Origin of the sequence: Limnohabitans sp. MMS-10A-178 (genome assembly GCF_003063375.1) — a bacterium.
Taxonomy (GTDB): domain Bacteria; phylum Pseudomonadota; class Gammaproteobacteria; order Burkholderiales; family Burkholderiaceae_C; genus Limnohabitans_A.
Genome location: NZ_NERY01000001.1, coordinates 1 through 115,343 on the forward strand (window position 1 = coordinate 1; position 115,343 = coordinate 115,343).

Annotated in this window: 93 protein-coding genes, 2 tRNA genes and 3 rRNA genes (1 of these 98 running past the window's edge); 37 read left to right on the plus strand and 61 right to left on the minus strand. The window is 52.1% G+C overall.

The genetic code is table 11. The features are described 5' to 3' along the window. A partial coding sequence (locus B9Z32_RS00005) for a methionine adenosyltransferase domain-containing protein (RefSeq protein WP_158268155.1) occupies positions 1-224 on the plus strand: 224 nt, incomplete at its 5' end. Between the two features lie 920 nt (positions 225-1,144). On the opposite strand, the gene B9Z32_RS14270 is transcribed toward B9Z32_RS00005, so the two are convergent. After that, positions 1,145-1,276, minus strand: a complete 132-nt coding sequence (locus B9Z32_RS14270; protein ID WP_108419395.1) for a transposase — start codon at positions 1,274-1,276, stop codon at positions 1,145-1,147. 195 nt (positions 1,277-1,471) lie between these two features. Between B9Z32_RS14270 and B9Z32_RS00020 the strand changes: the two genes are divergently transcribed. Genes B9Z32_RS00020 through B9Z32_RS00050 form a run of 7 tightly spaced genes read left to right on the plus strand, consistent with a single transcriptional unit; the run spans position 1,472 to position 14,828 of the window. Further along, on the plus strand, positions 1,472-2,905 hold the full coding sequence (locus B9Z32_RS00020) for a mannose-1-phosphate guanylyltransferase/mannose-6-phosphate isomerase (protein WP_108419396.1): 1,434 nt from the start codon (positions 1,472-1,474) through the stop codon (positions 2,903-2,905). Beyond that, a complete protein-coding gene (locus B9Z32_RS00025; RefSeq protein WP_108419397.1) occupies positions 2,902-4,068 on the plus strand; it encodes a polysaccharide biosynthesis/export family protein in 1,167 nt (388 codons plus the stop codon). Before B9Z32_RS00020 ends, B9Z32_RS00025 begins: the two co-directional genes overlap by 4 nt. 13 nt (positions 4,069-4,081) lie before the next feature. Beyond that, positions 4,082-5,956 carry a hypothetical protein gene (locus B9Z32_RS00030; RefSeq protein WP_108419398.1) on the plus strand — a complete coding sequence of 625 codons (1,875 nt, stop codon included), beginning with the start codon at positions 4,082-4,084 and terminating at the stop codon, positions 5,954-5,956. A gap of 7 nt (positions 5,957-5,963) precedes the next feature. Beyond that, a complete protein-coding gene (locus B9Z32_RS00035; RefSeq protein WP_108419399.1) occupies positions 5,964-11,624 on the plus strand; it encodes a glycosyltransferase in 5,661 nt (1,886 codons plus the stop codon). A 20-nt stretch (positions 11,625-11,644) separates the two neighbouring features. Beyond that, entirely contained in the window at positions 11,645-12,883 is a 1,239-nt protein-coding gene (locus tag B9Z32_RS00040) for a class I SAM-dependent methyltransferase (protein WP_108419400.1), read from the plus strand. A gap of 9 nt (positions 12,884-12,892) precedes the next feature. Then, positions 12,893-13,927 (plus strand): GDP-mannose 4,6-dehydratase, encoded by a 1,035-nt coding sequence (gene gmd / locus B9Z32_RS00045; RefSeq protein ID WP_108419401.1) that lies wholly within the window; start codon positions 12,893-12,895, stop codon positions 13,925-13,927. A gap of 4 nt (positions 13,928-13,931) precedes the next feature. Beyond that, on the plus strand, positions 13,932-14,828 hold the full coding sequence (locus B9Z32_RS00050) for a GDP-mannose 4,6-dehydratase (RefSeq protein ID WP_108419402.1): 897 nt from the start codon (positions 13,932-13,934) through the stop codon (positions 14,826-14,828). Between the two features lie 76 nt (positions 14,829-14,904). Here B9Z32_RS00050 and B9Z32_RS00055 read toward each other — a convergent pair whose 3' ends face one another. From B9Z32_RS00055 to uvrA, 8 genes are all read right to left on the minus strand, one after another. Beyond that, positions 14,905-16,386 carry a glycosyltransferase family 1 protein gene (locus B9Z32_RS00055; protein WP_158268156.1) on the minus strand — a complete coding sequence of 494 codons (1,482 nt, stop codon included), beginning with the start codon at positions 16,384-16,386 and terminating at the stop codon, positions 14,905-14,907. Continuing rightward, on the minus strand, positions 16,383-17,036 hold the full coding sequence (locus tag B9Z32_RS00060; protein ID WP_108419404.1) for an ABC transporter ATP-binding protein: 654 nt from the start codon (positions 17,034-17,036) through the stop codon (positions 16,383-16,385). The genes B9Z32_RS00055 and B9Z32_RS00060 overlap by 4 nt, the downstream gene beginning before the upstream one ends. Continuing rightward, the gene (locus B9Z32_RS00065; RefSeq protein ID WP_108419405.1) at positions 17,033-17,824 is read right to left on the minus strand and encodes an ABC transporter permease; all 792 of its coding nucleotides are present in this window, start codon (positions 17,822-17,824) and stop codon (positions 17,033-17,035) included. Before B9Z32_RS00065 ends, B9Z32_RS00060 begins: the two co-directional genes overlap by 4 nt. Before the next feature lie 11 nt (positions 17,825-17,835). Next, positions 17,836-18,978, minus strand: a complete 1,143-nt coding sequence (locus B9Z32_RS00070) for a hypothetical protein (protein ID WP_108420870.1) — start codon at positions 18,976-18,978, stop codon at positions 17,836-17,838. 11 nt (positions 18,979-18,989) lie between these two features. Beyond that, a complete protein-coding gene (locus B9Z32_RS00075) occupies positions 18,990-20,138 on the minus strand; it encodes a glycosyltransferase (protein WP_108419406.1) in 1,149 nt (382 codons plus the stop codon). Between the two features lie 4 nt (positions 20,139-20,142). Then, positions 20,143-21,234, minus strand: coding sequence for a glycosyltransferase family 1 protein (locus B9Z32_RS00080; protein WP_146179434.1), 1,092 nt, complete (start codon positions 21,232-21,234; stop codon positions 20,143-20,145). Between the two features lie 170 nt (positions 21,235-21,404). Beyond that, a complete protein-coding gene (locus B9Z32_RS00085) occupies positions 21,405-22,421 on the minus strand; it encodes a glycosyltransferase (protein ID WP_158268157.1) in 1,017 nt (338 codons plus the stop codon). A gap of 278 nt (positions 22,422-22,699) precedes the next feature. After that, a complete protein-coding gene (uvrA, locus tag B9Z32_RS00090) occupies positions 22,700-28,600 on the minus strand; it encodes an excinuclease ABC subunit UvrA (protein ID WP_108419409.1) in 5,901 nt (1,966 codons plus the stop codon). Positions 28,601-28,836: 236 nt separating this feature from the next. On the opposite strand from uvrA, the gene B9Z32_RS14275 reads away from it, so the two are divergent. Further along, positions 28,837-29,136, plus strand: coding sequence for a BrnT family toxin (locus B9Z32_RS14275; protein ID WP_108419410.1), 300 nt, complete (start codon positions 28,837-28,839; stop codon positions 29,134-29,136). Then, positions 29,042-29,410, plus strand: a complete 369-nt coding sequence (locus B9Z32_RS00100) for a BrnA antitoxin family protein (RefSeq protein ID WP_108419411.1) — start codon at positions 29,042-29,044, stop codon at positions 29,408-29,410. The genes B9Z32_RS14275 and B9Z32_RS00100 overlap by 95 nt, the downstream gene beginning before the upstream one ends. A gap of 322 nt (positions 29,411-29,732) precedes the next feature. On the opposite strand, the gene B9Z32_RS00110 is transcribed toward B9Z32_RS00100, so the two are convergent. Together B9Z32_RS00110 and B9Z32_RS00115 are read right to left on the minus strand one after the other, a co-directional pair. Further along, the gene (locus tag B9Z32_RS00110) at positions 29,733-30,131 is read right to left on the minus strand and encodes a PIN domain-containing protein (RefSeq protein ID WP_233248000.1); all 399 of its coding nucleotides are present in this window, start codon (positions 30,129-30,131) and stop codon (positions 29,733-29,735) included. Continuing rightward, on the minus strand, positions 30,118-30,315 hold the full coding sequence (locus tag B9Z32_RS00115) for a type II toxin-antitoxin system VapB family antitoxin (protein WP_108419413.1): 198 nt from the start codon (positions 30,313-30,315) through the stop codon (positions 30,118-30,120). Before B9Z32_RS00115 ends, B9Z32_RS00110 begins: the two co-directional genes overlap by 14 nt. Before the next feature lie 441 nt (positions 30,316-30,756). On the opposite strand from B9Z32_RS00115, the gene B9Z32_RS00125 reads away from it, so the two are divergent. Further along, positions 30,757-32,547 carry a DUF1800 family protein gene (locus tag B9Z32_RS00125; protein ID WP_108419415.1) on the plus strand — a complete coding sequence of 597 codons (1,791 nt, stop codon included), beginning with the start codon at positions 30,757-30,759 and terminating at the stop codon, positions 32,545-32,547. 23 nt (positions 32,548-32,570) lie between these two features. Then, positions 32,571-34,007: a DUF1501 domain-containing protein gene (locus tag B9Z32_RS00130; RefSeq protein ID WP_108420871.1), complete on the plus strand. Its 1,437-nt coding sequence runs from the start codon at positions 32,571-32,573 to the stop codon at positions 34,005-34,007. Positions 34,008-34,011: 4 nt separating this feature from the next. On the opposite strand, the gene B9Z32_RS00135 is transcribed toward B9Z32_RS00130, so the two are convergent. The 4 genes from B9Z32_RS00135 to B9Z32_RS00150 all read right to left on the minus strand — a co-directional run bounded on the left by B9Z32_RS00135 (position 34,012) and on the right by B9Z32_RS00150 (position 37,303). Next, positions 34,012-34,377, minus strand: a complete 366-nt coding sequence (locus tag B9Z32_RS00135) for a diacylglycerol kinase family protein (protein ID WP_108419416.1) — start codon at positions 34,375-34,377, stop codon at positions 34,012-34,014. A 37-nt stretch (positions 34,378-34,414) separates the two neighbouring features. Then, the gene (locus B9Z32_RS00140) at positions 34,415-34,981 is read right to left on the minus strand and encodes a phosphatase PAP2 family protein (protein ID WP_146179435.1); all 567 of its coding nucleotides are present in this window, start codon (positions 34,979-34,981) and stop codon (positions 34,415-34,417) included. A 48-nt stretch (positions 34,982-35,029) separates the two neighbouring features. Then, entirely contained in the window at positions 35,030-35,269 is a 240-nt protein-coding gene (locus B9Z32_RS00145; RefSeq protein ID WP_108419418.1) for a hypothetical protein, read from the minus strand. A gap of 297 nt (positions 35,270-35,566) precedes the next feature. Continuing rightward, the gene (locus B9Z32_RS00150) at positions 35,567-37,303 is read right to left on the minus strand and encodes an MFS transporter (protein WP_369909812.1); all 1,737 of its coding nucleotides are present in this window, start codon (positions 37,301-37,303) and stop codon (positions 35,567-35,569) included. 238 nt (positions 37,304-37,541) lie between these two features. Between B9Z32_RS00150 and B9Z32_RS00155 the strand changes: the two genes are divergently transcribed. Then, positions 37,542-37,820 carry a DUF4212 domain-containing protein gene (locus B9Z32_RS00155; protein ID WP_108420872.1) on the plus strand — a complete coding sequence of 93 codons (279 nt, stop codon included), beginning with the start codon at positions 37,542-37,544 and terminating at the stop codon, positions 37,818-37,820. On the opposite strand, the gene B9Z32_RS00160 is transcribed toward B9Z32_RS00155, so the two are convergent. Genes B9Z32_RS00160 through B9Z32_RS00200 form a run of 9 tightly spaced genes read right to left on the minus strand, consistent with a single transcriptional unit; the run spans position 37,821 to position 47,095 of the window. Next, positions 37,821-38,495: a 2-hydroxychromene-2-carboxylate isomerase gene (locus B9Z32_RS00160; RefSeq protein ID WP_108419420.1), complete on the minus strand. Its 675-nt coding sequence runs from the start codon at positions 38,493-38,495 to the stop codon at positions 37,821-37,823. Next, positions 38,492-38,728, minus strand: a complete 237-nt coding sequence (locus B9Z32_RS00165; protein WP_108419421.1) for a DUF1289 domain-containing protein — start codon at positions 38,726-38,728, stop codon at positions 38,492-38,494. The genes B9Z32_RS00160 and B9Z32_RS00165 overlap by 4 nt, the downstream gene beginning before the upstream one ends. Positions 38,729-38,735: 7 nt before the next feature. Continuing rightward, positions 38,736-39,635, minus strand: a complete 900-nt coding sequence (locus tag B9Z32_RS00170) for a hydroxymethylglutaryl-CoA lyase (protein WP_108419422.1) — start codon at positions 39,633-39,635, stop codon at positions 38,736-38,738. Positions 39,636-39,693: 58 nt separating this feature from the next. After that, positions 39,694-40,629 (minus strand): glyoxylate/hydroxypyruvate reductase A, encoded by a 936-nt coding sequence (locus B9Z32_RS00175; RefSeq protein ID WP_108419423.1) that lies wholly within the window; start codon positions 40,627-40,629, stop codon positions 39,694-39,696. 25 nt (positions 40,630-40,654) lie between these two features. Next, positions 40,655-42,739 carry an acetyl/propionyl/methylcrotonyl-CoA carboxylase subunit alpha gene (locus B9Z32_RS00180; RefSeq protein ID WP_108419424.1) on the minus strand — a complete coding sequence of 695 codons (2,085 nt, stop codon included), beginning with the start codon at positions 42,737-42,739 and terminating at the stop codon, positions 40,655-40,657. A 14-nt stretch (positions 42,740-42,753) separates the two neighbouring features. Beyond that, positions 42,754-43,551, minus strand: a complete 798-nt coding sequence (locus tag B9Z32_RS00185) for an enoyl-CoA hydratase/isomerase family protein (protein ID WP_108419425.1) — start codon at positions 43,549-43,551, stop codon at positions 42,754-42,756. A gap of 18 nt (positions 43,552-43,569) precedes the next feature. Further along, positions 43,570-44,715 carry an acyl-CoA dehydrogenase family protein gene (locus B9Z32_RS00190; protein WP_108419426.1) on the minus strand — a complete coding sequence of 382 codons (1,146 nt, stop codon included), beginning with the start codon at positions 44,713-44,715 and terminating at the stop codon, positions 43,570-43,572. Positions 44,716-44,749: 34 nt separating this feature from the next. Continuing rightward, positions 44,750-46,372 (minus strand): carboxyl transferase domain-containing protein, encoded by a 1,623-nt coding sequence (locus B9Z32_RS00195; RefSeq protein WP_108419427.1) that lies wholly within the window; start codon positions 46,370-46,372, stop codon positions 44,750-44,752. Positions 46,373-46,414: 42 nt separating this feature from the next. Further along, positions 46,415-47,095 (minus strand): HAD family phosphatase, encoded by a 681-nt coding sequence (locus B9Z32_RS00200; protein WP_199219912.1) that lies wholly within the window; start codon positions 47,093-47,095, stop codon positions 46,415-46,417. Here B9Z32_RS00200 and B9Z32_RS14160 point away from each other — a divergent pair. Continuing rightward, entirely contained in the window at positions 47,084-47,260 is a 177-nt protein-coding gene (locus B9Z32_RS14160) for a hypothetical protein (protein ID WP_199219913.1), read from the plus strand. The genes B9Z32_RS00200 and B9Z32_RS14160 overlap by 12 nt on opposite strands. On the opposite strand, the gene B9Z32_RS00205 is transcribed toward B9Z32_RS14160, so the two are convergent. The 7 genes from B9Z32_RS00205 to B9Z32_RS00235 all read right to left on the minus strand — a co-directional run bounded on the left by B9Z32_RS00205 (position 47,238) and on the right by B9Z32_RS00235 (position 53,169). Continuing rightward, positions 47,238-48,368, minus strand: a complete 1,131-nt coding sequence (locus B9Z32_RS00205; RefSeq protein ID WP_108419428.1) for an acyl-CoA dehydrogenase family protein — start codon at positions 48,366-48,368, stop codon at positions 47,238-47,240. The two genes, B9Z32_RS14160 and B9Z32_RS00205, sit on opposite strands and share 23 nt — an antisense overlap. Positions 48,369-48,395: 27 nt before the next feature. Next, positions 48,396-49,076 carry an SDR family oxidoreductase gene (locus B9Z32_RS00210; protein ID WP_108420874.1) on the minus strand — a complete coding sequence of 227 codons (681 nt, stop codon included), beginning with the start codon at positions 49,074-49,076 and terminating at the stop codon, positions 48,396-48,398. A 56-nt stretch (positions 49,077-49,132) separates the two neighbouring features. Then, a complete protein-coding gene (locus B9Z32_RS00215) occupies positions 49,133-50,335 on the minus strand; it encodes an acetyl-CoA C-acyltransferase (protein WP_108419429.1) in 1,203 nt (400 codons plus the stop codon). A gap of 62 nt (positions 50,336-50,397) precedes the next feature. After that, positions 50,398-51,054: a carbonate dehydratase gene (can, locus tag B9Z32_RS00220; protein ID WP_108419430.1), complete on the minus strand. Its 657-nt coding sequence runs from the start codon at positions 51,052-51,054 to the stop codon at positions 50,398-50,400. 61 nt (positions 51,055-51,115) lie between these two features. Continuing rightward, positions 51,116-52,294, minus strand: a complete 1,179-nt coding sequence (locus tag B9Z32_RS00225; protein ID WP_108419431.1) for an isovaleryl-CoA dehydrogenase — start codon at positions 52,292-52,294, stop codon at positions 51,116-51,118. A 21-nt stretch (positions 52,295-52,315) separates the two neighbouring features. Continuing rightward, complete coding sequence (locus B9Z32_RS00230) at positions 52,316-52,759, minus strand: PaaI family thioesterase (protein ID WP_108419432.1); 444 nt, start codon at positions 52,757-52,759, stop codon at positions 52,316-52,318. Continuing rightward, a complete protein-coding gene (locus tag B9Z32_RS00235) occupies positions 52,756-53,169 on the minus strand; it encodes a MerR family DNA-binding transcriptional regulator (RefSeq protein ID WP_108419433.1) in 414 nt (137 codons plus the stop codon). The genes B9Z32_RS00230 and B9Z32_RS00235 overlap by 4 nt, the downstream gene beginning before the upstream one ends. Before the next feature lie 156 nt (positions 53,170-53,325). On the opposite strand from B9Z32_RS00235, the gene B9Z32_RS00240 reads away from it, so the two are divergent. After that, on the plus strand, positions 53,326-54,444 hold the full coding sequence (locus B9Z32_RS00240) for an MBL fold metallo-hydrolase (RefSeq protein ID WP_108419434.1): 1,119 nt from the start codon (positions 53,326-53,328) through the stop codon (positions 54,442-54,444). Between the two features lie 27 nt (positions 54,445-54,471). Here B9Z32_RS00240 and B9Z32_RS00245 read toward each other — a convergent pair whose 3' ends face one another. From B9Z32_RS00245 to B9Z32_RS00280, 8 genes are read right to left on the minus strand one after another with little or no spacing between them, the layout of a single operon-like run. Continuing rightward, the gene (locus B9Z32_RS00245; protein ID WP_108419435.1) at positions 54,472-55,326 is read right to left on the minus strand and encodes a M48 family metallopeptidase; all 855 of its coding nucleotides are present in this window, start codon (positions 55,324-55,326) and stop codon (positions 54,472-54,474) included. 24 nt (positions 55,327-55,350) lie between these two features. Continuing rightward, positions 55,351-56,115 (minus strand): 1-acyl-sn-glycerol-3-phosphate acyltransferase, encoded by a 765-nt coding sequence (locus B9Z32_RS00250; protein WP_108419436.1) that lies wholly within the window; start codon positions 56,113-56,115, stop codon positions 55,351-55,353. Next, entirely contained in the window at positions 56,112-56,675 is a 564-nt protein-coding gene (gene gmhB, locus B9Z32_RS00255) for a D-glycero-beta-D-manno-heptose 1,7-bisphosphate 7-phosphatase (protein ID WP_108419437.1), read from the minus strand. The genes B9Z32_RS00250 and gmhB overlap by 4 nt, the downstream gene beginning before the upstream one ends. Further along, positions 56,672-58,804: a glycine--tRNA ligase subunit beta gene (glyS, locus tag B9Z32_RS00260; protein WP_108419438.1), complete on the minus strand. Its 2,133-nt coding sequence runs from the start codon at positions 58,802-58,804 to the stop codon at positions 56,672-56,674. The genes gmhB and glyS overlap by 4 nt, the downstream gene beginning before the upstream one ends. Positions 58,805-58,818: 14 nt before the next feature. Then, entirely contained in the window at positions 58,819-59,733 is a 915-nt protein-coding gene (gene glyQ, locus B9Z32_RS00265) for a glycine--tRNA ligase subunit alpha (RefSeq protein ID WP_108419439.1), read from the minus strand. Positions 59,734-59,780: 47 nt separating this feature from the next. Further along, positions 59,781-61,487: an apolipoprotein N-acyltransferase gene (lnt, locus tag B9Z32_RS00270; RefSeq protein WP_108419440.1), complete on the minus strand. Its 1,707-nt coding sequence runs from the start codon at positions 61,485-61,487 to the stop codon at positions 59,781-59,783. Further along, complete coding sequence (locus B9Z32_RS00275) at positions 61,487-62,365, minus strand: HlyC/CorC family transporter (protein ID WP_108419441.1); 879 nt, start codon at positions 62,363-62,365, stop codon at positions 61,487-61,489. The genes lnt and B9Z32_RS00275 overlap by 1 nt, the downstream gene beginning before the upstream one ends. Positions 62,366-62,413: 48 nt before the next feature. Further along, a complete protein-coding gene (locus tag B9Z32_RS00280) occupies positions 62,414-63,085 on the minus strand; it encodes a GNAT family N-acetyltransferase (RefSeq protein ID WP_108419442.1) in 672 nt (223 codons plus the stop codon). Positions 63,086-63,267: 182 nt separating this feature from the next. On the opposite strand from B9Z32_RS00280, the gene B9Z32_RS00285 reads away from it, so the two are divergent. Next, a complete protein-coding gene (locus B9Z32_RS00285; RefSeq protein ID WP_108419443.1) occupies positions 63,268-64,956 on the plus strand; it encodes an AMP-binding protein in 1,689 nt (562 codons plus the stop codon). 18 nt (positions 64,957-64,974) lie between these two features. After that, the gene (locus tag B9Z32_RS00290; protein ID WP_233248001.1) at positions 64,975-65,916 is read left to right on the plus strand and encodes an MBL fold metallo-hydrolase; all 942 of its coding nucleotides are present in this window, start codon (positions 64,975-64,977) and stop codon (positions 65,914-65,916) included. A gap of 63 nt (positions 65,917-65,979) precedes the next feature. Here B9Z32_RS00290 and rrf read toward each other — a convergent pair. From rrf to B9Z32_RS00315, 5 genes are all read right to left on the minus strand, one after another. Next, positions 65,980-66,092 (minus strand): 5S ribosomal RNA (rrf, locus tag B9Z32_RS00295). Positions 66,093-66,248: 156 nt separating this feature from the next. Next, positions 66,249-69,125 (minus strand): 23S ribosomal RNA (locus tag B9Z32_RS00300). A 406-nt stretch (positions 69,126-69,531) separates the two neighbouring features. Then, a tRNA-Ala gene (locus B9Z32_RS00305) sits at positions 69,532-69,607 on the minus strand. 31 nt (positions 69,608-69,638) lie between these two features. Further along, positions 69,639-69,715 (minus strand) — tRNA-Ile (locus tag B9Z32_RS00310). Positions 69,716-69,817: 102 nt separating this feature from the next. Beyond that, positions 69,818-71,348, minus strand: a 16S ribosomal RNA gene (locus B9Z32_RS00315). The 16S, 23S and 5S rRNA genes sit together here with 2 tRNA genes alongside, the layout of an rRNA operon. 634 nt (positions 71,349-71,982) lie before the next feature. Here B9Z32_RS00315 and B9Z32_RS00325 point away from each other — a divergent pair. Genes B9Z32_RS00325 through B9Z32_RS00340 form a run of 4 tightly spaced genes read left to right on the plus strand, consistent with a single transcriptional unit; the run spans position 71,983 to position 76,702 of the window. Beyond that, complete coding sequence (locus B9Z32_RS00325; RefSeq protein ID WP_108419446.1) at positions 71,983-73,917, plus strand: ATP-binding cassette domain-containing protein; 1,935 nt, start codon at positions 71,983-71,985, stop codon at positions 73,915-73,917. After that, positions 73,914-74,855, plus strand: a complete 942-nt coding sequence (locus B9Z32_RS00330) for a PhzF family phenazine biosynthesis protein (RefSeq protein WP_199219914.1) — start codon at positions 73,914-73,916, stop codon at positions 74,853-74,855. The genes B9Z32_RS00325 and B9Z32_RS00330 overlap by 4 nt, the downstream gene beginning before the upstream one ends. Positions 74,856-74,860: 5 nt before the next feature. Beyond that, positions 74,861-75,553, plus strand: coding sequence for a histidine phosphatase family protein (locus B9Z32_RS00335; protein WP_108419448.1), 693 nt, complete (start codon positions 74,861-74,863; stop codon positions 75,551-75,553). Positions 75,554-75,604: 51 nt separating this feature from the next. Beyond that, on the plus strand, positions 75,605-76,702 hold the full coding sequence (locus B9Z32_RS00340; protein ID WP_233248002.1) for a hypothetical protein: 1,098 nt from the start codon (positions 75,605-75,607) through the stop codon (positions 76,700-76,702). Positions 76,703-76,753: 51 nt separating this feature from the next. Here B9Z32_RS00340 and B9Z32_RS00345 read toward each other — a convergent pair whose 3' ends face one another. Beyond that, a complete protein-coding gene (locus tag B9Z32_RS00345) occupies positions 76,754-77,608 on the minus strand; it encodes a creatininase family protein (protein ID WP_108419449.1) in 855 nt (284 codons plus the stop codon). A 139-nt stretch (positions 77,609-77,747) separates the two neighbouring features. On the opposite strand from B9Z32_RS00345, the gene B9Z32_RS00350 reads away from it, so the two are divergent. The 3 genes from B9Z32_RS00350 to priA all read left to right on the plus strand — a co-directional run bounded on the left by B9Z32_RS00350 (position 77,748) and on the right by priA (position 83,793). Continuing rightward, a complete protein-coding gene (locus B9Z32_RS00350; RefSeq protein WP_233248003.1) occupies positions 77,748-80,090 on the plus strand; it encodes a protein-disulfide reductase DsbD in 2,343 nt (780 codons plus the stop codon). 47 nt (positions 80,091-80,137) lie between these two features. Next, the gene (hemE, locus tag B9Z32_RS00355) at positions 80,138-81,253 is read left to right on the plus strand and encodes a uroporphyrinogen decarboxylase (protein ID WP_108419450.1); all 1,116 of its coding nucleotides are present in this window, start codon (positions 80,138-80,140) and stop codon (positions 81,251-81,253) included. 440 nt (positions 81,254-81,693) lie between these two features. Next, positions 81,694-83,793 (plus strand): primosomal protein N', encoded by a 2,100-nt coding sequence (priA, locus tag B9Z32_RS00360; protein ID WP_108419451.1) that lies wholly within the window; start codon positions 81,694-81,696, stop codon positions 83,791-83,793. Positions 83,794-83,798: 5 nt separating this feature from the next. Here the strand turns inward: priA and B9Z32_RS00365 are convergent, their stop codons facing one another. Then, positions 83,799-84,764 (minus strand): AEC family transporter, encoded by a 966-nt coding sequence (locus B9Z32_RS00365; protein WP_108419452.1) that lies wholly within the window; start codon positions 84,762-84,764, stop codon positions 83,799-83,801. 104 nt (positions 84,765-84,868) lie between these two features. Between B9Z32_RS00365 and B9Z32_RS00370 the strand changes: the two genes are divergently transcribed. Beyond that, positions 84,869-86,989, plus strand: coding sequence for an ATP-dependent helicase (locus B9Z32_RS00370; RefSeq protein ID WP_108420877.1), 2,121 nt, complete (start codon positions 84,869-84,871; stop codon positions 86,987-86,989). On the opposite strand, the gene B9Z32_RS00375 is transcribed toward B9Z32_RS00370, so the two are convergent. Further along, a complete protein-coding gene (locus tag B9Z32_RS00375; RefSeq protein WP_146179436.1) occupies positions 86,986-88,149 on the minus strand; it encodes a hypothetical protein in 1,164 nt (387 codons plus the stop codon). The two genes, B9Z32_RS00370 and B9Z32_RS00375, sit on opposite strands and share 4 nt — an antisense overlap. A 352-nt stretch (positions 88,150-88,501) precedes the next feature. Here B9Z32_RS00375 and B9Z32_RS00380 point away from each other — a divergent pair, with 352 nt between their 5' ends. From B9Z32_RS00380 to B9Z32_RS00400, 5 genes are all read left to right on the plus strand, one after another. Next, positions 88,502-89,176, plus strand: coding sequence for an energy transducer TonB (locus B9Z32_RS00380; protein WP_199219915.1), 675 nt, complete (start codon positions 88,502-88,504; stop codon positions 89,174-89,176). A gap of 104 nt (positions 89,177-89,280) precedes the next feature. Further along, complete coding sequence (locus B9Z32_RS00385; RefSeq protein WP_199219916.1) at positions 89,281-90,132, plus strand: MotA/TolQ/ExbB proton channel family protein; 852 nt, start codon at positions 89,281-89,283, stop codon at positions 90,130-90,132. Positions 90,133-90,202: 70 nt separating this feature from the next. After that, positions 90,203-90,616, plus strand: a complete 414-nt coding sequence (locus B9Z32_RS00390) for a biopolymer transporter ExbD (RefSeq protein ID WP_108419454.1) — start codon at positions 90,203-90,205, stop codon at positions 90,614-90,616. Between the two features lie 11 nt (positions 90,617-90,627). Then, on the plus strand, positions 90,628-91,059 hold the full coding sequence (locus B9Z32_RS00395; protein ID WP_108419455.1) for a biopolymer transporter ExbD: 432 nt from the start codon (positions 90,628-90,630) through the stop codon (positions 91,057-91,059). Positions 91,060-91,076: 17 nt separating this feature from the next. Continuing rightward, entirely contained in the window at positions 91,077-92,051 is a 975-nt protein-coding gene (locus tag B9Z32_RS00400; protein ID WP_108419456.1) for a glucokinase, read from the plus strand. A 70-nt stretch (positions 92,052-92,121) separates the two neighbouring features. On the opposite strand, the gene B9Z32_RS00405 is transcribed toward B9Z32_RS00400, so the two are convergent. From B9Z32_RS00405 to B9Z32_RS00440, 8 genes are all read right to left on the minus strand, one after another. After that, on the minus strand, positions 92,122-93,105 hold the full coding sequence (locus B9Z32_RS00405; protein WP_108419457.1) for a tripartite tricarboxylate transporter substrate-binding protein: 984 nt from the start codon (positions 93,103-93,105) through the stop codon (positions 92,122-92,124). A gap of 158 nt (positions 93,106-93,263) precedes the next feature. Continuing rightward, entirely contained in the window at positions 93,264-94,523 is a 1,260-nt protein-coding gene (locus tag B9Z32_RS00410) for a phenylacetate--CoA ligase family protein (RefSeq protein ID WP_108419458.1), read from the minus strand. 29 nt (positions 94,524-94,552) lie between these two features. Beyond that, on the minus strand, positions 94,553-95,362 hold the full coding sequence (locus B9Z32_RS00415; protein WP_108419459.1) for an ABC transporter ATP-binding protein: 810 nt from the start codon (positions 95,360-95,362) through the stop codon (positions 94,553-94,555). A gap of 106 nt (positions 95,363-95,468) precedes the next feature. Then, positions 95,469-96,806 (minus strand): ABC transporter substrate-binding protein, encoded by a 1,338-nt coding sequence (locus tag B9Z32_RS00420; protein ID WP_108419460.1) that lies wholly within the window; start codon positions 96,804-96,806, stop codon positions 95,469-95,471. Positions 96,807-96,852: 46 nt separating this feature from the next. Continuing rightward, entirely contained in the window at positions 96,853-97,929 is a 1,077-nt protein-coding gene (locus B9Z32_RS00425) for a branched-chain amino acid ABC transporter permease (protein WP_108419461.1), read from the minus strand. Positions 97,930-97,940: 11 nt separating this feature from the next. Beyond that, on the minus strand, positions 97,941-98,870 hold the full coding sequence (locus B9Z32_RS00430; RefSeq protein WP_108419462.1) for a branched-chain amino acid ABC transporter permease: 930 nt from the start codon (positions 98,868-98,870) through the stop codon (positions 97,941-97,943). Positions 98,871-98,880: 10 nt separating this feature from the next. After that, complete coding sequence (locus tag B9Z32_RS00435) at positions 98,881-99,663, minus strand: ABC transporter ATP-binding protein (protein WP_108419463.1); 783 nt, start codon at positions 99,661-99,663, stop codon at positions 98,881-98,883. A 31-nt stretch (positions 99,664-99,694) separates the two neighbouring features. After that, entirely contained in the window at positions 99,695-101,641 is a 1,947-nt protein-coding gene (locus B9Z32_RS00440) for an AMP-binding protein (protein WP_108419464.1), read from the minus strand. A 165-nt stretch (positions 101,642-101,806) separates the two neighbouring features. Here B9Z32_RS00440 and B9Z32_RS00445 point away from each other — a divergent pair, with 165 nt between their 5' ends. The 4 genes from B9Z32_RS00445 (at position 101,807) to B9Z32_RS00460 (ending at position 106,298) form a co-directional block, all read left to right on the plus strand. Beyond that, entirely contained in the window at positions 101,807-102,550 is a 744-nt protein-coding gene (locus B9Z32_RS00445; protein ID WP_108419465.1) for a Crp/Fnr family transcriptional regulator, read from the plus strand. Continuing rightward, positions 102,547-103,401 carry a pseudouridine synthase gene (locus B9Z32_RS00450; protein WP_108419466.1) on the plus strand — a complete coding sequence of 285 codons (855 nt, stop codon included), beginning with the start codon at positions 102,547-102,549 and terminating at the stop codon, positions 103,399-103,401. Before B9Z32_RS00445 ends, B9Z32_RS00450 begins: the two co-directional genes overlap by 4 nt. A 109-nt stretch (positions 103,402-103,510) precedes the next feature. Then, positions 103,511-105,478, plus strand: a complete 1,968-nt coding sequence (htpG, locus tag B9Z32_RS00455; protein ID WP_108419467.1) for a molecular chaperone HtpG — start codon at positions 103,511-103,513, stop codon at positions 105,476-105,478. Positions 105,479-105,635: 157 nt separating this feature from the next. Continuing rightward, positions 105,636-106,298 (plus strand): NYN domain-containing protein, encoded by a 663-nt coding sequence (locus B9Z32_RS00460; protein ID WP_108419468.1) that lies wholly within the window; start codon positions 105,636-105,638, stop codon positions 106,296-106,298. 12 nt (positions 106,299-106,310) lie between these two features. Here the strand turns inward: B9Z32_RS00460 and B9Z32_RS00465 are convergent, their stop codons facing one another. The 5 genes from B9Z32_RS00465 to B9Z32_RS00485 all read right to left on the minus strand — a co-directional run bounded on the left by B9Z32_RS00465 (position 106,311) and on the right by B9Z32_RS00485 (position 110,949). Further along, positions 106,311-107,429, minus strand: coding sequence for a serine/threonine protein kinase (locus B9Z32_RS00465; RefSeq protein ID WP_233248004.1), 1,119 nt, complete (start codon positions 107,427-107,429; stop codon positions 106,311-106,313). 4 nt (positions 107,430-107,433) lie between these two features. Next, positions 107,434-108,237: a crotonase/enoyl-CoA hydratase family protein gene (locus B9Z32_RS00470; RefSeq protein ID WP_108419470.1), complete on the minus strand. Its 804-nt coding sequence runs from the start codon at positions 108,235-108,237 to the stop codon at positions 107,434-107,436. A gap of 54 nt (positions 108,238-108,291) precedes the next feature. Beyond that, positions 108,292-109,140, minus strand: a complete 849-nt coding sequence (locus B9Z32_RS00475; RefSeq protein WP_108419471.1) for a 3-hydroxybutyryl-CoA dehydrogenase — start codon at positions 109,138-109,140, stop codon at positions 108,292-108,294. A gap of 67 nt (positions 109,141-109,207) precedes the next feature. Then, positions 109,208-110,020: an ABC transporter permease gene (locus B9Z32_RS00480; protein WP_108420880.1), complete on the minus strand. Its 813-nt coding sequence runs from the start codon at positions 110,018-110,020 to the stop codon at positions 109,208-109,210. After that, positions 110,020-110,949, minus strand: a complete 930-nt coding sequence (locus B9Z32_RS00485; protein WP_108420881.1) for an ATP-binding cassette domain-containing protein — start codon at positions 110,947-110,949, stop codon at positions 110,020-110,022. Before B9Z32_RS00485 ends, B9Z32_RS00480 begins: the two co-directional genes overlap by 1 nt. A 152-nt stretch (positions 110,950-111,101) precedes the next feature. Between B9Z32_RS00485 and B9Z32_RS00490 the strand changes: the two genes are divergently transcribed. From B9Z32_RS00490 to asd, 3 genes are all read left to right on the plus strand, one after another. Further along, positions 111,102-112,157, plus strand: a complete 1,056-nt coding sequence (locus B9Z32_RS00490; protein WP_233248005.1) for a cupin domain-containing protein — start codon at positions 111,102-111,104, stop codon at positions 112,155-112,157. Positions 112,158-112,159: 2 nt separating this feature from the next. Beyond that, the gene (locus B9Z32_RS00495) at positions 112,160-113,353 is read left to right on the plus strand and encodes a 3-hydroxybenzoate 6-monooxygenase (RefSeq protein WP_108419472.1); all 1,194 of its coding nucleotides are present in this window, start codon (positions 112,160-112,162) and stop codon (positions 113,351-113,353) included. 73 nt (positions 113,354-113,426) lie between these two features. Continuing rightward, positions 113,427-114,269 carry an archaetidylserine decarboxylase gene (gene asd, locus B9Z32_RS00500; protein WP_108419473.1) on the plus strand — a complete coding sequence of 281 codons (843 nt, stop codon included), beginning with the start codon at positions 113,427-113,429 and terminating at the stop codon, positions 114,267-114,269. Between the two features lie 13 nt (positions 114,270-114,282). Here asd and B9Z32_RS00505 read toward each other — a convergent pair whose 3' ends face one another. Then, positions 114,283-115,343: the 3' portion of a potassium transporter Kup gene (locus tag B9Z32_RS00505; protein WP_108419474.1), read on the minus strand. The gene runs 808 nt beyond the window's last position; only the last 1,061 of its 1,869 coding nucleotides appear in the window; its start codon lies beyond the right edge, outside the window — the gene reads right to left on this strand; it ends in the stop codon at positions 114,283-114,285.

Here is a 115,343-nt window from a genome sequence, read left to right on the forward strand (position 1 = left end):
TCAACACCGAAGGCACTGGTGTGATCTCTGACGACCAAATTGCAGCCTTGGTGCATGAGCACTTTGACCTGCGTCCAAAGGGCATCATTCAAATGCTCGACCTGTTGCGCCCTATCTACAGCAAGACTGCAGCGTACGGTCACTTTGGCCGTGATGAACCTAACTTCACATGGGAACGCACCAACTTGGCCGCCACACTGCGTGCGGCGGCTGGCTTGAAGTAAAATTTAAACCTTTAGCGCATCCTGAGTGATGCTCCACAAAAAAAGGCAACCACCGTAAAGTGCTTGCCTTTTTTTCAACAACTTGATATTGAAAAAACGTTGGAAGTGTGCATAGCTCCCAGTCTCAACTGCTGTGTAGCAGCTTACATTATATGTCACTCACTCAATCGTATTGAGTGACTTGCCGTTTGAACCAAATCGCCTTTACACTGCCTTCATCATTAAACCTAAACCAGTCCTGCATCGATGTCATAAGTAGTTTCTACCAAGCTCAATTCTGTAAGTACAATTCAGCGCAAATTCTACACGGACTCGCTACCAGATATCGTTAGACAGCTCCAATCCATTTGAGCACAAGCGTATATCGCTTTCCTTGATCGCCACAGTGACTTCATGCTTTCTGTTGTCCAAGTGTCTATGACTTTGTCTGAAAAGCAGCCAGCCATCGTCGCGCATAACCCTGTAAACCCGCTTTTTTTTATTAATCTGGAGGCTATCTATCTTCAGCCTAGCCAAGACCCTTCTACATCCATAAGTAGCTCGGTTTTTGACCATACGGGGTAAGGCATCCTTTAAATCCGCATCATCGGCTTTGTGTGTTGACTTGGTCAAATCAGCCCAATCAGATGAACGAGTTTTCTTGATCAACACGTTACTGCGCGATACGCCAAGAGCCATGCACACCGCTCTTACTGATCGTCCACGAGGATTACAAGAGCGCGCGCAACCTACATTTTAGGTTTGACAAATGCCACAGCCTCCTTGAGAATCTCGCTTTCTAGATTTTTGCGGCTCAGCGCACCTTCAAGTTGTTCAATACATCTCTTGTATTCTTGATGTTCAGAAGCTGGGACGACATTTTCATCGGCATTGACGACGACCAAAGAACCCTCCCAATAAGCTTTGCGCCACTGAGAGAATTAAGAAGCAGTCAAACCACGCCAGCGTGCAACCAAAGACACAGAACTTCCTCGTTCATTAGTCTGTTTGAAGATTTCAATCTTTTGCTCAGGAGTCCAGCGCCTACGGTGCTGAAAACTGGTGAATACCATTACCCGGTTATGTCTTTTTGATGACTTAGTAGTATCCCTGGACTTACCCCTAGTTCTTAGTTTAAGTAATACCGTTGGGGCTGTAATACAGGGTCAAGACCAGGCTGAAATTAAGGAGGCTAGCTCAGAAATAGATATAATAAGTGCTTCCAAAGCTTAGCTTTGAGCTTAATGTTTTCGTATTTAAGGATCTAAATGCGGTTAATTCAATCAATTGTTATGGCAGGTGGATCCGGCACCCGCCTTTGGCCACTATCTCGCGCCGCTTTTCCAAAGCAATTTTTAACCGTATCAGGTGAGCATTCACTGTTACAACTGGCAACCCAACGAATGAGGGCCGTTTGTCACGCTGGCGACAAAGAGATGCCAACAATTGTTGTGGCAAACGAAGGGCACCGCTTTATGGTGCAGGAACAGCTGCAAGAGATCGGAATTAATGATGCAACAATATTACTTGAGCCCGAAGGGCGTAATACTGCGCCAGCGTTAACACTGGCAGCATTAGAGGCTTGTAAGGATGGGGATGATCCGATCTTGGTGGTAACCCCCGCCGATCAGGGCATCAAAGATGAGCAGGCCTTTTCGCGTGCGATGGCTTTGGCTATAGACAGTGCCGCAAACGGTCATATAGTGGTGCTAGGCGTACAACCACTGCGACCTGAAACTGGTTTTGGTTATATATTAGCCCCGGGTAATGAAGACGTTCGTATAGTTCAAGCCTTTGTAGAAAAGCCCAGTGTTGCCACTGCAGAACTCTATCTGGAAGATGGAAATTATTATTGGAATGGTGGAATATTTGTTCTAAAGGCCTCGGTATGGCTGTCGTCACTTAGGCTATTTCGTGAAGACATACACCATGCATGTCAACTCGCCTGGGCAAGTCGCCAAGTGGACGAATACTTCCTGCGTCTTGGCAAATCAGAATTTTTGAATTTACCGTCTGAGTCTATCGATTACGCTGTGATTGAGAAGTGTCCAAATAGCGGTATCCCCATTTCCATGGTGCCATTGGACGCAGGTTGGTCCGACTTGGGTGCCTGGGATGCAATATGGCAATACTCAGAGAACGACGATTACGGCAATAATGCGCAGGGTGATGTTTTGTTCGTTCACTCACACAATTCTTTGGTGCGAAGCGATAACCGTTTAGTTGCGGTATTGGGGTTGAACAATGTAGTTGTTGTCGAGACTGATGATGCCGTTTTGGTGGCTAATCGAGAACAATCTCAAGATGTAAAGTTAATTGTTTCTTTATTACAGAAGCGTGGACGCAAGGAATCAACTCTGCATCGTAAGGTGTCTAGGCCTTGGGGTTGGTATGACAGCATCGGATCAGGTGAACGCTTTCAAGTCAAGCGAATTATGGTCAAGCCTGGCGCCAGCCTGAGCCTTCAGATGCACCACCATCGCTCAGAGCATTGGATAGTCGTTTCTGGCACGGCCGAGGTTACAGTAGGTGATAAGACAGTTTTGCTTACCGAGAACCAAAGTACCTTCATCCCTTTGGGCCAAACGCACAGGTTGCACAACCCGGGCAAGTTACCGCTAGAACTTATTGAGGTGCAGTCAGGTAGTTACCTTGGGGAGGACGACATCGTCCGATTTGAAGACAAATACGGCCGCGCATGAGTTTTTTTTCTTTTCAGCCTTCTACTGCCCTCATCTCCATTGTTCTGCTGACTGGGTGCACAACTCTCCCAAGTTCGGGCCCTCCAGCCAGTGATATAAACAGCAGCAGTTCCAGCGTTGATGGAGCTTCAATTCAGGTTGTAGAAGTTGACGCGGAAGTCACACGTAGACTGCAAAAGCTGCGCAAACAGTTGCTGTTCTCTGAAGTCTATGGCACAGGCCCACATCCGGAGTCGACTGACACAATGGGAGTAGGAGATGCACTAGAAGTGCACATATGGGAAGCGCCTCCAGCCACGTTGTTTGGTGGAAATACCCTCGAGGCCCAAGTCTCAACAACAGGCTCCCGCGCTACCACGTTGCCAGAGCAGGTGGTTGACCGAGAAGGATTCATTGTCGTGCCTTTTGCTGGAAGAGTGCCGGCAGCAGGTCGCAAGATCGCCTCAATAGAAGCAGAAATAATCAAGCGGCTTGCAAAAAAGTCGCATCAACCTGAAGTGCTGATTCGGCGTACACGCAACAGATCTGCAACAGTTGCCGTTGTGGGAGACGTTACAACAAGCGTTAGCCTTCCTCTCACCCCTGGCGGTGAACGTTTGCTTGACGCTTTAGCGGCTGCTGGCGGGGTGCGCCAGGCAGTCAGCAGGACCACACTGCAGATCACTCGCGGAAATCAATACCTTACGCTTCCTTTGGATACAGTCATCCGTGATCCTCGGCAGAATATTACCTTGAAGCCGGGCGATGTAATCACTGCAATGTTCCAGCCGCTGAGCTTCACTGCGCTCGGAGCGACGGGGAAAAACGAAGAAATCAATTTCGAGGCTCAAGGTATTACTCTGGCGCAGGCACTTGCGCGAGCTGGAGGTCTGCTAGATTCGCGCTCAGACGCGCAAGGCGTATTTATTTTTCGCTTCGAGCCTGAAGTTGCTCTGCCCTGGCCTAAGCAGCCTGTGGTGACGTCACCCGATGGAATGGTTCCGGTGGTATATCGGCTTGATCTCAAAAAACCCAGCAGTTTTTTTGTGATGCAGAGCTTTGCGATCAACAACAAAGACATTGTCTATGTATCCAATTCACCGGCTGCTGAAATCCAGAAATTCTTGAATTTGGTTTTACCTTTCGCGTACCAGGCTTTGATGACAGTCCAGGTCACCAAGTAGCAATTTAATTTAAATGCGCAGTCCTAGTGTCATTAAACGTAAAGCAAGGTCCGCTAAAAGGGCAAAGTTTCAAATCGCATTTGCATGTGATGTTCTACGCCTCGAAGTTACTGATTCCGAGTGCACGAATTTCCAACACCGTAATTTAGAGTGGTTACGGGAATTGCTGACTCCGGGTTTATTGGCAGCAAATCCTGGGGTAAACCTTGTAGATTTTCTTGGGCCAGAGACAACCGAAGAGTTACAAGAAAGGATGGGAGACTCTGCACTAGCAGCTTACAGAGAAGATCCTGCGACTGCATGGGCGCAGAACTATGACGCGAAAGACTTCGGTTGCGTCGACTGGTACGTACAACAGTTCTGTAACTCTGAGTTGGTCATCGGATTTGAACTGCCTCCTGTTATCAAGCGTTGCATCCATGCTCGTGGGCAACGCTACCTGGACCTCCGCATTCATCCTCTTCGGTTTTTGCGCGATTTATGTTTCAGTGCCACAACAAACGACCCATTGATTTTTGCCGCACTTTCGAAAATTGAGGTCGATTCGCACGAAATTACTCATCAGGTACATAGGTATCGAGCGATGTTTAGACGCAGATTAATGCCTGTTTTTGCGATTCCTCCAGGACTTCCGGTACTGGTCGGGCAAACAGCAGTTGACTCAGCGATCATTCAAGATGGTCAATTTATGAATTGGTCAGACTATGCTGATCGCTTACAGAGTGAACTCAATGATTTTGATTCGCTCGTTTTCATGGAGCATCCAAGTCAGCCAAGCAGTACGCAAATCACTGAGTTTTTGCGTGGTAGCCTTGAAAAGACAATCATTTCGACCAATGTAAACAGCTACGGCGTGCTTCTTTCGAATAAATCTATTCCCAAAGTCATAACACTTTCATCGTCTTTGGGTGTCGAAGCTCAGGCAATGGGTTTTGAAACAAAATTCTTGTTGGCCGATCCGCGCAATAAATTCTTAGTTCTAGATTGTGATTTGGCCGCCGAAATTCCGATTGGTCATGGGTTGTTTGAGCCCTCATTTTGGGCTGAAGTCTTGCATGTGACTGGCGAACGTCATTACTCCCAAGACCCTAGTTCGAACAGTTTTTCTTTTGGAGAGAACTATGCTCGTAATAGCCTTGACCAGTGGGCTTATGCTGCACTGCAGCACGATCTAGGTCAGGCAGCAGGCCGAAAAACACTAATACCAGCATTGGGTCTCAATTCATTTTGCCGCGATTCACTCCTTGGGGGCATGCTCAGTTACAAAGCAACGCCTTTAGCGCCTGCACAAGCAATGCAACTAGCACATAAAACTGGCCTGCAAATAGAGCTTCTTGATCCGCCAATGGAAATCGGAGAGCATCGAACTGTGGATATGGGTGGTGGATCCTCTAAGACATATTTTGTGGATGGATTTCACCCCCCTGAAGCATGGGGTTATTGGTCAAGCGAAATACGATCATGCATTTATATTCCTGTTTCTAAACGTGCGGTCGCTTTGGGAGCCCTCTTGAAGTTGCGCCTACACATCTTTATTTACAGTGGATTAATCGCGTCGGCACCTGTTCTTCGCATTCGCCATTCAGGTGATACAAGCGGCTACGTTTTTTTTCGCCCTGGAATGCCTGACACCCATGTGGTGGAAGTTAGTGTTCTTGCAAATTCAGAACTTGTGCAGTTGACTTTTGAACTCACTGGACTTGAAAGTCCCTATTCTCTTAAAGAGTCGGGTGATATACGTTGGCTGGGATTTGGTGTAAGAGAATTTGAAATATTTTGTGAAGCATCGTCAGATACTAGGATTGAGATTCAAAACGAACGCGGCCTGTCTGTTTGGGGTTTCTCCCCAGAACCGCTAAATTATAAAATCCACGGAAGAGGCTCCTGACCCAATCATGAATGGCATTCAAAATCTCAAAGATTGGGCGCAAGATTTGCAGGCGATTAATCTCGCATTTGTCGAACGTGAAGCTCAACTGGTGGCCGAAACCAACCGTTTGGGTGCTCAATTAGATGCGGCTCTAGATCGCCAGCGTGAACTGGAAGCCAGTGAAGTCCACTTGCGCGAGCAAATCACGGAACACATGCACCAACTTGAGAAGACTCAGGACGTTATTGTAATTAATGGGCAACTGATAGAGCGAGAAAATCAACTTCTGGCTGAACTTAGTCGAATTGAACAGGATCGGAATGCCGTCACCGAGAAGCTGAAACAATTAGACAACACTTCAAATCAATACATACAAGACTTAACAGATTTACAAACGACTTTCGCTGATTTGCGGAATGAACGTGATTTACTCCAGGGCCAAGTACATCGGCTTGTTCAGGAACAAATTTCAGCAGCCGAAAAATTGAGTCAGTTTGACGATACTTCGCGGCAACATTGGCAAGACATCACAGACCTTCAATCGACTTTGGCCAATGTACGGAATGAACGTGATTTACTCCAGGGCCAAGTACATCGGCTTGTTCAGGAACAAATTTCAGCAGCCGAAAAATTGAGTCAGTTTGACGATACTTCGCGGCAACATTGGCAAGACATCACAGACCTTCAATCGACTTTGGCCAATGTACGGAATGAACGTGATTTACTCCAGGGCCAAGTACATCGGCTTGTTCAGGAACAAATTTCAGCAGCCGAAAAATTGAGTCAGTTTGACGATACTTCGCGGCAACATTGGCAAGACATCACAGACCTTCAATCGACTTTGGCCAATGTACGAAATGAACGTGATTTGCTCCAGGAGCAAATGCGAAGCTCAGTTACGCATAACTCTCAACTCACCTCCGAAATTACTGACTTGATCCTCGAGCGCAAAGAACGCAATCTGCAGCTGGACACACTAAAGACTCAACTGGCGACTGCTGAAGCGATGATTTTTGATGCTCAAGAGAGCCACAAATTTGAATTGAATGCTTTGCACGAGGGTAATGCTATTGAGAAAAATGCACTGGCTACGGAGGTTGAGCGAAAATCTGATCAGATCAATGCGTTGGCAGACCGAATCGGTCGATTGGAGGCAGATCTCGAGGAGAGAGCACTAATCACCTCCGAGTCTCGTGCCCGCGAGGTAAAGTTGCAGCAGCAAGTGAGTACTACGTTTGATAAGCTGACAGTGCAGGATCAAAAAGTCACGGAACTTTTGACAATCATTTCCTCGATGCAGGCAGACTCTGCAAAAACGGGTGAACGTCATGCTAATCAAGTTGAAGCAATAGCGCATGGTTTTCAGCTATCTATCGAAGAGTTAAAACAGACCTATCAGTCCATAGAAATGCATTTGCACAACGAACTTGTCGAAATGCAAGCGCTTATGGATGAAGCGTATTCAGCGAAGAAAACAGCTTTGGATGCTTTGCATCAAATCAAATCAAGTCGGATGTGGCGAGCTTTAGCTCCTGTGCGTTGGTTAATTGGAGCTAATTATTCGGACATTTCGAGTTACAATAATTATTACGATAAAGCTCCCATAGCCCCTAATTCTCTACAAGTCAATTTATCCACTACTCCTAAAAGTTTGTCGACTCCTGAAGAGTATCCAGTTTCAGAAACAATAAAAACGAAATTAAATTTCCCTACTGAAGACTTATCTATGAGCAAACCTATTCATCCTCAAACACCTTTAACAACAGTCGATGCGCTTTTAGATTTGCACGACGAGGATTTTGTACGGTGCACTTACCTGACGATTCTGGGAAGATCTCCTGATCCATCTGGTTTTACGCATTATCTTGGTCTGATTAGGCGTGGTGAAGCAAAAGGTGCCATCATAGCAAGCATCGGGAGATCCCAAGAAGCTCGTAACCGCCAAGTCGAATTACCAGGTTTGAATCAACTCATTGAACGCTACCCTCGGAGGCTCCCCCCGTTTTTAGGCCGACTTATAAGGCGCGCCTTTCGCGCCACTACAGATCAACTCGAAACTCAGGTTCGCTCTACAGAAAATCTGATCTATCGACTTCATCAAGATGACAAGAGGCGCTTTGATCAGATTGATGCTGCTATTGCCGATATTCAACGGCAAATGAGTGATAACCTTAGGTTGATTCTTGAAAATTCAATTCGTATTGATCCCAGCAATTCGCAGCAGACGCCGGTAGTCAACAGTACTCATACGAAAAAAGCTCGCCGCTTTTACTATTACGTGGATCACACTGTTGTTTGCCCAACCAATACGGGAATGCAGCGTGTGGTTCGACGTTTGGCAGATGCGCTCGTTCGCGCTGGACAGAATCCTACATTTGTGAAGTGGAGTCCAGTCAAAAACAAACTAGTTCTCATCAGCCGAAATGAGTTGAAGCACTTGTCGCGCTGGAATGGTCCTTCCATTTCGACCGAGATCACAAACCAATATCCTGAAGCCGGTGAAGTCGAGATTGAGGTGGGTGCCAACAAATATGCTGTTGAAGATCTACTTCTGATCCCTGAAGTTACACACATCAACTTCCATGGAAAAAATCTCACCTTGGATGTTATTGCCGCTGCTGCTGCTGCCAAGTTGAGCACTGCATTTATCTTCTATGACGCTACACCTTTGCGCAGGCCAGAGTTGGCCCCGATGAGTGCTGTTCATGCAGAATACATGCAGCAATTGATGCTTGCCGATTTGGTGTTTCCAATTTCAGAATGGGTTGCAACTGATCTACGCGCATTCCTGTCTCAGGACCAGATGTGCGTGCAAGGCATTAAGCCAATTATTCAAACTCTTTTTCTCCCGGGAGAATCTCAACTGCTTGCCCGAGTTCGTACGGCACCAAGTCGAGCGGCCAAACGAATACTCAGTGTCGGTTCTATCGTTCCTCATAAGAATCAGATGTTACTGGTCCACGCTTTTGAGCAACTTTGCGCTGAGCGCCCTGAACTTGATTGGGAACTTGCTTTGGCTGGGAACCTACATCCCGATCTCGCTGGCGAACTTCACCTCGCAACCGTCAACAACCCGAGAATTAAGTATTTGGGTGAGGTGGAAGACGAACACCTTGCGGAGTTGTATCACACTGCAGCATTCACAGTTTTTCCATCGGTTATGGAAGGATTCGGACTACCAATTCTCGAAAGTCTCTGGTTTTCCCGGCCATGTATTTGCGCGAATTTCGGTGCTATGAGTGAAGTTGCCGCAGGTGGAGGATGCTTGACCGTAGACACGCGCGAATTAAGTCAACTCAAAAGTGCCATAACTCGATTAATCGACGATCCTGCGCTATTTGTTACACTTCAGACTGAAGCTATGACACGTCCCATTCAGACTTGGAGTGACTATGCATCGAAGTTGGTGTCTGAGGTACAGCGTTTTGCAAGTCCTTTAAGAAACTTAGGGACGATATATTACTGGGTGGATCAAACTAGTCACTATCACTCGAACACTGGAATACAAAGGGTAGTAAGAGGATTGGCAAGAGTTTTGATTGAGTCTGGTGCCGAATTGATTCCCGTTCGCTGGTCACAAGCCGAGTCTACGCTTGTTCGAGCGACTGACAGTGAATTAGAACATTTGGCTCGCTGGAATGGTCCTAGGGCCGATTCTTGGTCTGCTTGGAAACCTCTATCATTGGTTACCCAGGCCGATTGGCTACTTGTTCCGGAAGTTACTCATTTGCAAACAAAGGCCATTCGAGATTTCGCACATGCAAATAATTTGCGTTGTGCTTGGGTGTTTCACGATTCAATTCCGGCAAAATTAAAAAATATCTATCCACCTGAAGCGGTGAGAGCTCATACTGAGTACATGCATGAACTAGCCTTGGTTGATCGAGTACTTCCAAATTCTCTTTACAGTACTAGTGAGTTGCTTCAGTTCCTTACGCAAACTAACACAAGGCACGGTGAACTAGAGCATCGAATAATCACATGTCCTTTACCTGGCGAGTTTCTCGAGTCACCTCGTAATTTAGCAATTAAATTAAAACCCGCTGGCCAAACTATTAAGGTTCTTTGTGTTGGGACCGTTGAGCCTAGAAAAAATCACTTGACTCTGCTAGAAGCTTTTCGTCAACTTAAAAGTACTTGCACTGTTGATGTGGAACTTGTAATCGTAGGCGGGGACCCTTTCGTTGATTTATCGGTTGAAGTGCAGAAGCAAGTCGATGAACTTCCTGGTACCAAGTGGATTCGAAAGAGCAGTGATACTGAACTTCAGAAACTTTATGATGATTGTGATTTCACCGTCTATCCTTCTATCGAAGAAGGTTTTGGACTGCCAATATTGGAAAGTATTTGGAATGCACGCCCTTGCATATGTGCTAGCCATGGGGCCATGCGTGAAGTCGCTGAGGGCGGCGGATGCCTAATTGTCGATGTACGAGACGCAACCTTGTTGAAAGATGGTATCCAGAAATTGACCGAGGACAAGGAATTAGTTCGCAAACTGACATCAGAGGCTATTGCACGGCCATTTCTGACATGGATGGATTATGCTTCTTCGGTGTTGGAAGCGCTTGCTAGCGAGCGACAATTGGTTCATAACTTCATCTCGGCAAATGAATGCCAACTTTCCGGAACGTTGTATGACGTTATGCCTAATCTAAAACCCAGGCCTTTGTTGTCGATATGTATTTCCACCTACAACAGAGCTGCTTGGCTTGGTGTAAATCTTCGCAATTTAGCTAGATTATGGCCAACACCGCATCCCGATGTCGAACTATTGATATGTGATAACACTTCTACTGACAATACGCCTGATATTGTTAAAGGTTATTTGTCGCGTCCTGACTTTAAATATGTTCGTAATCCCGAAAACGTAGGAATGCTAGGAAATCTTCGAGTAACGGCTAATGCGGCAACTGGGCAGTATGTTTGGATACTTGGAGATGACGATCTTTTACTCCCAGGTACTATCGAACGAGTTTTATCAACTATAAGAAATAATCCTTTGACTGCATTGGTTTACATGAACTATGCGTACACAAGAAATGACAATGCAGAAACTGTTCAGGATATCGATGTCTTTTTGAATGATTCGACACCTATTGGCCCTGTTACAGATGATGCCGTTGGTACTGTTCGGGACATGTGTGCGAAATCGGAGAATTTCTTTACAGCAATATATTGCCTTGTATTGCGGCGTGACCATGCTATTCGAGCCTATTCCCAGGATACCAATGGCAGACCATTCTCGTCTATGTTATCTTGTATTCCAACAACTTACCATGTCTTGAACTACATGATGGATGAGCCTGCATGTTGGATTGGGGCGCCCCAGTTGGTTGTGAACATGAATGTCTCTTGGATGAGGTACGCCTCTTTGTGGATTCTTGAGCGTCTACCTGAAGCTTTTGATGTCGCGCAGCGCTATGGGGGAGACCCTTTGGCAATTGATCAATGGCGACTGAACTTGATACCAAGTATTAACCATTTTATGTCGGAGATTTGCTCAGATGATCCAGAGGGTAACGCTGAGTTTATTTCTATTAGACGGTTAGTCAATCGGCTAAAGCATCTCGAGGAGTTCAAGGGTATTGCACCTCAATTAAAAGAATCTTATCTACGAGCTCAGGAAAAAGGTATGTCCATAGCGAATTTGCCTGCTGAAGATGTTTTTGGAAGTGTTTGTTGAAATTTACAGATGGAGTTAACATGAGTTCATACAAAGCAATAGATAAGTGCCGAATTGCACAGAGTCAGACCCTAATCAGCGTTCTAAATCTCGGCCATCAAGCCCTCACCGGGGTATTCCCTCGCAGTGCAGATGAAAAGATAACCCAAGGCCCCCTCGAACTAGTCTGGTGTCCTGACGGGGGGTTGCTGCAATTGCGACACTCCTATGAGCCATCCGAAATGTACGGTGACAACTATGGGTACCGCTCTGGACTGAACCAGTCCATGGTGAGCCACCTTACTGACAAAATAGCTTATCTCGAGCGGTTGGTACAACCAAAGTCAGGCGATGTGGTAGTGGACATTGGCAGCAATGACTGCACTACTTTGAAGGCCTATCAGACGCCAGGTCTGCGCCGTATTGGCATTGATCCTACTGGACGCAAATTTAAGGAGTACTACCCGGGCGACGTAACCCTAGTGCCTGACTTTTTCTCGGCGGATGCTTACCGGTCGGTAGAAAGCAAGCCTGTTCGTATGATTACCTCGATAGCAATGTTTTATGACCTAGAGGCGCCGATCGAATTTGCTAAGCAGATTGAATCAATCTTGGCAGATGATGGAGTATGGCACTTCGAGCAAAGCTACATGCCTTCCATGCTGCGCCTCAATTCCTACGACACCATATGCCATGAGCATTTGGAGTATTATTCATTGGGTTCGGTCAAGAAGATCCTTGATGCTGCTGGACTTCGGATTGTAGATGTGGTCATGAATGCAGTGAATGGTGGCAGCTTTGCCGTGACGGCTGCCAAAGTAGGCAACCTAAGCATCAAAAGCAATCGGGCTGTAATCGACTGGCTGTTGGAACAGGAAGAACGTATGGGCCTTGGAACGCCTAGACCCTTCCGTGAGTTCGAAGAGCGAGTATTCCGACACCGTGACGATTTGAAGCGTCTTATCAGCGCGCTCAATGCAGATGGTAAGAAAGTTCTTGGCTATGGTGCCTCAACAAAAGGTAATGTCGTGTTGCAGTTTTGCGGACTCACGGCTCAGGACATCCCCGCCATTGCAGAAGTGAACCCAGAGAAATTTGGACGAGTCACCCCTGGCACGCACATCCCAATCATTTCAGAAACTGAAGCTCGTGCGATGAAACCCGACTATTTCCTAGTGTTACCCTGGCATTTTAAAGAAGGTATTCTTCGCCGAGAAAAGGAATATCTTGCCAGCGGTGGTCGCTTCATCTTCCCTTTCCCTGAAATTGAAATCATTTGAAGCACAATTATGAAAACTGCGGTCATTACGGGTATCACGGGTCAGGATGGTGCTTACCTCACAGAATTTCTTCTGAATCAGGGTTATGAGGTCTATGGCACCTTTCGTCGCACAAGTTCAGTAAACTTCTGGAGATTGGAGGAACTTGGTGTCGCAAAGCACCCCCGACTGCATCTAGTCGAGTTTGACCTGACCGACTTGGGCACCTGCATCCGCCTTATTGAAAAAGCGCGTCCTCAGGAAGTCTATAACCTTGCCGCTCAAAGTTTCGTAGGCGTGTCCTTCGAACAGCCGGCTACAACAGCGGAAATTACAGGTGTTGGATGTCTGAATTTACTTGAAGCGATCCGCATTGTCGACCGTAAAATCCGCTTTTACCAAGCTAGCACGTCTGAGATGTTTGGCAAGGTTCAAGCGATCCCACAGTCCGAGACTACAGTATTCTATCCACGAAGTCCCTATGGCGTAGCCAAGCTATACGCACATTGGATGACCATAAATTATCGCGAGAGCTACGATATATTTGCTTGCAGCGGAATTTTGTTTAATCATGAGTCACCGTTACGTGGACTGGAATTTGTCACGCGCAAGATCACGGATTCCATTGCCAAGATTCACCTTGGCCAACTCGAGATGTTCGAGTTGGGTAACATTGATGCCAAACGAGATTGGGGTTTTGCCAAGGAATACGTCCAAGGAATGTGGCGCATGCTCCAGGTAGAACAACCCGATACGTTTGTTCTAGCTACAAATAGAACAGAGACAGTTCGTGATTTTGTTCGACTTGCTGGACAGGCTGTAGATTTTGAGATCGAATTCCAAGGGGAGGGTGTCAACGAGATTGGCGTTGATGCAAAAACCGGTAAGACCATTATGCGTATCAACCCTAAGTTCTACCGACCTGCGGAGGTCGAACTTCTGATCGGAGATCCTTCGAAGGCAGAGCGTGTCTTAGATTGGAAACCAAAGACTTCTTTAGAGGAACTTTGCAAAATGATGGTAGAGGCGGACTTACGTCGCAACGAAGCGGGCTTCTCGTTCTAATCCGATGCCTCTTCGCGCGCTCGTCACAGGAATAAACGGTTTCACAGGTCGTTACATAGCTCCAGCGCTTTTACAGCGTGGATACGAAGTTCATGGCCTTAGTACTGTAGCTGCTATCCAGTCTAGCGCATATGTGTCGCATGTAGGCGATTTACTTGATACAACTTCCCTGATACGAGTGATCGAGGAGGTTCGGCCGAACGTTGTCATAAATCTTGCTGGTGTGTCGTTCGTTCCACATAGCAGTGTGGACACGATCTATCAGACAAATCTTATCGGGTCGCGGAATCTGCTGGAAGCTTTGACACAATCTGGTGTGTTCCCCTCTGCAGTTCTGCTTGCAAGTAGTGCAAATGTCTATGGCAATTCAACTGAGGGCGTGATGGATGAGACAACCCCTCCTGCACCGGCCAACGACTATGCTGTCAGCAAGCTGGCGATGGAGCACGTCGCCAAGCTCTACAAAGATCGACTCCCAATCATCATCGTGCGGCCGTTCAACTACACAGGAGTTGGCCAGTCTCCAACGTTTCTTCTCCCCAAGATCGTTGATCACATCCGGCGTCGGGCTGAGCACATCGAACTGGGCAATCTAGATGTAGCTCGGGACTTTTCGGATGTTCGCATGGTTGTAGATGCATACTGCCGACTACTCGAGGAGCCGTCAGCAATCGGCGGTACTTACAATGTCTGCTCTGGGATAGCATATACACTTGGGCAGGTACTGGAACTTGCCCAGCAAATTTCCGGACATCACATGGTTGTAAGTATCAACCCTAGTTTTGTACGTGCAAACGAAGTGAAGATGCTTCTTGGCAGTCGGAGTCGACTGGAATCTCGCATCGGTTCAGTTCAGCCCCACAAACTTCTCGAAACTCTTAGATGGATGATCAATAACTAGTAGATAGCAAATATGCATGAAGGTTCGACATTTGCTCAGCATTTAGCTAAGTCAGGTTATGATTTCACGATGTTAATTATTGATCATCTTCTTTAACACGACGTATAAGTTCTTGCCATAGAGGTAGAAGCACTTTTGGCTCATATCGTTCTGCGACCCGGCGACCTGCTTCTACCAAAACTGTGCGATGATGCTCAGCACTTGATAGGAGCAATGCTGATAATTTTTTGGCTGCAGCATTTTCGTCATAAGGATCGAAGTACTCAGCAGCATCGGCAAATACTTCGCGATGCACTGCAATGTCAGATGCGGCAACCACTCCTCCACAGCTCATTGCTTCGACTCCCGAGTAGTCAAAACCTTCTGCCACACTGGGGCATATCGTGAGTCGGGCGTAGCGGTATAGGACTCGCAATTCTCTTGCCGGCACATTGCCAAGAAGGAATGCATCGCCACTCCTGAGCCAGGGCGATAGCTCCCTAATGATGCCCTCATAGTCCCACCCGAGGGAGCCCACAATCACGATTTTCAAGTTTGGCCATGCACCTCGGCGTAAACGTTCCCAGGCTCGGATAAGCATCTCGTGGTTTTTTCGGGGTTCTAGTGTCGAAACCATCAGCAAGTATTCAGGAGCCAGTGGTATATCATCCGCTGGCGATAAGCTTACTCCAGAAATTGTTTGCCGATGCTTGCTCAGAACCTCACCCACCCGTTCGGGCTCTTCTACGTCCAGTAAATTTTGGTGCGCAAGCATGCAATGTATAACCACTGCACGTGGTTCGGCTTGTGGAAAAATAGCTAGAAGGTCTTTGCGAGATGCCTCTGATGCGCAGGCAAACCACGCGCCTTCATTTACATTGCGACGCAGGGCCGCATAGTGCGATGCTTGGTGGAATGAACGCCTCGATATGGTGTGCGGCTGGAACATCGGCACTGCATCCATATAACGGACGATTAATCGCGTCGGTGTGCGCAGGGAGCCTGGGTATGGTGTCTGAGCAATCATCACGTCAACCCCCGCAGTATCAAGAATAGGATAGCAAGAGCGACCAATTCGAGCAGTGACAAGCCCTGCCGCATGCATGGCGCCATAGGGCATCCTTAGTACTCGCAGCATGCGAGCTGTCACTAATGCCATGTCTGAGGGGGGTAGGGTTTTGGCAAAGAGGCTTCGCCAGACGAAATCTTTGAAGTGCTGCGGATCGAAGCCATCGATTGCGAGCATATGGCCGAAAAGCCCCTTGTAAACCGCTACCAGAGGCGAGAGTATTGAAAGCAACGTGCCCCATTTGCGTGCTAGTCGCTCGTTGGTCGATGGAGGTTGAAGGGATATAACCACTCGAGAGAGGCGGTCAATTGCATCATCCGTAGGGAGCGAGGAGAGCATTTCGCCGCGCTCGACTGTCAGGCCTGGAGCAAGTACCCTGCTACCACTTTGCAAGAGGCCCTGCACATCGTAATCGTCAATTGTGCAGAGCGCCCTGAACAAAAGTCGGTTTTCCTGCGGGATTCCCGCATGCCCTTCTAGGGCCGGTCGCATTTCAAGTAGCAATCTCACAGAGTGGCCGTTTCGTAAAAATGGTAGGCCTCGTCGATACTCTCGAACTGGTGCATGCGTCCTTGGTGCAATACGCATGCAGTGTCACAGTGCGCCCGAATAACGTTTGGATCATGCGACACGAGTATGAAGGCACGATCACGTCGCTTTACGAACAGTTCGTCATGACAACGCTCATGAAATCGGGCATCACCCACCACCATAGTCTCGTCTATTAGAAAGCAGTCAAACTCTACAGCCATAGAAAGTGCAAATGCGAGACGGGTGGCCATACCCATAGAATAGTGTGATACGGGTTCGCGAAAGTACATGCCTAACTCAGTAAACTGCTCTACGAACTCGACCTTTTCCCGGTAGTCCACTCCATAAATTCTGCAGACGAACTTGAGGTTGTCAAGTCCAGTCAGGTGGGGCTGGAAAGCTCCTCCGAAAGCAAGTGGCCACGATATTGACATGGCTCGAACAATTCTGCCAGAAGTGGGCATCTCGGCACCGCTTAACAACCGGATTAGCGTAGATTTACCTGCACCGTTTCGGCCAAGAATACCAACATGATTGCCTCGCTCGAGCTGAAAATTTATTTGCTCAAGAATCAGTCTACTGCCTTGTCGTGTCCGATAAAACTTACTCACATTCTCGATGGCGATCATGGAGCCTCTACTCTTCGGCTTGCATCTCGCACTAGAATCATTCCCACAAGGTTCATGAGCAGACACACAAATGACATGTACATAATGCTGTAGTGTGTTTTAACTAGGTGCCCAAAGTAACCCTCTCGAATGAGTTCAACACCATGTATCATAGGTAGTAGCATAACAAGATCCTGAGCTAATTTAGGCAACCAGTCCACCATAAAAGCAGCGCCAGAAAGCGGAAACAACAGGTATGAGGTGGGGTGCCAAATACGATCCACGAGCTCCGAATATGAACTGGCAGCACCCAATATCAATCCAAGAGACGCTCCAAACCATGCCATCATCAGCCAACCGCACAAGACAACAAATAGGTCAACAGGAGGTTCAATAACTTCAAAGGCGATGAATGCTAGGCAAAGGATAAGGAACGAAGCTGTAGCTCCAGCGACCTCAAGAATAATCCGGGTAATTAGAACATCAATGATATGCACATTTCGGTGATAAAGTAAGTTAAAGTTCTGGATGATTGCTTGATTGCATTTCGTTGCGGTGTTTCGCCAAATAAGTACCGATGAGTAGCCAGTAATGGCAAAAGAAACGATGGGCAGGTTGGAACCGTGCTGCAAACCAGCGGCAGTCCACAAGCCAGTTACTCCGAGCGTAAACAATGCAGGTTCAAGTATCAGCCATAAAACTCCAAGATTTTCACGACCGAAGCGGGTTATTACTTCTCTCATTAAAAGCGCGTAAATAACACGCAATTGAACACGCAAGGCCTCTCGAAAAGTTGTAGACGTTTTCATTTTACGAAGGACTAGTTGGTGTGTTCTTTAACACTCGCTACGATAAGGCTGAGCACCCCCCAAAGGATCATTCCGAGTATAAAAATCATCCCGATCGAACGGATACGCCTGGGTTCCATGGCCTTGTCAGGAGTATGGGGCTGAACCAGTCTTTCGAGGTAGAGTTGCTTCCGCTGTGCTTCGTTACGCGCACTGTCTAAGGATGCCATCGCTGTTGCTAATTGTCTGTCAGCAAAGGATTTTTCCAACTGCAACTGGTCATAGGCCTTAGCTTTTGCGCTGAACGACTTGAGTTGTCCATATACCTTTCCAGATTCTTCGGTTATTTCATTACGCAACGATTCGGCACGGTATATCAGAGCAGATATCTGCGGATTTTCAGGTGAAATTTTTCGTAACTGTGCTATTTGCGTCTCTGTTCTGAGCAGATCCTCGCGCATCTTGGACACACCCTGAAGTTGAAGCATAGACTGACGATCAGGATCAAATACCTCCTGACCATCTCTATATGCAGATAGAGCCGCAGCAGCATCTTTGGCACGATCTTCCGCTTTGAGTACCTCTCGTTCTGCCACCTGGATAAGGTCCAATCTTGCTCGGGTGTTTAAGTTGTTGACTAGCCGCTCGCTCATCTGCAGCAGCAAGTCGTTGAAATCATGAGCTTCACTTGCACTGTATGCCCGTACATATAGGGTTGTGATCGACGAAACAGTATCGTAATCTACTTGCACATACTTACGGTAATGCTTGTAAAACGCTTCAAAACTGTCGTCCCAACTCAAGCCGGGGAAACGGTTGAAGACATCAATACTGCTAGAGGATAAGGTCTTACGGATCTGTAGTTGCTGATCAAGTTCGCGCAACGCATCGCGAGATAACAAGTAATCATGTACAGAGTAAGTGTCGTCTTGCGAGCGGGTAAAGCCTGTGCTTTGTAGCAGCGCACCCAGAGTACTTTGAGTCTGGCGTTGTGGGTTGCGGACCACAAATCGTGACTCTGATATATAAATATCCGACGCGATAAATCCAAAGTACACGCTTGCACTTAATGTTGGAATGGCTACAATGGCTATGAAAATTCTATTGAACCTGCCAATCTGGCCCTTTAAGCGGTTAACCCAGTTTGTGCCGGAAGTGGCGACGGTATCAGCCATTGCAGGGAAGTTCATTGAGCAAAGTTCTTTCTTTGATAGGTTGACATCATACTTCCGTATAAATTGAGAACTCTCTGTATCATGAGGTCAACATTAAATTCTTGTAGGTAACGCTTACGTGCGGCGTTACCGAAGCGATCGCGCAATTCGTCATCAGTCAGAATACTAGTTAATCCCGCAGCGAGAGCCGCTGGATTGCTAACAGGTACGTTAAGTCCAGTCAATCCGTGTACGTTGACCCAAGGAACTCCTGAACCGGAAATATCACTTGCAACGATTGGCTTACTCATTAACATGGCTTCCAACATAGCAACTCCGTAGGCTTCTGCACGAACATTTGAAGGCATACAAAATACACTGCATGCCTCAAGTAGGCTCAAAAGATTGTCTTGATGGACATGGCCTAAAAGCGCTATTCTACTATTTAAGCCACGTCGTATAACTAGCTCTTGGTATTCGTTTAGGAGTTCTCCGCTGCCGCCAATGAAGACAACGCAGTCCTGGGGCAAGTACGCCGCAGCATCGATCAATACGTCGAAGCCCTTGTAATAAGTCATTCGCCCAATAGCAAGGACAATGCGTCTGCCGCCAGCTAGTTGCCGGTATGCTGCCACTTTGGCTGAGTCTGCCCCTTCAACACGGTCTGTGATGCCAATGGGTACCACCCTAACCTTGTGACGCCAAGGCTGGAGCGGATAGGAATCCTCGAAATATGAGTGACTGGTAGCAATGACCATATCTGCCCTGCGAAGGATCCATTCTTGCAATGGCTCATACAGTTTTAAAGCCCAGCGCTGGCGAATCACGTCACTATGCCAATGGACCACCAGGCGACCTTGGGGTCGCGCCAGCAACACGGCCATGGCGGCCATTGGGTCTGGCATATGCAAGTGAATAATTTCGCAATCAGTGGCGAGGCGACGAAGGTGAAAAACCATTGACGGAGCAATCGAAGTGGAAAGCACGGTGCCTAGAGAGCCCGAACGACAGATACGATATCCGCTGGCAGCTTTGTCTTGCGTTTTCCACAGCTTCTGATTTGAACATAATACGTCTGTGGGGACGCCCGCTCGGTTTAGCCCTTCAGTCAGCTCCCACGCTACAGATTCGATACCTCCCATCACAGGTGGATAGAACTTACTAATCTGAAGGACTCGCATATCACTACATCCTCAGACCGGACTGTGAAAGTGCTGTTGCCAGACGCTCTGCAGTGTTTGACCAACGAAATAGGGTTGCGCGATTTCTTCCAGCTGATGATAGCTGAGCAAATAGCAAGTCGTCAACGCTGACACGTCTGATAGCTTCAGCAATTCCGTCGACATCTTTGGGTTTTACATAAAGGGCCGCATCTCCGCAGGTTTCTGGAAGAGCGCCCGCGTCAGAAGCGATAACTGGGCAACCCATCACCATTGCCTCTAGTGGGGGTAACCCAAAGCCTTCGTACAAAGAAGGAAAAACTAGTGCACGAGCGCCTTGATACAACATGCAAAGAGTCTTGTCGTTTATTGAGCCCACGTCGATAACGTCTGATGTTATTTTAGGGCCTATGGGGGCGAATACAGTCGGATTGCTCCCACCCACAACTACCAGTGGAAGACGGTCGGTCGGTAAACTGGCGTGAGCCTGCATCAGTCCATTGAGATTCTTATTTGGATTTTTGCTGCCAACTGCCAAAATGTATTTCCCAGGTGACAGAGCATATTTATTTAAATATTCTTCGAGTTCTTTTGCCGTTATGCTTCGATTATCAAAGTGATCTGCCGCGTTAGGCATTACTAACAACTTCTCAGGTTTCAAATTAAGAACACTCATAAGTCTTATCCGTGAGAACTCCGATACGGTTAGAACAAAATCAGAATGGCGCGAAATACGTCGATAAAGCCAGCGATACCAAAAAACAAACGCTAATTTATATGCAGAAGGCGTATCAAATACTGCTGCATCGTGCATGAGACAGATTTGTCGATTGAAAAAGGCAGGCGCACTACCTGATAGATTGAGCAACAAGTGGCCTTTGGCTGCTTGAGGAAGAATTAGCTGCTCCCAAATATGTAATGGCAAACCCTTGGGCCCTACCTCTTTTTCATGAATCCGACTAAGACCTAGGTGCCGAGATCCTGGAGGCAAGAAAATAGTAATTTCAGCAGCCTCTGCAATAATATCTAATTCACGGACTAACTGCTCGGCGACGCGCTGAACACCCGTAAATCTTTGCGCAGCAAACTTACCATTAATTGCCAATTGTTTAGTCAAAGTTATCAATATTCATAAATTGTTTCATTATGCACCTAACGAACTGATCAATAAGATTTGACCCTATAACCATAGTTATTAAATTGGGATGTTTGGCTTCTGTTTGTCTACACCTTCATGCATTTTGTACAAGAACTTCATATTTGCAGGCAAGCTTTACGGAAGGAAAATCAGTCCCCAGACGCTTTACCCAAGGGCGCTGGCTTGATCAACACAAATTTGAAAGGCGAACAAAATGTGAAACGCACCATCCTGGCATAAATGGTCGTATAGCCTATGAACAAGCAAAAAACGGCAGAAAAGGAAAGCAAAATATTGTTGTGCACCAGAGCAGCAATAATGACAGCCGGCAGAGTCATCAACCCGATCAGAAGGCCCGTAATGGAGTTGTGGGCATTATCCGAGTGTCCAGAAAACCAGCGACGAACGTAACGTTGCTTGAGCAAACTGTGAAAATGTAGCCTATCTGGGTGACCAGGATTAAGATGCTTGATCCAACGGCGATAAATACTGAAGAGCACTTCGGTAATAGGATGCAAACAAATCAATAGCGCTGAAAATGCTGATACTCCGGGATTGCGCTCGACCAGCATTACAGCCACCCAAGCCACTGAAAAGCCTAAAAAGTAGGCGCCTCCATCACCCAAGAAAATTTTGCCTAGAGGCCAGTTAACCCAAAAGAAACCAAAAACACAGGAGGCCAGGACAAATGCGGTGCTGGCAAGGAGGGTGTCGCCCACTTGCCAAGAGATCAGGGCAAAGCCGAATAATGCTATTGCGATCATGGTGCTTGCTAGACCGTTGAAGCCATCAATGATGTTGATGCTGTTGGCCGCGCCGCCAACAGCAAAAGCGGTGAACGCGACAGATACCAGTGTAAAGCTGAGCAAATAATCCAAGCCCCAGACGTCAACCCGAGAGATAGAGTACCCAGTGATATAGCAGGCTAGCAGACCCGAAACTATGGTCGCCATCAGGCGATGCATAATGCTGACGCGTTTGGTAATGTCTTCCAGCACGCCAAAGATAAAGGCTGGCATTCCTGCAATCAGGATTGGCGCAATAAGAGCCTGGACATCTAAAGTTGCCTTGTTACAAGCAAATAACAGCCCCAGCACAATTGGCACACCGCCGATGCGGGGCGCTGGAGCAATATGGGACTTCTGTACACCATCCATATGGTCCATGGTTAGGGAACCATGCAACCACTTTGTCAGCACCAGTATCACGCACAATACAAAGCTGGTAGCCATACCCCAAGTAGCAACGTACAAGTTAGAGTATGAAAAAATACCAACTATAGCTTCAATTAATGTCATTGGAAAATGAGCACAAGAACTAAACCACAATATCGGTTCCGAGCTCAAGTTACTTTCTTGGGCCTAGCTTAGCACAATGAGAATGCAAAGTATATGTAGCGCGAATCAAGGGCTTAGATTTCTAATTCATTTTGCACTATTCTACTTTAAACTTTAATACTCTTTTTCAGCGCCACACCTGTGAGCGTACCCAGCTTCACCACCTGCTCGGGCGTAGCGCTGGCCACCACTTGGCCGCCGGCTTTGCCGCCTTCGGGGCCTAGGTCTAGTATCCAGTCGGCTTCCGCTATGACGTCTAGGTCGTGCTCTATAACCAACACGCTGTGGCCAGCGTTGACCAAGCGGTGCAGCACATGGATGAGTTTGTCTACGTCGGCCATGTGAAGGCCCACGGTGGGTTCGTCTAGTACGTAGAGGGTGTGCGGGGCTTTGTTGCCGCGCTTGCCTACTTCGTCTCGCACCTTGGTGAGCTCGGTCACCAGCTTGATGCGCTGCGCTTCGCCACCGCTTAAGGTGGGTGAGGGTTGGCCCAAGGTGAGGTAGCCCAGGCCTACGTCTTTGAGCAGTTGCAGAGGGTGGGCTATGGAGGGCATGGTTTCAAAGAAGCCCACTGCTTCGTCTACTTCCATTTTGAGCACATCGCCTATGCTTTTGCCGCGCCAAGTTACGGCCAAAGTTTCGGGGTTGAAGCGCGCGCCGTGGCAGGCTTCGCAGGGTACTTTTACATCTGGCAGGAAGCTCATTTCTATGGTTCTTAAGCCTTGACCTTCGCAGGTGTGGCATCGGCCTTCGCCTGTGTTGAAGCTGAACCTACCTGCCGCATAACCCCTTGCCTTTGCCTCTAATGTTTCGGCGAATAATTTTCTAATGGTGTCCCAAAAACCGATGTAGGTGGCGGGGCAGCTGCGAGGGGTTTTGCCAATGGGGGTTTGGTCTACTTCTAGAACGCGGTCTATGGCTTCGAAGCCTTTGAGTTGTGTGCAGCCGGTGAGTTGGGGAAACTTGCCTGCAGCTTGTTCGTCTCTGCCAGCTTTGGTGGCGCGTTGGCTTACGTGGGTTTGCACGTTGGCTAACAACACGTCTCGTGCCAGCGTAGATTTGCCAGAGCCGCTTACGCCTGTTACGGCTACTAGGCGTTGGAGAGGAATTTGAACGTTGACGTTTTGTAGGTTGTGGAGGTTGGCGCCTTTTAGTTCAAGCCAGTTGAGTGGGTTCTGCATTGACCTTCTGGCTTGCAGCGGGTGCTTCATGGCGTGCAGCAAGTATTTGCCTGTTTGCGAATCTGCTGCGCCGGTAATGTCTTTCACGCTGCCTTGCGCTACCAGCCTTCCTCCGCGCTTGCCGGCGCTGGGGCCAATGTCGATGATGTGGTCTGCGCGCCGAATGGTATCTTCGTCGTGCTCTACCACCACCAGTGTGTTGCCTTTGTCGCCTAGCTTGTGAAGTGCGTTGAGCAATATTTGGTTGTCGCGTGCGTGCAGTCCAATTGTGGGTTCGTCTAGCACGTAGCACACGCCTTGCAAGTTGCTGCCCAGTTGGGCGGCCAGCCTAATGCGCTGCGCTTCGCCGCCGCTCAGGGTGGGTGCGCCGCGGTCTAGGGTGAGGTAGCCCAAGCCTACTTCTTCTAAGAACTCTAGGCGGCTTTCAATTTCTGGCAGCAGGTCGCGTGCTATGTCTTGTTCGCGTTGCGTTAGTTCGTTGGCTTTGCTTGCATTTCCTTTCGCCAGGCTTTGCACCCACTTGCGCACATCCGTTACGCTCATGCTGGCAATGTCGGTAATGGGCAAATGTTGTGTGGTGAACTTCACATGGCGCGCTGTGGCGTTAAGGCGCGTGCCTTCGCAGTGCGGGCACACGTGTTCTATGAGGTCTTCAATTTCTGGCTCGGCAAAACTTTGCTCACGGCCTTTGTTGTCGTCGTCTCTTATAGAGTCGTCAAACACTTTGCGCTGGTCTTTGGTGAGTTGCACACCCGTGCCCACACACTCGGGGCACCAGCCGTGTTTGCTGTTGTAACTAAACAGGCGCGGGTCTAGTTCGTTGTATGACGTGCTGCACACGGGGCAGGCGCGGAGTGTGGAGAACACTTGCAGTTTGCCAATGTGGGATGTTTGGGGAAATGCTTCTGGCTTTTCTAGCTTGGTGCCTTGGGTCCTTAGGTTTTCGGCCTCTTGCATGGCTTCTTGCAGGCCATCTAGTTGGCTAAGCACATGCACTACGCCTTTGCCTAGCTCCAAAGTTTTGGTGAGTGCTTCACGCAGTTGTTTTTCTTGATCGGCGCTTACTTTGAGGCTGGCCACTGGCAGCTCTATGGTGTGTTCTTTGAAACGGTCAATGCGCGGGAAGTTTGTGGTGGGCAAGAAATTGCCATCTACCCTTAAGTGTGTGTAGCCGCGTGGCCGCGCCCAATCGGCTAGCTCGGTGTACACACCTTTGCGGTTCATGACCAAAGGCGCCAGCAAACCAATGTGCTGGCCCTTGAAGTTTTTAAGCAACTGCGCTGCAATGCTGTCGGGCGTTTGAGGTTGCACTGCGGCGTTGTCGTGAATGCAATGTTGCGTGCCTAGCTTCACGTATAAAAGTCTGAGGAAGTGCCACACTTCTGTGGTGGTGCCTACGGTGCTTTTGCGGCCGCCGCGTGAGAGGCGTTGCTCAATGGCCACTGTGGGGGGAATGCCGTATACCGCGTCTACTTCTGGCCTTCCGGCTGGTTGCACGATGCTGCGTGCGTAGGCGTTGAGACTTTCTAAGTATCTGCGTTGGCCTTCGTTGAACAGAATGTCGAAAGCCAATGTTGATTTACCCGAACCGCTGACGCCGGTGATGACGTTGAATTGGCCCCTTGGAATATTCACACTCAAGTTCTTGAGGTTGTGCTCTTTGGCATTAACAATCCGAATACTATTTTGCTCAGCCAATTCAGCGGGTGATCGGGTTGCGCCGGGTAACGATTTCGTGTCAGCGTATGAGGCACCCGGCGTAACCCGGTCGCCCGATGAATTGGCGACCTCAGAAGTCTTCAGCAACCCACCCAACTCCCCCATGGCTTCAGCGTACTCGCGTAAAGCCAAAGCAGTATGCGAAGTAGCGTGATTTCTCACATCCTCAGGCATCCCTTCAGCCACCACATACCCACCAGCATCACCACCTTCAGGACCCAAATCAATCAACCAATCACTTGCTCTAATAACGTCAAGGTTGTGCTCAATCACAATGAGCGAATGACCACCTTCAAGCAGCTTGCGCAACGCCCGCATCAGCTTGGCAATGTCATCAAAATGCAGCCCCGTTGTAGGCTCATCGAATAAAAACAGAGTGCCCTTCTTAGCCAAAGACTGCTTGCTAGAAGTAGCCGTCTTGGCCGCCCCCGCCAAGAACCCCGCCAACTTCAAACGCTGCGCCTCACCGCCCGACAAAGTGGGCACTGGTTGGCCTAGCTTTACGTATTCGAGGCCAACATCTATGATGGGCTGCAGCGCGCGAATCACATCCCGGTCTTGCGCAAACAAAGCGGCCGCTTCGCTCACTGTGAGGTCTAACACATCCGCCACATTGAGGTGCCTAGACTTGATGCTGCCCATGGCCTGCCGCTCAATTTTGATCTCCAAAATTTCGGGCCTATAACGCTTGCCATCGCAATCGGGGCAACGCAAATACACGTCGCTCAAAAACTGCATCTCTACGTGCTCAAAACCAGAACCACCACAGGTGGGACAACGACCATCGCCACTGTTAAAGCTGAACTTAGAAGCCGTGTAGCCGCGCTGCCTAGACAAAGGCGCCACTGCAAAAATTTCTCTAATGGCATCCCACGCTCCCACATAACTCACAGGGTTGGAGCGCGCCGTTTTGCCAATGGGCGATTGGTCTACAAACACCACGTCGCTTAAATGATCGGCGCCCAGCAGCCTGTCGTGTGCGCCCGATGTTTCGGTGCTCTTGCCAAAGTGCCTGAGCAGTGCGGGGGCCAGCACGTCTTGAATCAAACTCGATTTGCCCGAGCCACTCACGCCGGTAACGCACACCAAGCGCTGCAAGGGGAATTCGATGGAGACGTTTTTGAGGTTGTGCTCCTTCGCGCCTTCTAAGATGAGGCGTGGCGTGTTGTCTGTGACCAAGCGCTTAAAGCCCATGCCCACTTGCTTGCGGCCGCCCAAATAATCGCCGGTGAGGGTGTGTGTGTTTTTGAGGTCTTGCGTGCTGCCGTCAAACACAATGTGCCCGCCCTTCTCGCCGGGGCCGGGGCCCATGTCAATCATGCGATCTGCCGCCAGCATTACCGCTGGGTCGTGCTCTACTACGACTAAGGTGTTGCCAGCGTCTCTGAGTCGATGCATGGCTTGCGTGATGCGGCTCATGTCGCGGGGGTGCAGGCCTATGCTGGGCTCGTCTAAGACGAACAATGTGTTGACTAGGGATGTGCCCAAGGCTGTGGTGAGGTTGATGCGCTGCACTTCGCCGCCGCTTAAGGTGCGACTTTGGCGGTCTAGGGTGAGGTAGCCAATGCCTACGTCGCAGAGGTATTTGAGGCGGTTGGTAATTTCTTCAAGGAGGAGTTTGAGGGCTTGGGCTTCGCCGTTGAGTTTGTGGGCGAGTTCTTGGTTGGCGATGGAAGCTGCTGCGCTTTTGTCATTTTCTAAAGTGGCGCTGGCAGTCATTCGATCGAAGAAACTTCGCAGCTTGTCGATGGGCATGATCATGAGGTCGTGCAGGCTCAGGCCGGGCAAGGCTTCTAGTTGTTGCCTTGTCCACTTCACGCCTTTGGGCATGAAGCGTTTTTCTTTGGGAAGTGATGCGTCAGCGTCCTGCTTGCTGCCAATGCGCCAAATGAGACTGTCGGTTTTAAGCCGCGCACCGCCGCAATCGCCGCACTCGGTGTAGCTGCGGTATTTGGACAAGAGCACGCGAATGTGCATCTTGTAGGCTTTGCTTTCGAGGTAGCCAAAGAAGCGGTGTACGCCGTACCACTGCTGGTTCCACTTGCCGTTCCAGTTGGGCGAGCCTTCTATGACCCACTGTTGTTGTTCTTTGGTGAGCTTGAACCAAGGCGTGTCGCGCGGAATGCCGGCGGCTTCGGCGTGGCGCATGAGGTCGTCTTGCGCTTCTTTCCAGGCGGGGGTTTGGATGGTTTTGATGGCTCCGGCTCTGAGCGTGAGCTTGTCGTTGGGAATGACCAGGCCTAGGTCTACGCCGATGACACGTCCGAATCCGCGGCATGTTTCGCAAGCGCCTACGGCGGAGTTGAAAGAGAACATGGAGGGCAGAGGTTCGGGGTAGCGCAGGTCGCTTTCGGGGCAGTGGAGGCCGGCGGAGAAGCGCCATAAGTCCGTCTGATCGCCTTCGGCGATGGCATAAACGTTTAAACGCCCTCCTCTTTTGAGGGCTACTTCAATGGCTTCAACTACCCTTGCCTTCTCAGCACTCCCTAACCTCAACCTATCAGCCACCACATCCAACACTTTGCGCGGACCAGTAGGTGTAGCCACTTCCCTCTCCGCTTGCACCTTGGTAAAGCCACTGGCTGACAGCCACTGCTCTACTTGTTCTGCAGTTGTATTGCCAGGCAACTCAACAGGAAATGTCAACACCAACCGCGGATCACCCGCAGCCTCCGCCCGCTTGTGCAGCTCTGCGTAAATAGATTCAGGCGTGTCGTGCTTTACCGGCTGCGCTGTGTGCTTGTCGTGCAAGTGGCCCAGCCTGGCGAATAAAAGTTTGAGGTGGTCATTCAGCTCAGTCATGGTGCCCACCGTAGACCGCGAGCTCCTCACCGGATTGGTCTGGTCAATGGCAATGGCCGGCGGCACGCCCTCCACCTTGTCTACCGCGGGCTTGTCCATGCGGTCTAAAAACTGCCTGGCATACGCGCTGAATGTCTCAACATAACGCCGCTGCCCTTCGGCATACAACGTGTCAAACACCAAACTAGACTTCCCCGACCCACTGGGCCCCGTGACCACAGTGAGCTCGCCCGTGCGGATGTCCAAATCAATGTTCTTGAGATTGTGCTGACGAGCACCGCGAATCTTGATCAAACCGTTAGACATACATGCAAGCTTTAAGGGTAGAGGCCCAACATTCTAGGCTTGGAGCAGCCGATTGGGTCATTTAATTGGGATCAGATCAACATTAATTTGTTCAAATTAATGTTGATCTGACCCCAATTAAATTGTTCGCCCTTGCAACTGAATGCATGAGCCACAAACGAATGTAAGGCGCAAACTTGTGTTTGGTTAGACAAAAGGGAATAGATGGCCATTTCCATTTAATGCATCTACAATAAATGGAACTTCAAATAACATGGGATCAAGACAAAAGACAAAGCAATTATTCAAAGCACGGGCTAGATTTTGTTCACGCTACTGAGGTTCTTCAATCAATTTATTGCCTCAATTTGCTTGTCCATCTGAAGGGAGAAGATCGCGTTGTCTCGTATGCCTACGCAATGAATTACCTCTGTGTTGTAACGCTCATCCATACAAACCGCCATGAACAAATCAGAATCATCAGTTTTCGAAAAGCGAGTCAAAAAGAAGCTGACTTCTACTTCAAGTGGCTCGCAAACGAATGGCTTGAGCCGTGAAGAAATTTTGCGGGCATTAAAAACGCAAAAGCCGAATGAGTTTTATGTTTGGGATGGCAAAAGCGAAGACGACAAGCCGCTTACGCCAAAAGAAATGGCCGATGGCATGCTGGCTTATAAAAAAAGAGGCCGTCCTTTCAGTGCTACGACCAAAAAACAAATTGCAATCCGACTTGATCCTGAAGTGCTTGAAGCTTTTCAAAAAAATGGCCCGGGTTGGCAGACACGAATCAACAATGCGCTGAAGGACTGGTTGCAGCAGCATGAACACTGATCGAAACACCAATGTCTTTAATTGTTTGTTGACAGTAACACCCGCTTTTGGCATAAGAGTTCGACCCCAAGACTCGACACCTACTTCTCCTTGGAACACATGAGAATTTCTACAGAGATTTCAAGCGATAAAAAATAAATGACCCACTTAAAAGAACTTCTTCAAAAGTACCGCAATGAAGTAATTGTGGGCGTCATAGTTTTCTTGGCCTTGGTGTTTCGGGACTTGATTGCGTCTTTGATCGGCGCTTGAACAATTGGGGTCAGATCAACATTAATTTGTTCAATCAAAGGAGATAAATGTTGATCTGACCCCAATTGCTTCAATGCAAGCTAACTCGATGCATCACACCAAACCTCTTGCAAAGCATCTCAAGTCTTTTGTCTAAGGTCCATAAATCCACATAAGGACTGATGACTGTCGAGGCAAGCAACATCAGATCAACGATGCCGCATCCAAGACCATGGAGTCTTTCAAATTCTATAAAGTTTCTGACTTCACTCAACGTAGCCTGGTTAGCCTTTTGCAAAAACTCAACCTTGCTCAACGTTTGAATTCTTGGAAGTGTCAGTGAACCACAAGATAACTCTGCAAGCACCATAGGATGCGTGAGAGCTCTGTCGTTTTCAATCAAGTCAACAAGTGCTTCATTTCGCACTCGAAAATGAGAAACCCAAACTGAGGTGTCAATCAAAACGCCTCTCACTTTACGTTTGTCCACGCTGTCTAGGGATGTCCTGCATGTTGGGATTGGATCCGCCCAATGCAGACAGGCGCTTGCCCATTTCCACACGAACAAATGTATTCAATGCCTCTTGAATTAGCTTGGTACTGTCAACGGTTGGACCCGCAAGTTCGAGCGCTTTTGCATACAACTCATCATCAATCGTGACTGTCGTTTCCATGGTCGCACCTTGAAGCAATATTGACTTCATGGTACCGCTAATGCCAATGTGTAAGAAGTGTATTTTTGTAAATTCACATATCGCCTTTTTTGAATCAGATGTCATCTTGAAGCCAAGAAGAAGCCAACACAACTTTTTGCAATCAGTCGTAAGAAAAAATAATTGGGGTCAGATCAACATTAATTTGTTCAACCGGAGGGGGATAAGGGCTGAGGGGGCTGACGATTTCTGGTACTCCAGTATGAGGAAGCCCCCTCAGCCCTTATCCCCCTTCGGTTGCAAATTAATGTTGATCTGACCCCAATTATTCGAAGAAACCTCCCTCATTCTTCAACCCTCTTAACTAGAAATTATTATTGATCTGACCCCAATTGAATTAAAAATGAACTAAGCTCGCAGCAATTAATTGTGATCTGACCCCAATTGTTTTCGGGAGACTGCATGACTGAAGTGGTATCGGACATCGAGGACAAGCCGGCTCAGGGTTTGCCTTTCAAAGCAACTACAACGGCAGTTGCAGTTGCAAGCTTCTTAGCAGCTTGCGGTGGTGGAAGCTCTTCGCCTGCACCCCCTGCCATCAGCGACAAAATCACCTTTGCTACCGACTACGCCGCAGCACGCTTCCTTCAACATGCACAATTTTCCAGCTCTGAAACAGAAATAGCAGCCGTCAAAAGCATGGGCGCAAGCGCTTGGCTCGACGCACAAATGGGCCTGCCCTCCAGCACTGGCGGCTGGGACTGGCTCACAGCGCGGGGCTACAGCGCCATCGACAGCAACAAGTTTTATGAAATGGACTACCACGCCAACTACATGGCCTGGAACCAAATATTGGCATCGCCCGATGGCGTGCGCAGACGCATGGCGCTGGCTTTGTCGGAGTTTTTTGTGGTGGGCATTTCCGGCGTGTCCACCCTGAGCTGGCCCCAATTTGCCATGGCGCACTACTGGGATATTTTGTGCAACAACGCATTCGGCAACTACCGCAAATTGCTAGAAGACGTCACGCTTAGCATTGCCATGGGCGAGTTTTTAAACACGCTGGGCAACCAAAAAGAAGACGTTGCCACTGGCCGCTTGCCCGATGAAAACTATTCTCGCGAAGTGATGCAACTCTTCACCATCGGCTTGCAACAACTCAACCTAGACGGCACCGTGGTGAAGGTAAATGGCGCGCCGGTAGATTCTTTCACTCAATCGGATGTGTCCAATTTGGCTCGCGTATTCACAGGTTACCAAGCCGACGACTCCGAAGGCTTTTTTGACAGCGTGGATACGCCTTCGTACCGAGTGCGCAAAGTGGGCTACACGCGCCGCCCTATGAAATTGAACGCAAACCGCCACTCCATGCTGGAGGCCAGGTTTTTAGGCGCGGTGGTGCCGGCGGGCACCGAGGGTTCTGCAGCATTGAAGATTGCTTTAGACACTTTATTTCAACATCCCAACGTTGGCCCTTTCTTTGGCCGACAAATGATTCAACGTTTGGTATGCAGCAACCCATCGCCCGCCTACGTGGGCCGCGTGGCCGCTGTGTTCAACAACAACGGCAAGGGCGTGCGGGGCGATTTGGCGGCGGTGTTCAAAGCCATCTTGACAGACACCGAGGCCACCGATGAAGCGGGTTTAAGCAACCCCAGCTTTGGCAAATTGCGTGAACCCATGGTGCGCATTGCACAGTGGGGGCGCACCTTCAAAATAAAATCTATCAAGGGCACTTGGAAAATTGGCAACCCCAATTTTTCGGCTGTGAATGCACTGGGCCAAAGCCCCTTGCAAGCACCATCTGTGTTCAATTTCTTCCGGCCTGGCTATGTGCCGCCCAACACGGCAATGGCGGCCTTGCAATACACCGCGCCCGAATTTCAATTGGTGAACGAAAGCACCACGGCGTCGTACATCAACTATTTGCAAGACAACTTGATCAACGGCATGTGGGTTCGGGCGCCCGAGTTAATTACCTCGCCTGAAAACCCCACCGCCACCGATGGGCCCGACATCGTGCCCGATTACAGCGCCGAAATTGCATTGGTTGGCAACCCGCAGGCTTTGTTTGCCCGACTCAACATGCTGCTGTGCGCGGGGCAACTTTCGGATGCCACCCTGAAAGACATGACAAGTGTTTTTGCGAACGAGCCCACCACTTCAAGCAGCAGCGACAACAGCAAGCGCGCTTATGTGGCCAAAGCCATCATGTTTGTGATGTGCTGCGCTGAATATTTGGTTCAGAAATAACCATGCCCAACAAAGCTCTTGATATGAACACTATCGATTCAAATTCACGGCGCAATTTTTTGCGGCAAGCAGGACAACTCTCCCTAACGGGCATGGCAGCTCCGTGGTTGGCCAACTTGGCCGCAATAGGTGATGCAGCCGCATTTTCTGCATCCGATTACAAAGCCATCGTTTGTGTATTTTTGTTGGGCGGCAACGACTACGCCAACACCGTGGTCACTTACGACAACGACAGCTACGCCAAATACTTCGCCATTCGCGCGGCAGGCTCGGGCAGTAACACATCTGGGGTGGTGTTGTCTCAATCGGCACTGGCCGCCACCGAGCTCAAACCCACGCAAGCACTTGCAGGCAGAAGAAAGTACGCATTGCATCCCAGCATGCCGGGCCTGACGCAGCTTTTCAATTCAGGCAAAGCCGCAGTGCAACTGAATGTAGGCCCCTTGGTAGTGCCCTTAACTCGCGCGCAATACAACAGCCCAGACCGACAAAAATACCCGCTGCCGCCCAAACTGTTTTCACACAACGACCAGCAGTCTGTGTGGCAATCGTCTGCGGCGGAAGGCTCAACGGTGGGATGGGGTGGGCGCTTTGGCGACGTGGCCATGAGCAACAACGCCAACTCGCTCTTCACCTGCATTTCTTTGTCGGGCAACAATGTGTTTTTGTCGGGCAACAGCGCATTGCAATACCAATGCAGCACCAAAGGCGCCATTCCGGTCAACCCTGCCACCAGCTACTTTTTTAACCAGCCCGAACTCAAAACAGCCTTCATGCAAATGCTGCAAAAGAGCAGCCCGCACATGTTGGAGAATGAGTACAACACCGTGATGAAGCGCGGCATCAACGCGCAATCGGTGGTGTCGCAGGGCATGGCGGGCGTGTCTTTGAGCACCCCCTTTCCAAGCGGCAACAATTTGGCCGACCAGCTTAAAACGGTGGCCCAGCTTATTGGCGCTCGGTCGAGCTTAGGAGCCAAACGCCAGGTCTTCATGGTCACATTGGGTGGTTTTGACTTGCACGATTACTTAGACACGCGACATGCACCCCTGATGCAAAAAGTGGACGAGGCCATGACGGCTTTTTACAAAGCCACCGTGGAGTTGGGGGTGGCCAATCAAGTGACCAGTTTTACGGCATCCGATTTTGGCCGCACACTAACCTCCAACGGCGACGGCTCAGATCACGGCTGGGGCTCGCATCACTTTGTGGTGGGAGGCGCCGTGAAAGGTGCCGCTTTTTACGGCACACCACCCCCTGTGAGCGTGGGCGACACTTCAGCCCCCGAAGACCAATGGCACGTAGGCCAAGGCCGCTTGCTACCCACCACCTCCGTAGACCAATATGCCGCCACACTGGCCAAGTGGTTTGGCGTAAGCCCCACCGAACTACCCTCGGTTCTGCCCAACCTCAAAAACTTTGGCAGCCCCGCATACCCCGTAGATTTGGGATATTTCTGAACAATTAAAGCATCGCCAGCAGTCTAGGCACGAAGATGATGCCGCCAACAGCTGCGGCGCCTATGCTGAAAATCAAAACACCAGCAGCTGCAGCGTCTTTGGCTTGGCCTGCGGTTTCTTGCCATTCGGGGCTGGCCACATCAACCGCTTTTTCAATGGCAGTATTCAAAGCCTCTGCGCCCATCACGGATGCCACCGCAAAAAACACCGCCACCCACTCCAAGACAGAGATCTGAAAATACACACCCAAACCAATGGCCAATGCAGTAGCCATCAAATGAATTTGCGCATTAGGCTCTGCAAACACCACCTTAAGACCCCGCACAGCATGGCAAAAAGATTGCAAACGGGAGATTGATTTTTGAGACATGTCTTTCCTGTTTGGCTTGGCACGTCTAGGGGGTGGATTAGAACAATGGTTTTTGCCACAACAACGCAACGCCCGATTTGCCGGGCATGAACGACACCGCACCCCCCGCAATAGGCCGCGTGAAATACTCAGCCGCGGCATAACCCAAACCAGCCCCTACCAACACATCTTTGGCGTAATGCTTGTCGGCTTTGACCCGGGCCAAAGCGGTGAAGCCCGCTACTGCGTAAAGATAAGGCGAAGCCTCGGAGGCGTAGCGTTTGTCGATGAACCTCGCCGCCGCAAAAGCGATGGCCGTGTGGCTAGAAGGAAAACTGTCTTTGCCGGAACCATCGGGCCGCTGTTCGTGAATAAGTGACTTGAGCGCTGTATCAGCCGCCAAGGTAGCGCCCAAAGTGTAGGTGAGCTCTTTGACGCCCTGCGAGTCGCCTTTGCCAAACGCAGTGCCAGCCGCCAAAAGCGGCAAGCCAACAGCCAGTGCATCTGACAAATGGCCCCAAGTTTGCACACCGCCAGCATTTGCAACACCCGCCACAGTGATTGCGAAAAAAAGAACAAGGGCTTTGGCTGACTTCATGTATTGAGAAATCGTTTGGGTAAACACGAATTCTCACACGAAAGCTAGCAACGCCACTCTTTTCAAGTCAGTCAATTACTTGCTAGCAGGCGCTGGTGCTGCAGCGGGCGTAGTTGCAGGCGTAGTTGCCGGTGCAGCAGGAGTCGCATCAGCAGCCGCTGGAGCAGCCGGAGCAGCAGCAGGTGCTGGTGCCGGTGAGTGCACTGCCTCAGCACCGTGCTTCTCACCACTCATGTCCAAACTATCGCCACCTTTAGAGATGACATACAAAGCCAGGCCGGCGAACACAATAAATCCAACTACTAATTTCCACATAGGTTTTCTCCAGTAAAGTTTTTTAATTGGGGTGATTTAAATGGGGTCAGATCAACATTAATTTGGTCAATCAAAGGAGATAAAGGGTAAGGGGGGCTCAAATAAGTGGGGTCAGATCAACATTAATTTACTTACTGCATAGTTCATCAATGATCACAAAAAATTAATGTTGATCTGACCCCATTTATTTGTAAGCCCCCCTTACCCTTTATCTCCTTTGATTGGAAATTAATGTTGATCTGACCCCATTTAAATCACCCCAATTAAAAAAAGCCCTCGGTTAGGAGGGCTTCCAGATTAATCGTTGGCGTAAATGTCAACGTCTTTGGTTTCCTTGATGAACAAGCCACCAATGACCACCGTTGCGCCAGCAATGATGATGGGGTACCACAAACCGTTGTACATATTGCCGGTTTGGGCCACGATTGCGAAAGCAGTTGTAGGCATCAAACCACCGAACCAACCGTTGCCGATGTGGTAGGGCAAAGACATGGATGTATAACGAATGCGTGTGGGGAACATTTCTACCAACATGGCAGCAATAGGACCGTACACCATGGTAACCAAAAGCACCAAGTAAGTCAGGATGATGATCACAGTGACCTTGTCAAACTTGGCCATATCAGCTTTGACAGGGTAGTTGGCCGCTTTCAAAGCAGCGCCCAAGTTAGAAGCCAAGAGCGTTGTACCCGCAGTTTTCTCGTTGCTCAAATCTTTGACAGACTTGGTGGCAGCTTCAATGGCTTTGGCATCCTTGGTTTCTGCAGCATTCAAAGCAGCCAATTTTTCTTCGGCTTTGGCTTTGGCAGCAGCGATGTCTTCAGCAGAGTACTTGACGTTCACCACAGTCTCGCCCACCTTGATCACAGCGGGGGTGCCAGCGGGCGCCACAATGTTTTCATAGGACACAGACGCACTGGCCAAACGTTGCTTGGCAATGTCGCAAGAAGAAGTGAACTTCTTGGTACCTGTGGGGTTGAACTGGAATGAACACTCAGCTGGATCGGCTGTAACAGTAACCTTTGAAGCTTGTTGAGCTGCGTGCAAATCAGGATTGGCTGCTTTGGTCAGCGCTTCAAAGACTGGGAAGTAAGTGACCACAGCCAACAAACAACCAGCCAAGATCAAAGGCTTGCGGCCAATCTTGTCAGACAAGGTGCCGAAAATCACGAAGAAAGGCGTACCAATGATCAAGGAGATGGCCACCATGATGTTGGCAGTAGCGCCGTCTACTTTGAGCGCTTGCGTCAAGAAGAACAAAGCGTAGAACTGACCAGAGTACCAAACCACAGCTTGACCCATGACCAGACCAAACAAGGCCAAGATCACAATTTTCAAGTTTTTCCACTGACCGAAAGATTCAGACAAAGGTGACTTAGATGTTTTGCCTTCTGATTTCATTTTCACGAAAGCAGGTGACTCGTTCATGCTCAAACGAATGTACACAGAAATAATGAGCATGATGACGGAAACCAGGAACGGAACGCGCCAGCCCCAATCGGCAAAAGCCTCTTCACCCACGATAGTGCGTGTGCCCAAAATCACCATGAGTGACAAGAACAAGCCCAATGTGGCGGTGGTTTGAATCCACGCTGTGTAAGCACCGCGTTGACCTGCAGGCGCGTGCTCGGCCACATAAGTAGCAGCACCACCGTACTCACCACCCAAAGCCAAACCTTGCAACAAGCGCAAGCAAATGAGGATGACGGGAGCGGCCACGCCAATGCTGGCGTAGTTGGGCAAGATGCCCACAATGAAAGTGGACACACCCATGATCAGGATGGTGACCAAGAAGGTGTACTTGCGACCAATCATGTCGCCCAAGCGGCCAAAGAAAATGGCACCGAAAGGACGGACGATGAAACCGGCGGCAAAAGCCAACAGCGCAAAAATGAAGGCAGAACCTTCGTCCAAGCCGCTGAAGAATTGTTTCGCAATAATTGCGGCGAGTGAACCGTAGAGGTAAAAGTCATACCACTCGAACACGGTGCCCAAAGAAGAAGCGAAAATCACCTTCTTCTCTTCGCCTGTCATGGGGCGGTTTTCTGTTGTTGCCATAGAGCTGTCTCCAATAAATAGCCCTCGACACGAAGGCTTGGGGCGATTCTTGGGGCTGGCTCTGACCCCCCTCTGACACCAAACCAACAGGGGCTGACAGACCTAGGTGAAACCCTTGGTTTTTATTTCTCATTGTGATAAATATCGCAGATTAAGGGTAAACACTTATTTCTGAAGATACCCCTACCCGCCGAAATATGTTCAAGTGATGCTCATGAGTGAGCACCCATCCAACTTACCTCACGAGACTTCACAGCCTCTTTCTGCCACAGAGTTTGCAGCCCGCGTGAATCGCTTGCGCCTCGTACTGCTTGTGATTTGGGGCAGCGTGACGTTTTGTGTGGCGTTTTTTGCGCGTGATTTGAACTTCACGTGGCTAGACAGGCCCTTTGGCTTTTGGATGGCGGCGCAAGGCTCGGTGCTGATGTTTTTGGCCATCACCTGGATTTATGCCTTGTTGGTCAACCGCTGGGAACAACAAACGCAGCGCTAACTACTTGGCGGCAGGCGCCCTTCGAATGCCCACGGGCAACTTGCCCGCATCGCGCCAATCGGCACTTTCAAACCACACATCGCCTTCTAGGTAGGCGCGCAGCATGGGTAGCGCATCGTTGCCCCAAAACACTTGGCCATTTACCACCATGCTGGGCACGCCAAACAAACCCAAATCGATGGCTTGCTGAGTTTGCTGCTGCAAGAGTTGCTTTACTTCTGCCGACTGCGGATCTTGAAAACTCACACCAGGCTGACTAAACAAATGCGCCTGCAGTGTGGCCAAACGGTCTGGGTCGGTGGCTTCAAGCCCATCGCACCACACGTGTTTGAAAATTGTTTCCACCACATAGCGATTGGGTTGGCCCTGCTGATTGATGCCAGATGCAGCCACAGCCAAACGCAATAAGGCCAAAGAATTGAAGGGGTGCGCAGCAGGCATTTGCAAATCGGTACCTTGCTGCTTGGCCTGCCACATCACTTGCCGATAGGTCCAGTCGCGCTTGCCAGGAATTTCGGCAGGGCCCAATTGGCCATGGTGTTTGAGCATGGCACCAAACACCACCGGGTGGTAATGCACGCGATGGCTAACGCCTGCTAAGGCTTTGGGCAAAGCCTGAAACGCCAACCACGCATAGGGCGAAATGAAGTCGAAATAAAAATGAATTTCTTTCATGTGCCAGACAGTCGTTCTGCACAACGCACTTGAATGCGCTGCCAAACTTGGCGCTGCTGTGCGCTGGGCATTTGGCCCCAAGCACCTATTTCTTCAATGTTGCGCAAGCAGCCTTCACACAAACCCAGCGTGGGGTGCACCACACAAACCGACACGCAAGGTGATGGCACATGTGCAGAATCAGAAGCCAAGACCTGCTCGGCTTTGAGTTGCAGTCTGCTCAGTGCGCTCATGGTGTGCTCATGCTTTGAGCATGGCCGTAGCCACGCGCGAGCCCGACTTGCGTTGTAAAAAATCGCTGATGAATGCGCCAGCGGCCACCAACTTTTGAAGGTCAATGCCTGTTTCAATGCCCATGCCGTGCAGCATGTACACCACGTCTTCGGTGGCCACATTGCCTGTGGCGCCCTTGGCATAAGGGCAGCCCCCTAAGCCCGCCACCGACGCATCGTATTGCCACACACCCATTTCCAAACTGGCCAGCGTGTTGGCCAAAGCTTGGCCATACGTGTCGTGAAAATGTCCGGAGATATCGTTCAGGTGGTAGTGCTTGAGTGTGGCCTCCATGGCGGCTTGCACTTTGCGCGGCGTTCCCACGCCAATGGTGTCGGCCACGCCTATATGTTGTACGCCAATGCTCTTCATGAGTTTGGCCAAACGCTCAACGCTGGCAGGCGGCACCTCGCCCTCATAAGGACAACCCACCACACACGACATAGCGCCGCGCACATAAATGCCGGCAGCGAGCGCTGCCTCAACCACAGGCGCAAAGCGTTGAATGCTTTCTTCAATGCTGCAGTTGATGTTCTTTTGGCTGAAGGCTTCGCTGGCCGCCGCAAACACCACAATTTCATCGGGCTTGCTTTGCGCAGCCGCTTGATAGCCTTGCATATTGGGCGTGAGCACCGAATAGCGCACATCGGCTTGGCGCTGAATGCCGGCCATGACTTCTGCGTTGTCGGCCATTTGCGGCACCCACTTGGGGCTGACAAAACTGGTGACCTCAATATCCTTCAAGCCTGCGGCCTGCAGGCGGTGCACCAGCTCAATTTTGACGGCAGCAGGCACGGCTTGCTTTTCATTTTGCAAGCCATCTCTGGGCCCTACATCGACCAATTTAACGCGTGAAGGAATTGACATACAGGCACTCTAACGAATTTTTAAAACTTTTGCACAGCGCGCCGCATAGAGGCACTGCTCAATAACCGCGAACCTTGTCGACGCGGCCCTCAATGAACTGGCCGGCATAGACCGCTTTGATTTTGCTGGCAATTTGCGCCACACTTTCTTCGCGCAAGGTGCGAGCGGAAGTGTGCGGCGTGACCACAATTTTGGGGTGCTTCCAAAATGCGTGCTCTGCAGGCAAGGGCTCCACCCGAAACACATCGAGTGTGGCGCCAGCCATGTGGCCTTGGTCTAGCAAATTGATCAAGTCTTGGTCGACCAAGTGTTTGCCGCGCGCCACATTAATCAGGTATGCCCCTGCTTGTAGCTGAGACAAATTGGCGTGGTTCAGAATGTTTTCGGTATCTGGCGTGAGGGGCAACAAATTGACCAACACCTTGCTGGCTTTTAAAAACGCTGGCAACTGCTCAAGCCCCGTGTAGCTGGTCAGCCCCGGCAGTTGTTTAGGAGAGCGGCTCCACACATTGACTGGAAATTCAAACTGCTGAAGCGCTTGGGCCACCTTGCTGCCCAACACGCCTGCGCCCAAAACACCCACTGGAAATTCTGCGCGCCAAGCGGGCTTGCGATAAGACCAACGCTGCTCTACTTGGTCTTTGTCATAGTGATTGAATTCGCGGAAATACCGAATGACCGCATGGCACACATACTCGGCCATTTGCACCGACATACCGGCATCGTTCAAGCGCACAATGTTGAGGCTGGCTGGCAGGTTCAACTTGAGCAGGGCATCGACGCCAGCGCCAATGTTGAACAAGTTTTGCAATTGGGTTTGCTCATCAATGAAGCTTTGCGGTGGCGACCACACCACGGCATGGTCGGCCAGCTTGGGGGTTTGGCCGGGCGTGGCGGCTTGCCACTCCCAAATGTCAACGCCTGGTAGGGCTTGCCTGAAAGCTTCGAGCCAAGGCTCTGCTTTGGTGTTGGTGCAGCAAAATGCGATTTTCATAGAACAGTCTTAGTTTGTGCTTAGTTTACGCAAGCTTCAGCAACTCTGCTCCCTCTGCAATTTGATCTCCTGGCGCGTACAACAACTCAGACACTTGGCCATCCTTGGGCGCGGTAATGGTGTGCTCCATTTTCATGGCTTCCATCACAGCCAATGTTTGTCCCGCCTTCACTTTGTCGCCCACCTTCACAGCAAAAGACACCACCTTGCCCGGCATGGGGGCTGCGAGACCGCCCTTGTCATCTTGCGCGCCTTCGGCATGTGCCAAGGGGTGAATGATGCGAATGCGCGTGGCGCCCGCTTGGGTAAACACATGGGCCAACTCGGATGGCTGGCCGGGCTTGCCATCTTGCAACACCACCTCGCTGGTGACGCGTTGGCCTTGCCATGTCACGTTCAGCACATTGGCCAATGCAGCGTTCAAAGCGTGATGCCCAGCACCTTGAGCCACCGTGAATGAAAAATGGTCGTGCTCGCCTTGCGCGCCCGGACCTGCAGCATCGCCCCATGTCAATTGCATGGCGCCGTCGTGCCCGTAATGCAACCATGCGGTGTGTGTGTTGCCTGCAAACTCAACAGGGAACCTGCGGCTGGTTTCGGCGTGCGTTTGCCATGCATCGCTTTTGCTGAACGGGTCATTGCCTTGCTTTGAATTTTCTTGATGCAAGGTGTGCGCCACCACAGCAGCGGCCGCCACATTCAAGCCCACGCGCTCTTGCTCAAACAAAACCTTGGCTTCGCGCGGAATGAGCGCAGTGTCCAAACGCGCTTCGGCAAACGAAGGACTGTGCACAACATGACGCAAAAATTGCACATTGGTCGACAAGCCCACCACTTGCGTTTGTGCCAAGGCTTGATCGAGCAAGGCCAAGGCTTGCTCGCGTGTGTCGCCGTGCACAATGAGTTTGGCCACCATGGAGTCGTAGTAAGGGCTAATGGTGTCGCCTTGTCGCACGCCATCGTCAAAACGCACCGTGCCGCGTTCAAAGGCAGTGTGGGCAGGCTTTTTATAAACCTGTAAATGACCAGTAGCAGGCAAGAAATTGTTGTCGGGGGTTTCAGCGCAAATGCGCGCTTCAATGGCATGGCCTGTGAGCTTGATTTGGTCTTGCTTGAGGGGCAACGGCTCACCGCTGGCCACGCGCAATTGCCACTCCACCAAGTCTAAGCCTGTAACGGCTTCAGTGACGGGATGCTCAACTTGCAAGCGGGTGTTCATCTCCATGAAGAAGAAGTTCATGTCGACTTGGCCTGTCGATTTGTTGTCGCGTTGCTCCACAATAAATTCAACGGTGCCAGCGCCCACATAATTCACGGCGCGTGCAGCGGCTACTGCGGCTTCGCCCATTTGTTTTCTGAACGCTTCGGTCATGCCAGGAGCAGGCGCTTCTTCCAACACTTTTTGGTGACGGCGCTGCACCGAGCAATCGCGCTCCATGAGGTACACGCAGTTGCCTTGCGTGTCGCCAAACACTTGAATTTCAATGTGGCGTGGGCGCTGCACATATTTTTCTATCAGCACCGCTTGGTCGCCAAAACTGTTTTGCGCTTCGCGTTGGCAAGAGGCCAAAGCTTCTGCAAAGTCTTCAGATTTTTCCACCGCTCGCATGCCTTTGCCACCACCGCCTGCGCTGGCTTTGATGAGCACAGGGTAGCCAATGCGATCGGCTTCACGCTTTAGCATGTCTGGGTTTTGATCTGAGCCGTGATAGCCCGGCACCAGCGGCACGCCCGCTTTTTCCATGAGTTGCTTCGACTCTGCTTTCAAGCCCATGGCTTGAATGGCCGATGCGGGCGGGCCAATGAACACCACGCCAGCTTTGGCACAAGCATCGGCAAAGGCTTCGTTCTCGCTTAAGAAACCATAGCCTGGGTGAATGGCTTGTGCGCCTGTGGCCTTGGCCGCTTCAATGATGGTTTCCCAGCGCAGGTAGCTGTCTTTGGGAGCGGAGCCGCCCACATGAATGGCTTGGTCGCAAGCGGCTACGTGTTTGGCGTTGGCGTCTGCATCGGAATACACCGCCACAGTTTGAATGCCCATGCGCTTGGCAGTGGCCGCCACTCGGCATGCAATTTCGCCGCGGTTGGCAATGAGGATTTTTTTGAACATGATCGGCCTGATTGTTAGGAGGTGGTCCACTGCGCGGGGCGTTTTTGCAAGAAAGACTGCAGGCCTTCTTTGCCTTCATCGCTGGCACGGATGTCTGCAATGCGGCGGGCGGTTTCTGCACGCAGTGCTTCATTGATGGGTTGGTTGGCTACGTCTTGCACCAAGCGTTTGCAGGCCCGCAAAGCTTGTGGGCCGTTACCGCACAAGGTGGCAACTATTTCAGCTACTTTGCTGTCGAGTGTTTCGGTTGTGCACAGCTCATGCACCATGCCCATGGCGTGCGCTTGCTCAGCCGAGAATCTTTCTGCCGTCACCATGTAGCGCTTGGCAGCTTGCGTGCCCATGGCGCGCACCACGTAAGGGCTGATGGTGCCGGGGAGCAAACCCAAGCGCGCTTCAGACAAACAGAAGGTGACGTTGTTGGAAGCAATGAGCACATCGCACACCGATGCCAAGCCCATGCCACCCGCATAGCAGTCGCCTTGCAAACGGCCCACGATGGGCACAGGGCATTGGTCCAAGGTCCAGAGCATGTCGGCCAGCTTTTGCGCATCGGCAAAGTTTTCGTCCCAACTGTAGCCCGACATAGCGCGCATCCAATTTAAATCTGCGCCTGCGCAAAAGGCTTTGCCATGGGCGCCCAATACGATGGCGCGCAATTCATTGACTTGGCCCAATTGACTAAAGGCTTCTGTGAGCTCGGCAATGACGTCATCGTTGAAGGCGTTGCGCACATCGGGTCGGTTAAGCCACACCTCGGCCACCCACTTGGAGGGGCGGCGAATGTCCAGTGTTTTTTCGGCAGCGGTCATAACGGATCTTTCTTTGAATCAGTAACGCTTGGCCACTTCGTCGAGCATCACTTCGGTGGCACCACCGCCAATGCCCAAAATGCGCGAGTCGCGCCACAAGCGTTCAATGGCGGTTTCGCGCATATAGCCCATGCCGCCATGAAACTGTTGGCAGGTTTGCACCACCTCATTCACCAGCTCGCCAGTGAGTGCTTTGAGCATGGACACTTCTTGCACGATGTCTTTTTCTTGCGTGACGCTCCACGCGCAGTGGTACATAAACTGCCTGGCCGCGCGAGTTTTGGCATCCAACATGGCCAAGCGTTGGCGGATCACTTGCTTGTCCCACAAGGTGCCGCCAAACGCAGGGCGTTGGCGCACGTAATCTAAGGTGAGTTCCAAAGCACGCGTGCAGTGGCCAATGGCCATAGCGCCCAAGGCAATGCGCTCGGTCTGAAAGTTTTTCATCACCGAGTAAAAGCCTTTGTTCTCTTCGCCCAACAAGTGATGCGCAGGAATGCGCACGTTGTCGAGCACCAACTCGGCTGTGTCGGACGACAACCAACCTGTTTTCTTAAGGGCACGGCCCACACTGAAACCAGGCGTGCCTTTTTCAACAATGAACATCGACATGGCATGGCGCGCATCACCCGTTTTGGCGGCAATGAAATACAAATCGGCGTGTACGCCATTGGTAATAAACATCTTGGTGCCATTGAGCACCCAGTGATCGCCATCTCGCTTGGCGGTGGTGCGAATGCCCGCCACGTCGGAGCCTGCGCCGGGCTCTGACACACCCACCGCCGTAATGCACTCACCCGAAGTGATGCGCGACATGTACTTGGCTTTTTGCGCCGCGGTGCCGGCATGGTGCAAGTGCGGGCTGGCCATGTCGGTGTGCACCAGCACGGTAATGATGAAGCCGGCAAAGGTAGATTGCGACAGGGCTTCGGCAAACACCAAGTTGGCCATGGCATCGGCACCGCCGCCGCCCAACTCGGGGTCGTACATCAAGCCGAGCAAACCGGCATCACCCATTTTTCGGAGTACTTCGCGCGGCACTTTGCCGTCTTGCTCCCATGCCTCGGCAAAGGGCTCTACTTCGCGTGCAATGAACTTGGCCACCTGATCGCGCAGCAGGGTGTGCTCGGGGGTGGTGTAGATGTTGTCAAAGGTGTAGGTCATGCTTTGCTTTCTAAGTGCTGTGCTGACTAAAACATCACATGCGGAAAATGCCGAACTTGGTGTCTTCGATGGGCGCATTCAAAGATGCCGACAAGCCGAGCGCCAACACACGGCGTGTATCGGCGGGATCAATCACACCGTCGTCCCACAAGCGCGCACTGGCGTAATAGGGGTGCGACTGATGCCCAAACTGTTCCAAGATAGGTTGCTTGAAAGAAGCTTCTTCTTCGGCACTCCAAGCACCACCGCGCGCTTCAATGCCATCGCGCTTCACGGTGGCCAACACGCCGGCAGCTTGCTCGCCGCCCATCACGCAAATGCGCGCGTTGGGCCACATCCACAAAAAGCGCGGGCCAAAGGCGCGGCCACACATGCCGTAGTTGCCCGCACCAAAACTGCCGCCAATGATGATGGTGAACTTGGGCACCTTGGCTGTGGCCACAGCGGTAACCATCTTGGCGCCATTGCGTGCAATGCCTTCGCTTTCGTATTTGCGGCCCACCATGAAGCCGGTGATGTTTTGCAAAAACACCAAGGGTACTTTGCGTTGGCAGCACAGTTCAATGAAGTGCGCGCCCTTGAGCGCAGACTCTGAAAACAAAATGCCATTGTTGGCAATGATGCCCGCGGGCATGCCTTCAATGTGCGCAAAGCCGCACACCAAGGTGGGGCCAAAGCGCGCTTTGAATTCTGCAAACTCGCTGCCGTCCACAATGCGCGCAATGATTTCGCGCACGTCGTAGGGCTTGCGACTGTCGGCAGGAATAACACCATAAATTTCTTGGCTGTCGTACAAAGGTGCCACCGGTTCGCGCAGTTGCACGTCGATGTTTTTCTTTCTGTTGAGCGAGCCCACCGCTTGGCGCGCGAGCGCCAAAGCATGCGCATCGTTTTGCGCCAAGTGATCGGCCACGCCAGAGAGGCGCGTGTGCACATCGCCGCCGCCCAAGTCTTCGGCACTCACCACTTCGCCCGTGGCGGCTTTGACCAAAGGCGGGCCACCCAAAAAGATGGTGCCTTGGTTTTTCACAATGATGGTTTCGTCGCTCATGGCAGGCACATAAGCGCCACCCGCCGTGCAACTGCCCATGACCACCGCAATTTGCGGAATGCCCAAGGCACTCATATTGGCTTGGTTAAAAAAGATGCGGCCAAAGTGATCGCGGTCGGGAAACACATCGTCTTGGTTGGGCAAGTTGGCACCGCCCGAGTCGACCAAGTAAATGCAGGGTAAGTTGTTTTGCTGCGCCACTTCTTGCGCGCGCAAATGTTTCTTGACGGTCATGGGGTAGTAGGTGCCGCCCTTCACGGTGGCGTCGTTGCACACAATCATGCAATCTACGCCATTGACGCGGCCAATGCCGGCAATCATGCCTGCGCAAGGTGCGTCTTCCATGCCTTCTTTGTTGAGGTACATGGCGTGTGCGGCCAAGGGTGCCAGTTCTAAGAACGGTGTGCCGGGGTCGAGCAACATTTGCACGCGCTCACGGGGAGGCAACTTGCCACGGGCAACGTGTTTGGCTCTGGCCTTTTCGCCACCGCCAGCAGCGGACTTTTTCAATTGCACGCGAAGGTCGTCCACGGCGGCCTGCAAGGCGGCGGCATTGGCCAAAAATTCTGCCGAACGGCTGTTGAGTTGGGTTTGAAGCACCGACATGTTTGAAATCTCCTGATGTGCAAGGACCAGATTAGGCCTTGCCTAGCGTTCTTGAAACTGTGAAAAACCGCCGCGCCATAACTCTGGCAAAACACCCATGTGAGGGAACAATTTGGATGCGCCTGCTTCTAGCAACACAGGCGCCAAACTGTCGTCCGTGCACAAGGCCCATACGGTTGCGCCTGCCGCCACGCCGGCTTGAATGCCAGCCGTACTGTCTTCTATGACCAAGCAATGGGCGGGGTCGCATTCGAGGTGCGCAGCCGCAGCCAAATAAACATCGGGCGCAGGCTTGGTGCGCGCCACTTCATGGCCACTGAAAATGCGCCCTTCAAAATGCGCCATGAGCTCGACATGCGACAACTGCATTTCTACTTTGAATCGGTCGGCACCTGAAGCGCAAGCAATGGCACCCTGAGTAAGTTCGTAAGCTGCAGCAACGGCTTGGTGCGCACCGGGCATTACTTGCAGACCGGCTTGAAGCGCATCGTTGCGGCGCAGCCTGAAAGCGTGCAGCCATTCTTCGGTCAAAGGCAGGCCCGTGCGTGCTTCAATTTCTGCTTTGTGATCTTTCACGGCTTTGCCCACAAAATAGCGAAAGCATTCTTCACTGGACATGGCCCAGCCACGCTCTTCCAGCATGTCTCGCAACACGCCATTGGTAATCGGCTCGCTGTCGACCAGCACGCCATCGCAATCAAAGAGTACCGCTTGAAATTTCATGATGCCATGTTCACAGCGGTCGTATATTGCCACTGCCCTTCTTCACACACAAAAAGACTGCGCTCGTGCAAGCACAACGCTGAGGGCATGGGCATTAGCATGGGCATGGGCATGGGCATGGGCAAATTAAAGATCAAGAAGTTCAGGCCAGTGCCCGTTGAATAATAATTTTTTGCACGTCGCTGGTACCTTCATAAATTTGGCACACGCGCACATCGCGGTAAATTCTTTCAACTGGGAAATCACTCACCACGCCATAACCACCCAGTGTTTGAATGGCAGCACTGCAAATTTTTTCAGCTGTTTCGCTGGCAAACAATTTGGCCATGGCGGCTTCTTTCAGGCAGGGCAAGTTGGCATCGCGCAAGCTGGCGGCGTGCCACATCAGTTGGCGTGCCGCCTCCAGTTGTGTAGCGCACTCTGCCAATCTAAAACCCACCGCTTGGTGATTGAAAATGGCAGTGCCAAAACTCTCGCGTTGCTTGGCATACTCAATGGCCACCTCTAGGGCGCTGCGTGCCATGCCAATGCTTTGTGCGGCAATGCCAATGCGACCGCCTTCCAGCGCAGACAAAGCAATCTTGTAGCCCTCTCCTTCTTGGCCAATCAAATTTTCGACCGGCACTTCGCAGTTTTCAAAATTGATTTGCGCGGTGTCGCTGGAATGTTGGCCCAGCTTGTCTTCCAAACGTGCCACCACATAACCCGGCGTGGTCGTGGGCACTATGAAAGCGCTCATGCCTTTTTTGCCTGCGCCTTTGTCGGTCACGGCAATCACAATGGCCACATCGCCGTGCTTGCCGCTGGTAATAAACTGCTTCACACCGTTAATCACATAGGCATCGCCTTTGCGTGTGGCGGTGGTGCGAAGTGCAGACGCATCAGACCCTACATGCGGCTCTGTTAAACAAAATGCGCCCAACAACTCGCCTTGTGCCAAACGCGTGAGCCATTTTTGTTGTTGCGCCGCATTGCCGTAGCGCAAGAGAATAGCGTTCACTGGGCAGTTGGTCACGCTGATGGTGGTGCTTACACCGCCATCGCCTGCCGCAATTTCTTCGAGCACCAAACCCAGCGTGAGGTAATCCAAATTGGCGCCACCCAAAGACTCGGGCACGCAGATGCCATAAGCACCCAAAGCGGCCAAGCCTTTGTGTGCCGCTTTTGGAAACTCATGCGACTTGTCCCACGCGGGGGCGTTGGGCCACAGCTCTTCTTTGGCAAAAGCGCGAACTGCATCGCGCACCATTTCTTGGTCTGGATTCAAAATCATAAGACTCTTTCGTTGGGGCAGCTCAACCTACCAAGGCAAAGTGCTGCCGTCGTAATTCAAAAATTGCCCTTGGACCGATGCACGTTTTTCCGCGCCACTCACGGCCTGCAACGTTGCACGCATGTGCGCAACGCTTTTGTCTACCGTCAAAGGCGCGGCATCGCCGCCCATGTCGGTTTGCACCCAACCTGGACTGAGAGCTAAGCAAGTGACATTGGGAAAATCAAAAGGCGCTGTGCGCACCACCATGTTGAGCGCAGCCTTGCTTACTCGGTACAAAGCGGCATTGCCTGCATCGGTGAGTGCCAAACTGGACATGCGGCTACTGATAAATGCAAAGGTGCCCTGAGCCTCTGCCACCCAAGGTGCCACTTGCGGCAGCGCCTGCATGGCACCCAACACATTGGCATGCATGAGTTCGTCAAACGCCTGTTGTGTGGGTGGGGTTTGGGGCGAGTTGCGGTCCATCACACCTGCCACATACAAAGCCAGATCAATTTTTTCGCCATCGAGGCGCCAAGACAAACCACTCACACTGCTGGGCTGGGCCACATCCAACTTAAAGGCTTCAGCGCCAACAGCTTGTAACTTGGCGCAGCCTTCATCGTCGCGCGCGGTGGCCAGCACACGCCAGCCCTCTTGCACATATTGGCGCGCAAACTCAAAGCCAATACCGCGAGAGGCGCCCAAAATCAAAACGGTGTTCATGGTGCTTATGTTGCTCACGTTGCTCACGTTGCTCACGTTGCTTATGCTGTTTCAGCTTACACAATTTCCAATGCCACAGCGGTGCCTTCACCGCCGCCAATGCACAAAGTGGCCAAACCTTTTTTCAGGCCACGTGCTTTGAGCGCATGAATGAGCGTGACCATGATGCGCGCGCCCGATGCGCCAATGGGGTGGCCCAATGCGCAAGCACCGCCGTTCACATTGACTTTGTCGTGAGGCACATTGAGCTCTTTCATGAGGGCCATGGGCACCACGGCAAAAGCTTCGTTCACTTCCCACAAGTCGACATCGCTTACTTGCCAGCCCGCTTTGGCCAAGGCTTTTTGGGTGGCACCTACCGGCGCTGTAGAGAACCACTCGGGCTCTTGCGCGTGTGTGGCGTGGCTCACAATGCGGGCCAATGGTTTGCATCCCAGTTTGTCGGCTGTGCTTTGGCGCATCATGACCAAGGCCGCAGCACCGTCGTTGATGGAAGAACTAGAGGCCGCCGTAATGGTGCCGTCTTTTTTAAACGCAGGCTTCAAGCTGGTCACTTTGTCTAACTTCACTTTGCCTGGACCTTCGTCCACTGACACCACGGTTTCGCCTGCGCGTGTTTTAACCGTGACAGGTATGATCTCTGCTTGAAACGCGCCCGATGCAGTGGCGACTTTGGCTCGCTCTACGCTGGCGATGGCAAAGGCATCTTGCTCTGCACGTGTGAAGCTGTACTTGGCAGCGCAGTCTTCACCAAAGGTGCCCATAGAGCGGCCTGCTTCGTAAGCATCTTCCAAACCATCGAGCATCATGTGATCGTAAATTTTGTCGTGGCCCATGCGATAGCCGCCGCGGCCTTTGAGCATGAGGTAAGGCGCGTTGGTCATGCTTTCCATGCCGCCTGCCACCAACACATCGTGCGTGCCTGCCACCAACATGTCGTGGGCAAACATGGCTGCGCGCATGCCCGAGCCACACATCTTAGACAACGTCACTGCGCCAGCACTTTTGGGCAAGCCGCCCTTGAAGCCAGCCTGGCGCGCAGGCGCTTGGCCTTGGCCAGCCATCAGGCAATTGCCAAACAACACTTCGGTGACATGCTCAGCGGTAAATTGAGAGCCATGGGCTGCGCGTTCAACCGCCGCCTTGATGGCAGCACCGCCCAAGTCGTGTGCAGACAAGGAAGCGAAGTCGCCTTGAAAGCTGCCCATGGGTGTGCGTGCTGCGCTGACAATCACTACGGGATCATGCAATGTGCTCATTTGAAATACTCCTGAATATTTAAAAATTTATCTAAAAAACTTGTTTAAAAATTTTGTTTGATTTATTCACCACGCGGATAACGCTTGAAGGCGCGCCGAAACACATCGACCACCTCGTGCGAGCCAGTCATGGTGACGTCCATGTCTTTCACAATGCCATCGTTCAAGCCGTAAACCCAGCCATGCACCGCCACTTTTTGGCCACGACTCCATGCATCTTGCATGACGTTGGACAAAGCCACATTGCCCACTTGCTCAATGACGTTCATCTCGCACATGGCATCTTCGAGTTGCTGCTGCGGCAAGTGGTTCAAACGCTGTCGATGGCGCAAGCGCACATCTTGTACATGGCGCAACCAGTTGTCGGCCAAGCCAATGCGCGTGCCGCGCGTGGCTGCCAATACACCGCCACAGCCGTAGTGCCCCACCACCATGATGTGCTCCACCTTGAGCGCATCAACGGCATATTGAATGACCGACAAGGCATTCAAGTCGGAGTGCACCACCACGTTGGCCACATTGCGATGGACAAACACTTCGCCTGGCTCAAGGCCTGTAATTTGGTTGGCAGGCACTCGGCTGTCGGAGCAACCAATCCACAAATATTTGGGCGACTGCTGTTGCGCCAAGTGATTGAAGAACCCAGGCTGCTCACGCTCCATGCGCTGAGCCCATGCACGGTTGTTGTCAAAGAGATGAGAGAGGTGTTTGGAAGTCATGCTTGCATGTTCTCAGCGGTTAGAAAAATGGCACATTGGCTTTAAATGGTTTCAGGTGCTTTTAGCAAGTTTCAGCAAACAATTCACGGCCAATCAGCATGCGCCGAATTTCGCTGGTGCCAGCGCCAATTTCGTACAGCTTGGCATCGCGCCACAAGCGGCCCAATGGGTACTCGTTGATGTAGCCATTGCCACCAAAAATCTGCACGCCCTCGCCTGCCATCCAGGTGGCTTTTTCAGCACACCACAAAATGACACTGGCGCAGTCTTTGCGCACTTGGCGTACGTGGTCGGTACCTAACATGTCGAGGTTTTTGCCCACGGTGTAGCAAAACGCACGGCCCGCTTGCAGTACGGTGTACATGTCGGCCACTTTGCCCTGAATGAGTTGGAACTCACCAATGCTTTGACCAAACTGCTTGCGATCGTGAATGTAGGGAATCACGTTGTCCATGACCGACTGCATGATGCCCAAAGGCCCAGCTGCCAATACTGCACGCTCGTAGTCCAAGCCACTCATGAGCACCTTGGCGCCCATATTGAGGCCGCCCAAAATATTTTCTGCGGGCACTTCAACGTTTTGAAACACCAACTCACCCGTGTGGCTGCCGCGCATGCCCAGCTTGTCGAGCTTCTGTGCAACCGAAAAGCCCTTCATGTTTTTCTCAATCAAGAAAGCCGTTATGCCGCGTGCGCCCATTTCGGGTTCGGTTTTGGCATACACCACCAAGGTGTCGGCGTCGGGCCCGTTGGTGATCCACATTTTGTTGCCGTTCAAAACGTAGTAGCCACCTTTGTCTTCGGCCTTGAGTTTCATGCTGATGACATCGGAACCCGCACCAGGCTCGCTCATGGCCAGCGCGCCCACGTGTTCGCCGCTGATGAGTTTGGGCAGATACTTTTGCCTTTGCGCTTCGGTGCCGTTGCGCTTGATTTGATTGACGCACAAATTGCTGTGCGCGCCATACGACAAGCCCACGCTGGCCGATGCGCGAGAAATTTCTTCCATGGCAATCATGTGGGCCAAGTAGCCCATGTTGGCGCCGCCGTAGGCCTCAGGCACGGTGATACCCAACACACCCACATCGCCCATCTTGCGCCACAAGTCCATGGGGAACTGATCGGTGCGATCGATTTCTGCAGCGCGCGGCGCAATTTCGGCTTGCGCAAATTCACGCACAGCATCGCGCAGCGCATCGATGTCTTCACCAAGTTGAAAATTAAGGCCGGGCATGTTCATGCTGTATTTCTCCAAATTCAATCAATAGGTTTGAGGCACAGGCACCAAGGTTTGCTGCATCACAGCGCACATCGACTTTTTGCCTTGTGCATCAATGTGAAACACTTCCACGGTGGTCACAATGATTCGCTTGCCGCCCTTGGCCACTTTGCCCACGGCTCGCAATTCGCCTTGCTGGTGGCCACTTAAAAAATTAATTTTGTACTCTGCCGTGACAATTTCCATGCCCTCTGGCAGAACGGTCAGTCCTGCATAGCCGCCCGCAATGTCGGCCAAGGCACCAATGGCACCGCCATGAAATCCACCTTGCTGTTGGGTCACTTTGTCGCCAAAAGGCAAGGCCACTTCTACTTCGCCTTTTTCAACGCGCAAGAGCTTGACATCCAAATGCGTCATCATGCCTTGACGGCTCAAACTGGCCGCAATTCTTTGCGCGATGGCGGAACTTAAATCGGGCGTGCTCATGCGCTGACCTTTTTGCTGGCAAGCTTTTCTGAGCGCGCCAGCAAATTGCGCGCTTCCTTTTCGTGTGTCTTCACTTCTTCTAAGGTAGCGTGCAAATCGGCCAATTGCGACTCCAGTTGCTGACGGTGTTCTGCCAACACCACCATGAATTTTTTCAACTGCGGGCCGGTATCGCGCGGAGTGTCGTACATGTCTATGAGTTCTTTGGCTTCCACCAAAGACAGGCCAAGGCGTTTGGCGCGCAATGTGAGTTTGAGCCGCGTGCGATCGCGCGATGAATACACCCGGTTGCGCCCGCCCGGCCCCGAACGCTCGGGCTCGAGAAGACCCATGTCTTCATAAAAGCGAATAGCGCGTGTGGTGAGGTCAAACTCTTTGGCCAGATCGCTGATCGAAAATTGAGATGCCATGTTGGTTCCACAATGGGTTGCGCCGAAGGGCTGAATTTCAGCTTGCGCACAGGCGACAGACAGGGCCTGACCGTGCGACTTACAATGCCCCAACTGTAATTGACGTTGACGTAAACGTCAATTGCCTGAGGGATTTTTCCCCAACCCAGATTTGCCATGACACAAACAGCCCCTCCAAGCACACCAGCCGCGCCAGCTGCCACCCTCAATGGCGAAAACGCCTTGAGCTTTCCATTGGGCACAACCTTGCCTGAGTTGGGCCAAGCCTTGGAAGTGGCGCCTGGCATTCTCTGGGTTCGCATGGCTTTGCCGTTTGCGCTGGATCACATCAATTTGTGGCTCTTGAAAGACAGCGAAGAAACGGCGACAGGCCTTAGACACGGATGGACCGCGGTCGATTGCGGCGTCACCAACCCTGGCACGCAAGAAGCCTGGCGCCAGGTTTTTGCAGGCCCCATGAAGGGCTTGCCCATTTTGCGCGTGGTGGTAACCCACATGCACCCCGATCACATGGGCTTGGCGCACTGGTTGTGTGAGCAATTCAACGCGCCTTTGTACATGAACGCCACCGAATACCAGTCGGCTTTGCTCGCCAGCACAGGCGCCTCGAATTTTGGAGGCGCTAGCACACAACGATTTTTTGCAGATCACGGTTGGAACGATCCGGCAGACCAGCAGCAAATTCAGTCGCGTGTGTCTTACTACGCCAACATGGTGCCCAAGGTGCCCGAGTCGTACCACCGACTTATGGAAGGCACCGAAATTCAAATCGGTGGCCACACATGGCAGTGCATTAGCGGCTGGGGCCATTCGCCCGAGCACATGGCGCTTTACTCGCGCAGTGCCAATGTACTCATCAGTGGCGACATGGTCTTGCCCAAAATTTCGACCAATGTGAGTGTTTACGCGCAAGAGCCCGAAGCCAATTCTTTGGCCTTGTTCATGCGCTCCTTGACGAAATTTGATGTGCTGCCCGCAGACGCTTTGATTTTGCCCTCGCATGGCCGACCATTTGTGGGGGTGCACACCCGCACAGCCCAATTGCTCAAACACCACGAAGACCGTCTGGCCGAAGTACTCGACGCTTGCAGCGAACGAGCTGGCAGCGCACACGACATGTTGAAAGTCATTTTCAAGCGCCCCTTAGATTTCCACCAAACCACCTTTGCCATTGGCGAATCGGTAGCGCATTTGCATGCGCTTTGGCATGCAGGCAAGATGAAAAGATTCAAAGACGAACAAGGTGTTTGGCGGTTTCAAACCGTTTCAAACTGAAGCTGAAGCTGAAGCTGAAACTGAAGCTCAAGCCCAATTCGCCAAATTCTCTTTTTGCAAAGCTTTGCGCCGCTCAAGATGGTCAGGCAAGATGTCGGCCACCACTTTCCAAAACGCTGGGCTGTGGTTCATTTCTTGCAAATGGGCCAACTCATGCACCACCACGTAGTCTATGGCCTCAGGCTTTAAGTGAATGAGGCGCCAGTTCAGGCGAATGGCGCCATCAACGCGCGCGCTGCCCCAGCGTGAGCCGGCATTGGACAAACTCAAGCGTTGCCACTGCACCCCCATCAAAGGGGCAAAGTGATTGAGCCTTTGTTCAAACAGTGTTTTGGCCTCTCGCATCAACCAGGCTTGCACAGCATCTCTAATTTGCGAGGCCTCCGCGGTGTGTGGCAAAGCCAGCAGCAGTTGGCGTTGTTCGTTCAATTCGCTTCGCCCGTTTTGGGGGCTTAAGTGCAAATGAATGGGCGCGCCCAAATAGTCGAGGCTGGCACCTTCACGCCATTCAATTTGCCGAATGTTTTTTTGGCGCTCCTGCAATTCAGCCCACTTGCGCAGCACCCACTCGCCGCGCTCTTGCAGGCCCAGTTCCACCTCTTTCAAGGTGACCCATTTGGGCGCACGCACCTCAAGTCCATCGGGCCCCACCACAAAACCAATGGAGCGGCGCCGCACACGCTGAAACAAATAAGCCACGCGCATGCCCTCTAAAACTGTTTCACGATTGGCCCTGGGGTGCGCAATGGCCACTTCGTCAGACAAGGGCACCGCGCTGCTGGATGGTGCTGGCGACTTGACTACGCCAGGAGACCGGGGAGTTGGCGCAGGCTCTGGTGACGGGCTTAAAAAATCAAGGACCAGTTGAAGAGGGTTGCGCATGATTGAATTAGATCAGGCGTCGGTTTAAGCGCGGGTATTAGCGCCTGTAGAAGCATCGGTATAAGCCTCAGGATCGAGTCGGCGCATTTCCGACTCAATCCAGTTTTCTACCTCTTGCATCAACTCTTCAGGTTGACGGCCTTGGCTGGAAATGGCTTTGCCAATGGAGATGTCGACAATGCCAGGCTTTTTCACAAAGGCCTTGGTAGGCCAACATTTGGCAGAGGTCACGGCAATGGGAATCACAGGCACGCCCGCTTCAATGGCCAAGCGCGTACCGCCCGTTTTGTAAACACCTCTTTGGCCACGTGGAATGCGCGTGCCTTCAGGAAACATGATGACCCAAACGCCCTGATCCATGAGGCGTTTGCCTTGTGTCACTACTTTGGTAAAAGCTTGTGCTCGTTGACTTCTGTCAATGTGAATCATGTCTAAGCGCCCCATGGCCCAACCAAAAAATGGCACGCTGAGAAGTTCTTTTTTAAACACATAAGCCAAGGGGTGCGGCATGATGACGGGCATCAAAAAAGTTTCCCACGTGGATTGGTGCTTGACCAACAAAATGACCGGGTCTTTTTCACCTAGCGGCAAATTCTCCATGCCCGTGATGCGGTTCTCTATGCCCAAAATAAAAGTGCCACTGTTGATGGCATTGCGCAGCCAGCCCACACACCACCAATACAAACGACTGCTGCGCATGAACATGGAAGCAAACACCACCACCAAAGCCCAAGGAATGACCGTGAGCGTCATCCACACCATGTGAATGAGTGAACGAATGAAGTTCATAGGGCGGGTTCCAGTGACTTCTTCAAGAGGGCATCGACAAAGGCTTGCAGGTCTGTGTGCACCGCTGTGCCAGCAGGAAATACCGAGGGCAATGGCTGGCCGCGCAAGGTTTCCGACTTGCCCGTTAACACCAAGTGCGGCACACAGCCAGCAGCTTCTGCCGCCTTCATGTCGTTCAGGTTATCGCCCACAAAGGGCACGCCTTGCAGGTCTAAACCAAATCGCTCTGCAATTTGCTCAAGCAAGCCTGGCATGGGTTTGCGACATGTGCATGCGTCTGTGGGCGCGTGCGGGCAATAAAAAATAGCATCGACCCGGCCACCCACTGCCGCAAGCTGCTTGTTCATGCGTTTGTGAATGGCGTTCAGTGCAGCCACATCCATGAGGCCACGGCCCAGCCCCGATTGGTTGGTGGCAATGACCACGTGGTAGCCCGCATGGTTCAAGCGGCTGATGGCTTCTAAGGCGCCCGGCAGCGCACGCCACTCTTCAGGGCTCTTGATGTACTCATCAGAGTCATAGTTGATGGTGCCATCGCGATCGAGAATGACAAGTTTCATGACACCAGTCGCGACAAATCGGCCACACGGTTCATGGCCACATGCAAACACTTGAGCAAGCCTTGGCGGTTCAAGCGTACATCCATTTCTTCGGCATTCACCATGACGTCATCAAAGAAGGCATCGACCGGTGAGCGCAAAGCAGCCAAGGTTTGCAGCGAGCCGGTGTAATCGCCAGCCTTGAACAAAGCCTCTGACTCTGGCAGCAAGCGCTGCATGGCTTGATGCAAATCTTGCTCGGCTGTTTCTTTGAGCAGCGCAGGATTCACATGCGCATCCACTTCATCGGCCTTCTTCAAAATGTTGCCAATGCGTTTGTTGGCCGCGGCCAAGGCAGGGCTTTCGGGCAAGGCCGCAAATGCGCGTACGGCAGCAAGCAGTTTGGGAATTTGGCCCAAGCGGGCAGGATGCAAAGCCAACACGGCATCGACCTCTTGAACGCTGTAACCGTGCTCGCGCAATGAGCCCGACAGTCGATCAAACAAGAAGGTGGTCAAGGCTTCTGATGGGTCGGTGATTTTGTCGCCAAACACAGGCACCGCCAGCGCCAGCAACTGACGCCAATCGAGCGCCAAATCTTTTTCCATGAGCATGCGAATGACGCCCAAGGCATGGCGGCGCAATGCAAAGGGGTCTTTGTCGCCACTGGGCAAATTGCCAATGCCAAACATACCCACCAAGGTTTCCAGTTTGTCGGCCAGCGCCACCACCAAGCCCACGGTGTTGCGCGGCAATTCGTCGCCCGCAAAGCGCGGACGGTAGTGGTCTTCAATGGCGTTGGCAATGTCATGGCTCAAACCATCGTGGCGCGCATAGTAGCCGCCCATGATGCCTTGCAGTTCTGGAAACTCGCCCACCATGTCGGTGAGCAAATCGGTTTTGGCCAACTGCGCGGCTGTGTCGGCCGCTAGCGCCAGCTCGTTACCGCCCAAGGCTTGACCCAAGGCTTTGGCAATGCCGCGCACACGCGCCATGCGTTCACCTTGTGTGCCCAGCTTGTTGTGATAAACCACTTTGTTGAGGCCTTCAACGCGCGAGGCCAAGGTTTTCTTGCGGTCTTGGTCGAAGAAAAATTTGGCATCGGCCAAACGCGGGCGCACTACGCGCTCGTTGCCGCCAATGACCGCACTGGCATCAGCGGGCGAAATGTTGCTCACCACCAAAAACTGGTGCGTAAGCTTGCCTTCTGCGGTGAGCAGTGGAAAGTATTTTTGATTGGCCTTCATGGTCAAAATCAAACATTCCTGCGGCACTTCCAAAAACTGTTTTTCAAATTCGCAGGTGAGCACATTGGGGCGCTCCACCAAGGCCGTCACTTCATCTAGCAGGGCTTCATCTTCAATGGCTTTGGCACCGCCGCCCACTTTGGCAGCCGCAGCATTGAGTTGCTTCACAATCTCTGCGCGGCGCTCGGCAAAGCCGGCAATGACGGCGCCGTCGCGCGCCAAGGTGGCGGCATAGCTGTCGGCATCTTGAATGATCAAAGGCGACACATTGGCTTCAAAACGATGGCCATGGGTGGTTTGACCCGCCTTCAAGCCCAATGTTTTAACGGGTACCACCTGGCTGCCATGCAATGCCACCAAGCCATGCGCGGGGCGCACAAAGTTGACACTGGTCCAGCCTGGCAATTCGCAATCGGATTCCAACTGGTAGGTCATCACTTTGGGAATGGGCAACTTGGCAAGCGCTTCGTCTAGGGCTTTTTGCAAACCTTGCAAAAGTGTGGCGCCCTTGGCCACGCTGTCGTAGAACAAAGCTTCTGCTTTGCCATCGGGTGCGCGCTTGAGCGACGCCACCAGCGCAGCAGGATTTGAAACATCGGCACCAATGGCCTGCAATTTTTTAAGCAATGCGGGAGTGGCGTTGCCACTGGCATCTAAGCCCACCGAGACGGGCATGAGTTTTTGTTGCACCGCTTTGTCGGCCGCTTGGGCCGCCACTTGCGTGACGTGTGCAGCCAAACGACGCGGTGAGGCATAAGGCGTGACCACGGCATTGGCACCAGTCAGTCCTGCATCGCGCAGTTGTTCAAACAGCACATTGGCAAAAGACTCGCCCAATTTTTTGAGTGCCTTGGGTGGCAGCTCTTCGACAAACAATTCAACAAGAAGGTTTTGATGTGTCATTTTGATTCTTGCCTTCAGGCAGCCTTCTTGCTAAAAGCATTGAGCTGTTCGACCCACTCGCGTGGTGCCATGGGGAAGCCCAAACGCTCGCGGCTTTCAAAATAACTTTGCGCCACTGCGCGCGCCAAATTGCGAATGCGGCCAATGTAAGCCGCGCGCTCTGTGACGCTGATGGCGCCACGCGCATCGAGCAAGTTGAAGGTGTGCGCGGCTTTGAGCACTTGCTCGTAAGCGGGCAATGCCAGCTGCTCGGCAATGAGATGCTGCGCTTGTTTTTCGTAAGCAGAAAACGCTGTGAACAAAAACTCAGCATCAGAGTGTTCAAAGTTGTAAGTCGATTGTTCCACTTCGTTTTGGTGGTACACATCGCCATAGCTGAGTGTGTCGGTCCACTTCAGGTTGTAGACGTTGTCGACACCTTGCAAGTACATGGCCAAGCGCTCAAGGCCATAGGTAATTTCGCCGGTGATGGGTTTGCAATCGATGCCGCCCACTTGTTGGAAGTAAGTGAACTGCGTCACCTCCATGCCGTTGAGCCAAACTTCCCAACCCAAACCCCAAGCGCCAAGCGTTGGGTTTTCCCAATCGTCTTCAACAAAACGAATGTCGTTCTTTTTGAGATCAAAGCCCAAGGCTTCAAGAGAGCCCAAATACAAATCCAAAATGTTGGAAGGCGCGGGCTTGAGCACCACTTGGTATTGGTAATAGTGTTGCAAACGATTGGGGTTCTCGCCATAGCGACCGTCTTTAGGACGGCGGCTGGGCTGCACATAGGCGGCCTTCCAAGGCTCGGGCCCGATGGCGCGCAAAAACGTGGCGGTGTGCGAAGTGCCTGCACCCACTTCCATGTCATAGGGTTGCAACAGCGCACAACCTTGAGCGTCCCAGTAGGACTGCAATTTCAAAATAATTTGTTGGAAGGTCAACATGGCTTCAAAATGAGAACGCCCCCGAACAGCGGCGGCAACCCTTGATTTTAAAGCTCCCGCGTGCCAGAGCGCCGAGAAAACGCACCTAAAACCAGAACAATTGCAGCGCAAAGCCACCAAAGTGGCGCCAAGCCCCACCGCGAGGTCCACTGGGCGTAGGGCGTGAGGCCCGAGCGGCCCTCAAACTCAATGACCAAAGCGCCCCGCATGAAGGGAGGCAAGGCCTCGCGCAATGCGCCTTGCGCATCGACCCAACCCGTTAATCCTGTGTTGGTGGCACGAATGATGGGTCTTTCAAACTCCATAGCGCGCATGCGCGAAATGGCCACATGCTGCGCAATGGCCGTGGTGTCATCAAACCAGGCCAAATTGCTCATGTTGACCAAAACGGTGGGCGCCTCTTCGGGCTTGGCAAAGTAGCTTGCCACTTCTTCACCAAACAAATCTTCGTAGCAAATTTGGGGCAGCAAACGCTGGCCTTGCCACTTGAAAACGCTGGAGGGCGGGCGGTCTTGCGCAAATTCACCCAAGGGCATGTTCATCATGCGCACAAACCACTGAAAAAAGGGCGGCACATATTCACCAAAGGGCACCAAGTGGTGTTTGTCGTAGCGGTAATTCACGTCTGCTGGGCCCAGTGTCATCACAGAATTGCTGTAGCCCACGCCAGGCCCACCCATGGGAATACCCACCAACGCAGCTTGCGGTGTGGTGGACAACTGCGAGGGTGCATTGGGGGGTGCGTATTTGTGTTTCAGCACTTCCCAGTAGGCAGGCGAAAGCTGTTGAGGCAAAACAGGAATGGCGGTTTCTGGTGTGACCACCAGAGGCTCCGAATTGGCCAGCAGCTGCTCGGCATACCAACTCAGTGCTTGCTGCACGCCTTGCCCCGGAATGAATTTTTCGTCTTGCGGAATATTGCCTTGAAGCAGTCGCACTTTCAGGGTGCCAGCAGCTTGTGTGAATTGGTGCGCTGCATGTTGAAGGCCCATTGGCATCAGTACCGCCACCAGAAGCAAGCTTAATGACAGGACGAGCCAGGCCTGTGTTCGACCGGCCATGAAGCTTGAAATGAGGAGCGGCACCCCCATGGCCACGCCGGCAGAAATTGCGCCAATGCCATAAACCCCAATCCACGGGGCATAAGCAGCCAAGGTGCTTTCAAGGTGCGCATAGCCGCCGGCGCCCCAAGGAAAGCCCGTGAAAAGTTGGCCGCGGCACAGCTCCGCCAAAGTCCAAAGGGCACTGAACAGCACGAGGCCTGCCAATGCTTGCCTGAACTCGGGCAGCGTTTTGCTCAGTCGACCAGACAACATAAAACGCCGAAACAAGGCTACCCACACACCACCTGCAATCGCAAAATAAAGCGACAGCGCTGCAGCCAAAAGCAGCACAGCCAATGCGGCAAGCCAAGAAGGCATGCCGCCATAGCGGTGCATCGACACATACAACCAGCCCCAGGTGGCGGCCATGGCACTGCATGCAAACAAGCCACTCAGCAATGCACCTTGGCGCCATGCCGATTGCCTGGGGCGTGACGCTTGAAAGCCTGGAAAATGGTGGCTTGCATCAGCGTCATGCGTTGCCAATTGCAACAACAGCGCTGCCAACACGCCCAAACTGAAACACTGCAAAAGGCCTGAGCTTAGGCTGGCCATGCCCAATGCATTGCCCAACACAGAGGCAGGCCACGCCATTGAAAAACCATGCACCACACCCGCAACAACTGACAGGGCCAGGCGCCACATGCTCATTATTTTTTCAATTTGGAAGTGGGTGAGACTTTGAACCAACGCACAGCGCCACCGCGCGTGTGCAAGACCACAAAATCCAAGCCCGACAAGCTGAACTTTTCACCGCGTTTGGGCACATGGCCCATCTCGTGGGCCACCAGTCCACCGATGGTGTCAAAGTGGTGATTTTCTTCGTCTGTGACTTCGGGGTTGAGCTGCACACCAAAGGCTTCCGACACACGCTCGAGTGAGGTGTCGCCGCTCACCCGGTAGGTTTGATCGGCCAAGCCGAAGATGTCGCCGGCCTCTTCTTCAATGTCAAACTCGTCTTCAATTTCGCCCACAATTTCTTCGAGCACATCTTCAATGGTGATCAAACCTGCGGTGCGGCCAAACTCATCAATGACGATGGCCAGGTGCTGGCGGTTGTCGCGAAACTGCCTGAGTAAATCGTTCAGGCCTTTGCTCTCGGGCACAAACACGGCAGGCCTGAGCAAAGCACGAATGTTGAGTTCGGGTGCGCGCTGCAGCTTCAACAAATCTTTGGCCATCAAGATGCCAATGATGTTTTCGCGGTCGTCTTCATACACAGGGAAACGCGAATGTGCGGTGTCAATGACTTGGTGCAGCAGTTCGTCAAAGGGCGCATCGATAGACAGCAAATCCATTCGCGGTGCGGCCACCATGGCATCGCCGGCCGTCATGTCTGCCATGCGAATCACGCCTTCCAGCATGAAGCGACTTTGCGCGTTGATGATCTTGTTGTCTTCGGCTTCGACCAGCGTCTCGATGAGCTCGTCTTTGGAGTCGGGACCGGGGTGAAGAAACTCAGCCAGTTTTTGGAGAAATGAGCGTTTGTCTTCTCGTTCGTTCAAACGCGCAGGGTGGGGGTCGGACACAGGTGGATTGGCATGGCGCCGTTGTTGCAGAACCTCTAGGATAGCGGATTAAACGCTAGATTTGTGACGAGATTCCCTAACCCCTTTTCGAACTTCCTGTAATGTCTGCAGAACTTGGGAAAACTGCTTGGCGCGAGCCTTGATTTGAAAGTCCAAATCGGCCATTCCCTCCTCAATCATTTCGTTCACTTGGCTGTCAATGTTGGCCACGGGAAGGGTGAGGTAAGCATCACTTTCACTGCCATCGCGCTCCACCCGAGCGCCCGCTTTTCGGGCAATTTTGAGCATGGGGGTGTTTTCGCTCAAGGCATGGATGAACAACAAGGCAACGCCCTCATTGCGGGCGTGCACCACAGCGCGCTCAAACAAACGCGCGCCCAAGCCACGGCCGCGCATTTTCTGATCGACAGAGACCCCAAATTCGGCACAGGTGGTCCACTGGGGATCGACCGAAAATGCCAAATGGGCCATGGCCACAATTTCCAAGCGCCGGTTGAAAACACCATAGATGTCATCCCGACCAAAATTGAGTTTTTCCACGTAAAGGTCTATTTGTTCGTCTGTGGCAGGGTAGCCAAAACGCAAATACCTGTCGTGTGGATCCAAGCTTTTCAAATGCGCACTGATTTTGGGTCGGTGCTTGACGCTCAAAATGCGCACAGGGATCCATCGCATCCAGCGGCGCCAGAGTGATTGGGTGAACAAAGTGAGTCGAGACATAGGGTTTACCCGAATTCTTGCACAACTCTGCCATATTGTCTTTGCGTTAGCGCAATTTGGGCTTTGATGTTGCTTGTCGCTCAGTGGACAAAAATAGCCTTTTGCAATCCCTGTCAGGGGTAATGCCTCATGGCAACAGCACTTCTTATTGACGACAATGTTCGTATTCCGAGGAGCAGTACATGGACAAGATTTGGCTGAAGAATTACCCCGCCAACGTAAAGCACGAGATCGACCCCAATGAATATGGTTCATTGACCGATTTGCTCAATCAAGCCTTTCAAAAGCATGGCGATACCCCGTTTTCTGTGTGCATGGAAACGTGGATGACCTATCGGGAGTTAGACCAACTCTCGCAAGCCATGGGCGCTTGGTTTCAGGCCCAAGGCTTTCAGCCTGGCGATCGAATTGCCTTGATGTTGCCCAATATTCCTCAGTTTGCAGTCACCATGGCGGCCATTTTGCGTGCCGGCTACACCTGCGTGAATGTCAACCCCTTGTATACGGCGCGTGAACTTCAACACCAATTGAAAGACTCCGGCGCAACGGCCATTGTCATTTTGGAAAACTTTGCTTCAACCTTGAGCGAAGTGATTGAACACACCCAAGTGAAGCACACCGTGTTGGCATCGATGGGCGATTTGTTGGGTCCTTTTTATGGCCGCTGGATCACCTTTGCGGTTCGGCATTTGGCCAAAATGGTGCCGGAGTTTGAATTGCCCCTGAGCGACAAGCACCAAGTGACCTCGTTCAAGCAAGCTATTGCGGCTGGCCGCAACATGAGTTTCAAGTCGGTGTCGCAGTCGCTGGATGACATTGCTTTCTTGCAATACACCGGCGGTACCACCGGCTTGTCGAAAGGTGCCGTGCTCACTCACCGCAATATTGTGGCGGCCATTTTGCAAGCCGAAACTTGGTTTGCGCCGGCCCTGCAACGTCTGCCCGATTTGCGCAAAGTCAATAGCATTGCCGCACTGCCGCTGTATCACATCTTCGCATTGACGCTTTGCTTTTTGGCCATTCGCCAAGGCTCGCACCTCACATTGGTGCCCAACCCACGCGACTTTGCCAAGTTCATTGAAACCCTCAAAATGCGGCCCTTCCACCTGCTGCCTGGCGTTAACACTTTGTTCAATGCCTTGATGCAGCACCCCATGTTCAAGACCATCGATTTCTCAAATCTTTGTCTTACCCAAGCGGGCGGCATGGCAGCCTCCGAAGGCACGGCCCGTGCTTGGCAAGCTGCCACAGGCAGCGCCATGATTGAAGGCTGGGGCATGAGTGAAACTTGTGCCATTGGTACCAACAATCCGGTTACGCAAACTTCATTCAGCGGCTCCATTGGCTTGCCTTTGCCCAGCATCGAAATGGCCATCAAAGACGACGATGGCAAGAGCTTGGCCCAAGGCGAGTCGGGTGAAATTTGCATCCGCGGTCCCAACGTCATGGTGGGTTATTACAAGCAAGAGGAAGAAACACGCAAAGCCTTCACGCCCGATGGTTTCATGCGCACGGGCGACGTGGGTATCATGGACGAAAAAGGATTTTTCAGAATTGTCGATCGCAAGAAAGACATGATCATTGTGAGCGGCTTCAACGTGTTCCCCTCCGAGTTGGAAAACGTCATTTCTCTTTGCCCCGGTGTGGTGGAGTGTGCTGCCGTTGGTATTCCAGACACCATGCAGGGCGAAGCCATCAAGGTCTTTGTGGTGCGCGGCGACAGCATGCTGACAGAAGATGCCGTGGCCAAGTATTGCCACGACAACCTCACCGGCTACAAGCGACCCAAGTACATTGAGTTCAGAGATGAATTGCCCAAGTCCAACGTTGGCAAAATTTTGCGGCGCGAACTCAGAACCAATACCCACTGAGCCCCTTGTTTAAATTCATTGAGGCTTCATAGATTGGCACCCGATCAATCGCTGAACATCGCCGGGCTGCAAGTTTTTGAGCGGGGCTGGCTGTCTGCCAACAACATCCTTTTCACCGATGAGCATTCGGCCACCTTGGTTGACAGTGGCTATGTGACACATCAGTCGCAAACTTTGATGCTGGTGCAAAACGCATTGAATGGCAGACCCTTAGATTGCTTGGTGAACACCCACTTGCACAGTGACCACTGTGGTGGCAATGCCATTTTGCAGGCGCATTACCCCAACATCAAAACGCACATTCCCCCAGGCGAATCAAAAGCGGTGGCTGTTTGGGATGAAGCCGCATTGAGCTATCAACCCACGGGACAACTTTGCCCGCGCTTTCATTTCGATGCTTTGTTGCAGCACGGGCAAGTTCTTCAACTCGCCAATTTAGATTGGCAGGTTTTGGCAGCGCCTGGGCACGACCCACACTCCGTTATTTTGTTTGAAGCTTCGCAGCGCATCTTGATTTCTGCGGATGCCTTGTGGGCCAATGGCTTTGGTGTGGTGTTTCCGGAGTTGGAAGGCGTGTCTGCATTCGATGAAGTAAGCCAAACTCTTGATTTGATAGAGTCACTTCAAGCCAAGTGGATCATTCCAGGTCATGGTGCTATTTTTCAAAATGTTGGAAGCGCCTTGGCTGTGGCTAGAAAAAAGCTAGATGGGTTTGTTCAAAACCCAGAAAAACATGCGCGCTATGGCGCCAAGGTTTTGTTGAAATACAAATTGTTGGAATTGAACCAGGTTGCAAGTGCCGACTTTATGAATTGGGCAACTGGCATTCGCTACATTCAAAGCCTGCATCAAACGCATGCATCCCATCTGAGCGTGCAAGATTGGGTTGAGGATCTCTTGAAAGATTTGCAACGTAGCCAGGCGCTTGCTATACAAGACAACATGATTGTCAATTTGTAACAGTAGAAAAAATAGACGAAAAAAAACGCCCCATATTTCTATGGGGCGTTTCTCGCTATAAGAGCCTGACGATGTCCTACTTTCACACGGGAACCCGCACTATCATCGGCGCTGAATCGTTTCACTGTCCTGTTCGGGATGGGAAGGAGTGGTACCAATTCGCTATGGTCATCAGGCAAAACCTTTGCGCTCTCTTGACCACCACGGTCAAGAAAACAAATTCACAGAGTTCGAATTAGATCGGCTTTTCAGCCATATTTTGAATGCGTCAAACTTGGCATAACAGCCTTGATCGTGAACCTGATTGTTGCCAATCAAGCGATCAAAGTTATAGGGTCAAGCCGCACGAGCAATTAGTATCAGTTAGCTTAACGCATTACTGCGCTTCCACACCTGACCTATCAACGTCCTGGTCTTGAACGACTCTTTAGGGGGCTCAAGGCCCCGGCAGATCTCATCTTGAAACGAGTTTCCCGCTTAGATGCTTTCAGCGGTTATCTCTTCCACACTTAGCTACTCGGCAATGCCACTGGCGTGACAACCGATACACCAGAGGTGTGTCCACTCCGGTCCTCTCGTACTAGGAGCAGGCTTCCTCAAATCTGCAGCGCCCACGGAAGATAGGGACCAAACTGTCTCACGACGTTTTAAACCCAGCTCACGTACCTCTTTAAATGGCGAACAGCCATACCCTTGGGACCGGCTACAGCCCCAGGATGAGATGAGCCGACATCGAGGTGCCAAACACCGCCGTCGATATGAACTCTTGGGCGGTATCAGCCTGTTATCCCCAGAGTACCTTTTATCCGTTGAGCGATGGCCCTTCCATACAGAACCACCGGATCACTATGTCCTGCTTTCGCATCTGCTCGACTTGTCAGTCTCGCAGTTAAGCACGCTTATGCCATTGCACTATTATCACGATGTCCGACCGTAACTAGCGTACCTTCGAACTCCTCCGTTACACTTTGGGAGGAGACCGCCCCAGTCAAACTGCCTACCATGCACTGTCCCCGATCCAGATAATGGACCTAGGTTAGAACCTCAAACACACCAGGGTGGTATTTCAACGTTGGCTCCACCGAAACTAGCGTTCCGGCTTCAAAGCCTCCCACCTATCCTACACAGATCTGTTCAAAGTCCAATACAAAGCTACAGTAAAGGTTCATGGGGTCTTTCCGTCTTTCCGCGGGGAGATTGCATCATCACAAACATTTCAACTTCGCTGAGTCTCTGGAGGAGACAGTGTGGCCATCGTTACGCCATTCGTGCAGGTCGGAACTTACCCGACAAGGAATTTCGCTACCTTAGGACCGTTATAGTTACGGCCGCCGTTTACTGGGACTTCAATCAAGAGCTTGCACCCCATCATTTAATCTTCCAGCACCGGGCAGGCGTCACACCCTATACGTCCACTTTCGTGTTTGCAGAGTGCTGTGTTTTTATTAAACAGTCGCAGCCACCGATTTTTTGCAACCCCATTGGGCTCCCTCTGTTCGAGTTCACCTACTAGGGGCATACCTTCTCCCGAAGTTACGGTATCAATTTGCCGAGTTCCTTCTCCAGAGTTCTCTCAAGCGCCTTAGAATACTCATCTCGCGCACCAGTGTCGGTTTGCGGTACGGTCGTTACAAGCTGAAGCTTAGTGGCTTTTCCTGGAAGCAGGGTATCACTCAGTTCGTGTGCAAGCACACTCCTTATCACCCCTCATCTAAGCCCGGCGGATTTGCCTACCGGGCATGACTACAGGCTTGAACCAACATATCCAACAGTTGGCTGAGCTAACCTTCTCCGTCCCCACATCGCACTTGTAATCGGTACAGGAATATTGACCTGTTTCCCATCAGCTACGCATCTCTGCCTCGCCTTAGGGGCCGACTCACTCTACGCCGATGAACGTTGCGTAGAAAACCTTGCGCTTACGGCGAGGGGGCTTTTCACCCCCTTTAACGCTACTCATGTCAGCATTCGCACTTCTGATACCTCCAGCATCCTTTACAAGACACCTTCACAGGCCTACAGAACGCTCTCCTACCACTTGCAATAAATTGCAAATCCGCAGCTTCGGTAACTGGCTTAGCCCCGTTACATCTTCCGCGCAGGACGACTCGATCAGTGAGCTATTACGCTTTCTTTAAATGATGGCTGCTTCTAAGCCAACATCCTGACTGTTTTAGCCTTCCCACTTCGTTTCCCACTTAGCCAATTTTAGGGACCTTAGCTGGCGGTCTGGGTTGTTTCCCTCTTGAGTCCGGACGTTAGCACCCGGTGCTCTGTCTCCCAAGCTGTACTCGACGGTATTCGGAGTTTGCCTTGGTTTGGTAAGTCGCCATGACCCCCTAGCCAAAACAGTGCTCTACCCCCGTCGGTAATACTTGAGGCACTACCTAAATAGTTTTCGGAGAGAACCAGCTATTTCCAAGTTTGTTTAGCCTTTCACCCCTATCCACAGGTCATCCGCTAATTTTGCAACATTAGTCGGTTCGGACCTCCAGTACCTGTTACGGCACCTTCATCCTGCCCATGGATAGATCACTTGGTTTCGGGTCTACACCCAGCGACTATGACGCCCTATTCGGACTCGATTTCTCTACGGCTTCCCTATTCGGTTAACCTTGCCACTGAATGTAAGTCGCTGACCCATTATACAAAAGGTACGCAGTCACCCTTGCGGGCTCCTACTTTTTGTAAGCACACGGTTTCAGGATCTATTTCACTCCCCTCCCGGGGTTCTTTTCGCCTTTCCCTCACGGTACTTGTTCACTATCGGTCAATGATGAGTATTTAGCCTTGGAGGATGGTCCCCCCATATTCAGACAGGATTTCTCGTGTCCCGCCCTACTTGTCGTTAACTTAGTACCACACGTTCCTTTTCGCATACGGGACTATCACCCCCTACGGTCAGCCTTTCCAGACTGTTTTGCTAAAGATCGTGCTATCACTAACAGGCTCTTCCGATTTCGCTCGCCACTACTTTCGGAATCTCGGTTGATGTCTTTTCCTCGAGCTACTGAGATGTTTCAGTTCACCCGGTTCGCCTCGCATACCTATGTATTCAGTATGCGATACCCCTAAGGGTGGGTTTCCCCATTCAGAAATCTCCGGATCAAAGCTTATTTGCCAGCTCCCCGAAGCTTATCGCAGGCTTTCACGTCTTTCGTCGCCTATCATTGCCAAGGCATCCACCATGTGCTCTTAGTCACTTGACCCTATAACTTTGACTTCTCTTTCGAGAATCCATCGTTTATTTCAAGGACTGAATGTCAGGTCTTTCACCTGACGCGTTATGCCGTAATGCGAACAAAGTTTGTTACAAGCATTGCTGCTTGCTTCAATGTCTTTATTCAATATTACTAATTCAAACTAGGTTTGAATATTCGTTTTGACGCAATCAAAAATCTCGTCATTAAGGGCACGGTCTGCACTAAACCTTTACGAATGTGCAGTTTCCCTTAATGACATCTAATTCGACTCTATGAATTTTTAAAGAACAGCCGTGAGTCTTGCGACTCGTTTGTTAATTGATAGATACCAATCAACACCAAAAAAGCCTTTTAAAAGCTGCTTTGGTTTTGAATGAATAAATCAAAACGATAAGAATAACTAACCATTAATTGGTGGAGGATGACGGGATCGAACCGACGACCCCCTGCTTGCAAAGCAGGTGCTCTCCCAGCTGAGCTAATCCCCCGTTTTTTATGATGTGTCTTGTGTGAAAGGACTGGTGGGTCTGGTTGGTCTCGAACCAACGACCCCCGCCTTATCAAGACGGTGCTCTAACCAACTGAGCTACAGACCCAAGCCGGTCGCGTCTTGCACCAGCATAAAGCCAATGTCGTCGGCGACAACCTTCCAACAACCGATAAGTGTGAGCGTTCAATTTTGATTGCAGTTTTTCCAGAAAGGAGGTGATCCAGCCGCACCTTCCGATACGGCTACCTTGTTACGACTTCACCCCAGTCACGAACCCTGCCGTGGTAATCGCCCTCCTTGCGGTTAGGCTAACTACTTCTGGCAGAACCCGCTCCCATGGTGTGACGGGCGGTGTGTACAAGACCCGGGAACGTATTCACCGTGACATTCTGATCCACGATTACTAGCGATTCCGACTTCACGCAGTCGAGTTGCAGACTGCGATCCGGACTACGACTGGTTTTATGGGATTAGCTCCCCCTCGCGGGTTGGCAACCCTTTGTACCAGCCATTGTATGACGTGTGTAGCCCCACCTATAAGGGCCATGAGGACTTGACGTCATCCCCACCTTCCTCCGGTTTGTCACCGGCAGTCTCATTAGAGTGCCCAACTAAATGTAGCAACTAATGACAAGGGTTGCGCTCGTTGCGGGACTTAACCCAACATCTCACGACACGAGCTGACGACAGCCATGCAGCACCTGTGTTACGGTTCTCTTTCGAGCACAAATCCATCTCTGGATCCTTCCGTACATGTCAAAGGTGGGTAAGGTTTTTCGCGTTGCATCGAATTAAACCACATCATCCACCGCTTGTGCGGGTCCCCGTCAATTCCTTTGAGTTTCAACCTTGCGGCCGTACTCCCCAGGCGGTCAACTTCACGCGTTAGCTTCGTTACTGAGTCAGTTAAGACCCAACAACCAGTTGACATCGTTTAGGGCGTGGACTACCAGGGTATCTAATCCTGTTTGCTCCCCACGCTTTCGTGCATGAGCGTCAGTACAGGTCCAGGGGATTGCCTTCGCCATCGGTGTTCCTCCGCATATCTACGCATTTCACTGCTACACGCGGAATTCCATCCCCCTCTACCGTACTCTAGCTATACAGTCTCAAATGCAGTTCCCAGGTTGAGCCCGGGGATTTCACATCTGACTTATATAACCGCCTGCGCACGCTTTACGCCCAGTAATTCCGATTAACGCTTGCACCCTACGTATTACCGCGGCTGCTGGCACGTAGTTAGCCGGTGCTTATTCTTACAGTACCGTCATGAGCTCCTAGTATTAATAGAAACCTTTTCGTTCTGTACAAAAGCAGTTTACAACCCGAGGGCCTTCATCCTGCACGCGGAATGGCTGGATCAGGCTTTCGCCCATTGTCCAAAATTCCCCACTGCTGCCTCCCGTAGGAGTCTGGACCGTGTCTCAGTTCCAGTGTGGCTGGTCGTCCTCTCAGACCAGCTACAGATCGTTGGCTTGGTAGGCCTTTACCCTACCAACTACCTAATCTGATATCGGCCGCTCCAATCGCGCGAGGTCTTGCGATCCCCCGCTTTCATCCATAGATCGTATGCGGTATTAGCGTAATTTTCACTACGTTATCCCCCACGACTGGGCACGTTCCGATACATTACTCACCCGTTCGCCACTCTCAAGGGGTTGCCCCCTCTACCGTTCGACTTGCATGTGTAAAGCATTCCGCCAGCGTTCAATCTGAGCCAGGATCAAACTCTATAGTTCGATCTTGAATTTTTTCGCTCTTTCGAGCAACTCATAAAAACGGAATTGAAGTGAACTTCACTTCTATTCTCATGAGCGTTTGTAAGTCAATTAAGACTTAGTTCCGTAGAACTTGGCAATCGCCATCAAACGCCCACGCTTATCGGCTGTATATTTTTAAAGATCTTGTGTGCAACAGGCCAACACTGTGTGTCGTTTTGTTGCACTGCGCTGCGATCAGCGGAGCCTTGCAGTGTAGCACTGTTTTCAGTGCTTTTGCAAGCAATTTAAAAAACTTTTCAAATATTTCAAAAAACTTTTTAAACTGTTTGCAACCTTTAGCTGCTCGGGGCTTATTCCGATTTTGCGTCATCGTTTTGACATTTAATTCAAAACATTTCAGCGAAGCCTTGCAGTCTAGCACGGTTTTTTGTGCCGGATGAAAAAAATTTTGATTTTTTTCATCTATTTAAAACATTCAAACTTTCTTAACCTTTTAAAGTTTCAAGTTTTTTAGTTTTAACTGCTTGCAACTTGTAGGTTGCTCGGGACTTATTCCGACTTACTTTTCAGCGAAGACCGCGACTATAGCATAGTTTTTTTGTTGCGCGCAAGCCCTCTCATTCTTTTTTCAGATGCCATTGATAATCCATAGATGGCACTCATTACTTTATTAGACGCGTCGCTGGCCTATGGCCACGTCGCACTCCTTGATCACGCTGACTTTGCTCTGGAGACATCAGAGCGAATAGGTTTGATTGGTCGCAATGGCACGGGCAAATCGTCTTTCCTCAAAATACTGGCAGGGATGGAGCACGCTGACGACGGCACGATGCATGTTCAGCAAGGTGTGCGCATTGCATATGTGGCGCAGGAACCTGTGCTTGAAGCAGACGACAACATTTTTGAATCTGTTCAGCGCGGCCTAGCGCCCGTGATGAAACTCATAGACGACTACAGCAACTGCGTGGGCGATCTCGATGCGCTGCAAAGCCAGATTGAAGCTCTAGATGGCTGGGGCTGGGAACAACGTGTTGACGAAACTTTGCACCGTTTGCATTTGGACCCCGCTGCCAAAATTTCGACCCTCTCTGGCGGCAACCGAAAGCGCGTGGCCTTGGCGCAAGCTTTGGTGACGCATCCCGATGTGTTGCTGCTTGATGAACCCACCAATCACTTGGATTTAGATTCCATTTCATGGCTGGAGCAATTGCTCATTGATTTCAAGGGCAGCGTGGTGGCCATCACACACGACCGCGCTTTTCTCGATCGCATTGCCACCTGCATTGTTGAGTTGGATCGCGGGCGTCTGCGCAGTTATCCTGGCAATTTTGCACAGTACCAAATCAACAAAGAAGAACAGCTGGCGCAAGAGGCCGTGATCAGTGCCAAGGCCGACAAGCTCTTGGCACAAGAAGAGGTTTGGATTCGCAAAGGCGTTGAAGCGCGGCGCACACGCAGTCAAAGCCGCATTGTGCGGCTTGAGAATTTACGCGCCACGCGCAGCGCACGCAGAGAACAAGTGGGGCGGGTTCGCATGGAAGTGGCCTCGGGCGCACCCAGCGGCAAGTTGGTGGCAGAGCTCACCGACGTTTGCAAATCATTTACTTCACCAGAAGGTGATGTGAAAGTGATTGTGAAAGACTTCACGGCCACCTTGCTTCGCGGCGATAAGATTGGCTTGCTGGGCCCTAACGGCGCTGGCAAAACAACACTCCTGAAAATGATCCTGGGCGAGCTTGAGGCAGACAGTGGAAAAATTCGGCAAGGCGCCAATTTGCAAGTGGCGTACTTTGACCAAATGAGAAACGCGCTCGATTTGGAAGCCTCCTTAGAAGACTTCATCAGTCCAGGCAGTGAATGGATTGAGATTGGCACCAAGCGCCAGCACGTGAAAAGTTATTTGGGTGACTTCTTGTTTTCACCGGCGCGCGCCACTTCGCCTGTCAAATCTTTGTCTGGCGGTGAGCGCAATCGTTTGCTGCTGGCCCGCTTGTTTGCCAGGCCCGCCAACGTGTTGGTGCTTGACGAACCCACCAACGACCTTGACATCGACACCTTGGAGTTGCTCGAAGAGTTGCTGCAAGACTACCAAGGCACGGTATTTTTAGTGAGTCACGACAGGGCCTTTATGGACAACGTGGTGACCAGCATCATTGCCTGCGAAGCAACACCCGAGAATCCTGGCTTTTGGCGCGAGTACGAAGGCTCTGTTCAAGATTGGCTGACGCAATCGCAACGCAGTCAAAGCATTCAAGCGCAAAACAAGGCCGCCGCCGCCAAAGCTGCACCAGTGGCCACTGTTAGTTCGGTTAGTTCGGTTAGTTCAGTCAGTACGGTCAGCTCAGCCAGTCCAGCCAAACCGGCAAAGACCACTACCAAATTGAGCTACAAAGAGCAGCGCGAACTAGAAGGCCTGCCCGCTCTGATTGAAGCACTGGAAAAAGAACAAGCAGACATTCGCAAGGCCTTGCAAGACACTGCTTTGTTTACCAAGGATCCAGCGGCAGCCACGGCTTTGTATGCGCGCGACGCCAAAATAGACACTGAATTAATGGCCGCTCTAGAGCGTTGGGAAATTTTGTCTTGATTTCAAGAAAATTCATGCAGGTGGATGTCTTCACAAGCCAAGCTTATTGGGGCAATCCGGTGGCAGTGGTGTTGGATGGCACGGGGCTGAGCGATTCAGCCATGCAGCGCTTTGCACGCTGGACGCAGTTGAGCGAAACCACCTTTGTGCTGCCGCCAAGCCCCAAGGGGCAAGCAGACGGCGCAGATTACCGCTTGAGAATATTCACCCCTGGGGGCGAGTTGCCATTTGCGGGTCACCCCACCTTGGGCAGCGCGCGCGCATGGCTTGATGGGGGCGGACAGGTTCAACAAGATGGCGTGATCATTCAAGAGTGTGGCGTTGGCTTGGTTCGAATTGAAAATCAAGAAGGTCGTTGGGCTTTTGCAGCACCGCCCACCCAAAAGAGAGCTGTGCCAACTGACATGATGGCTCCGCTCTTAAGCGCATTGGGTGTCGAGGCAGAACAGGTGCTGGCCAGTCAAATTTTGAACAATGGCCCAGAGTGGTGGTGCTTTTTATTGGACTCTGCAGAGACGGTGCAACATTTAAACCCCGATCATTTGGCACTTAAAAAGATGGGCGTGAAAGTGGGGGTTGCCGCGCCATCGGGCAGCCCTTTTCTCATTGCCCGCAGCAACCGCGAATCGCGCGCATTTTCAAATGCAGCTGGCAAATCTCGCTTGCAAAGCGATGCAGTTGTTCAGCCCATGGATTTGGAAGTGCGCGCTTTTGCAGCCGCCATGGGTATTTTGGAAGATCCTGTCACGGGCAGCTTGAATGCTTCACTGGCCCAATGGCTGATTGAAGAAAAACTCATGCCCAGCCACTATGTGGCAGGCCAAGGCCATGCACTGGGTCGCCAAGGCCGTGTTCACATTCAACAACACGGCTCAGGCCAAGTGTGGGTTGGAGGCGACACAGCGGTCTGTATTGAAGGCCATGTGGCTTTAGACTAGAGGCCATGGGACAACTACTTTTAGTGCGCCACGGTCAGGCATCTTTTGGCGCAGACGATTACGACCAGCTCAGTGACATGGGCAGGCGACAAAGCATTCGCTTGGGCGAGTATTGGCAACAAGCGGCCGGCGAACGTTCCGGCGCAGAAGCCCTGAAGTTTGATGCTGTTTTCATGGGCAGCCTGAAAAGACACCGCCAAACCTGGGAAGGCATTGCACAAGGCGCGCAACTTCACAATCAACCCGAAGTTTGGCCAGAGCTCAATGAATACGACAGCCACGCCTTGATCGAAACCATTCACCCAGAGCCGCTTGCCAAGCCAGATACGCCAGAGATGTACAAGCATCACTTTCGCTTGTTGAGAACGGCCTTGCAAAAATGGATGGCCGGCGAGACAGCCCCCAAAGGCATGAGCAGTTATGCCGAGTTTGCAGCAGGCATTCAAGCGGTGTTGAAGCACATTCGAGAAAATCACCAAGGCCGCGTTTTGGTAGTGTCTAGCGGTGGTCCAATTTCAACTGCGGTGGGGCAAGTGCTTCAAGCGCCTGCCGAGACGTCCATTGAATTGAATCTGCGCATCCGAAATACAGCACTCACAGAGTTTGTCTTTTCGGCGTCTCGGCATATGCTACTTTCATACAACAACTTACCGCATTTAGATCATGCCGCCCATCGAAGCTGGATCACTTTTGCTTAATAGTGTTTATCCCGATGGGGGAGGCCTTGTTTTCTTGTCAGAATGATATGTATGCACATTTCGCAAAAGGCCACTTCGCACTCAACCCAAGCGGCAGGCATTCGAGTCGCCAATTGCGAGCAGTCGGCTTGCGTCGCATACTTTGCTGCCCTTGGCATTGCGGATGGTTTGGCTCTTGAGCCACAGAGTGGCGCAACCCATTGCAAAATGAGTGGCGCGTGGATGCAGGTCTATGCTCCCGACTGCGACACCCTTTCATTGCATGAACATGCCCACAATTTGCAGCAAGAGATCCTATGGTCCATGCTGGTGTCGCCCCATCTTTTTGAATTCAACAACTTAGAAGCGCTTAGCAGTGCAGTGCGGGTTCGCGAAAACATTGTGCTGGATGCCCGCAAAACAGCCTTGGCATTCAAAACAGATGCCGCCGAGCGGCCTAGCGAGTTCTGGAGATACGAAGAAGAGGCCGGCTTTATTTTGCAAGCGGGTACCGGCCTGATCAAGGCTTTGGTCAGCGCCACCCAACCTGAAGCCACAGGCAAGCTTTACGACTTTTCATGCTATCGCGCCACTGAGTATGTGATTTTGCTTGGCTTGGCACAGGAGGCCGCTGTGCACAACGCCCCTTTGTTTGAGCAATTGCAAACTTTGAATGAAAAGTACGCCATTCGGTCTGGCCAATTCCACGATGTTTTTTTGCATGAATATGGTTCGCTCGAAGCTCCTTTGCCTGCTCGCTTTTATGTGCCTGGCGATCGAATTTGGTTTCGAAACCCCGATGCACACTCTTCTGACGTGACAGGCTACGAGGGTTCATGGGTGATTTATGTGGGCAGTGGATTGTTCAGCAACTTCTGGAAGCGCGATCAGCCTTTTACCTTGCAAAGTAAATGCCTCGAGATCTTCCATTGGCGGGATGGTGTGCAAACCAACGCAGCTGGCGAGTTGTGGATGGACGAAGCCATAGTAGACGCTTGTGTGCAAGATACCCTGCACAAGCCCGACAAATTGCAAAACATCTTGCAGCAAATGATGCGCATCAGAGATGCCAAAGGTATTTATGCAGATGGCGGGTGCTTGGATGCGACGCGGGAGTACCCAAAGCAAATTGACCCATCGGCTTGTGAGTTGAGCCTGCCCAAAATATAGGCCGAGCTCTCAAAATCGCAGGCTTAAGATAGCAGGCTCAGGATCGCAAGCTTAAGATCTCAGCGTGTCGGCAGGCAAGCGATCTATTTCCAACAACAATTGCGCCAAGGAACGGCCGGCAGCCTTTAAGACAACTTGTCCTTTTTGAGCCGTAGCGGCAGCAGCGTTGCCAGCCGCCCCAGCAGGGTTGTAATCTTGCATTTGCCATGCCAGTTTGGCACTGCGCCCGTTGCCCAAAATGGGAAACAACTGTGCTCGATCTTCTGAGCTTGACTTGAAATTTTCTGCCTTGTTCATGCTCACTGCTTGCGGTTTGAGCGCCAGCATGACAGAGGTTTCAATGTCGCCAGCGTGTACCCCAAAGCGATGCTCATGGTCAGAAAACAGCGCATGGGCATCTTGCCCTTTGTCGTCTTCAAGGGGAAGTTGGTACCAATTAACGCTGTAAACCAGCATGCCCAAGCGAGCGCGCAAATCGCGGGCCACCACGTCCATGGCGCCCACGTGCCCGCCATGCGAATTGAACAGCACCAATTTGTGAATGCCTGCTGCTTTGACCGATTCTGCAATGTCGGTCCACAAGCGAATGAGTGTTTCGGACTTTAAGGTGAGCGTGCCCGGAAATGCCGCATGCTCTGGGCTCAATCCCACACCTTGGGTGGGCAGCACCAAGATCGACAAATCTTGTGGGTTCAGCGCGTCTGCCGCGGAATGGACGCTGGCGTTCAATTGGGCAATGGCCGATTGGATGACGCCCTCCACAATGTCCACATCGACCGAGAGGGGCAGGTGAGGGCCGTGTTGCTCGGTTGCGGCCAAGGGCAACACCGCAATGGCGCGAGTGGTGTCGATGCGGCCAAAGTCTTGGGTGGTCAAGTTGGACCAATGGTGGATGTGATGTGACATGTGGGGCAAGCTTTTGAATAAGCGCAGTTTAATAGAGGCGTCTCATTTAGGGGGATGAATTTGCGGTGTAGAGTTGGGCACTTGGATTTGGCCATTTTTCGGCCAAACTTGGCGATGGCTGATTTTCAGTCAGCTTTTGATGTTTTTGCTTGAGGACTCCCTTTCTGTGCGTCACATGTTGCGGCCATTTTTAAAGCTATTTTTGCTGAAGGCAGGGGCAGGCATTGCTTTTGTTCTTTGCTTGGCTCTTAACTTGGCTGTGAGCCTGACGCTGCAAGTCCACGCACAAACTCAAGTTTTAAGTTCGGGTCCTGCCGGCCAAGTGGTCAAAACCCCGCAAGTTAAAGCCACCCTGTTTGCACTAGCGCCTGATGGCATTGGCCCAGGCAAAACCCTTTGGTTGGGTTTGGAGTTGGTGCACCAAGCCCACTGGCACACCTACTGGCGCAACCCTGGCGACTCTGGTCTTCCTACAGAGCTTCAGTGGAAGCTGCCCACAGGCATGGCGGCTGGCCCAATCGTTTGGCCTGCACCGCGACGTATTCCCATTGGCAGCCTGGCCAACTATGGCTACGAAGACACCACCTTGTTGGTCACGCCCATTCAAATAGGCCCTTCCTTCAAGCCCCAGAACAATGAAAGCACAATTCAAATTGACCTGCGTGCCAATTGGTTGGTTTGCAAGCAAGAGTGCATTCCACAAGAGGGCGATTTCAGTCTGAAGCTGCCCGTTCAGGGCGCAACGTCCATGGCGCGCGATGCGTTTGAAAAAGCGCTTCAACTGCAAGCACAAGCCTTGCCGGGGCAGCACCAAGCTCGCATTGCGGCAGATGGTCGCACTTTGAAATTGAGCCTCTCGCAACTGCCGCCTGAGCTGCAAAAGGGTGACTGGACGGTCTTTCCTCAAACGGCCAACGTGGTCAAAAACAGTGCCGCCCCCATCATTCAAAGCATGGCGCCAGACGCTTCAAACAAAGCATCGGCGGGCACAGAGGTCATCGTCCAAATTTCAGCGGAGCGCATGGACAGCCCCTCTCAAATGACGTGGCTGTTGGTGCAAGGCAAGGCCGATGCGCCCACCGGCCGACAGTGGACACTGACAACACCGGTTCAAGGTCAATGGCAAGAATTTTCGGAGCCTGTTGCCCCAAGTAATATCAACTTTTCTGCTTTGCCAAACAAGTCCGGCGCAGCATCAACGCCAGCACCCTTTGCCACGTGGGCCCTCGCCATGTTGGGCGCTATGCTGGGCGGCTTGCTCCTGAATTTGATGCCTTGCGTCTTTCCTGTTTTGGCCATCAAGTTGCTCAACATCACACAGCACGCCAGCCACCCCAGAGAAATGAAGCTGTCCGCTTGGGCCTTCAGCGCTGGCGTCTTGATTTCCTTCCTGGTTCTCGGCGCGCTCATGCTGGGGCTGCGCGAAGCGGGTTCGCAATTGGGCTGGGGCTTCCAATTGCAGTCTCCTTGGGTGGTGGGCGCACTGGCGCTGTTGTTTGCCGCCTTGGGTCTGAACTTGTCGGGCCTGTTTGAATTTAGATCTTTTGTACCCAGCAATTTGGCGGGTCTTCAGTGGGCCAACCCCATCACCAACTCTTTGTGGTCGGGGGTGTTTGCCGTGGTCATTGCGTCGCCTTGTACTGCCCCCTTCATGGGTGCCTCTTTGGGCTTGGCCATTGGCTTGCCTGCTTGGCAGGCCTTGCCGGTGTTTCTCGCCATGGGATTTGGCATGGCCTTGCCCTTCATGGCCATCACCTTGAGCACCGGTTGGGTCAAGCTGTTGCCGCGCCCTGGCGCATGGATGCAAACTTTCAGGCAATTCATGGCGTTTCCAATGTATGCCACGGTGGTTTGGCTGGTTTGGGTTTTGGGGCAGCAAGTTGGTCTCGATGGCGCCATTGGATTTTTGGCCTGCTTGTTGAGCTTGACCTTGCTCATTTGGGCTTTGTCACTTCATGGGCCTGGTGCGCGCGCCATCACAGTCTTGGCTTTGCTGGTGGGCGCACTGTCCATTTGGCAGTGGGGCCCGACATGGGCGTTGGTTGAAACTCCGCCTTTGAATCAATCGTCTGCAAGCACTTCTTCCAGTTCTTCAGCATCTTCAACCTCGGCCAATCAAAAAGTGGTTTGGGAAGAATGGTCGGCCGACAAAGTGGCCGCTGCCCGAAAAGAAGGCCGCCCTGTGTTTGTCGACTTCACGGCGGCTTGGTGCGTAACGTGCCAATTTAACAAAAAGTCCACCTTTTCAGATGCTGGCTTGTTGGCTGAATTTGCAAGCCGCAATGTGTTGCTTTTGCGTGCCGACTGGACGCGTTACGATCCTCGCATCACGGCTGCCCTGAATGAGTTGGGCCGCAATGGTCTGCCGGTTTATGCGTGGTATGCGCCAGACCAACCCGCTAGCCTTCTCTCAGAGTTGATCACTGTGAAAGAAATTCAATCTTATTTGAGTCAACTCAAAAGTCCACCGATCAAACAATAACGCTTCAAATACCGCTTCAAACTACGTTTCACACTCACTTGAATCTTATGACCTCAGCCAGTTTTGCTCCTTTGTCCAACGATACTTTTTTGCGCGCGTGCTTGCGACAAGCCACAGACCACACGCCCGTGTGGCTGATGCGCCAAGCAGGTCGTTATTTGCCTGAGTACTGCGCCACCCGCGCCAAGGCTGGCAGCTTCATGGGCCTGGCCACCAACGTAGACTTTGCAACCGAGGTCACCCTGCAACCCCTTGAGCGTTACCCCTTGGACGCGGCCATTTTGTTCAGCGACATCCTGACCGTGCCAGACGCTATGGGACTGGGCTTGAGCTTTGCATTGGGCGAAGGCCCTCGCTTTGCAAAATCGGTGCGCGATGAAGCCGCAGTGGCCGAGCTGCAAGTGCCTGACATGGCCAAGCTGCGCTATGTCTTTGATGCCGTCACCTCCATTCGCAAAGCTTTGAATGGCCGCGTGCCACTCATTGGCTTTTCGGGCAGCCCCTGGACCTTGGCCTGCTACATGGTGGAGGGCAAAGGCTCAGACGATTACCGCTTGGTGAAGTCGATGCTCTACAGCCGACCCGATTTGATGCACCGCATTTTGGAAGTCAACGCACAAGCTGTGGCGCTTTATTTGAATACCCAAATTGAAGCAGGGGCTCAGGCCGTGATGATTTTTGACAGCTGGGGCGGCGTTTTGGCCGATGCGGCTTTCCAAGAATTTAGCTTGGCCTATACCGCCAAAGTTTTGGCACTGGTGAAAAAAGAACACCAGGGCGTGACCATTCCCCGCATTGTGTTTACCAAGGGCGGCGGTTTGTGGCTCGATCAAATGGGCTCATTGGACTGCGAAGTTTTGGGCCTTGACTGGACCATGAACTTGGGCCGAGCCCGCCAAATGGTGGGTGGCGCCGTGAATGGCCCTGGCAAAGCTTTGCAGGGCAACATCGATCCCAATGTGTTGTTTGCACCCCCAGCGCAAATTCAAAAAGAAGTGGTTCGGGTGTTGGACAGTTTTGGCAAACCTCACACCGACAAAACCACCACGGGGCCAACCCACATTTTCAACTTGGGCCATGGCATTAGCCAATTCACACCCCCAGAGCATGTGTCGGCCTTGGTGGAGGCGGTTCATGCGCACTCTAAACTGCTGAGGCGCTGAGGTTGTGCTGAGATTGTGCTGAGATTGTGCCAATTTAGTGCTGAGCTTTCTCTAGCGCACTTCTGACCCAAAAAGACCCAAAAATATTTAAATATTTGGGTTTTTTCTATTGACTTATGCACAAAAGTTCTTTTCATGGATTTTCAAATTCTTGTCAGTACCGCAGGCCGAGGCGCGACACTCTAAACAAGCTAAGTTGTTGTTTTAAATAGGATTTATGAATCTGCTCAGTTCGCGAGCAATTCAATCAAAGCCTTATTTTTCAAGGGTTTGCGGGTCATCAGACTGAGTTTTCAACAAAGTTATCCACAGTTTATTGGGACTGTCTTTAAAGGCCATGAAAAACAACAACTTACCCGATATTTCAAGAATATTTATGAGCAAGAAAATGACAGAATGCAGTGTTGCCCTTGAGTTAAGGGTTGCGCACAGGGTTTTGCATGCAAAAGTGGCTTGACATTGCAGTTTCAGCACCCGCACACAGTCAAGTGGGCGGTTTGCTGACCTATGTCACCGAATTGCCCGCAGCGGTGGGGCAATTGGTCAGAGTGCCTTTCGGCAGCAGAGAGGTGTTGGGCGTGGTGTGGGGCGTTCACACCAGTCCCCCATCCAGTCTGAGCACACACACTTTGCGTCAAGTGACAGCAGTGTTGGATGGCATAGAGCCCTTGAGCGCCAACTGGCGTCAGTTGGTTCAGTTCAGCGCGCAGTACTACCAGCGCGCACTGGGCGAAGTGGCCATGGCCGCTTTGCCACCGCAACTCAGAGACCTCACACCAGTGCAGATGGCAAGGCGCTTGAAAAAACAGCCCGCAAGCACAGAAAGCTTGGCTGCCGCGCTTCAGTCACCATGGCCTTTGTCTTCGCAGCAAACTGAGGTTTTGGCTCAAATGGCGGCGGCAACTGGCCCCTTCCTGCTTCACGGCGCCACGGGCAGCGGTAAAACAGAGGTCTACCTCCAAGCGGTTGCCAGGTGCTTGGCAGACAATCCCAAAGCGCAAGCCCTGATGATGGTGCCCGAGATCAACCTCACGCCGCAACTTGAGGCGCGCGTGAAAGCCAGATTTGGCGATGAAGGCGTGGTCTCGATGCACAGTGGCATGACAGGCCCCCAAAGATTGAAGAGCTGGTTGGCCGCCCACCAAGGCAGCGCCCGAATTGTGTTGGGCACGCGGATGGCCATCTTTGCCTCCATGCCCCATCTGAAATGGATTGTGGTGGATGAAGAGCACGATGCCAGTTACAAACAACAAGAAGGTGCACGCTACTCGGCTCGAGATTTGGCCATTTACCGAGCGCGCCTTGAAGGCGCCAAAGTAATTTTGGGTTCTGCCACCCCTTCTTTAGAAAGCTGGCATCACAGCAGGCCCGCTGCAGAAGGCGGCCGCTATGTGCGCTTGCCCATGCCTGCGCGCATTGGGGCGGGTCAACTGCCTTTTGTACGCCGGGTTGACATGAACCATCAGCCGCGCAAAACAGTTTTGTCAGCTCCCTTGATGGCTGCCATTCAAGAGCGTGTAGCCAAGGGTGAGCAAAGCATGCTGCTGCTCAATCGGCGCGGCTATGCCCCCGTTTTGCATTGCGCAGACTGCGACTGGAAAAGTGAATGCTCGCATTGCAGTGCGTTTCGGGTGTTCCACAAAATTGATCGCACCTTGCGCTGCCACCACTGCGGCTTCACCGAACGTGTACCCCGCGTGTGTCCTGCGTGCGGCAATGCCGACATTGCCCCCATGGGGCGTGGCACGGAGCAACTTGAAGAACATTTGGCCGAGCTTTTGGTCGATGTGAAGCGGCCTGATGGTCAGCCTGTGAAGGTGATGCGCATTGATGCAGACAGCACCAAATTAAAAGGCTCGCTGGAGGCCCAGTTGGCAGGTGTGCACAGCGGCGAAGTCGATGTGTTGGTGGGTACGCAAATGATTGCCAAAGGGCACGACTTTCGGCGCATCACCTTGGTGGCAGCGGTCAATCCCGACGGTGCTTTGTTCTCTAGCGACTTCAGAGCGCCAGAGCGCTTGTTTGCCTTGCTCATGCAAGCAGGCGGCAGAGCTGGCCGCGATGCCGCACAAAGTGCCAACAGTGAAATGTGGGTCCAAACTTTTCACCCTGGCCACCCCTTGTTTGAAGCGCTTAAAAAACACGACTACCCTGCCTTTGCAGAACAACAATTGAAGGAGCGCTTGGAAGCAGGGCTACCGCCCAGCACTTTCCAAGCCTTGATTCGAAGTGATGCGCGCATGCAGTCGGTGGCACAGGCATTTTTAAACCAAGCCAATGCGCAGCTGCAATCGGCTCTCGACATGAGTGCCAACGATGCGGCGGCCTTGGCCGAAGTGAGTGTGTATCCAGCGGTACCCATGAGCATCCAGCGAGTGGCCAATGTGGAGCGCGCTCAAATGCTGATTGAAAGCCCCTCTAGAAAAGCGCTTCACAGGGTACTTGAATTGTTGCAAGTGCAACTGCATGCATCGCGCTCTTTGCCAGAACACAAGGGCTTGATTCGCTGGCTGGTGGATGTCGACCCACTGGCCATTTAAAAAATTTATTGAAGCAAGGCCACTGCGCCCGAGAAGGTGAGGAAGGCTGCCGCTGTTGAGACCAAAATAATTCTGGCAATGCGGCCGCTGTCGGCACCAAAGCGCTCAGACAACATGGCCACATTGCTGGCACTGGGCAAGGCGGCCACCAACACCATGACTTTGAGCGCAAACGCATCGATGGGTACGCCCATTGAAATGGCGGCCAAGCCCACCACCAACACCAAGAGCGGGTGCAACAGCAACTTAATAAGCGCCACAGGCACATAGTCTTGCCACGTCAGGGGGCCGTGCTGCGCATGATGCGCAATTGTTTGTGAGCGCGCCAACACAGCTCCAATGGTGAACAGCGCAACGGGTGACGCGGCATCGCCCAGCAAGGCCACCGTTTTGTCGACAGGGCCGGGCAATTCAATTTGAAATGCAGAGAACAAAGTGCCCAACAAAATGGCCCAAGGCATCGGGTTTTTGACCACGCCCAGCAACGCGTTTTTGGCCGCTTGACCCACCCCCTGTTGGCCAGCGCCATCTAAGCGCGACAGGGCAATGCACAAGGAGGTGGTGATGACCATATCAATGACGATGGTGACAATGGCCGGCCCCGCAGCGGCAGAGCCTAGCAAGGCCACCAGCAAAGGCACGCCCATGAAACCGGTGTTGGGAAATGCGCCAACCAAAGCACCAAATGCAGCATCGTTCCAACCAAATCGCTTGTTCAAGGAGATGGCCACCACAAAGGCCACCATGACCAAGGCGCAAAACAAGTACATGAAGAATGCGCCAGCATCGAGCAGCTGCGCAATGGGCGTGTTGGCACCAAAACGAAACAGCATGCAAGGCAAAGCAAAGAACAGCACAAAGCCATTGAGCCCTGGAATGGCCTCAAAGGGCAACATTTGTCGACGCGCTGCCCAGTAGCCGCAAAGGACCAATGCAAAGAAGGGAAAGGTGACGCGCAAGACATCTAGCATGGCTCACATTGTGCCTTGTAAATGACACCTCAATTGCCCGCTATGATCGATCGCTTGGCCGAATGCGCATTTGGGCATTTGATTTGGCCTTCTCCATTTTACGCATGTCGACCCCCACCACTGGTTTGAATTCGGCTCAACTAGAAGCCGTCAATTACGTCAAAGGCCCTTGCCTTGTGTTGGCGGGCGCCGGCTCGGGCAAAACACGCGTGATCACACAAAAAATTGCCCGACTGATTGAGGTGGGCTTAGAACCCAAGCGCATCGCAGCCATCACATTCACCAACAAAGCCGCCAGTGAGATGCGCGAGCGTGCACGCAAGCTCATTGGCAAAGGTGCGCAAGAGGTCATGATTTGCACCTTTCATGCATTGGGTGTGCGCATCATGCGACAAGACGGTCATGTGTTGGGCTTGAAACCGCAGTTCAGTATTTTGGATGCCGACGATGTGGTGAGCATCTTGAAAGACTGTGGCGGCACCACCGATGCCAACACCGCACGCCAATGGCAATGGACCATCAGTGCTTGGAAAAATGCTGGCCTGACGGGCGCGCAAGCGGAGCTCGCAGCCAAGAATGAAAACGAGCGGGTGGCCGCGCGCATCATGGGCCGATACGAGGAACGACTGAGCGCTTATCAAAGCGTCGACTTTGACGACCTGATTGGTCTGCCTTTGAAGCTGTTGGGTCAATTTCCTGAAGTGCGTGAACGCTGGCAAGCCGCCATGGGCCATGTCTTGGTCGATGAATACCAAGACACCAACGCCACCCAATACGAAGTGCTGAAACACTTGGTAGGTGAGCGTGCGCGCTTCACCGCTGTGGGCGACGATGACCAATCGATTTACGGCTGGCGCGGCGCCACCTTAGACAACTTAAAACGTTTACCGCAAGATTTTCCGCAATTGAAAGTGGTGAAGTTAGAACAAAACTACCGCTCAACCAGCGCCATCTTGCGCGCGGCCAACAACGTGATAGAGCCCAACCCCAAGCTTTACCCCAAAACACTTTTCTCTGAGCTGGGCGAAGGCGAGCCGGTGCGTGTGATCGATGCCGATCACGAAGAACATGAAGCCGATCGGGTGGTTGCACGCATTCAATCATTGCGCGCAGGCACTGCCACCACCGCTGGCGGCATTCAATACCGAGAGTACAAAGAATTTGCCGTTTTGTACCGCGCCAATCACATGGCCAAGCCATTTGAAAAAGCCTTGCGGCGTGCGCAAATTCCTTACAAGGTGTCGGGCGGGCAAAGTTTTTTTGACCGTGCAGAAATCAAAGACTTGTGTGCTTGGTTTCGCTTGTGGGTCAACAACAACGATGACCCTGCATTCTTGCGTGCGGTGACCAGCCCCAAGCGCGGCATTGGACATCAAACCTTGGCAGGACTTGGCACCCTGGCCAGCCAATACAAACTCAGTTTGTTTGAAGCCTTGTTTTCCAATAGCTTAGGCGCCAAGTTGTCTGCGCGCGCTGTGGGTAGCTTGCATGAGTTTGGCCGTTACATGAATGACTTGGAATACCGCGCCAAACGCACCCATGGCGCCGAGGATGCCAAAGCTTTTTTATTGCAATGGCTGAAAGAAATTGGCTACGAAAAGCATTTGTACGACGGTGAAGACAACGAGAAAGTGGCAGCTGCGCGTTGGACCAATGTGCTGGAATTTGTCGATTGGATGTCGGGGCGTTGCGGCGGCACCATTGACGATGCTGCAGGGGTGAGCATCGCTTCCGAAACCAAGTCTTTGCTGGAAGTTGCGCAAACTATTTCTTTGTTGTCTACCTTGAATGAGCGCGAACAAGACCCCAATGTGGTCACCTTGTCGACGCTGCATGCCGCTAAAGGATTGGAGTGGCCGCATGTGATGCTAGTGGGTGTGAACGAAGGTTTGCTACCCTTCAAAATGGACGAAGACAATAAAGAATCAGTCGACGCCCAAGTGCATGCAGAAGGCCAACTCTCAAGGCTTCAAGAAGAGCGGCGCTTGATGTATGTGGGCATTACACGCGCGCAAAGAACATTGGCGGTGAGCTGGACCCGACGCCGCAAAAAAGGCCGAGAAACCATCGCTGCCTTGCCGAGTCGGTTTATTCAAGAAATGGCGCTCGACAAAAACACCATCAAAGAAGATCCGCGTGAAAAGTTGCGCGCATTGCGTGCAGAATTTGCGCTCAAAGCGGCGGCGTCTGCCGCCAAGCAAAAAGAACAAGGTGACTCGCTTTAATTTTGCGCCTGCCAAATTTTCCAAAGCTGCGCGAATTCAACTGCGGTTGCATCACCTTGAACGCTGTCCCACATTTTGGCGGCCTCTGCTTTTTGACCCAGTCTGAAAAGCACAATGCCCGCGTGCAAGCGGGTTTCTGCTTCACGCCTTAAGCCGCCCATGGCCAACGCTCGGCCAAAGAAAGCATTGGCTTGACTCCAGTTTTGTTTGGAGGTGTACACCTCTGCCAAACTGGCCAAGGTGTTGGCGTCTTTGGCTGATTTTTCAAGGCCCGGCAATGCTTTGTCGTCTTCGGCCAAGCGCACTTGAATTTGTTGACGCAGCTTTTGATGATTGGCGGCGGCGCTGACTTGGCCCATCTTGCCTGATGCAAAGGCAAGCTCGACCACTCGAGCAGCTTCAGCGGGCAAGCCCACGTTGAGCGCCAAACTGGCCATGTCGACATACTCAGAGGTGTCTTCCAAATTGCCTGTCACTTCCAAAATACGGTAAAGGTCTAATTCGAAGCGCAAATTAAAATTGGCTTGGCGTCCCAAACGGGCAATTGCTTCTGCCCAGTAGGCTTTGCTGGGGTAGTTTTGGAGCAACATTTTGAGCGTGCTGTTATAGCCCGCTTCGTCCTTGATCTGCCGCTGACTGAGCGCCATGATTCGCAAATCATTTTGTGATATTTTGACTTTGCTCGCTTCATCCAAACGGATTTTTTCTTTGACTTCTTGAATCACTTCTTCATGTCTGTTTAATTTAACCAAGCTTTGAATGAACACGGGTCGGATAGAGGGGTTGCCGCCTTCTAGCTTGAAATAAATTCGGGCCCAAGTGACAAGCTTTGACAGATCTTGGGCTTGGTCACTGGCACTTAACAAGGCTTCGATGAGAGGAATTTTTTGAGCTGCGGGCGTCCCCTCGGGCATCTCTTGAAGCATGGCCTCCAAGGTCAGAATGGCCAGAGGAAATTTTTTGGCCTGCAATGCCGCAATGGCCAAGGTTCTTTGAATGACAGGCCTCTCCGACGCAGTGATGCCTGGCGTTGACAAGGCTTGTTGGGCCAAGGCAATGGCGTTTTCGGCCTGCCCTGCGTTCAGGGCATCTTGTGCAGCCTGAAATGATTTAGCCGCTTCTGGCTGAACGACTCCCTGCGCGTTCGCACTGAATACCAACCCCAGCGTCCCTAACAGTGCCAGAAAAAAACCGGCCGAAAAAAAATTCAACCTCAATTGGGCCTTGGCAAATACATTGAAAAAAGAAGAACTTGTTGAGCAAGTGAGCATGAGTGGAATTTTTAAAAATGGATTTAAAAACAATCAACATTGAATTGGCTGTAATTTTGGTACAGGGAAACCCAATTTCATATATTTCTTTGGGGTATACCCTGATTTCTTTTTTTGTCTGCGCCATCTTCTTTAGGCTTGTAACTTAATTACAATTCTTTGCCATTTAGAATGCGGCACGAAGTATTGTAAATCTGTGACTCGTCATAGATTGATCTCGCTGTGAAGGAGCACTTTTTACATGATTGATTACGCCAGCCGGCAGCGTACCCCCCGCAAGCATTTGATCGGGTTGACCGTTGTGGTGGTGTTGCACGGGCTGCTGTTTTGGGCCATCAATTCCGGACTTGCGCGCAAGTTTGTGAAAGTCTTCAAAGATCCGGTGGAAGCCGTTCTGTTGGAAGAGACCAAGCCTGAAATTCCGCCACCCCCACCGCCACCACCGCCCAAAAATTTACCACCGCCACCGCCTGCCTATGTGCCGCCGGTTGAAGTGCCCGTGGCTGCGCCACCCCCGGTGAATGCCATTGCCGCTGTCTCCAACACACCTCAGCCTGTGGCCCCTCCTTCGCCCTTGCCGGTGCAAATGAATGCACCGCCGGCACCCCCAGCGCCTCCAGCTCCGCCTGCGCCGCCCGTGCGAACAGCCGCTGTGATCAGTGCGTCGGGTTGCGAAAAGCCGGAATACCCCAGCGCTTCAAAGCGCTTGGAGGAAGAAGGCACTGTGCAGTTGAAATTCTTGGTAGGCGTCGATGGCAAGGTCATTGAGTCAGCCATTGAGAAGTCCTCTGGTTTCAGGCGTTTGGACGAAGCGGCCAGAGCCGGTTTGTCGAAGTGCCAGTTCAAGCCTGGCACGCTGGATGGCAAGCCCCAGCAAAGCTGGGCCAGCATGCTGTTCACTTGGCGCATTGAGTAATGCGCCAAGCTCGCAGCAAAGCGCATCAGAAACCACATCAGAACCCAACACTTTTTGTTGAATATTTTTAAATTTAATTGAATTCGTTTCAGAGGAGTCTTTCCATGATCAAGCAACTCAAAACTCTCGTCCTGGCCATCGGTTTGGTGGCAGGCATGGGACTGGCCAGCAGCAGCTTTGCGTCCAAGACCAAAGAGGCTGCCCCTGCGGCAGCGGCACCTGCAGCCGCAGCGCCAGCCGCCGAGGCAGCACCCGCTGCTCCTGCCGCACCCGTTGCAGCAGCACCCGCATCTGCGCACGAAGAAAACCCCTACGGCCTCAGCGCTTTGTGGGCCCAAGGCGACGTGGTGGCCAAAGGCACCTTGCTCATCTTGGTGCTGATGTCCATGGGTTCTTGGTATGTGCTTATTACCAAGTACTTTGAGCAATCGAAGGCCGCCAAGTTTGCAGCAGAAGCCAAAGACAGTTTCTGGAGTGCTTCTTCTTTGCGTCAGGGTGCAGATGGCTTGGCTGAAGACAGTCCCTTCCGCTTCATTGCTGAAAAAGGTCTTGAAAGCGCCAACAAGCACACCGGATTGCTGGGTGGCGTGGACTTTGACACCTGGACCGCCAGAAGCATTCAGCGTGCCATTGGCAACGTTCAAAGTCGCTTGCAAGACGGCTTGGCTGTGTTGGCCACTGTCGGCTCCACATCACCTTTCGTGGGTTTGTTCGGTACCGTTTGGGGTATCTACAACGCGCTGGTAAAAATTGGCATGTCGGGCCAAGCGTCTATTGACAAAGTGGCCGGCCCTGTGGGCGAGTCATTGATCATGACGGCCATTGGTTTGGCTGTGGCGGTGCCTGCCGTGTTGGGTTACAACTGGTTGGTCCGCCGCAACAAGGCTGTGATGGAAGACGTGAACGGATTTGGTTCTGACTTGCACTCTGTGTTACTGGCTTCAAGCAACAAGTGATTTACAAGCGATTCAAGTCTAAGGCTTCAATCCTTAAAACTTCAATCCTCAACATATTCAGAGGCCAATCATGTCAATGAACGTCGGTTCAGAAAAAGACGATGAGATCATGAGCGAGATCAACACCACACCCTTGGTGGATGTGATGTTGGTGTTGTTGATCATCTTCTTGATCACCATTCCGGTGGTGACAACGTCCATCAAGGTGGACTTGCCCAAAGAGAAGAACGCGGTGCGGGAGACCAAGCCAGAGAACGTGATCATCTCGGTGGACGTACAGGGCAAGATTTTCTTGTACGACACGCCCATCAAAAATTCTGACGACTTGCTTCAGCGCATGAAAAAGTTTGCGGTCATGAAACCCCAACCTGAAGTTCAGATTCGGGGCGATGGCAAGAGCGACTTTGAGTCGGTGGGCCGAGTGATGTATGCGGTGCAGCGCGCCGGCATCACCAAGGTCGGGTTCATCACTGAGCCGCAATAAAGGAAAAAATCATGGGAATGAACGTAGGCTCGGGCTCGGGCAGTGATGAGCCAGAAGTGATGATGGACATCAACACCACGCCACTCATTGACGTGATGTTGGTGCTCTTGATCATGTTGATCATCACCATTCCGGCGCAACTTCACTCAGTGAATTTGGACATGCCCATTTCACAGCCACCCACCAAAAAAATTGACCCTGTGGTCATCAAGATTGATGTCGACGCTGCCAACGTGATCAATTGGAACGGCAAACCCATCTCAGGCCGTGCAGACCTTGAGGCCAAACTGGTAGAAGCTGCGGCCACTCAGCCACAACCCGAGCTGCATATTCGCTCGCATGCCAAGGCCAAATATGAGTCTGTGGCGCTGGTCATGGCCAGTGCGCAGCGCCTAGGCCTGACCAAGCTGGGCATTGTGGGTTCGGAGCAGTTTGTCAATTAAGCTATTTCAAGTTATTTGTGACGAATTCGTTTCCGCGCTTATTGGGAGATATCGGCGGAACCAACGCCCGTTTTGGATGGCAAGAAGGTAGTGCTACCGAGATTCAGCAGGTGCTGGTTCTACCCTGTGCTGAGTATGAAACTCTTGAAGCGGCCATTCGCACCTATTTGTCGCGCCAAAATTTGCCCGCTCCTCGCAGCTGCGCATTGGGCATCGCCAGCCCCATAAACGGTGATGCGGTTCGCATGACCAACCACCATTGGTCTTTTTCAATCTCAGAAGTTCAGCGCAATTTGAACTTGGAACAGTTCAAGGTCATCAATGACTTTACGGCCTTGGCTCTGGCACTGCCCTTCATTCCTGCCAACAACTTGGTTCAGGTGGGTGGTGCAAGCGATCCGGCCCAATGCCTTGCGCCCAAAGCACTCATTGGCGCTGGAACGGGCTTGGGTGTTTCAGGTTTGATACCTAGCGATCACAATGGCCATTGGTTGGCCATTTCAGGTCAGGGAGGCCACACCACCTTGGCAGCTCAGACAGATGAAGAATACCGAGTGATAGAAATTATTCGCCAACGCTATGGGCATGTTTCTGCTGAACGCGTGTTGTCAGGCCAAGGTCTGGTTGACTTGTATTTGGCTTTGCGCCAATTGCAAAAGCAATCTCCCGTGGATGTGAAAGGTGCTGCAGAAATCACAGCATGGGCCCTGCAAGACAAAGACCCTCTCGCGCTTCAGAGCCTTGAAATGTTCACTGGATTTTTGGGTTCAGTCGCAGGCGATTTGGCGCTTACATTGGGTGCGCGCGGTGGTGTGTATTTGGGTGGCGGTATTGTGCCCCGTTGGTTAGGTTGGTTTGAAACTTCTAACTTCAGGGAGCGATTTGAAGCCAAGGGTCGTTTTAGGACCTATTTGAAAGACATTCCTGTTTGGGTCATCAATGCCCCGGAGTCTCCAGCCTTGTTGGGCGCCTCTCGTTCGTTGAGCAACTAAAGCCCTTGCAAGCACGAAAAAAAACCGCTTTGCAGCGGTTTTTTTTGATCCATCAAGAGGCAACTCAATGTCAGTCAGCGTACTTGCCGCTAGCATCTACAGCCGCTTTGATCTTCTGAATTTCTGCAGCCACAAACTTCTTGTGCTCTGCAGGTTCTACGCGCTTGTCAGTCACCACCAAAGCGCCCAAGCCTTCTTGTTTCTTGATGAACTCTGGGTCCTTCAAGGCTTTCTTCATGGCTTCATTCAATGCAGTGGTGATGGCTGCAGGCGTGCCCTTAGGCGCATACAAACCGTGCCAAATGGTGAGGTCAAAATTCTTCAAGCCCATTTCTTGCAATGAAGGATAGTACTTCAACGATTTGTGATCCGACAAAGGCTTGGCGGTAGTCACTGCGAAGGCTTTGATTCGGCCAGACTCAATTTGAGCCGTGGTGTTGGTGGTTTGATCGCACATCACGTCAACTTGACCGCCAACCAAGGCATTCATAGCTGGTGCCGTACCGCCAAAAGGAATGGTGGTCATGGCTTCTTTGGACTGCAACTGTGCTTGCCACAACATGCCGCAAATGTGCGAAGCTGAACCCAAGCCTGCATGGGCGATGTTCAACTTACCTGCATTGGCACGGATATAGTTTTCAAAATCGCGGTAGGTGTTGGCAGGCAACTGTGGCTTCCCAACCAAAGTCATTGGCACATCGTTGACCATGCCCAAAAACTCAAAGTCTTCCAAAGGCTTGTAGGAGAGTTTGCGATACAGCGCAGGCGTTGCGGCCATGCCGATATGGAACAACAGCAGGGTATGGCCGTCTGGGTTGGCACGTGCCACCTTGGCCGCGCCAATGGTGCCGCCAGCACCCGCCACGTTTTCGACCACAAAGTTGCCACCTGGCATGGTCTTGGCCATGGCCACGGCAAGATCACGGGCTACTTTGTCTGTGGGGCCGCCCGCAGCAAAAGGAACCACGAACGTCACAGGCTTGGTACCTGGGAAATTTTGAGCATGCGCAACCATTGTCAAGGCAGCGGCTGCAATCAATAGCAAACGTTTCATTTTTATCTCCTAGTTTGGAACGCGAAGTGTAGTGGGACATTGGTCCGAAAGCTACAAAAAGAATCACTGCCAATACAAAAATTAAGGTCTTTTAGGCCTTGATTCGCAGCATTTCTGAGCCAAATCAATGCTTTTTGTTCAATGCTTTGTTCAATGCCTTATTGATAACTGCGCGCGTCTTCAATGACCTTGCCATCATTGGTCAAAGAGCCTGGCGCCACCAACAACACGTCGCTGCGCAATTTGGTGATATCGCGAATGGCTTCTGCAATTTGGGCCTTGAGGGTTTCAGAACCAGCTTGAGAAGCAGTTTCCACGTGCAAAGCCATGCTGTCGTTGGCCATTTCACCTTGCACCACCAAACGGGCTTTGAGCACTGCTGGGAAACGTTTCACCACTTCAGCCACCTGGCCCGGGTGCACAAACATGCCTCGCACTTTGGTGGTTTGGTCGGCGCGCCCCATCCAGCCCTTGATGCGTTGATTGGTTCGGCCGGTGGGACACGTCCCCGCCAAGATGGCAGACAAGTCGCCCGTGCCAAAGCGAATCAGGGGGTAGTCGGGGTTCAAGCTGGTGATGACCAACTCGCCCACTTCGCCTTCAGGCACCGGGTCACCTGTACCAGGACGCACAATTTCAACAATGACGCCTTCATCCAGCACCAAACCTTGGCGCGCACTGGTTTCGTAAGCAATGAGGCCCACATCGGCAGTGGCATAGCACTGGTAGGCATCTACGCCTTGGGCGGTCATCCAATCGCGCAGGCTGGGTGGAAAGGCCTCGCCTGAGACCAAGGCTTTTTTCACGGAAGGCAGGGCCACACCCATTTCTGCCGCTTTTTCAAGAATGATTTTCAAGAAACTGGGAGTACCGATGTAGCCCGCCGGCTGCAGCTCGGCAATGGCTTGCACTTGTTGCTCGGTTTGGCCAATGCCACCCGCAAACACCGTGCAGCCCAAAGCATGCGCGCCCGTCTCCATCATGGAGCCCGCCGGTGTGAAGTGATAACTGAAACAGTTGTGGATAAGTTCGCCAGACTGGAAGCCTGCCGCAGAAATAGCCCGCGCCATGCGCCAATAGTCGGCGCGTGCGCCCTCAGGTTCATAAATAGGGCCAGGGCTTGAAAACAGTCGCGGCATGTTCTTGCCATACGCCACCGCACTGAAGCCACCAAACACGCTACCGCCCTTGGCGCGTGAAGCCTTTTGCAGTTCCTGCAACTCATGTTTGCGAATCACGGGCAGTTTGGCCAAGGCGCTGCGGGAGGTGATGTCTGCTGGGTTGATACCCTTCAAAGACTCAGCAAATGCCGAGGTATTTTTTTGAGCGTGTGCAATTTGCACAGGGAGGGCGGCCAACAAGGCCGCTTCGCGCTGTTCAGGGGCGCGCGTTTCCAATGCATCCATGTGCGTCTTCATAAACTTCCTTTGAAGGTGGTTGGAAAAAATTAAGCCAACCAACGCTTGCGGCGTTTGTAGCTCTTCACATCTTTGAAGCTCTTGCGTTCACCACCACCCATGCCGAGGTAAAACTCTTTCACGTCTTCGTTGGTGCGCAGGTCCTCGGCCAAGCCATCCATCACAATGCGACCCGACTCCATGATGTAACCGTAGTCGGAGTACTTGAGCGCCATGTTGGTGTTTTGTTCTGCAATCAAGAACGTGACTTTTTCTTTCTCGTTCAAATCTTTCACAATGTTGAACACCTCTTCCACAATCTGTGGCGCCAAGCCCATGGAGGGCTCATCCAAAAGCATGACGCTGGGATTGGTCATGAGGGCGCGGCCAATGGCACACATTTGTTGCTCGCCGCCCGAGGTGTAAGCTGCTTGGGAAGTGCGGCGTGTTTTCAAACGAGGGAAGTAGTTGTACACCTTCTCGAGGTTGGCTGCAATTTCGCCTTTGTCTTTGCGTGTGTAGCTGCCCGTCATGAGATTTTCTTCAATGGTGAGGTGGGCAAAGCAATGACGACCTTCCATCACTTGCACCACGCCGCGATTGACCAAGTCGGCGGTGGTGAGGTTTTCAATGCGCTCACCACGCAGCTCAATGCTGCCCTTGGTGACATCACCGCGCTCACCTTTGAGCAAGTTGGAAATAGCCCGCAAGGTGGTGGTTTTGCCTGCGCCATTGCCACCCAAAATAGCCACAATGCCTTGCTCTGGAACTTGCAGGGAAACGCCCTTCAGAACCAAGATGACGTGGTTGTAAATCACTTCAATGCCATTGACATTCAATACAATTTTTTTATCGCTCATGGACTTTGCCTTTGTGACCAAATGAAAATCTCAAGTTCTGAGACTTTCATTTGGCAACTGCTTTCGCAGTCGCCAAAGGGCCGCACGCTGTGCAGCCTCCAGTTTTTTAGGACTGGCAGTCAGCCGGTGTACGGCGTGTCAGTTTCTTTTCTGCAGCGTACTTGTCGGCAGCGGCTTTCACCATTGGTTTGATGATTTGCTCATCGGCCTGGTACCAGTCGCTAGAGAACTCCCACTTGCTGCCATTCCATGTGTGAATACGGGCCCAGTTGGCGCCCATGTGATCGGCACATGAAGTGGAGATAGGACGCAACACACCCTTGAAGCCCAAGGCATCCAATTTGGCTTGTGTCAGGTTCAAGTTTTCATAACCCCAACGCGCTTGCTCGCCGGTCATGACTTTGCCTTTGCCGTATTTTTCTTGGGCTTGGCGAACGCCTTCAATGGCAAACATGGCGCTGAACAAGCCGCGCATGTAAAGCACTTCACCGACTTCGTCCTTAGGACCCGTACCCTGGTTTTTGGCGTGCAATTTTTCCAAAACTTCTTTCACAACGGCAGAGCCTTTTTCGGCGCCGTGTTGCATCGTGATGGCGTTGTAACCTTTAGCGCCCATGCCGATGTCTTTGACATCGGGTTCAGCACCGGCCCACCACACACCATAAATCTGCTCGCGAGGATAGCCTGTGGCCTGTGCCTCTTTGACCAAGGTGGAGTTCATCACACCCCAACCCCAGTTGACAACGTAATCTGGACGATCACGGCGAATTTGCAGCCACGTAGATTTTTGCTCGACGCCAGGGTGTGTCACAGGCAACAAGCTCAGCTTGAAGCCGTGCATGGCAGCGCGCTCTTGCATGATAGGAATGGCTTCTTTGCCGAAGGGGCTGTCGTGGTAAACCAAGGCAATGTGCTTGCCTTTGAGCTTGTCAGCGCCGCCCACTTTTTTGGCAATGTCTTGGATGATCACGTCACCGGCCACCCAGTATGTGCCTGCCAATGGGAAGTTCCATTTGAAAACGCCGCCGTCAGCGGACTCGCTGCGGCCGTAGCCAGCAGTGATCAGAGGAATCTTGTCGCCAGGGGCTTTTTCAGTCAAGGCAAAGGTAATGCCTGTGGACAATGGCTGAAACACAGTGGCGCCGCCATTTTTGCCTTTCAGGCGCTCATAGCACTCCACACCACGGTCTGTGGCATAGCCTGTTTCGCATTCCTCGAAACTGACTTTCACGCCGTTGATGCCGCCACGTGCATTGACGAGCTTGAGGTAGTCGACGTAACCATTGGCAAATGGCACGCCATTGGGCGCGTAAGCACCCGTTCTGTACACCAGCACTGGGAAGAATTGCTCTTTGGTTTGTGCGGTGGCAACAGTGCTGACCAGCGCGCTGGAAAGTCCTGCAGCAGCCACTGTAACGGCTAGAGCGAGTTGACGAAGCTTCATGGTTGTCTCCTGTAAAAAGTAAAAGTGTGAAGCACTACGGAAAAAATCAGTGAGGGAAAGGCCAGAGGCGAAGTTTTTGCTTTGCCACAGACCACAGTTTTGCCAAGCCATGCGGCTCAACAATCAAGAACCAAACAATCAAGGCACCAAAAATCATGAACTCAGCGTGAGAGATGGCGGCAGTGGAAATGACCACGCCCACCAAGCTCCCCACCCAAGGCAAAAACTGATTCAGGAAAATAGGGAGAATCACAATGAATGCGGCACCAAAAAAGCTGCCCATGATGGAGCCCATGCCGCCAATGATCACCATGAAAAGCAACTGGAATGAGCGGTCAATTGAAAACGCTGCGGGCTCCCAAGAACCCAAGTGCACAAAGCCCCACAAAGCGCCCGCAACGCCCACAATGAAGGAGCTCACCGCAAACGCGCTGAGCTTGGCATACATGGGGCGAATACCAATGACTGCGGCAGCCACGTCCATGTCGCGAATGGCCATCCACTCGCGGCCAATGGCTGAACGCACCAAGTTTTTGGCAAGCAAAGCAAACACCACCAAAAAGGACAAACAGAAAAGGTATTTTTCAACCGGGCTTTGAATGACCCAGCCCATGACACTCAAGTTAGACACGTTGACCGAGCCTGAAGCTGTGTTGTTGGTAAACCAGCCCACGCGCAAGAACGCCCAATCGCAAAAGAATTGAGCGGCCAAGGTCGCCACCGCCAAATACAGGCCCTTAACCCGCAAGCTTGGAATGCCAAAAAACACGCCCACCAAGGTGGCAAAAAATCCACCGCTCAACAGCGCAAGAATGAGAGGCATGCCTTCAATGCGAACGTAGGTGTTGTAGGCCATGTAGGCACCCACCGCCATGAAGGCACCCGAGCCCAAAGATATTTGGCCGCAATAGCCCACCAAAATGTTGACGCCCAAGGCGGCCAGGGCCAAGATCAAGAAGGGAATCAAGATGGCCCTGAACATGTATTCGTCGACCAAGAAGGGCACACCAATGAAGGCGAAGGCAACCAAGGCCAGAATAGCCCAGCGATCTTGTGCGATGGCAAAAATTTGCTGGTCACTTCTGTAAGAAGTTTTGAATTGACCGTTTTCTCTGTAAAACATGTTGTGATTCCTTAGACGCGATCAATGATTTTTTCGCCAAACAAACCTTGGGGTCGGAACAGCAAGAAGACCAATGCAAGGACATACGCAAACCAAATTTCAATGCCGCCACCCACGAAGGGGCCCAGATAAACTTCGGACAGTTTTTCGCCAACACCAATGATCAGGCCACCAATGATGGCGCCTGGCACAGACGTCAAGCCACCCAAAATAATCACGGGCAGTGCGCGCAAAGCCACCGTGGTCAAGGAAAACTGGACACCCATTTTGGAGCCCCAAATAATGCCGGCCACCAAAGCGGTGATGCCTGCCACAAACCACACAATGACCCAAATGCGGTTGAGCGGAATGCCAATGGACTGCGCAGCTTGGTGGTCATCGGCCACAGCACGCAGCGCACGACCTGTACTGGTTTTTTGGAAAAACAAGGACAAGGCCACCACCAACAGGGCGGCAATCACAGCTGCATAAACATCTTCCAAGTTCACCAGCACACCGCCTGGGAAAACGGAGTCCAACAAAAAGACGGGCTCTTTGGGCATGCCCACATCGATCTTGTAAATGTCACTGCCAAAAATAGTCTGGCCCAAGCCATCAATGAAATAGGTGATACCCAAAGTAGCCATGAGCAAAGTCACGCCTTCTTGGTTGACCAAGTGACGCAAGACCAAGCGCTCAATGAGCCAAGCCAACAAAAACATCAAGGCGGCAGCCAAGCCAAAGGCGATGACGTTGCTCAGAATCTTGTTGTCCAAGCCCAATATACCGGGCACCCATTCGGCAAAACGAGCCATGGCCAAAGCGGCAAACAGCACCATGGCACCTTGCGCAAAATTGAACACGCCAGACGCTTTGAAAATCAGCACAAAGCCAAGTGCCACCAGGGCATACAGCATGCCGGCCATGAGGCCACCCAGTAGAGCTTCCAAGAAAAATGCCATGTTGTTCTCCTCAATGACTGGTGCCGAGGTAGGCACTGATCACTTCTTCGTTGTTACGCACTTCTTCGGGAGTCCCGTCGCCGATTTTTTTGCCGTAGTCCAGTACCACCACACGGTCCGAAATGTCCATCACCACACTCATGTCGTGTTCGATCAACACGATGGTGGTGCCAAACTCGTCGTTGACATCCAAGATGAAACGACTCATGTCCTGCTTTTCTTCAACGTTCATGCCGGCCATGGGTTCATCGAGCAACAAGACTTGAGGCTCCATGGCCAAGGCACGTCCCAGGTCAACACGTTTTTGCAAGCCATATGGCAATTGGCCCACCGGTGTTTTGCGGTGCGCCTGAATTTCAAGAAAGTCGATGATGTGTTCGACAAAATCTCGATGCTGCTCTTCTTCCGCTTGAGCGGGACCAATGCGCAAGGCCTGCATGAAAATGTTGCTCTTGATGCGCAAGTTGCGGCCGGTCATGATGTTGTCAATCACGCTCATGCCTTTGAACAAGGCCAAGTTTTGGAACGTGCGGGCCACCCCCATTTCGGCTACTTGGCGGCTGTCCATGTGGTCAAAGGTTTGACCCCGAAATGTGATGCTGCCTTCTTGCGGTGTGTAAACACCGTTGATGCAATTGAGCATAGAACTTTTGCCCGCACCATTGGGGCCAATGATGGCGCGAATTTCGTGCTCTTTGACATTGAAAGAAATATCGGTAAGCGCTTTCACGCCACCAAACCGAAGGCTGATGTTGTTCACATCCAAAATGACGTCGCCAATTTTTTTGGTCATGCTGATTTCTCTGTGTTGAGGCAAGCCGCGTTCAAGCTGCAGCCTTCACGGGGACAAATGTTTTGGCATCTGAAATGCGGAGGGTGGCGCTGACACTGCCAGTGCGACCATCTTCAAACTTCACAACCGTTTCAATGTATTGAGTGGTCAAGCCGCCATACAAGGCGTCGACCAAGGGCAAGTATTTCTCGGCAATGAAGCCGCGGCGTACTTTGTTGGTGCGCGTCAGTTCGCCATCGTCGGCATCGAGTTCTTTGTGCAGCACCAAGAAGCGGCTAACTTGGCTGCCTGCCAGCAGAGTGTCTTCAGCCAAATCGGCATTGACTTGCTCAACACACTCACGAATGAGTTCATAGACTTCTGGCTTTTGCGCCAAGTCGGCATAACCGGCATAGGGCAAATTGCGGCGCTCGGCCCAGTTGCCCACGGCATCAAAATCGATGTTGATCATGACGCACACTTTTTCGCGCTGGTCTCCGTAGGCCACCACTTCTTTGATGTGCGGGAAGAACTTGAGTTTGTTCTCGACGTACTTGGGTGCGAACATGGCGCCGTCGTTGCTACCGCCCTTGATGCGGCCCACGTCTTTCACACGGTCAATGATTTTGAGGTGGCCATGGCTGTCTAAGAAGCCGGCATCGCTGGTGTGGTACCAACCATCAGCTGTTAAAACTTCGGCGGTGGCTTCTGGGTTTTTGTAATAGCCTTTAAGCAGACCGGGTGACTTCACCAAAATTTCGCCGTTCTCGGCCACTTTGATTTCAACTCCTCGGCAAGGCACGCCCACGGTGTCGGCACGGGCTTGGTTGTCGGGCTGCAAGCACACAAACACAGCTGTTTCGGTGGAACCATAAAGCTGTTTCAAGTTGACGCCAATGGAGCGGTAAAAGCTGAACAAATCGGGGCCGATGGCTTCACCTGCGGTGTAGGCTACGCGCACGCGGCTAAAGCCAAGGCTGTTGCGCAGAGGGCCGTACACCATTAAGTTGCCCAAGCCATACATCAGGCTGTTGAACAAACCAATCGATTGGCCCTCCATGCGCTTAGGGCCAACTTTCATGGCCAAGCTCATGAAGTATTTGTACAAGCTGCGCTTGAAGCTGCTGGCATCTTCCATGCGAATGCTCACACTGGTGAGCATGCCTTCAAATACCCGAGGCGGTGCAAAGTAATAGGTGGGGCCAATCTCTTTCAAGTCGATCATGACCGTGGCAGAAGACTCGGGGCAATTGACCACATAGCCAGCCACCAACCACTGTGCGTAGCTAAAGATGTTTTGACCAATCCAAGCCGGTGGCAAATAAGCCAGCACGTCTTCATTGGAAGTAAGCCGATCAAATTCGGCACCTGCTTGCGCGCGGTCAATCAGAGTGCCATGCGTGTGCACCACACCTTTGGGATTGCCTGTGGTGCCTGATGTGAAGAACATGGCGGCCACGTCGTCTTTGGTGCCAGCTTCCACTTGCTCTTTGTAAAACTGGGGGTGCTGCTTGGCGAACGCTTCGCCCGACGCCAACAACTCGTCCATCGAACCGAGACCGGGCTCATCGTATTTGCGCAAGCCCCTGGGGTCGTCGTAATAAATGTGCGTGAGTGCGGTGTAGGTTTCACGCACTTCCAACATTTTGTCCACTTGTTCTTGATCCTCCACCACACACAAACGCACTTCGGCATTGGTCATGGGGAACACACACTCGGCTGCCGCTGCATCTTGGTACAAAGGAATGGGAATGGCGCCCAGCGATTGCGCCGCCAACATAGTGGCGTAAAGGCGAGGACGGTTCGAACCCACTACCACCATGTGCTCACCGCGCTTCAAACCGGCCTGATGAAGGCCGCAAGCCATGTTCGCCACCATGGTGGCCATGTCTTGCCAACTGATGGTTTGCCAGATGCCATATTCTTTTTCACGCATGGCCGGTGCACTGGGTCTTTGCGTAGCGTGCGTCAATAGCAATTTGGGAAAGGTCGTCTGCATACGGGTCCTGGTTGTTCTCCGTCCCCCCATCGAGAGGGACTTGTTTGAATTCTGAATCTGGATGCTAGACTCTGATTTGACGCTAAGTTGTCGTTTTGACGACAATCTCGAGATTCGCCCACTAGGATTTTCCCTAATATTTTCAACGTCTTACGGCAAATTGACATGACATCTGACCTGCATCAAAGAAGACGCCCGCCCACCGAAGAGGAATTGGCCAGCATCCCTTGGCTGGTTTTGCTCCTGCCCAAAGAGCACGAGAGAGCTGTCAATGCCTTGCGAGTTGGTGATGCCGAGAAAGGCGATTTTGTGTGCCGGGTGGGTCGCCCTGTTACCTATTGGTTTGGTACCGTGTCGGGTTTGCTCAAAATGAGCACCGACAACGAAGATGGCCAAACCATGACCTTCACGGGGGTGCCGCCAGGCGGCTGGTTTGGCGAAGGCACTGCCTTGAAACGCGAGGCTTATCGCTACAACATTCAAGCCTTGCGAAGCAGTGTGGTTGCGGGCTTGCCGCTGGATACCTTTCACTGGCTGATTGACAACTCTTTGGGCTTTAACCGCTTTGTGATGAACCAATTGAATGAACGACTGGCGCAGTTCATTGCGGCCAGGGAGTTTGACCGGTTGAACAATCCAGACTTGCGCGTGGCCCGCAATTTGGCAGCCCTGTTCAATCCGGTGCTGTTTTCAGGGGTGGGCGATTTGCTGCGCATTACCCAACAAGAGCTGGCCTACCTGGTGGGCCTGTCAAGACAGCGCGTGAATGAAGCCTTGATTCACTTGCAGGAGGAGGAGCTTATTCGCGTGGAATATGGCGGCGTTCGAATTTTGGATTTGCAAGGCCTTAGAACCCGCCTGATTGACCGCAGAAACAGGGACAATGAGCCCAAAGAATCCGTTTTATGAATCAGCCGCCACCCAAGCCCACTTTTGTTCGAGCGCCCAGGCCTGCCCATGCAGTCTCTAGCGTGCACCCCAGCGCGTCAGGCGCTACAACTGTCCGCCTGAACAAGCGCATGGCCGAATTGGGCCTTTGCTCCCGCCGCGAGGCCGATGCCTGGATTGAGCAAGGCTGGGTTTTGGTCAATGGACAAGTGGCCGAAATGGGCATGCAGGTTGGCTCCACAGATCGCATCACGGTGGAGCGTGCGGCGCAAGAACAGCAAGAACAGCAGGTCACGGTGCTGCTGCACAAACCCATGGGCTATGTGAGCGGCCAAGCCGAGGACGGGCATGAGCCGGCCATGGTCTTGTTTCAAGCACGCAACCAATGGTCTGGCGACACCACGCGCATTCGGTTCAGCCCCGCGCAATTCAAAGGTTTGGCACCCGCGGGTCGCTTGGACATTGACTCGGTGGGCTTGTTGGTCATGACGCAAGACGGCCGTGTGGCACGCCAACTCATTGGCGAAGACTCTGACATGGAGAAAGAGTATTTGGTGCGTGTCACTTGCGCGGGCCCACATGGCGACATTGCTGTTAATGTGCAAGCGCACTTTCCAGCGGCACAAATGCAAAAACTGCGGCATGGCCTGAGTTTGGATGGCAAGCCTTTGAAGCCAGCTCAAGTGGAATGGCAAAACCCCGAACAGCTGCGCTTTGTGCTGAAAGAAGGCAAGAAGCGTCAAATTCGGCGCATGTGTGAACAAGTGGGTCTGAAAGTGGTGGGCCTCAAGCGAATTCGCATGGGCCGCGTGCATCTAGGCGCATTGCCTGTGGGGCAGTGGCGCTATTTGAGCCCCAAAGAGACCTTTTAAACCCCTTGAAATTTCAAAACCCATCCCCAAATCTGGGGTTGCGGCCAACTTAGCCCTTGCTGCCATTGCGGCAAAACTCTCACCAACCTTTATTTGATTTACTTAGAAGATGACAAAAAAGACCCATGCCTTTCAGGCCGAAGTAGCCCAGCTGCTCCACTTGGTAACGCACTCTCTGTATTCCAACCCCGAAATTTTTGTCCGTGAATTGGTCTCTAACGCTTCAGACGCTTGCGACAAGTTGCGCTTTGAAGCTTTGAACAATGACGCGCTTTATGAAAACCAGCCCAACCTGGAAGTGCGCTTGTCCTTTGACACCGAAGCCAAGACTTTGACCATTGCCGACAACGGCATTGGCATGACCGCCCAAGAAGCCATCGACAACTTGGGCACCATTGCCAAGAGCGGCACCAAAGACTTTGTGAGCAAACTCTCTGGCGATCAAAAAGCCGATGCACAACTCATTGGCCAATTTGGTGTGGGCTTTTACTCTGGCTTCATTGTGGCCGACAAAATCACAGTCGAGACCCGCCGCGCAGGCTCGCCCGCGTCTGAAGGTGTGCGCTGGATCAGCGGTGGCACCGGCGACTTTGAAGTGGAAAGCATCGAACGCACTACACGCGGCACCAGCATCATTTTGCATTTGCGCGAAGACGCGCTGCAATATGCCAACACTTGGAAACTGAAAGAAATCGTCGGCAAATATTCCGACCACATCAGCTTGCCCATCTTGATGGAAAAGGAAGAGTGGAAAGATGGCGAACTGATTGGCAAAGACGAAAGCGAAGGCCGCAAACCAGGCGGCATGGTCAAGACCGGCGAATGGGAAGCCATCAACAAAGCCACCGCTCTATGGACACGTCCTAAGAAAGACGTGACCGAAGAACAGTACAAAGACTTTTACAAACAAATAAGCAAAGACTTTGCCGAGCCGCTCACCTGGACACACAACCGTGTAGAAGGCAGCACCGAGTACACACAGCTTTTGTACATTCCTTCACAGGCCCCACAAGACTTGTGGAACCGTGACAAAAAAGCGGGCATCAAGTTGTACGTCAAGCGCGTGTTCATCATGGACGATGCTGAAGCGCTCATGCCCAGCTACTTGCGCTTTGTCAAAGGGGTGGTGGACTCTGCCGATTTGCCTCTAAACGTCAGCCGTGAATTGCTGCAAGAAAGCCGCGACGTCAAAGCCATTCGCGAAGGTTGTACCAAGCGCGTGTTGTCCATGCTGGAAGACTTGGCCAAGCACAACGAAGCTCCAGAAGCTTCAGCCGATGGCGTGACCGATGTGGTGAGTGAAGAAGACAAAGCCAAGGAAGGCCAATACACCAGCTTCTACAAAGAGTTTGGTGCGGTGCTTAAAGAAGGTTTGGGCGAAGACTTTGGTAACCGCGATCGCTTGGCCAAATTGTTGCGATTTGCTTCTACATCGTCTGATGAAGTGAGCGTGTCATTGGCCAATTACAAAGCGCGCATGAAAGAAGGCCAAGAAGCCATTTACTACATCACGGCCGACACATTGGCTGCGGCTAAACACAGTCCTCAGTTGGAAGTGTTCAAGAAGAAGGGCATTGAAGTGTTGCTCATGACCGACCGCGTGGACGAGTGGGCTTTGAACTTCATGCACGATTTTGATGGCACCCCCATGCAAAGCGTGGCCAAAGGCGCCTTTGACTTGGGCAGCTTGCAAGACGAAGAAGAAAAGAAAGCCGCTGAAGAAGCCGCCGAAACCTTCAAGCCTTTGCTTGCTAAATTGAAAGAAGCTTTGAAAGACAAAGCCGAAGACGTGCGCGTGACCAGCCGCTTGGTGGACTCACCTGCTTGTTTGGTGGTAACCGACAATGGCATGAGCATGCAGTTGGCGCGCATGCTGAAGCAAGCGGGTCAACAAGCGCCCGAAACCAAGCCTGTGTTGGAAGTAAATCCTGAACATGCCTTGGTGAAGAAACTCGAGGGCTCTGTGCACTTCCATGACTTGGCCAATATCTTGTTTGACCAAGCCTTGTTGGCAGAAGGCGGTATGCCGGAAGACCCAGCGGCTTATGTGCGCCGTGTGAATGCTTTGTTGGTTTAAGTGCAAATTGAAAGCACTTGTAAATACAACAAAAGGTAAATTTTGAATTCTGTTGTATAGTCATTGCACGACTCCCCTTTTGACCGCTTGGTTTGGCCAAGTGCTCTAAAGGCGACAAGCCGCCCTTGGGCGGCTTTGTCATTTCTGGAAAGCTAATTTGCGTACCATTGCTTACATTGACGGCTACAACCTCTACTATGGACTCCTTCGGAAGTCTCAATACAAGTGGCTAGACGTCTATGCACTTTTCCGCGATCAAGCATTGAATCAAAGCTCTGATCTTGTTGAAGTTCGCTATTACACGGCTCCCATGCTTGGAAAAATGTCGGATGATTTGGAGTCTCCGATCAGACAGCGAAGATACCTTCAAGCACTTCGAAAAATGCATCCCATCGGGCTGACTCTGATTGAAGGTCGAATCGTTGCCTCAACTCCATTTCAACGATTGATTCGTCCAATCCCCGAAGCACCCCACTTACAAAAAGTTCAAGTTCTAGATTTCAATGAAAAGAAAACAGATGTCAATATTGCTTCCGACATGATCAATGGCGCTTGGCTGAAAACATACGATCAAGCCGTCTTGTGCAGCAATGACTCAGACTTGGAAGGGGCATTGCGCAGCATTAAAGAACATCACCCTCATATCCGTATCGGATTGGTTGCGCCTATTTCTGGTGATGATCCTCGCAAAATTTCAAGCGATTTAGCGAGATTCTCCGATTGGAAAAAAATTTTGAGTACGACTCATCTTTCTAGATCGCAGTTACCAGATCGAATTCCGAGTTCACATCTAGCAAAACCTGCTGCATGGAAAAACTAGCTGCGTTCAAGCTCATACCACCAGCAGCGGCTCCTGCATTTGCTCGATCTGCTCTTCCAACATTTGCACTTGGCCGCGCCAATAGTCGGGCGTGCCAAACCACGGGAAGTTGATGGGAAAAATGGGGTCGTCCCATCGACGTGCTAACCAGGCGCTGTAGTGAACCAAACGCAAAGTGCGGAGTGGCTCAATCAGCGCCAGTTCACGTCGATCAAAATCGCGCACTTGCTCATACCCGTCAAGCAACATGCTCAGCTGGCCCGAGCGTTGTTTGCGATCGCCCGACAACAACATCCACAAGTCTTGAACAGCAGGACCCATTCGCGCATCGTCTAAGTCGACAAAGTGCGGGCCGCCGCCTGGCAGGTCAGCAGGTGTCCACAAAATATTGCCAGGGTGGCAATCGCCATGCAAGCGCAGCATTTGAAAATGCGGCCAATCGCTGCCGTGAGCAGAACCTAAGCCAGCGGCGTGCATCACGTCCATGGCTTGTTGCCATGCATCTTGCCATGCACGCTCGACCTCCATGGGGATGGCTTTGTTGGCAAACAACCAATCCCTCGGCTCTTGCATGAAGGTGTCAATGCTGAGTGTGGGTCGGTTGTGGAACGACTTAGCAGAACCCACTGTGTGAATGCGCGCTAAAAATCTACCAATCCACTCCAGCACTTCGGCGTCATCAAGCTCAGGGGGCCGACCACCTCGACGTTCACTGACTGAATAAGCAAAGCCCTTGAAAGATTCCGCATGCGATGTCTCTCTTTCACCTTGCAACTCAAAAGCTTTGTGATGCAAAGTTTGTCCTTGCAAATTCAAAGGCGGTACCACAGGCACTTCAGCCGCCACCAGCTCTGCTGCAAAATCGTGCTCCTCTTGAATTTGCGCATCGGTCCACCGACCGGGTCTGTAAAACTTGGCCACCACACTGTTTGGTATGGGCGTGCCGTTGGTTTGGCTTGGCGTGCGTTCTGTTTCCAAATGAATTTGGTACACGCGGTTCTCGTAAGAGCTCAATGCCGTTAGACGTCCATCGCCCATGAGGCCAATGTCGGCCAGCGCATCTAACACCACATCGGGTGTGAGCGAGGTGTACGGATTGACACGGATGTCCGTGCTAGGTGCAATGTTCACAGATTTATTTACCAGTGAAACGTGCATTGCGTTTTTCGATGAAGGACTGCACGCCTTCTTTGGCGTCTTCGCTGTTAGAGAGTGTTTTTTGCACAGCAATGAAATCGTGCATGGCCACCAGAGGTCCTTGCTCAACAGCCTTTAAAACATTTTGGCGGGTAGCTACCACGGCCAATGGCGCTTGCGCCGCAATGGCTTTTGCAATTTTGATGGCTTCATTGATTTGCTCACCCACTGGCACCACACGTTGTACAAAATTCAAACGCAAGGCTTCTGCACTGTTGAACTCATCGCCTGTGAGCAGATGCAATAGGGCATTGCCCATGCCGGCGCGCTCGGCCATGCGCAAAGTGGCGCCGCCAGTGGCCATGATGCCGCGCTTCACTTCCAATTGCGAGAATCGGCAGTTATCTGCGGCCACCACAATGTCGGCAGCCAACATCAACTCTATGCCAAGGGTGTAGGTGATGCCCTGCACGGCCACCACCATGGGCTTGATGCGGCGGCGGTAACCTTCCATGCCTAAATTGAGCGGGTCGACCAAACCCAGCGGCACGGCTTTTTCGCCGCGTTGCATGAGCGGTGCAATGGTGGGCAAATCTAGACCCGCCGTGAAGTGATCGCCCATGGCATGCAACACGCCCACACGCAAAGAAGGATCGTCGTCTAAGCGCGTGTAGGCTTCACCCAATTCGCGGTACATCTTGGGCGTGAAACCGTTGCACTTGTTGGGTCGGTTGATGCCGATCAACAGCACACCGTCTTGTACTTCTAAGTCGATGCTGCCTTCTGGGTGAATGGTGGTCATGGCAATCCTTGTACAGAGGTTAAAGGCAAGTGCGCTTGGCGCACTTGCGCCAGATCAATATTGGTAAACGCCGTGACCTGTTTTTCGGCCCAAGCGACCGGCAGCCACCAACTCTTTGAGCAAGGGGCAAGGACGGTATTTGCTGTCGCCAAATTCTTTGAGGTAAACCTCCATCACAGCCAAGCACACATCCAAACCTATCATGTCGGCCAAGGCCAAAGGGCCAATGGGTTGGTTACAACCGAGTTTCATGCCAGCGTCAATGTCGTCAGGCGTAGCCAAACCTTCGGACAGCACAAACAAAGCTTCGTTGATCATCGGCACCAAGATGCGATTGACCACAAAGCCCGGTGCGTTCTTCACAGTGATGGGGGTTTTGCCCAACGCTGTGGCCAAGGCATGGACGGCATCGTGCGTTTCGTCGCTGGTCTGCAAGCCGCGAATGATTTCCACCAAGGCCATCATGGGCACAGGGTTGAAAAAGTGCATGCCAATGAAACGGTCAGCGCGCGCGGTGGCCGCCGCCAACTGTGTGATCGAGATAGAAGAGGTGTTGGACGCAATGATCACTTCTGGCGCCAGCATGCCATCGAGTTGCTTCAAAATTTTGACTTTGAGGTCTTGGTTTTCGGTGGCGGCCTCAATGACCAAATCGGCGCTCATCAAGTCTTCGTACTGAGTACTGCCTTTAATTTTGGACAGTGCTGCCGCCTTGTCTGCTTCCGTGATTTTTTCTTTTTTCAACAAGCGGTCTAAGCTGCCCGACACCGTGGCAATGCCTTTGGCCACTGCCGCTTCTGAAATGTCCACCATCACCACGGGAATGCCCACCACAGCACATGCTTGTGCAATGCCGTTGCCCATGGTGCCTGCGCCAATGATGCCTACTTTTTGAATGATCATGATTTTAAAAATGAAAAGTTGAAATGAAAAAACGACAGCCGCTGCTTGCTCTTAAGCTTTTAAGTTCTTAAGCTCTAAATCGCTTTCGGGTTAAAGCCAAAGCCACCCAAAATGCCACCACAGTCACACCCACCAGCAAACTCAAATTGCCGGCCACATTGCTAGGCCACTGATCTAAAAACATGGGCCGCACCAATTCAATGGCGGCGGTCAGGGGCAAATAGTCTGTGACAGTTTGCAACCACTCAGGCAACTGGGTGCGCGGAAAATAAATACCCGACAAAAACATCATGGGCGTTAGAAACAAAGTGAAGTAATACGTGAAAAAGTCATAGCCCTTGGCCATGGCGTTGAAGATCAAGGCAATGCAACTGAAGGTCACACCCACCAACCACAACACCGGCCATGCCAACAACAATTTCCAACTGTGGCTGATGCCCAGCACCAACATCACACCCAAAATGGCCGTCACGGTAAACAAGGCTTTGTAGGCCGCCCAGAGCATTTCAGCCATCACCACATCGTCTAGGCGCACGGGTGCATTCATGATGCCGTCCCAGGTTTTTTGCATGTGCATGCGCGAGAAGGCAGAGTACAAGGCTTCAAATGAAGCCGCATTCATGGCACTCATGCAAATGCTGCCGCTGGCCAAGAACAAAATGTAGGGCACTTGCTGTTCGCCCATGTTCACCTCGCCTACCAGCGCACCCAAGCCGTAGCCAAAGGCCACCAACCACATTAAGGGCTCGGCAATGTTGCCCACCAAACTGGGCAAGGCCAACTTGCGCCATACCAACATGTTGCGCAAAAACACAGGCCACCAGCGCATCGAGAGTTGCGGCGGCGCCCACACAGAAGGGGTCACGTGTTGCTTTTGCATCATGCGTTCTCCCTGATTTGTCGACCGGTGAGTTTCAAAAACAAATCCTCCAAATTGGCTGGGCGGTGCAAGCTCCGAATGTGCGGCCAAGCTTGCAAGGCCACCAACAATGGCTCAGCTTTGGCGGTGTAAAAAAACACGGTTTCGCCACTCACCTCAACACGCGCGGCATGCTGCCTGAGCGGCGAGTCTTCGGCCGCCAAAGCCAAGGCACCTTGACCATACAGTTCCACCACATCAGGCTCTAAGTGCTGTGCAATCAAATCGCGTGGTTTGCCTTCTGCAATTTTTTTGCCGTGGTCTATCACCAGCAAACGATCGCACAAGCGCTCGGCCTCGTCCATGAAGTGGGTGGTTAACAAAATGGACTTGCCCTCTTGCATGAGCATTTGCAAACGCTCCCACATTAAATGCCTGGCTTGGGGGTCGAGGCCCGTGGTGGGTTCATCCAGCATCAGCATTTGCGGCTGATTAATGAGGGCGCGCGACAAACTCAAGCGGCGCTTCATACCGCCCGACAACTCGCCCGGCTTGGCTTTGGCTTTGCTGGTCAAGGCGCCAAATTCCAAGAGGGGGGCAATGCGAGCTTTGATGTCGCGGTCTTTCATACCGAAGTAGCGGCCATAGACCAACAAATTTTCCTCGGCCGTGAAGTCTGGGTCTAGCGTGTCCATTTGGGACACCACACCCAGGCGAGCCTTGATGGCCAAGGCTTGGTCTGGCATGGAAAGGCTGTCAAAGTAGGTAATGCTGCCGGCATCAGGCGTGGTTAAACCCAAACACATGCGCAGCGTGGTGGTTTTGCCTGCGCCATTGGGGCCAATCACACCCAAACACTCGCCGGGAGAAATGTGGAAGGACAAATCGTCCACCACCTTGTTGTCGCCAAAGCTTTTGTCCAAATGTTGGACATTCAATAAGTAAGTCATCCCATGATTGTGCCTTGGAGAGCCTTCTGTATTTCTGACCTTGCGCACGATTGACGACTTGATGCTCACTCAAAACGAAGGACCAATCACTTGCCAGCTTCAAATTAATATGTATACTTATTAAATCAAAGCACATTCTCAGGAGACTGATCTTGAACCCCTCCAGCCACTCTGATTCACTGGGCCGTTTAGAAGACTTGCCCGCCGACTACATAGCCGACATGACGGCGCTGTCGATTGCGCCTTTGTGGCCGCAACTGCGCGGACTGCTGCCGCGAGGCAAGCCCTCTCGCGCCACCCAGCCCTTTGTTTGGCATTACAAAGATGTGCGCCCCCAATTGATGAAGGCTGGTGAACTCACGCCCATCGAAAAAGCCGAGCGCCGCGTATTGGTTTTGTGCAACCCTGGCCACGGCATCGAAAAACTGGTGGCCACACCCAATATTTATGTGGGCATGCAACTCATCTTGCCGGGCGAAGTGGCACCCAACCACCGCCACACTCCCAGCGCAGTGCGCTTTGTGGTTGAAGGTGACGGCGGTTTCACCACGGTACAGGGCGAGAAATGCCCTATGCACAAAGGCGATTTGATCTTGACGCCTGCCGGCCTTTGGCACGAACATGGCCACGAGGGTCAAGGCCCAGTGGTTTGGTTGGATGCGTTGGACTTGCCCATGGTGTACGGCATGGAAGCCTCCTATGCCATTGAGGGTCCCTCACAAAATGCGGGCCCCGATTTGGACGCTTCTCAAACCAAGTACCAGCGTGCTGGCCTTGTTCCGTTTAGCTCTTTGAGTCAATCGGTGCGCGCGCCCTACCCGCAAATTCGATATCCCTGGGTGGATGTGCGCAAAGCCTTGTTGGCACTCGACAAGGGTACGCCCCAAAACGATGCTGTTCAATTGGCATATGTCAACCCAGAAACAGGCGCACCGTGTTTGCCCACCTTGGGTTTCTCTGCACAGCTCTTAAGAGATGGCCTTGACTTCAGCCCCCGCCGCAGGTCAGCCAGCTCGGTCATGCATGTGATTGAAGGCCGTGGTGAATCTGAAATTGATGGCGTCACATTGAAGTGGTCAGAGGGCGATACGGTGGCCATTCCCACGCACGCTGAAATCAAACACCGCGCAAACCATGGCAACGCCTATCTTTTCCATGTAGACGATGCGCCCACACAACGCGCATTGGGCTTTTATCAGGAGTTTTGAGCATGACTTCCCAAGGCAAAAAGTTCATCGTGGTGGGGGGTGGCATTGGCGGCTTGGCGGCAGCTGTTGCCCTCAGCCAGCAAGGGTGTCATGTCACTGTTTTAGAACAAGCCGCCGAGCTTGGCGAAATTGGCGCGGGCGTTCAGTTGGCCCCCAATGCCTTTGCCGCACTTGACGCCCTGGGTGTTGGTGAAAACGCTCGAAAGCGCGCGGTGTTCACAGAGCAGCTCGTCATGATGGATGCGGTTGACGGCTCAGAAGTGGGTAGTTTTCCGGTGGGCCAGGCTTTTCGCGATCGCTTCAAAAACCCCTATGCCGTGATTCACCGGGCTGACATTCACGCCACCATTTTGGAGGGTGCGCAAGGCTCCGATTTGATTCAGGTCGAAACATCCACCAAAGTTGCAAGCGTGACCCAAGACGACGCAGGCGTGACCGCGGTAGATCAAAATGGTCGCATATTCAAAGCCGATGCCTTGATCGCAGCCGATGGCGTGCGCTCTGTGATTCGCGAGAAAATGTTCAACGATCCTCCGCGCATTTCGGGTCATGTGGTGTATCGGGCTGTGGTGCCTGTGGAAGAAATGCCTGCCGATTTGCAAATCAATGCGCCCGTGGTTTGGGCTGGCCCCGACTGTCACTTGGTGCACTACCCATTGCGCGGTGGCCAGCAATACAACTTGGTGGTGACCTTTCACAGCCGAGAAGAAGAAGAGTGGAGCGTGACCGATGGCAGCAAGGAAGAGGTGCTGAGTTATTTCGAAGGCATTTGCCCTCGCGCGAGACAAATGCTTCATTTGCCTAAAACTTGGCGCCGCTGGGCCACCGCAGATCGCAACCCACTCGAAAAATGGGGCGAAGGCCGCGTGACCATGTTGGGTGATGCGGCACACGGCATGTTGCAATACATGGCGCAAGGCGCATGCATGGCCATAGAAGATGCGGTCACCTTGGGCGAAGCCATGAAGCATTGCCAAGGCGATGTGCTTCAAGCCTTTCAGTTGTATGAGAAAAGCCGCATTCCTCGCACCGCGCGGGTGGTGCTGTCGGCGCGAGAAATGGGGCGCTTGTACCACGCCAAAGGTGTTGAACGTTTGGTGCGCAACCAACTGTGGGAGGGCCGCACCCCCGAGCGCTTTTACGATGCGCTAGAGTGGCTGTATGGGTGGCGTGCTGAAAAATCTTTGGCCATTTGAACCAGCTCAAGCTTTGATGGTCGGCGCCAATACCCTTTTACAATAAGCCCTAGTGAGAATCTAGGGAGCCAGTGTGTCCGATCAATTGGCGGTGTTGCCGCAATACCTGATGCCCAAGCTGGCCATGACCCGCTTGGCGGGCTATTTGGCCAGTGCCGAGTTGGGCCAATTCACCACCTGGGTCATCAAGCGCTTTGTCAAACGCTACAACGTGAACATGGCAGAGGCTGCCAACGCAGACCCTGCGCATTACAAAAGCTTCAATGAGTTTTTCACGCGCCCCCTCAAAGAGGGTGTGCGACCGTTGGCCCATAGCACTTGGTTGTGCCCTGTAGACGGTGCCATCAGCCAGTGCGGCGCCATTGAACGTGATCAAATTTTTCAAGCCAAGGGTCACCAGTACAGCACACGTGCTTTGGTGGGCGGCGATGCGGCGCTGGCTGCGCAATTTGAAAACGGCCAATTTGCCACGCTCTACTTAAGCCCGCGTGACTATCACCGCATTCACATGCCAGTTGCTGGCAAGTTGTTGCGCATGGTGCATGTGCCTGGCGATTTATTTTCTGTGAACCCCACCACAGCCCGGGGCGTCCCTGGTTTGTTTGCGCGCAACGAACGAGTCGTGTGCGAGTTTGAAACCGATCACGGCCCCATGGTGCTGGTGCTTGTGGGCGCCACCATCGTGGGCAGCATGGCCACGGTGTGGCACGGTCAAGTCAATCCACCTCGGCCTGGCACGGTGCGTGAATGGCGCTACGAGTCACAAGAAGTGCGGCTGAAAAAGGGCGAAGAAATGGGTCGGTTTTTGTTGGGCTCTACCGTGGTCATGCTGTTTCCGCAAAACAGCATTCAATTTCCAAGCGATTGGATTAGCACTCGCCCCCTTCAAATGGGCGAGGCAATGAGCAGCAACTGAAGATTTTCAAATTTCAAATTTCAATTTTAGAGCCCAACTCCACCACCGAGTTGTTAGGTAATTTCAAGAACTCAGCAGCCGCACTGGCATTCAAGTGCATTTGCGCAAACAGCTTTTCACGCCATGTGGCCATGCCGCCGCCAATGGTGGGAATCACAATGTCGCGCGACAAGAAATAGCTGGTGCTCATGGGATCGAGTTCGGCGCCATGGCCTTTGAGTTGCTCTAAGGCTTTGGGCAAGTCGGGGTCGTTTTTGAAACCGTAATTGACAATCACTTGCCAGCAATCGTGGCCCAAGGGTTCAATTTCCAAACGCTTGTTCATGCCAATCCAAGGCACTTCTTGGTTGCGCACCGTGACGAACAAATTTTGACGGTGCAATACTTTGTTGTGCTTCAAGTTGTGCAGCAAGGCATTGGGCACACTGCCAGGCTCGGCTGACAAAAACACCGCCGTGCCTTCGACACGGGCTGGCGGCGCCACAAAAATAGCCTCCAAAAAATCCACCAGGCTGAAGGATTCGGCTTTGAGCGAATTGTTGAGCAAGCGCCGGCCATCGCTCCAAGTGATCATGAGCAAGAAAATACCGCCACCAATGACCAGAGGGAACCAACCACCATCCATCAATTTGAGCATGTTGGAGGCCCAGAAGGCAAAGTCGACTATCAAGAAAAATCCTGTCGCGCCAATGCAAAGTAACAGTGGCATTTTCCAGTGGTAGCGAATGACGAAGAAAGTCAGGATGGTGGTGATCAACATGTCGGTACACACCGCAATGCCGTAGGCCGCCGCCAAGTTGCTAGACGATTTGAACAATGCCACGGCCAACACAATCAAGATGAACAAACCCCAGTTCACAAAGGGCATGTAGATTTGACCCAAGTCTTTCACGCTGGTGTGAAGCACTTGGAGGCGGGGCAAATAGCCCAACTGAATCACTTGTTTGGTCACGCTGAACGCGCCCGTGATGAGGGCTTGTGAAGCAATGACTGTGGCCATGGTGGCCAAGCACACCAAGGGAATCAAAGCCCAATCGGGGGCCATCATGTAAAAAGGATTTTTAACCGCTTCGG

Bases quoted from the DNA above. Each gene is read 5' to 3' on its own strand.
- B9Z32_RS00485 (WP_108420881.1), bottom strand. From the start codon at position 110,949: ATGACTTACTTATTGAATGTCCAACATTTGGACAAAAGCTTTGGCGAC.
- B9Z32_RS00165 (WP_108419421.1), bottom strand. From the start codon at position 38,728: ATGAGCGCACTGAGCAGACTGCAACTCAAAGCCGAGCAGGTCTTGGCT.
- B9Z32_RS00245 (WP_108419435.1), bottom strand. From the start codon at position 55,326: ATGCGCAACCCTCTTCAACTGGTCCTTGATTTTTTAAGCCCGTCACCA.
- B9Z32_RS00250 (WP_108419436.1), bottom strand. From the start codon at position 56,115: ATGAACTTCATTCGTTCACTCATTCACATGGTGTGGATGACGCTCACG.
- B9Z32_RS00115 (WP_108419413.1), bottom strand. From the start codon at position 30,315: ATGGAAACGACAGTCACGATTGATGATGAGTTGTATGCAAAAGCGCTC.
- B9Z32_RS00130 (WP_108420871.1), top strand. From the start codon at position 32,571: ATGAACACTATCGATTCAAATTCACGGCGCAATTTTTTGCGGCAAGCA.
- B9Z32_RS00350 (WP_233248003.1), top strand. From the start codon at position 77,748: ATGTTTTTGCTTGAGGACTCCCTTTCTGTGCGTCACATGTTGCGGCCA.
- gmd (WP_108419401.1), top strand. From the start codon at position 12,893: ATGAAAACTGCGGTCATTACGGGTATCACGGGTCAGGATGGTGCTTAC.
- B9Z32_RS00020 (WP_108419396.1), top strand. From the start codon at position 1,472: ATGCGGTTAATTCAATCAATTGTTATGGCAGGTGGATCCGGCACCCGC.
- B9Z32_RS00085 (WP_158268157.1), bottom strand. From the start codon at position 22,421: ATGGACCATATGGATGGTGTACAGAAGTCCCATATTGCTCCAGCGCCC.
- B9Z32_RS00025 (WP_108419397.1), top strand. From the start codon at position 2,902: ATGAGTTTTTTTTCTTTTCAGCCTTCTACTGCCCTCATCTCCATTGTT.
- B9Z32_RS00185 (WP_108419425.1), bottom strand. From the start codon at position 43,551: ATGACCGCTGCCGAAAAAACACTGGACATTCGCCGCCCCTCCAAGTGG.
- B9Z32_RS00065 (WP_108419405.1), bottom strand. From the start codon at position 17,824: ATGAAAACGTCTACAACTTTTCGAGAGGCCTTGCGTGTTCAATTGCGT.
- B9Z32_RS00215 (WP_108419429.1), bottom strand. From the start codon at position 50,335: ATGAGCACATTGCATGATCCCGTAGTGATTGTCAGCGCAGCACGCACA.
- B9Z32_RS00060 (WP_108419404.1), bottom strand. From the start codon at position 17,036: ATGATCGCCATCGAGAATGTGAGTAAGTTTTATCGGACACGACAAGGC.
- B9Z32_RS14270 (WP_108419395.1), bottom strand. From the start codon at position 1,276: ATGGTATTCACCAGTTTTCAGCACCGTAGGCGCTGGACTCCTGAGCAA.
- B9Z32_RS00175 (WP_108419423.1), bottom strand. From the start codon at position 40,629: ATGAAAATCGCATTTTGCTGCACCAACACCAAAGCAGAGCCTTGGCTC.
- B9Z32_RS00050 (WP_108419402.1), top strand. From the start codon at position 13,932: ATGCCTCTTCGCGCGCTCGTCACAGGAATAAACGGTTTCACAGGTCGT.
- B9Z32_RS00380 (WP_199219915.1), top strand. From the start codon at position 88,502: ATGATTGATTACGCCAGCCGGCAGCGTACCCCCCGCAAGCATTTGATC.
- B9Z32_RS00325 (WP_108419446.1), top strand. From the start codon at position 71,983: ATGGCACTCATTACTTTATTAGACGCGTCGCTGGCCTATGGCCACGTC.
- glyQ (WP_108419439.1), bottom strand. From the start codon at position 59,733: ATGTTGACCTTCCAACAAATTATTTTGAAATTGCAGTCCTACTGGGAC.
- B9Z32_RS00440 (WP_108419464.1), bottom strand. From the start codon at position 101,641: ATGCAGACGACCTTTCCCAAATTGCTATTGACGCACGCTACGCAAAGA.
- B9Z32_RS00225 (WP_108419431.1), bottom strand. From the start codon at position 52,294: ATGAACATGCCCGGCCTTAATTTTCAACTTGGTGAAGACATCGATGCG.
- B9Z32_RS00280 (WP_108419442.1), bottom strand. From the start codon at position 63,085: ATGTCTCGACTCACTTTGTTCACCCAATCACTCTGGCGCCGCTGGATG.
- B9Z32_RS00150 (WP_369909812.1), bottom strand. From the start codon at position 37,303: ATGACAGGCGAAGAGAAGAAGGTGATTTTCGCTTCTTCTTTGGGCACC.
- B9Z32_RS00040 (WP_108419400.1), top strand. From the start codon at position 11,645: ATGAGTTCATACAAAGCAATAGATAAGTGCCGAATTGCACAGAGTCAG.
- B9Z32_RS00230 (WP_108419432.1), bottom strand. From the start codon at position 52,759: ATGAGCACGCCCGATTTAAGTTCCGCCATCGCGCAAAGAATTGCGGCC.
- B9Z32_RS00135 (WP_108419416.1), bottom strand. From the start codon at position 34,377: ATGTCTCAAAAATCAATCTCCCGTTTGCAATCTTTTTGCCATGCTGTG.
- B9Z32_RS00475 (WP_108419471.1), bottom strand. From the start codon at position 109,140: ATGATCATTCAAAAAGTAGGCATCATTGGCGCAGGCACCATGGGCAAC.
- B9Z32_RS14275 (WP_108419410.1), top strand. From the start codon at position 28,837: ATGGAACTTCAAATAACATGGGATCAAGACAAAAGACAAAGCAATTAT.
- B9Z32_RS00410 (WP_108419458.1), bottom strand. From the start codon at position 94,523: ATGAAGACGCACATGGATGCATTGGAAACGCGCGCCCCTGAACAGCGC.
- B9Z32_RS00240 (WP_108419434.1), top strand. From the start codon at position 53,326: ATGACACAAACAGCCCCTCCAAGCACACCAGCCGCGCCAGCTGCCACC.
- B9Z32_RS00160 (WP_108419420.1), bottom strand. From the start codon at position 38,495: ATGAAAGAAATTCATTTTTATTTCGACTTCATTTCGCCCTATGCGTGG.
- B9Z32_RS00365 (WP_108419452.1), bottom strand. From the start codon at position 84,764: ATGCTAGATGTCTTGCGCGTCACCTTTCCCTTCTTTGCATTGGTCCTT.
- B9Z32_RS00425 (WP_108419461.1), bottom strand. From the start codon at position 97,929: ATGTTTTACAGAGAAAACGGTCAATTCAAAACTTCTTACAGAAGTGAC.
- B9Z32_RS00385 (WP_199219916.1), top strand. From the start codon at position 89,281: ATGATCAAGCAACTCAAAACTCTCGTCCTGGCCATCGGTTTGGTGGCA.
- B9Z32_RS00405 (WP_108419457.1), bottom strand. From the start codon at position 93,105: ATGAAACGTTTGCTATTGATTGCAGCCGCTGCCTTGACAATGGTTGCG.
- B9Z32_RS00200 (WP_199219912.1), bottom strand. From the start codon at position 47,095: ATGAAATTTCAAGCGGTACTCTTTGATTGCGATGGCGTGCTGGTCGAC.
- B9Z32_RS00205 (WP_108419428.1), bottom strand. From the start codon at position 48,368: ATGATTTTGAATCCAGACCAAGAAATGGTGCGCGATGCAGTTCGCGCT.
- glyS (WP_108419438.1), bottom strand. From the start codon at position 58,804: ATGACACATCAAAACCTTCTTGTTGAATTGTTTGTCGAAGAGCTGCCA.
- B9Z32_RS00075 (WP_108419406.1), bottom strand. From the start codon at position 20,138: ATGCGAGTCCTTCAGATTAGTAAGTTCTATCCACCTGTGATGGGAGGT.
- B9Z32_RS00195 (WP_108419427.1), bottom strand. From the start codon at position 46,372: ATGTCGGTGCTTCAAACCCAACTCAACAGCCGTTCGGCAGAATTTTTG.
- B9Z32_RS00480 (WP_108420880.1), bottom strand. From the start codon at position 110,020: ATGCAAAAGCAACACGTGACCCCTTCTGTGTGGGCGCCGCCGCAACTC.
- B9Z32_RS00145 (WP_108419418.1), bottom strand. From the start codon at position 35,269: ATGTGGAAATTAGTAGTTGGATTTATTGTGTTCGCCGGCCTGGCTTTG.
- B9Z32_RS00170 (WP_108419422.1), bottom strand. From the start codon at position 39,635: ATGTCAATTCCTTCACGCGTTAAATTGGTCGATGTAGGGCCCAGAGAT.
- hemE (WP_108419450.1), top strand. From the start codon at position 80,138: ATGACCTCAGCCAGTTTTGCTCCTTTGTCCAACGATACTTTTTTGCGC.
- B9Z32_RS00235 (WP_108419433.1), bottom strand. From the start codon at position 53,169: ATGGCATCTCAATTTTCGATCAGCGATCTGGCCAAAGAGTTTGACCTC.
- B9Z32_RS00370 (WP_108420877.1), top strand. From the start codon at position 84,869: ATGTCGACCCCCACCACTGGTTTGAATTCGGCTCAACTAGAAGCCGTC.
- B9Z32_RS00035 (WP_108419399.1), top strand. From the start codon at position 5,964: ATGAATGGCATTCAAAATCTCAAAGATTGGGCGCAAGATTTGCAGGCG.
- B9Z32_RS00210 (WP_108420874.1), bottom strand. From the start codon at position 49,076: ATGAACACCGTTTTGATTTTGGGCGCCTCTCGCGGTATTGGCTTTGAG.
- B9Z32_RS00155 (WP_108420872.1), top strand. From the start codon at position 37,542: ATGAGTGAGCACCCATCCAACTTACCTCACGAGACTTCACAGCCTCTT.
- priA (WP_108419451.1), top strand. From the start codon at position 81,694: ATGCAAAAGTGGCTTGACATTGCAGTTTCAGCACCCGCACACAGTCAA.
- B9Z32_RS00070 (WP_108420870.1), bottom strand. From the start codon at position 18,978: ATGGCTGATACCGTCGCCACTTCCGGCACAAACTGGGTTAACCGCTTA.
- B9Z32_RS00335 (WP_108419448.1), top strand. From the start codon at position 74,861: ATGGGACAACTACTTTTAGTGCGCCACGGTCAGGCATCTTTTGGCGCA.
- B9Z32_RS00450 (WP_108419466.1), top strand. From the start codon at position 102,547: ATGAATCAGCCGCCACCCAAGCCCACTTTTGTTCGAGCGCCCAGGCCT.
- can (WP_108419430.1), bottom strand. From the start codon at position 51,054: ATGACTTCCAAACACCTCTCTCATCTCTTTGACAACAACCGTGCATGG.
- B9Z32_RS00180 (WP_108419424.1), bottom strand. From the start codon at position 42,739: ATGTTCAAAAAAATCCTCATTGCCAACCGCGGCGAAATTGCATGCCGA.
- htpG (WP_108419467.1), top strand. From the start codon at position 103,511: ATGACAAAAAAGACCCATGCCTTTCAGGCCGAAGTAGCCCAGCTGCTC.
- lnt (WP_108419440.1), bottom strand. From the start codon at position 61,487: ATGAGCATGTGGCGCCTGGCCCTGTCAGTTGTTGCGGGTGTGGTGCAT.
- B9Z32_RS00395 (WP_108419455.1), top strand. From the start codon at position 90,628: ATGGGAATGAACGTAGGCTCGGGCTCGGGCAGTGATGAGCCAGAAGTG.
- B9Z32_RS00415 (WP_108419459.1), bottom strand. From the start codon at position 95,362: ATGAGCGATAAAAAAATTGTATTGAATGTCAATGGCATTGAAGTGATT.
- B9Z32_RS00030 (WP_108419398.1), top strand. From the start codon at position 4,082: ATGCGCAGTCCTAGTGTCATTAAACGTAAAGCAAGGTCCGCTAAAAGG.
- B9Z32_RS00100 (WP_108419411.1), top strand. From the start codon at position 29,042: ATGAACAAATCAGAATCATCAGTTTTCGAAAAGCGAGTCAAAAAGAAG.
- B9Z32_RS00125 (WP_108419415.1), top strand. From the start codon at position 30,757: ATGACTGAAGTGGTATCGGACATCGAGGACAAGCCGGCTCAGGGTTTG.
- B9Z32_RS00340 (WP_233248002.1), top strand. From the start codon at position 75,605: ATGCACATTTCGCAAAAGGCCACTTCGCACTCAACCCAAGCGGCAGGC.
- B9Z32_RS00435 (WP_108419463.1), bottom strand. From the start codon at position 99,663: ATGACCAAAAAAATTGGCGACGTCATTTTGGATGTGAACAACATCAGC.
- gmhB (WP_108419437.1), bottom strand. From the start codon at position 56,675: ATGAAACTTGTCATTCTCGATCGCGATGGCACCATCAACTATGACTCT.
- B9Z32_RS00470 (WP_108419470.1), bottom strand. From the start codon at position 108,237: ATGACCACCATTCACCCAGAAGGCAGCATCGACTTAGAAGTACAAGAC.
- B9Z32_RS00430 (WP_108419462.1), bottom strand. From the start codon at position 98,870: ATGGCATTTTTCTTGGAAGCTCTACTGGGTGGCCTCATGGCCGGCATG.
- B9Z32_RS00495 (WP_108419472.1), top strand. From the start codon at position 112,160: ATGACTTCCCAAGGCAAAAAGTTCATCGTGGTGGGGGGTGGCATTGGC.
- B9Z32_RS00390 (WP_108419454.1), top strand. From the start codon at position 90,203: ATGTCAATGAACGTCGGTTCAGAAAAAGACGATGAGATCATGAGCGAG.
- B9Z32_RS00445 (WP_108419465.1), top strand. From the start codon at position 101,807: ATGACATCTGACCTGCATCAAAGAAGACGCCCGCCCACCGAAGAGGAA.
- B9Z32_RS00190 (WP_108419426.1), bottom strand. From the start codon at position 44,715: ATGACCTACACCTTTGACAACATCTACACCACCCCCGAGCACACCCTG.
- B9Z32_RS00420 (WP_108419460.1), bottom strand. From the start codon at position 96,806: ATGAAGCTTCGTCAACTCGCTCTAGCCGTTACAGTGGCTGCTGCAGGA.
- B9Z32_RS00345 (WP_108419449.1), bottom strand. From the start codon at position 77,608: ATGTCACATCACATCCACCATTGGTCCAACTTGACCACCCAAGACTTT.
- uvrA (WP_108419409.1), bottom strand. From the start codon at position 28,600: ATGTCTAACGGTTTGATCAAGATTCGCGGTGCTCGTCAGCACAATCTC.
- B9Z32_RS00285 (WP_108419443.1), top strand. From the start codon at position 63,268: ATGGACAAGATTTGGCTGAAGAATTACCCCGCCAACGTAAAGCACGAG.